The sequence below is a fragment of the Flammeovirgaceae bacterium genome (assembly GCA_015180985.1).
In the GTDB taxonomy this organism is placed as follows: Bacteria; Bacteroidota; Bacteroidia; order Cytophagales; family Cyclobacteriaceae; genus UBA2336.
Genome location: CP054185.1, coordinates 1,468,015 through 1,582,569 on the forward strand (window position 1 = coordinate 1,468,015; position 114,555 = coordinate 1,582,569).

The window sequence follows — 114,555 nt, forward strand, 5'->3', positions numbered from 1 at the left end:
CCTCTTACCGTAGTTGCAAAGTAAAAGATGCTTCGCCACGCAAGGGCGTGGCTCAGCATAGCAGAAGCTTTGTTGGTCTGAGCTAAGCGAAGGACATTTTTGATAAACAATAACGACTTACTACCCTGATGCCCGCGCCATTTCCCACCCGATGATGCTTTTCTTTCGCATTGCACTCCACCGATAATCTCCGAGTATGCCCTCTTTACGGATTACCCGGTGACAGGGGATGAGGTAGGCAATGTGGTTGGCGCCCACGGCTGATCCAACCGCCTGCAAGGCATTTGGGTTGTGAATTGATTTTGCGATATCCTGGTAGGTAGTTACGCTTCCTTCGGGCAACCGCAGCAAGGCCTCCCACACTTTCACCTGGAAGTTGGTGCCTTTTACGAATAAATGAAGTTTGCTCTCACCCCCGGCCTCTTTCCCTTTAGTAAAGGATTGGGTGAAAATCTTAGTAATATAGGTGTGTGTCAGTTCCTGATTTTGTTGAAATTCAGAATTGTGCCAATGATGTTTCAAAGCTTCCAGGGCTTCTTTCTCCTCATTTTTATTTAAGAAAGCCAGCCAGCAGATGCCGCGTTCGGTTATACCAAGCAGGCACAAGCCGAACGGTGTTTCGTGAAAGCCAAACTGAATGGTTATGCCTGCTCCGCTTGTTTTATATTGTTGCGGTGTTACTGCTTCAAGTGTAGTAAACAAATCGTAAACACGCGATTGACCGGAGAGCCCCGCTGCTTCGGCTGCGTCAAGGAGGTTTCGCGTTTCCTGTATTTTTTGCTTCAGGAAATCAACGGTAAGAAACTGAAGAAAACGTTTCGGACTGATACCGGCCCACTCGCTGAACAAACGCTGGAAATGAAACGGACTGATGTGCACTTTTTCGGCAACTTCATCCAGTTCGGGCTGGCGGTGAAAATTTTCCTGCAGGTAAATTATGGCCTGCTCAATGCGCTGATAGTTGATGTTTTGCCCGCTCACCATCATAAAGGTATTGTTTTTCAACGACCAAATATGAGGTGATGATGCTTCCGGTTCAACCTGATTCTTGCGGATTAGCAGCCGAAGGGAATGTCTTTGTAATGTACCCACTTGTTTTCCTGCCGAATCAGCACGGTAACCCGGTCGCAAACAAAATGCTGGTTGCTGTAGTTCAATCCTTTCAGGTAAGGCCAGCATTTCAGAAAATCAGCATCCGAAAGATTTTTAGCAATGGAAATATGGGGCGTGAAGTCAGCATCTTCTTTTACCAGACTTTCAAAGATTTCCCGAATGGCATATTTGTTTACGATATCCATGTAAACGGAACGGCCGGATCCCTGTTGAAATACACCAAAGTCTTTCAGGAATACATTGAATGACTGGAAAGTTCTGGCTTTTTCCTCAACAAAGTTGATGAGGTCATCCGTGTGTTCATCCGCATAACGGAATAACGAAATATGGGCTTTTGAAAACCGATCGGCAAATGTGTGCCCAATCAGGTAGTGTACGTCATCTTTCAGCACGGCCACATCGCTGCAGATGTGCGGGGGCGGGGCAATTATAAAAAGCAGTTCGGGTTGCTTTACGGTTACATTCTTCTTCTTTTTTACCGGGTTCTTTGCAATGGCTGGTCTCATGGTTCTTGTCCGTTTGTTGGTACGAACATAGAACAGCGGTTTGACAATATGTGTCAAAGCCGGAACGAGTTGGATTTTAGTATCTCTAGGACGGTGTATCAATAAAGGTAAAACCCCGGCCTTCAGCGCCTTCGTAAAAGTCAACCTCCTTCCCGATTAGAAACATCGTATGCTTTTTGTCCACATAAACCGGGATATCGCTAATGGTGTAAGCCAGGTCGGTTTCTTTTTTCTTATCAAAACCAATCATCAGGGAAACACCGCAGCCGCTTCCCCGTACGCCTATCCGAAGTCCGTAATCACCGGGAATGCCCTTTTTTTCCATGATCTTCCTGATCTCCTCAACGGCTTTGGATGATATGGTTATCGGCTTAAAATCGTGCATCTTTGTGGGCAATCATGGACGGCAAAATTAGTTTAAATTCAAACACGAATAAGATCAGATTCATTCACGATGGAAGCAGTTATTGAATTCGGAAAAATACTGATACCCGCCTCGGTAGTTTTATATGCGGCTTACCTGCTGGTGCGATCTTTCCTTGCCAAGGAGATTGAATTGAAAAAACTCGAAATACGCGGGCGCAGTATTGAAACAGTGCTGCCCTTGCGGTTACAAGCCTATGAGCGGATGTGCCTTTTCCTGGAACGCATCAGCCCGCAGAATCTTTTAGTGCGACTTAACCAGGGCATGATTCCCGCGCGCGACTTCCACCAGATGTTGCTGAGTGAAATCCGCAATGAGTATAATCACAATGTTTCGCAGCAGGTATTTATGAGCGAAGCAGTTTGGGATTTGATCAGGAACGCAAAGGAGGATCTGGTTGTTACCATTAATGACGCGGCTACTGAAATGAAACCGGATTCCACCAGTCTTGATCTGTCTAAGAAAATTTTTGAGCGCTTTATGGCCAAGCCTGACCCGATAGCCCATGCCCTGGTACAATTGAAAACTGAAATCCAGCAAAGCTTCTGAATGAATCAAATTTTTACTTCGGCACTTGCAAAAGCGGCTGTGTTGCGGAATAAGTACACACGCATTGCTATTTTATTGACTAAAGTTTCGATAAAGATCAGCCAGACCAATTGGAGTAAAGTCAACGGAAATGCCATGAAGGAAAAAATAAACCAATTCATGCGCCTGGCCAAAGCCTATGTTTCCGGACGATACCGTTTCGTGCCCTGGAAAACGATGGCTACACTGTTGGCAGCCCTTATTTATTTTTTAAACCCGTTTGATGTAGTTCCTGATATCGTACCTGTGCTTGGGCTTGGCGATGATTTTGCCGTGTTGATGTGGGTGTATAACTCGGTAGCCGTTGAAGTTGACCGGTTTTTAGCCTGGGAGAAAATGAAATCTGGCGCAGCATGAGAACTGCACTGGTAGCCGGTTCAACCGGACTTGTCGGAAAGCAGGTGCTTGCCTTATTGTTGGAGGACGATGGCTATGCGCAGGTTAAAGCCATCAGTCGTACACCATTACCCGTCAATCATCCGAAACTGCAAAACCTGGTGCTGGATTTTGATCACTTGAGCGAGAACTATCAGGTGCTGAAAGCCGATGCCGTGTTTTGTTGCCTGGGTACGACCATTCGCAGGGCGGGGTCGGAGAAAGCATTCCGAAAAGTAGATTTCGAATATCCCGTTGAACTGGCAAAACTTACCCGTAATCAGGGCGCACAGAACTACCTGCTGATTACTGCACTCGGTGCTGATAAGCACTCACGCATATTCTATAACAAAGTGAAGGGAGAGGTGGAAGAAGCTGTCAAGACAATCGGATTTACTTCACTGCACATTTTCAGGCCGTCCCTGCTCCTGGGGCCACGCGAAGAGCACCGGGCCGGTGAGGATGCGGCTAAGGTTTTTTATAAGCTTTTCGGTTGGCTGATTCCGCAAAAGTATAAGGCCATTGATGCGGCCAAGGTGGCCCGTGCCATGATTGCCTTCGCCAACCGTAATGAGCATGGAGTTTTTATTCACGAATCGAAGGAACTTCAGTCATTTTAACTTCCATGATAGCCGTAATACAACGTGTATCATCCGCATCGGTTGAAATTAACCGACAGGTTAAATCAGCAATAAGTAACGGATTATTGGTGTTGGTAGGCATTGAAGATGCCGATACGCAGGAAGACATCGATTGGCTGAGTAGCAAGATTGTAAACCTGCGCATTTTTGATGATGCCGATGGCGTGATGAACGTAAGTGTGAAAGATGATGGAGGTGATATTCTTGTGGTGAGTCAGTTTACGTTGCATGCCAGTACAAAGAAGGGAAACCGGCCTTCCTATATCAAAGCCGCCAAACCCGATGTGGCCATACCGCTTTACGAAGAATTTGTAAAAGCCCTTGAAGCAGCGCTGGAAAAACCGGTTCTAACCGGTGAATTCGGAGCAGAAATGAAAGTTGCTCTGGTTAATGACGGCCCCGTTACGATTATCATTGATACAAAGAACAAAGTATAATGGATCGTGTTGATGTGATTCAGGGCGACATCACCCAACTTGATGCAGAAGCTATTGTTAATGCTGCCAATGAAAAACTCTTGCCGGGTGGCGGAGTTTGCGGGGCCATTCACCGGGCAGCCGGGCCGCAACTGGCTGAAGAATGCAGCCGCATCGGTTACTGCTCTACAGGCAAAGCGGTGATTACCTCTGGCGCAAAGTTGAAAGCGTCCTATGTGATTCATGCTGTAGGCCCGGTATGGCAGGGTGGAAATCAGGGCGAGGAGGAACTGCTTGCGAGTGCTTACCGCGACAGCCTGCGGCTGGCAGTTGCGAAGAACATTAAAACAATAGCCTTTCCCAATATCAGCACGGGCATTTATGGTTTTCCGAAAGAATTGGCCGCAGGCATTGCCATAAACGAAGTGAAATCGTTTATTAAGAAAAATGACAGCCTGCAGCAGGTAATCTTCTGTTGTTTTGATGCGGAGAATTATGAACTTTATAGAAAGCTGTTGAGCGAATGATTCGTTTACTTCTTCCTTTGGTAGTCCTATCCGCACCGGTGCATGCCCAGTACCGGTACGGCCTCCATCCCATGCGGATTGAGCAATACCACGAGCAGGTACAAGCAAATCCGCTGAAAGAGTTGGTCAACCTTGAACAGGTAATTCCAGGAATTGTATTGGATATCCGTTATGCCACTACCAATAACTTTACCGGTGAGCGGATTTACACATTGGCCCGTGCCTATGCACGAAAGCCGGTAGCCGAAGCATTGAAACGAGCACAGGAAGATTTTAAGAAAGAAGGGGTGACCATTAAGATTTATGATGCCTACCGTCCTTATTCGGCAACTGTAAAGTTTTACGAAACCTATCATGATACAACCTATGTGGCCTCACCGTACAAAGGTTCACGCCACAATCGTGGCTGTGCCGTTGACATGACTATTATTGATCTGAAAACCGGAAAGGAATTGGCCATGCCTACGGAATACGATTCCTTCAAGAAAGAAGCCTGGCCCACTACGCCCGTAAAGGATCCGGTCATCCGCAGAAACAGGCAGGTATTAATTTCGGTGATGGAGAAACACGGATTTAAGGTCAATGCATCGGAATGGTGGCATTTCGATTTTGTAGGGTGGGAAAAGTTTGAGGTGATGGATATTGATTTTGAAGAATTGGAATAGATAAAAGACATAAGACTTAAGATATAAGTAGCAAGACTGGAAAAGGCTCCTGTGACTTTAATTTTACCTCTTAGGTCTTACGTCTTACGTCTTACGTCTTAAGTCTAACATCTAACTACTTATGTCTGATCAGATTACTATACAGCAGGCCCAACAGCAGGTTGATAATTGGATTAAGGAACACGGAGTACGTTACTTCAACGAGTTAACCAATATGGCCATCCTTACCGAAGAGGTAGGCGAACTGGCTCGCATCATCGCGCGAAGGTATGGAGAGCAATCCGAAAAAGAATCAGATAAAAACAAAGACCTGGCCGATGAAATGGCCGATGTGCTGTGGGTACTGATCTGCCTCGCCAATCAGACTGGCACAGATCTGACAAAAGCATTTCATAATAATCTTGAAAAGAAAACAAACCGTGATCAACAACGTCATCAAACTAATCCTAAACTCAAATGAAAAAGACCATTCTGATTCTGTTCATTACCGGGTTGCTTGCTGCGTGTAAGCAGCACCCCGTGGCCGAGCAAGTGGTATTCGGCAACACCTGGACGGGCAATGAGACCCAACCCCATGCAGAAGGTTTTGCCATTATTGGCGACTCCATTGTGGCCGTGGGAATGCGCAATGAAATTAAAAAATGGGTTGGAAAGGAAACCAAAGTCATTGAGGTAGGTTCCGAAAACCTGATTGTTCCCGGGTTTATTGATTGCCATACCCACTTTGTAGATGGCGGCTTTGCACTGGCATCGGTACAACTGCGCGATGCCAAATCAAAGGAAGAGTTTGTTCAGCGCATTGCCGATTTTGCCAAATCGCAACCGAAAGGCACCTGGATTTTGAATGGCGACTGGGATCATGAGAATTGGGGCGGTGAGTTACCCTCGCGCGACTGGATTGATGCCGCAACACCTGATCATCCTGTTTGGGTAAACCGGCTTGACGGCCACATGTGCCTGGCCAATACCGCAGCGCTGAAAGCAGCCGGTATAACGGATAAGGTAAAAGATGTACCTGGCGGAACCATTGTGCGCGATAAAAAGGGCAGGCTAACCGGAATTTTTAAAGACAATGCCATGGGCATGATCTATGAAAAAGTGCCGGCACCCACCATTCAACAGGAAGATGCTGCACTTGAAGCGGCCATGAATTATGTGGCAGAACGCGGTGTTACTTCGGCCCATAACATGAGCGGCTATATAACCGTGTTTGAGCGCGCCCGCATTGCCGGAAATTTGAAAACCCGCATTTATGCCGGCATGAACCTGGCCAATTGGAAAACATTAAATGAAAAAATTAAAGCACAGGGAAATGGCGACAAGTGGCTGCGCATTGGCGGATTAAAAGAATTTGTTGACGGCTCGCTCGGCTCACATACGGCCGCATTTTTTGAACCCTTTACCGACAGCCCGAACGATGCAGGATTTTTTGTTATCAGCGAAGAAGAATTATATCGCAGAATAAAATCAGCCGATAGTGCCGGCCTGCAGGTGATGACGCATGCCATAGGCGATAAGGCCATCCATACCTTGCTTAATGTTTACGAGCGCGTAGCAAAAGAAAACGGTGAACGCGACAGGCGATTTCGTGTTGAACACGCCCAGCACATTCACCCCAACGACATCGGGCGGTTTGCTTCATTGAATGTGATACCCAGTATGCAACCTTACCACGCCATTGATGACGGCCGATGGGCTGAGAAAATTATCGGATACGAGCGGTGCAAAACCACCTATGCGTTTCGCTCCCTGCTGGATGCCAGGGCCCGACTTGTTTTTGGCAGCGATTGGTTTGTTGCTCCGCCCACTCCGCTGGAGGGCATTTATGCGGCTGTTACCCGCAGAACACTGGATGATAAAAATCCGGAAGGCTGGGTTCCCGAGCAGAAAATTTCGGTGGAAGAAGCCTTGAAAGCTTACACCATTACAGCCGCCTTTGCCAGCTTCGAGGAAGGTATTAAGGGTTCGCTGGAGCCCGGCAAACTGGCCGACTACGTTATCCTGGAAAAGGATATTACCCGGATTGACCCCGTTGAGATTAGAAATGTAAAGGTGTTGAAAACGGTGGTGGGAGGAAAGCCTGTATATGAAAAGAACTAAAAGTCAGGCTACGATAATGCCATTCTTAATCCGGGGCAGGATTTTGTACTTGTCTACGTTAAGGCAAAACTCAAAGTCCTGATAAATGTTAAGTTTATTGAGTCGTTTAACATGCGATGATTCGCTGAGAAATTGTTGCATACCGGTTTTCGCAATGGTGTACAAGTGCCGTGCTGCCAGCGGGGCATCGCAATCCGGACCGAGGTAATCTTTTAATTTATCTACCACTGCACCGGCAAAGAGGGTGTCCTCCAGGTTCACCCGGCCTTTCCAGCCGGCACAAACAATCAGTACGCTGTTCTCGCCAAGCAGCAGGTAATTAACTACCGAAGAAAGGTTAAGGAATGACCCGATGATGATCTCTTTCGCCTCCTTTGATTTTTCGATGGCCTGCGTGCCGTTGGTAGTGGTAAAGGCAATCCTCTTACCGCGGATATCGCTGCCCATGTATTCAAAGGGGGAGTTGCCTTTATCAAAGCCTTCTACTTTTTTGCCATCGCGTTCGCCTGAGGTAATGTAACCCATCATTCCCTTTTTGCGGCAGGTTTCCAGATCGGCCAACGGCAAAATACTCTCGGCACCATGTGCCAGGGCCGTAACCATGGTGGAGGTAGCCCGCAAAATGTCTACTACTACAACAGTGCGGTTGCTTACCTGGTACAAGTGCATCAGGTCAGGGCTCAGGCAAACATCAATGGTTTTCATATAACCTCACCCCCCGGCCCCCTCTCCCCGGGGAGAGGGGGAGATAAAGGGTAATTTCTGTACGCCAGCTTTAAGCAATTTTCCCCGCACATCTATAAAGATTTCTGATCCGGGCGAGGCGTGGCTGATGGCAACATAGCCCAGTCCGATGCCAACATTCAGCATGGGCGACATCGTTCCGGAAGTAACTTTGCCTATGGTATTTCCTGTAGCATCCTTAATCAGGTAATCATGGCGGGGTATGCCTTTGTCAATCATCTTAAACCCTACCAGCTTTTTCTTTACGCCTTCTTCTTTCTGTTTTTTTAGGTAAGAAGAATTGATGAAGTCTTTGGTGAATTTGGTTATCCAGCCCAGGCCGGCTTCAAGCGGAGAAGTGGTATCGTCAATATCGTTTCCATAAAGACAAAAACCCATTTCTAAGCGAAGGGTATCGCGGGCCCCCAGGCCAATGGGTTTAATGCCAAATTCTTTCCCGGCTTCAAAGATGGCGTGCCACACTTTCTCGGCATATTTTTTATGAACATAGATTTCGAAACCACCCGCTCCGGTATAACCGGTGTTCGACAGGATTACATCAGGCACGCCTGCAAATTCGCCAAGAGCAAAGTGGTAGTATTTAATAACGCTTAAGTCTGTGTTTGTTAATTTCTGTAAAGTGGGCACTGCTTTGGGCCCCTGCACAGCAAACAAGCATATATCATCTGAAATATTTTTCAGGTCAGCACCCTTTGAGTTGTGGCTGCATATCCAGTTCCAGTCTTTATCAATGTTGCCGGCATTCACCACCAGCAGGTAGTTGTCATCGTTGATTTTGTACACAATCAAATCATCCACAATTCCGCCTGTATCGTTGGGCAGGCAGGAGTATTGGGCCTGGCCGTTGATGAGTTTGGCGGCATCGTTACTGGTAATCCGTTGGATTAGATCCAACGCATTCGGACCGTTTACCGTAAACTCGCCCATGTGCGAAACATCAAACACACCCACACTGTTGCGTACAGCCATGTGCTCTTCAATGTCGGATGAATAGCGCACTGGCATGTTGAAGCCGGCAAAGGGCACCATTTTGGCCCCGAGGCTTACATGCAGGTCGTTTAGTGGAATTTGCTTGACATTCATAGTTTAGGTAATGAAATGTAAAAAGCCCTCCTTAGCTAAAGCTTTGGAGGGCGGAGTCGGGGTGAGAGGATTCGAACCTCCGACCTCTACGTCCCGAACGTAGCGCACTAGCCGGGCTGTGCTACACCCCGAAGAGGTGCAAAAGTAATGAGTTCGGGCAATATTCTGAATGCCTTTTTCTGTTCATATAGACTTTACCAATTCAGGTGTTTTCGGTAAAGCGGCTAAATCATTACAGTTCACAATTTCTGTTATCTTCGCGCCCGTTCTATGGCGCTGTACGAAAAGCATCTGTATGTAAAGAAGTCAACCCTGCCCGATGCCGGTAAGGGTCTTTTCACTAAAGTTTTCATCCCCAAAGGGGTTAAGGTTGTTGAATATAAAGGAAAGATTACTACCTGGAAGGAAGTAGAGGATGTGGATGGTAAGAATGCTTACATCTTTTATGTTAAGCGCGATCACGTTATTGATGCCTGGAAAACGTTGTGCCACCTGGCCCGGTACGCAAACGATGCCCGCGGATTGAGCCGGGTAAAAGGGATTACCAATAATTGCGATTACATAACCGAGGGACTGAAAGCATACATTGAATCAAAAAAAGATATTCCGGCAGGTGCCGAAATTTTTGTGGATTATGGCCCCGATTACTGGAAGGTAATCCGGGAGAATCTGAAACTGGCTAAGAAAGAATCAAAAGAGAAAAAGAAGAAAGGCAAAAAGACCAGGCATTACAGGCGCAAAACCGCCAAGCGTGTTGACACGCACATATCTTAGGAGCTTATTTACGCAACTGTATTTCGTGTGCGCGTTCGCGTGCTCCTGCAGCATATTCATCAAATCCCAGCCGGGCCGCTTCCTCAGCATAGGCCATCAGCAGCCGGTAAGAATATTTGTTCAGGTAAATGGCATCGGTAAGCAGGTTGTAAACCTGTAAAGGCTCGGATGAGTGACCCTTAAAATATCGGGCTGCAGCCAATACACCTTCTTCAAAAAAAGGATTATGAGTTGCCAGTATGTGGAAGAATGATTTAGCTTTCAGGCTGTCGCCCCGTTGTTCTGCGGCCAATGCTTCATGTAACAACCGTAAGGGATTTGCTAATGCAACTTCATCATCTGCTATTTTAGCCGGGTAACCTGCAATGGCCACATCAATAAGCCATTCCGCATCTCTGATTTTTTGCCGCAACAATTGGTCGGTTAGTTGTTGTCGGGCCGCCAGTTCAATGTATTTTTTAGCCTGACTCAATCGTGCAAGTTTTAACTGACGCACACCCATTTCATAAAAAGTCAGGGCACGATATTCTGTGTTCGTAAACTCATTTATCAAACGTTTAAAAATCACCGTGTCTCGTGTGGTTAACCGGTACCGGACGAATTGGTATCGCTCCAGGTCGGAAAGTGAAGCCGTTGCAGAAACGGGAACTGAAAGAACTTTTTTTAATTGCCTGCCGATTTCCTGTACAACGGAATCAGTGTCAGTAAGTAATGCGTTACAAGCATTTAGCGCCTCTTCGCGTAGGCCCGCTTCGGCTAATGCAATGGCCTGGTAGTAACGGGCATCTTTATAATCAGTGTCTACCGCATTGGAAAAATGTGAAACAGTCAGTTCGGGTGCTCCTTGCTCCAGTGTCCATAATCCAAGAAGGTAGTTGTACTCGCCTTGCCGCGCCTGGCTAAGATAACCCAACTCGGCCAAAGTGGCCATGGCTTTCGTTACATTGCCCTGATGATAATACGCATGCGCCAGGGTTGACTTAAGCGCTTCGCTGTAGTATTCGTTAACCGGATCTGAAGCGATTCGAAACGTGTTTTCGATGAAGGCGGTATCCAGTTCTTTCAGTGCATACACCAGGTAATTATTGAGCCGCGTGGCGGTGAGCAGGCTGAGTTGTGTTTCACGAAGGGATTGTTGAAAATTAACCTTTTGCTTTTGGAGCGTGGCCAGCGCCAGGGCATTGCTTTCGATGCCCGGGGTTCGCTGAAAGAGTTTGCAAACGGAGTCAACGTTAACCGGGATAAACTCCTGCCCGATGAGAGCAAGAAAATTGGTTTCGGCCGTTTGTTTAGTGGCCTTGTTTTTACGGGCCAGTTCAAACAAGGCTACAGCCGAATCGAGTTTGTGTACTTTGGCATAAGCAACTGCCAGGTTATTCTGAATGTACGGGGAGTTTTCTTTTTGAAGTGCACTACGGTATAACGGTATAGCTGCAAACGTACTGCCCGCACTCACGTACAGATTGCCATGGTTGATAAGTGAGTATTCGGTAGGCCGTTTTCCGTTGGCCAGTTCATAATGGTTACTGGCGTTGTCAAAATTGTTTCTGCGCGCCTCCAAATCGCCCAGTATATAGTTTGCGCGGTTATTCTGAAAACCGTACGATTTACTTTTTATGTAATAGGCTTCGGCAAAGGCGGGCTGGTCAAGTTTGATGTACAGGTCGCCCATGTTGTTGTAAAATCCTGAAAGCCCGTGGTACACGTATTCCTTCCAGTTCATGTAAAAAACAAATGCCAGCGTGGCGATGAAACCAGCCAGCCGAAAGGTAAAGTACGGCATGCGGGTGGGCTGGTAAAGCACTTTGTGTACGGGGTAATTTTCGGCCAGCATGACTATAAAATTGGATATCACATACAGCAAAAAGATGATGGCATAACCGATGTGACTGAAAATGATGATGTCGCGGATGATTTTCAGAGCGGCATCGTTGTGGTTGCCTAACAGGTTGGCAGTTGTTGCGAAGGCTATAAAAGCCATGGCCATGTAGAAGTAAGCGCCAAAAGGATAAAAGGGCACAATATTTTCGTATTGTACTTCGCGGTTTTTAAATCCCCAGATGCCCAGCAGGGCCGAAACGGTGAGGAGCAGGTACAGGTTGATGTACAGAAAATTCCATTCGATGATTCGGGCTTCGTGAAAATACACGAGCCACAGGTTAACCAGGTACACAATGCTAATGATGACAAAATGCCGGAGGCTTTTGCCGGTAGCGGTGCCCTGGCTGGCCAGAAACACGAAGGAAGCCGGTATCTCATGGGCAACCATAAGGATAAACAAGACCGTAAGGATGAGGCCCGCGATGTAACCGGTGGATGAAAGGTGCAGAAACGGAAAGTAAACCCCGGAGAAATAGGCAATCAGAAAGCCGAGCCCAAGGGTTATAGTTATGAATACCAGAAAGCGAAGCAGAAAGGTCGAGGTTGTTTTGATAAAGCTGAAATAGAAACTTACAAGCACGTACATGCCTATAATAGTAAGCGGTATAAGCTGCCCGGTAATTCCAAATAGCTGCAGTACTTCCAGGCGCAGGCTTATTACAAATAAGATAAAGAGGCCCATGCCCGTATAGTACCAGAAGCGTGATGTTAAGGTTGTGATTACCGTTAGAATAATGATAGCGCTGAGCACTAAACCTGCAAGAAACAGGTAGGATGCCGTTGTGTTTGGAGTAAGAGTGCTGCCCCGGAAAAACTCAAACGTCAAATACGATTCAACCGGAATTGAAAACTCAAAACTGCCCACCTCAAAGGTATGAGTAACAGTCTCTACTGTTTTTTGCTCGTGTAGTTTTTCCCAATTGGTAACATTGGCCGGACCTTTAAAATAGCTGAGCCACAAAAAAATCAGCCCGGCTGCCAGTAAGGTACTGCACAAATACCAAAAAGCGCGGTAATCACCCGACCAGTTTTTCCAGAAGTACAATGATTGCATGTGTAAGTATAGAAAATTATGAGGCTCCCTGCCGGGTTCTGTTAATTTAATTTTAATGGATTAACATAATGATAAGCATTGCGTAACGTAACGGTTTACTGAACTTAATAACCTTCGGTTAGTTTTGAACATGCTGTTTAAAATGTTATTGCCGGTGGTTTTGCTGGTTGGTTCGCTTGTGGCAGGCATGTTTTTTTCAGGGAATCAAAAGCCGGCCATGGAGCAGCCTGAGTTACCGGAAGGCACGATATACGCTGAGCATTCGCTGGCGTATGTACTCAACAATGAACAATTTATTTCTTCACCGTTGCAAACACAGGTACATTATTTCGATCAATCAGTTTGCTTATCGTTTAGATCAGGTGCTGACGCTGCCGAAAGGCTTTCGTTTGTTGTTAACACAACTGCCCTAAAGCCGGGTACTTACCTGCTTAATGAGCCCGGAGAAGCCTATGTGCATTTTCAATTACACCGAGCTAACTGCCTGTACACGTCAGATGAGTTTTATCAGGGTGTCCTCACAATCACGGGGCATGATGAGGAGCAAAGCATTATTTCGGGTATGTTTGAATTTCTTGCTTATTCGCAAACCTGCAACACCGCTATCCGGTGCACAAACGGCCGGTTTACTGCTTCGTATAGCGTGTACTAAGGTTACTCAATAACTTTGGGCACTTTGAAGAAGGTTCCATTGGTAGCGGGGGCCTGGCTAAGTGCTTCGCTGCGGTCGAGATGTTTACCAACTTCATCTTCGCGAAAGGCATTAATTTCATGGCTCATGGAGGTGAGCGGCTCTACGCCTGTGGTGTCAACTTCGTGTAATTTCTCAACCCAGGCCAAAATGGCGTTCATATCAGCAAGCATGGTGTCAGCCTCTTCCGGCTTAAGTTCAAGCCGGGCCAGGTGAGCCAGTTTATCCAGCAAGTTGCTATCAAGTTGCATAGTGCCTGTTCAGTTCGGTTTGAATAACAGAATAGAGTTGCTGCTTCAATGCGGGCATGTCTTCCAGCGTTTTTCCTGAAGTTTCTAAAGGTTCATGAAATATCAGTTTTACCTTGCCCCAGCGAAGCAGAAACTCATCCGGGGGCAAAATTACCCGGTTAAACGGAATGGTTACCGGAACTAATGGAATTTGTTTTTCGATGGCTACGCGAAAGGCTCCGTCTTTTAACCGGGCCATTACCGGTTCTTTTTCTGAAATGATTCCCCCTTCGGGGTAAATAACAAGGCTTTTACCTTCATCAACAGCCTGGCATGAGCGGATGAAGGTGTTGAATTTGCTTTTCAGTTTTGAGCGGTCAACCGTAATGTGGAGCTTGCGGTACATAAATCCGAACAGCGGAATATTTTCCATATCGTTCTTACCTACAAAAATGGTGTTGTGTTTGTTCAGGCCCATCGCGGGAATATCCAGGTAAGAGAAATGGTTTGGACAAAAAATATATTGCTTTCGCGGGTCGGGTTTAAACCGCCACTCAATTTTTACCGGCAGAAAGGTGAGGAAGAATAACGAACGGGCCCACCACCGGTTAAGAACGCCCACCAGGTGATGCTTACGCTGAAAGAAAATGGGTATCAGCAGCAGAAAAAAGAAAATTAAAAAAAGGATACTGAACACCAACAGGGCATATCCGGTGTAGAGTACCCTTATCATTTTCATGTTCTTAATTTCCGTTAATACCCTGTTGTGCTGAAATGAGTATCAGTTCCCGTTGCCGGCCGTCAATATACCGGAAACCGGTTTCATCAAAATAGCCGTCTTCCTCCAGTTGTATGCGGATGTCTTTTTTCCATTCCGGGAGGTTAACGGTGCAGTTCAGTTCAATAGAATAGGCTGTATTGTAGTGCATCGGGTAATCACCGGTGTGGGGCACACCACCCTGCATATCCCACATGCCGATGGTAGTACCGGCCGCATGGCCGTGAAAGCCGATGGGGTGCGTGTAAATTGATGGTGTAATACCTTGTTCAATGGCTTGCCTGCGCGTATCGGCCAGTATCTGGTTGCCTGTTTTGCCTTCTTTGAAATTACCGGTTAGGATATCCTGTAATTTATTGCCGGTGGCGAGCGCTTTCTTCAGGTAGTCGGGGGCATCGGTTTCACCCGGTTTGAGTATGTATGCATGCTGCTGCGTGTCGGTATTCAGGCGCAGGTAGGTAATGCCGAAATCAACATGCAGTAAATCGCCCGGCAGGATAACATAGGGTTGTGGCCGCCTGCTGAAGATGGCTTCCGGTTCGTTTCGCTGGATGGAAACCGAGGGTTGAAACCAGGTGTCGAGTTTCAGTTCTTTAATTTTTTCGCGGTACCACCACACCACATCATCGGTAGTGGTTATACCGGGATGAATAACCTTGTCGGAAAAACCTTCTTTAATAATATCGTGTGCGATACGGCAAATCTGGTTGTAGATGGTCATCTCGCGTTCGGTGCGGGTTTCCAGCCAGCCCACGGCCAGTTTTTCGGCCGATGTTACATTGCTCTGCAGTTTTTTAGGCAGGGCGTTCATCAGTTTGTTGTAATGCGAATGGGTTAAGCCATCGGCATGGCCGTAGTGGTCTGATATGTTAACTCCTATTTTTTTCGGATTCCGTTCGGCAATAATTTTTCCCAGTTGTGCCCACTGGTCGGGTTGGGCGTCAGGGTCCCACGAGCGTTTGAAAATTTTACCAACATCGTACCGCGAAACGGCCAGGCATTCCGGTTCTTTATCGGCTCCGCGATCGAACATTACCAGCATGGTGGTTCTGCGGGCCGCAAACCAGGTGGCCGGCAGAAAGGTGCGGATAACCGGGTCTTCGTTGTATTCGCTGCTCATCACCACCCACAGGTCAATACCTTCTCTGCGCATGAGTTTCGGCAGCACCGTGCGGATGCGCTCTTCCAGCAACTCATCCACAACCCGCGCCTGCTCGCGCTGTGAGAGAATTAAAGGATACTGGGCATAGGTTGATAAGGCAACCAGGAACAGGAGGTATCGAAATAGTTTCATGGAGTGATGATTAGTACTGAGCGATTTAAATCTACAAGCCGAAATCTACAATCTAAAATTGCAGAATGCATCGTTCGTTTTTAAGCAGTTCGCTGGCCCGTTCTACCTCAATGTGCGACCGGGCATCGTCCATCTGTTTACGTACCGACCCGATAATCTGCTTCATCTGCATCGATTCAATAAAGCGCTTTACATCCTCTTTGGTTTCAAGAATCAGCCTGGGCACCGGTGTGGGTTTATCGTCTTCGCCTTTGGCCACCATGGTAAAAAACGAGGAGTTGGTGTGTTTAACGGTATTGGTTTTCACATTCATGGCTTCAACCCGAATGCCCACAATCAGCGAAGTAGTGCCTACATAATTTACCGAAGCGTGCATGGATACCAGTTCGCCCACTTCAACGGGCTGCAGAAACTCCACCCGGTTAACGGTTACCGTTACGCAATAGGTGCCCGCATGTTTGCTGGCGCAGGCATAGGCTACTTTATCCATTAATGAAAGCAAAATACCGCCATGAATTTTTCCGCCAAAGTTGGCGTAAGCGGGTATCATCAGTTCGGTAATGGTAGTTTGCGAGTAGCGCACCGGTAATGCTTCGGCAGCCATAGGCGTGGGTTAGGTTTATACCACCAAAATACACTAATCTGCCGACTTGCCGCCAGCCAGCTTTTGGGTAAGCCCGTTAAACCGGAAAAACATGGCCAGGGCCGTTATGGTAAGGCCGATAAGTAATCCGATCCAGATTCCGTTTGCACCGAGGCCAAACAAAAAGCCGAGCAGATAACCCAGGGGCAACCCGATGATCCAGTAGGCAACAAAAATGAGCAGGGATGGTATTTTAACATCCTGAATGCCGCGCAGCGCACCGATACAAACCACCTGCATGCCATCTGAAAGTTGAAACAATCCGGCAATGATCAGCAGCGGTCCGGCCATAGCAATTACCTCCGGATTGTCTATGTAGAGTGCAGGCAGTTGATATCGCGCCACAACAAAAACAATTCCCCACACGGTCATCAATACGGCACCCATGCCCATTAACGTAAAGCCTGCATGGCGAAGCAGGGTGAAATTTTTCTGGCCCAGGTAACTGCCCACCCGAATGGTAGCGGCTGCGCCCAAACCGGAGGTGGTCATATAACTGATGGTGGCCAGGTTAATGGCAATCTGATGAGCGGCCAGTGCTGTGGTTCCCAGCCAGCCCATCATGATAGCGGAAAAACCAAAAGCGCTTACTTCAAATATAAACTGGATGCCGGCCGGAATGCCGATGTGCAACATGCGGTTGATGAGTTTGCGCGAATAATTTCCAAACGCAAAACCCGGGCGGTAGCTGCGAAAACTTTTGCCTAAGTAAATGTACAGGGCCATCCACGTGCCCATTAGGGTACGGGCAATCAGCGTGGCCCAGCCTGCACCGTTTAAACCAAGTTCAGGAAATCCAAACTCACCGTAGATGAGTACGTAGTTGAGAAAAATATTTACCAGATTACTGGTAATTACAATAATCATGGCCATGCGGGTGCGATGGAGCCCTTCGCCAAACTGGCGGAAGGTTTGAAATACCATGGTTGGAAAGATGGAGCTCAGAATGATCTGCAGGTACGGAATAGTCAGTTCAACCACATCAGCCGGCTGGTTAAGATAATGCAATACCGGTGTTGACAGGAACCCGATGGCCACCAATATAAAACCACATGCCAGGTTGATGATAAATCCGTGGCGCAATGATTCAATAACCTGGTGTTTGTCTTTTCGGCCATCAGCCTCCGCTACCAGCGGGGTAATGGCATACGACACGCCAATGCCGAACGTGAGCAACAGAATAAATACAACATTGGCCAGTGAAGCGGCTGCCAGCGGGGTGGCACCGGTTTGCCCGATCATCACACTGTCGGCCACACCCGTCATCACCTGGCCCAGCATGCTGAGCATAACCGGGTAGGCCAGAAAGAAGTTTGTTTTCAGGTGCTCACGGATGGTCATCCTGCAGATTTAATTAATGGGGTGAGTGATGGTTATATTTTTCTCAGGCGAGCCAGTTTAAGTAAACCGGCAACACTCATGCTGTCGGTAATCTCACCGTTCATTACCAACGTGATAGCCTCGTGTAACGGAAGTTTTTTCACTTTTAAATCGCCTTCGGTTTCTTCAGGTTCTGAAGCACCTTCGGTAAGTTCTTCTGCCAGAAAAATAAATCCTTCCTCATCGGTTACCGAGTTGGATGTATGAATGCGCATGAGCACCTGCCACCGGTTAGCCGTTAAGCCGGTTTCTTCTTTCAGTTCGCGTTTGGCCGATTCCAGTATGTCGGCTCCCAACGGGCTACCACCTTCAGGTATTTCCCAGGAGTGTTCATTTAGTGTGTAACGGTGCTGCCCCACCAGCCAGGTATTTCCTTTGCGGTCAACCGGAATAATACCGATGGCTTTGTTTTTGAAGTGTACTTTGCCGTAAATTCCTTTTCCGCCCGATGGATTTAAAACTTCATGTTCCGTCAGTTGAATCCATTTATTATCATAAACTTCACGTGCAGAAAGGGTTGTCCAGGGATTCATGGAGTTCAAAGTTCAGGGTTTAAAGTTCAAGATTAATCAAATCCTGCCATTTTGAACCTTGAATTTTGAATTTTGAATCGTGAACTTTGAACGCATGCTGCGCTCCTCTTTTACCCATACCCTGATTGAAGCCGGATGTGACGAGGTGGGCAGGGGTTGTCTGGCCGGACCGGTGGTGGCTGCTGCGGTTATTTTACCCAACGATTACAGGCATGAATTGTTAAATGACTCCAAGCAACTATCGTATGATGAGCGTATTGGGGTGAAAGAAGACATTCTGCGCGATGCGCTGGCCTGGGCTGTTGCCGAAGTAGACAATGAAGAGATTGACCGTATTAACATTTTAAACGCTTCCTTTAAAGCAATGCATCTTGCCATTGAAAAGCTTACGATCAAGCCCGACCTGCTGTTGATTGACGGCAACCGGTTTAAGCCGTTTGGCGACTTGCCCTTTCAGTGCATTGTGAAAGGCGATGCCACCTACCTCTCTATTGCAGCGGCCAGTGTACTGGCCAAAACCTACCGCGATGAACTGATGGTAAAACAAGCCTCCGAATTTCCAGGATATGGCTGGGAGACCAACGTGGGTTACCCTACCGAAGAACACCGCGAGGGAATAAAGAAGTTAGGTATTACTCCGCTGCATCGAAAAAGTTTTCAACTGTTACCCGCGCAACTAGAACTTTTCGGGAAATAGAACGTGTTTGTAACGCATGTGCCTGATTTTTATATCCCTCAACAATCATCCCCGTTATAAATTAATCCTGGCGGGCAACCGCGATGAATTTTATAAACGCAAAACAGCTGCGGCTCACTTTTGGGAAGATCATCCGCACATTGTGGGCGGGCGCGACCTGGAAGCCAACGGCTCCTGGCTGGCCATGTCGAAGCAAGGTAAACTTAGCATGGTTACCAACTACCGTGATCTTAAAAACCTGAAACCGGTGGCGCCCTCGCGCGGTGAACTGGTTTCGGAGTACCTCGTGAATGGCGACAAACCGGAAGATTATTTGAATGCAGTAGCAGAAAAAGCAAATGCCTATAACGGCTTTAACCTGCTGGTGGGCTACCCCGATGCATTGTATTACTATTCGAACTACCAGGGCAACATACAGAAACTCACCGAAGGGGTGCATGGCTTAAGCAACCACCTGCTCAATACCCCCTGGCCTAAAGTAACACGCGGTAAAGAAAAATTCAGCCAGGCTATTGCCACACATAAAGTTGATCCCGAAAACCTTTTTAGCCTGCTGTATGACGAAGAACGTGCACCGGATAATAAGTTGCCGGATACCGGCATCGGGCTGGATCGGGAGCGGGTGCTTTCCAGCATGTTTATTAAGAGTCCGGATTATGGTTCACGCTGTTCTACAGTTATTCTGGTCGACCATAATAACCGGGTGTTGTTTACCGAACGGGTTTATAACACCAACACCTTTGATTACCAGGATGCTGTTTTTGAATTTACCATTCCGGGGTAAAGGTTGAAGTTTCAGCATGGGTAAGAAGAAAGATAAAACGCCCCCGGCATTAAAAGTTATTCGCTGGGTTTATCCGAAATTGGAAAAGGTAATTCCGTTTTTAGCTTACCGCCTGTTTGTTTATATTTTTTTTGCACCGCTGCGCTATAAGCCAACCGAAAAAGAAATCAAGGCTGAATCGTTCAGCGAAAAATTTTCAATAACCGCAGCCGGAAAAAGAATACAATGTTACCGGTGGGGCAGTTTTTCAAAAGTTGTTTTGGTGGTACACGGGTGGGCCGGCCGGGCTACGCAGTTCAGGCGGTTTATTAAGCCGCTCCTGCAGGCAGGTTATGCCGTAGTTGGTTTTGATGGCCCGGCACACGGAAAATCGGAAGGTCGCAGTACTGACATACGTGAATATGAAGTTGTATTAAAAACTTTATTTGAGCAACACGGCACACCCGATGCTGTTATTACACACTCATTTGGCGGTGCAGCCGTGATCGTTGCGGCAGCTCACGGGTTGCCGGTAAAAAAACTGATTAACATTGCCAGCCCCACCATAGGTGATGAGATTATCGATACCTACCTTCGGGCAATAAACGGATCGGAAAAAACGAAACAGTTTTTTAAGAAGCATGTAGTACAAAAAACCGGAAAGCCGTTTGATGCCTTTACAGCCAGCTATAAAATTAAAGAAGTAAAGCAACCGATGGAACTGCTTTTGGTGCACGATGAAGACGATCGCGATGTAAGCATGAACCACCCGCTGGCCATACAAAAAGCCTATCCGAAAGCAGAACTGCTTCGCACCACCGGCCTGGGGCATACCCGTATTTTAAAAGACAATGAGGTTATCCGGCAGATCGTAACATTTATCAAGCGGCCATCGTCCTAATGCACATGAATAGCAAAAGCCGGCTTCTTCAATTCAGTATTACAGGTATTCGTTTGTTCCTCGGGCTGATCTTCTTTACAGCAGGGATGGCGAAGCTTACGCAAAATTTTCCGGGCATCATCGGCCCGGTGTGGCTTGAGGAAAAACTTGCTCCGTATGGATTGGGGCTCTACGCCCGGTTCATCGCCTGGTCGCAGGTAGTTGTTGGAGTGCTGTTACTTTCGCACCGGTTTGCCACGATAGGTGCGGTACTGTTGTTCCCCATTGTGCTCAATATATGGGTAGTAACCATTTCGCTGGAGTGGCGGGGAACGCCCTATGTAAACTTGGTATTGCTCATCTTAAATCTCGCCCTGTTGGCCTGGGATTACCATAAACTGAAGTTCCTTTTTACGGATTCTGTGGAAGGGCTGAAAGCTGCCCCAGTTCAAAGAAAAAGCCCCCTGTTGGATGTAATTTGGGCCTTAGGTTTTATACTAATAGCTGCCAGCGTACCACTTATCCGAAATCATCATCCTTTTGGCTATGGCTTTGGTTATAACCGGATTTACCGTGTTTATTTTGGTTCCGGCTTTAGCGTGGGTGAAACAAAATAGAAGATCTTCAGTTTAACAATCAGGCAAACTGCACCGCATATGAAAATCATCGAAACGCACAATATTTCAAAGGTTTATAAAATGGGCAACAACGAGGTGCGTGCCCTGCAATCCATCTCCATCAGTATTAATAAAGGAGAGTATGTTGCCTTTATGGGGCCCTCGGGCTCCGGAAAATCAACCCTGATGAATATTGTAGGCTGTCTTGATTCACCCACTTCCGGCACCTACATCCTCAATAACCACGTGGTGAGTGAGATGACTGAAAACGAATTGGCCGAAGTGAGGAATAAGGAAATAGGGTTTGTATTTCAAACGTTTAACCTGCTTCCTCGTGCCACAGCGCTCGAAAATGTGGCGCTACCGCTGATCTATGCCGGCTACAGCCGCAGCGAACGCGAAGACAAAGCCATGGAAACCCTTGAAAGCGTAGGCCTGGGCGACCGGTGGCATCACAAGCCCAATGAACTTTCGGGTGGGCAGCGCCAGCGTGTGGCTATTGCCCGTGCCCTGGTGAATAACCCCTCCATCATTCTGGCCGATGAACCCACCGGTAACCTTGATACCAAAACCTCGTACGACATCATGAACCTCTTTCAGGAACTTCATGATAAAGGCAACACCATCATCATGGTTACCCACGAAGATGACATCGCCCATTATGCCCACCGCATTGTTCGCTTGCGTGACGGACTGGTGGAGTGGGATCGTAAAAACGAACACGTTACACGCGGCAAGCCGGTGGCAGCAGCACACTAAGCCCCGCGCTTGACCTTGATGGTTATCCGGTAAATCATCACCTTCGTAGCATGAAGATCTACACCAAAACAGGCGATACCGGCACCACCGCTTTATTTGGCGGTAAGCGGGTTTCAAAAGCTGACCTTCGCATAGAAACGTACGGAACTGTTGATGAGTTGAATTCCTGCATCGGCCTGGTGCGTGATCAGCCGGTGAATAAGGCGCGAAAAGATGTACTGATAGAAATTCAGGACCGGCTTTTTACTGTTGGTTCCATTCTCGCCACCGAACCCGGTAACACAAAAGTTAAAATTCCGGCATTGTCAGAATTGGATGTTCGGTTTCTTGAACAGCAGATTGATGAAATGGAAACCACGTTACCACCCATGAAATCATTTGTACTGCCGGGTGGCCACCAGTCGGTTTCATTTTGCCACGTTGCCCGCACGGTGTGCCGTAGGGCCGAACGCCTTGTTACAGCACTCAATGCCGTTGAACCGGTAGAAGCGGTTGTAATAAAATACCTGAACCGGCTTTCGGATTATTTGTTCGTGCTGGCCCGCAAAATGGCCCATGAACTGGGTGCCGAAGAAACCCCCTGGAAACCAAGAATGTAGGTTTGATTTTCAAAAGCCTCAACCGTTTGCCCTAACAGCCGTTAGTCGGTTCAGAAATATCTTTTAACTTGCGGGCGCAACAACCGCAAAACCCCTTAAAAATGGTCGCTACGCAGAACATCAGCATCCACCGTGTAAAGGAGTCGAGGCTGGCCGAAGTTGATTTTGCCAACATTCCCTTTGGCAAGATTTACACCGACCACATGTTTATGGCCGATTACCGCAACGGTGAATGGAAGAATTTCCGCATCGTTCCGTATGGCTATATGCCCATTAGCCCGGCAACCCCGGCCCTGCATTACGGCCAGGCTATTTTTGAGGGCATGAAGGCCTTTCGCGGACCCGATGGCGAAGCACTTGTATTTCGGCCGCACGATAACTGGATGCGCATGAACATTTCGGGCGAACGCATGTGCATGCCGCACATACCTGAAGAGCTGTTCATGGATAGTTTGATTGCATTAATTGATCTGGACCGCAACTGGATACCGGCTATTGATGGTTCATCGCTCTACATACGGCCGTTTATGTTTTCGGCCGATGAATACATCGGCATCAAGGCTTCATCCGATTTCACGTTTATGATCATTCTTTGTCCGGTTGGTGCGTATTATTCCACACCGGTGAAAGTACGGATTGAAACCCACTATACCCGCGCCATCGATGGCGGCACCGGTTACGCCAAAGCAGGCGGAAACTATGGGGGTGCCATTTACCCGGCCAAGCTGGCGCAGGATAAGGGCTACCATCAACTGATTTGGACCGATGGCAAGAACCATGAGTTTATTGAAGAATCCGGAACCATGAACGTGATGTTCGTGATAAACGATACGCTGGTAACTCCGGCATTAACCGATACCATTTTAGCAGGCATTACCCGCGACAGCGTGTTGAAACTTGCACGGCACTGGGGCTGGAAAGTTGAGGAGCGAAGAATTTCCGTTAAAGAGCTTATCGAAGGTCTGGAAAAGGGTACGGTAACCGAAGCGTTCGGTGCCGGCACGGCAGCTACCATCGCCCCGATTGAACTCATTGGTTATAACGATAAGGATTATTATTTACCTCCGGTAAGCGAGCGCAAATACTCCACACGCATCTTAAAAGAACTGGATAACATCAAGCGCGGCCTGGCCTCTGATCCGTTTAACTGGATTGTGAAGATGTAGCCGAATGCCTATTTTCGGGCAGTTCCGGTTTTAATGAAAGAGGTTAGTCTGATTTTCTTTCTGCTGTTGCCTTTGTGGGGTAGTGCTCAATACCGGTTGATTCTGCTGAAACGCGACAATACCATTTTTTCATTTAAAGAAGGCGATTACATCCGGTTTAAGCGTAAGGATCGGAATCACTTTACACGCGGATTTATTGCCGGCATTCATCAGGATTACTTCCGGATTGGCGAGGACACAACCTATACGCACCAGTTACAAAAAATTGATCTGACTGACCTGCCTAATTCCGGTTTTCGAACGGCATCCATTGGTAAGGGATTAATAGCTGCCGGCTTAATGATTTTTCTGGGTGATTTGGTAAACACCACTTTGGTTCGCGATGATCCGTACACCGTACACAGCGGGGTGTTGATTTCTTCCGCTTTGCTGGTTGGTGCAGGTACAGCTATGCAGGTTGTCAATAACGACTACTTTGTATTGGGCAGAAAGAAAAAGGCTGTGATTGTAGATTGGTAACTTATGGATGTAACCTCCAACCGTTCGCGCATCATCGTTACCTGTAACAGCCGCCTTTCGCCATGGCTGAAGCAGGAGATTGAAGAACTGGGTTTTGAACCAGCCCGCGTTTTTAAAACCGGTGTTGAGCTTCGCGGCACCATTAATGATTGCATCCGGCTTAACCTCAACCTGCGGTGTGCCAGCCAGGTGTTGTATTCATTGCGCGAGTTTCAGGCTAACCATCCTGATCATATTTATGAGCAGGTAAAAAAATTTCCATGGGAAGTCGTTATTCCGGCAGGCGGATTTTTTTCAGTAACCTGTAATGTAAATCATCCATCTGTAAACAACGAGTTGTTTGTTAATGTTAAGGTAAAGGATGCCATTGCCGACCGGTTCAGAGAAAAAACCGGCAAACGTCCGGATTCCGGGCCGGAACTTGATCACGTGGTTATTCACCTGTTCTGGAAGGAAAAATATGCCGAGTTGTTTCTCGATACATCCGGTCACACACTTTCAAAACACGGTTACCGTAAAATTCCGGGAAAGGCCCCGATGCTGGAAGCGCTTGCTGCTGCAACTATTCTTGCCGGTAAATGGAACAGAGTTTCGCCTTTCATCAACCCCATGTGTGGTTCGGGCACGCTGGCCATCGAAGCGGCCTTGCTGGCTGCCAATCGCAAACCCGGCTTGTACAGGAAAAATTATTCCTTTATGCACATTGTCGGGTATGATGAGGTTGTTTACCAAAATGAACTTCGTAAACTTCAGAACGCAATTAAAGTAATTCCTAATCTGAAAATAATAGCCACCGACATCAGTGGCGATGCCGTTGCGATTTCAAAAGTAAATGCTGCGCATGCAGGCGTTGAAAACCTGATCCATTTTGAACAATGCGATTTTGAGCAAACACCAATCCCGGAAGGGGAGGGTGGCGTGGTTTTTTTTAACCCCGAATATGGCGAGCGGCTGGGCGAGCAGGCAAAACTCGAAGGGACCTATAAACGTATCGGTGACTTTCTGAAACAAAAATGCCGGGGCTATACCGGTTATATTTTTACCGGTAACCCTGAGTTGGCAAAAAAAATCGGTTTACGCACAAGCCGCAGAATTGAGTTTTACTCGGCCAAACTCGATTGCCGGCTGCTGGAGTATGAATTGTATGAAGGCAGTATGAGGAACCGAAAGAGCAACTAACGTGCTTTCAACAACGTGCCTTTGTCATTCCAAATTGAAACTGAATTTTCCCAACCTCCGGTTACCAATAGATTATCGTTCCAATCAATTCCCCAGATGGCACCATAGCCGTTGTTGGCTGTAACCAGTAGTTTGCCGTTCAATGCCCAGATGCGAAGTGAATCGCTTGCTGTGGCAAGTTTGGTTCCATCTTTGTTCCATTCCATGCCACGGTAGGGCCCGTTACTACCGGTCATGGTAAGCACGTGTTCACCTTCTTCACTGAAGAATTTCAAATAAGAAGGTTCGGTTTCTCCTTCGTGGCCATAGTCACCTGTCGCGAAAAATTTTCCGGAAGGATGCCATCGGACACACAGGATGGCCTTGTTGATATTGCTAATCTTAACCGAACGTATTTCTTCACCTGTTTCGGTATCGAACAATCGAACGTCATTATCAGCAGCAGCAATAATGTTTTTGGCAGGGTGCCAGGAAACGGAGAAAAGACTCCTGCCTGATGGATGTTTGATGTCTCTGATCTTTTTTCCGTCAATCGAAAAAATGGTAATGAAACCATCTCTTCCTAAAGCAAGGTAGCTCCCATCCGGACTCCAATCGAGTCCCCGTCCGGCATATTTTCCCAATTCCATCAATTTGCCGGTTTCCATGTTCAAAAGTTGAAGTGTTTGTGTTTCCAACCTCCTGTTATGGGGATAAGCGCTAAATGCTAACAGATTTTGCGTAGGGTGCCAGGCAACGGCTGGAATTGTCATGCTGTCGAATGAAAGTGTTTTTACAACCGATAGATGAATTCCGTTAAGAATAACCAGTTTTCCGTTGTCGCCTCCTACGGCAATGTAGGTTCCATCTGTACTCCATCCGGCTGTCCACAGAAACCTAAATTCATGTTGAGCAGGAGGCTGCTTAATCGCACATGAAGCGGTTAGGGCAAGGAGTGTGAGTAGCGTTTTTTGCATTAAAATTGTTGATTGTGGATTCTATTTAGTAAGTCTGAAATGGCGAACGGAGTTATGAAGGTAAGAAGGAATTACTAAACCATTTATATTTGCCACATAACTACTAATCATGACCACCGAACAACTGAAAGATTTAAAAGGCCGCGTACAGGCTTTGAGGAGGTATCTTTGACTACGATCGCAAAATCGTTGAAGTAAAAGACGAGGAGGCTATTACCCACCAGGCCGATTTCTGGAATAACCCCAGGCAAGCCGAAACCACTTTAAAGAGTCTGCGCACCAAAAAGGTGTGGACGGATGCTTTTGAAAAGGTAAACAAGCTGCTTGAAGACCTTGATGTACTCCATGAGTTTCATGAAGCGGGTGATGTAGGAGAGGAAGAACTCGACCGTGAATACCAAAAAACGGCTAAGGCGGTGGAGGAGCTTGAGTTCAAAAAAATGCTGAGCCGCGAAGAAGACCAGCTCAGTGCCGTACTCGAAATTAACCCGGGTGCCGGTGGCACCGAGAGTAACGACTGGGCCGAGATGCTGAACCGCATGTACATTATGTGGGGTGAAAAAAACGGCTACAAGGTAACGCAGGTGGATTACCAGGCTGGTGAAGTGGCCGGCATCAAATCGGCTACGCTCGAAATTGAAGGACCGTTTGCCTACGGCAAACTCAAATCCGAAATCGGGGTGCACCGGCTGGTGCGCATCTCACCGTTTGATTCGAACCAGCGCAGGCACACCTCGTTTGCTTCGGTGTTTGTGTATCCAAAAGTAGATGACACCATAAATATTGAGGTGAACCCTGCTGATGTGGAAATCCAAACCTCCCGTTCGGGCGGTGCCGGTGGCCAGAATGTAAATAAAGTAGAAACAAAAGTGCAGCTTACGCACAAGCCTACCGGCATTGTTATCGTGTGCCAGGTGGAGCGTTCGCAGCACGCCAACCGCGAGCGCGCCATGCAAATGCTGAAATCAAAGTTGTACCAACTGGAACTGGAAAAGCGAAATGCCGAACGCGACAAGATTGAGGCGGGCAAAATGAAAATTGATTTCGGTTCGCAAATCCGGAATTACGTGCTGCATCCCTACAAACTGGTGAAGGATGCCCGCACCGGTGTGGAGCGCACCGATGCACAAAACGTGCTGGATGGCGATCTGGATGATTTTATAAAGGCGTATTTGCTGGAGTTGCAGGAGGGAGTAAAGAAGTAATATAATGCAAACCGGTTACCGGTGACTTGAAACCGGCACGTTCACGAATTATTGTAATTGAACTTGACTAAAAATTCGTCTAAACAAAAAGTTTACACCCGCCAGTTCTGGCTGCTTTGCCTCAGTTCGCTGTTGTTCTTTGCCAGCTTTAACATGCTTATACCCGAACTGCCCGCGTACCTGAGCAGCCTGGGCGGAGCCGAATACAAAGGCCTCATCATTTCGCTGTTTACCATTACCGCCATGCTCTCGCGTCCGTTCAGTGGAAAAATTGCCGATAAAGTCGGGCGTATTCCGGTAATGGTCATCGGCACATCCGTCTGTTTTATCAGCAGTTTGTTGTACCCGGTTGTTTCAAGTGTGGCAGGCTTTTTACTGCTTCGGCTGGTGCATGGCTTTTCAACAGGCTTTACACCCACCGGATTAACCGCCTACCTTTCTGACATCATACCGGCTCAGAAGCGCGGAGAAGCCATGGGTTTACTTGGTACGGCCGGCACAGTGGGCATGGCGGCCGGTCCGGCCATTGGTGGGGCGGTGGCCAACAACCTGGGGCTGAACTTCATGTTTTATACCTCATCCGGCTTTGCCATCGTCTCCATTTTGATACTGATGGGCATTAAAGAAACACTGCAACAACGCAATCGCTTCACACACGAGGTATTAAAAATTCACAAACGCGATTTATTCGAGCCACGGGTGCTGGTTACGTGCATTGTGATGGTACTTACTGCCTATTCATACGGAACGGTTTATACCGTCATCCCCGACTTTGGCGAATTTGTGGGCATCCGTAATAAAGGGTTGCTGTTTACTTTTTTAACGGTAGCGTCCCTCTCGGTACGGTTAATAGCCGGTAAGGCTTCCGACTATTACGGCAGGCGTAACGTGCTGATTTTTTCAACCGGCCTGGCGGTGGTGGCTATGGTGCTCCTCGGCTTTGGCAGTACACCACGCGACCTGATGATTGGCGTTACACTTTATGGTTTTGCTCAAGGCATTACTTCGCCAACGCTGTTTGCCTGGGCAACTGACTTGAGCGATGAGAAACACAAAGGCCGGGGCATTTCGAGCCTGTATATTTTTATGGAGATGGGCATAGGCGTGGGTGCTTTTGCTTCAGGATGGATTTACGGTAACCGGTCAGAAAACTTTATCACTACGTTTGTAATCTGTGCTGTGCTGGCGGGCCTGGCTTTTTTATATCTGGTTACACTGCGTAAACCAACCGTTGCGCCCCAACCTGTTTCGGTTACCAATCCTTCCGAAAGTGTAGGAAGTGAATTAGATCAATTATAACCTATGAAAAGATATTTCCTGAGCCTGTTTCTTTTAGCCGGTGGCGCAGAACTTTACTCCACGCTTACCGGTGCCTCGTTGGTTCACCGGTTTGCCAAGCCGTTTTTGCTGCTCACGCTGATTGGCTACTATGTGTTTTCGCGTGCCGGTCAGCCGTTGGCCATTACCTTTTTACTCGCACTTTTTTTCAGTTGGGCAGGCGATGTGTTGCTGATGTTTCAGCAGGAGGATGCTTCGTTTTTTATCTACGGCCTGGCCGCCTTTCTGCTGGCCCATGTGCTGTTTATTTTTTCGTACCGGCAGCACCGGTGGGAGGATGAAACCAATACATTACAAGGTTTGCAACGGGTGCGCTTTGCCTTTCCGTTAATACTTTCCGGCAGCGGACTGGTGGTGATTCTTTACCCTTATTTGGGTGATATGAAATGGCCGGTTTTAGTTTACGCGTTAGTGATAACGCTGATGAGCATCCAGGCTCTGTTTCGCTATGGCCGCACCGGCCAGGGGAGTTTTGTAATGGTGTTTGGCGGCTCTATCCTGTTTATGATTTCCGACTCCCTGCTGGCCATCAATAAATTTATTGAATCACTTCCCCTTGCCGATTTCTGGATTATGCTAACCTACATAGCTGCACAACTGCTTATTGTGCAGGGAATAATTATTCATACTGAAAAATCCCCCCTTGAGGGGGGACAACGGGGGGTGTAGTTACATAGTTAACTTCTTTACCGATCCGCTGCCGCTGCTGTGTGCATTTACATGTGCAGGATTGCCGCGGTAACGAACATCACCGCTGCCCGATATTTTGGCATCCAGTTCATCTTTCACATTGATCTCGACCGAGCCGGAGCCGGATATGCGCACCCGGCATTTACTGGTTTCCAGGTCGGCCGCCAGTACTTTGCCCGAACCGGAAATATCCACATCCACACCCGAGGATTTGCCACTGGCAACTGCCTTACCCGATCCGGAAATTTCAAAAGCCGCGTTACCGGAAACAGCAGCATTCATTTCGATTTTTCCGGAGCCGCTGATGTCGCCAGTAAATGAGGCAAGGCTACCCCTCACAATCATATCACCTGATCCGCTCACATTGACTTCGGTATCGCCTGCATCGGTTTCGACTTTCAGCGAGCCCGAACCACTAACACTGAGTTTTAAAGCGTTGCACCGGATGCGGTTTTCAACAATCATATCGCCTGAGCCGCTAACACTCAGGCCTTCAATATCTTTAACCGTTATGTACGCGTTTATTCTGTCGGTATCGGTCCAGTTCCAGTTAAACCATTTTTCCTTCGAGCGGATAACCAGTTTGTTGCCTTCCACCCGTACTTCCACTTTGTCGATGGCGTCACGGGTGCCTTCCAGTTCAACTTTTTGTGTATTACCCTGGCGCACATAGGCTTTGCCCGGAACCCCAAACCCGATTTTGGTAAAGGCAGGTACCGTTACCGTTTCGCGTTGCTGTGCGGCCAGCGGTAAAGAAATGAGCAAGAGGAAGAAAATGGTAAGGTTTTTCATGGCGATAATCGTTTATGCATCTACAGACTACCCGGCACTGCCGTAGGTTGCACGTCAGCCTGATTTTACTTTTCTTAAAACGCTGAACGTCATTTCTTCGTTACGTGCCTGAATTGTCATTTTTTACCATTAAAGAACCCGCGCAGGGTGTTTACCGCGAAAGTGGCAGCAAATTTCTCGCTTTTGCCTATCCTGTAAAAGGATGAAGTGCAGATTAAGGAAAAACTGGAAAACCTGAAAAAAGAATATTCCGATGCCCGTCTCCATTGCTACGCCTGGGTGCTGGGCGCTGAAAAAGATCGGTTTCGGGCGTTTGATGATGGCGAACCCGGCCATTCGGCAGGCGACCCGATTTTGGGGCAGATCCGGTCGCGTAATCTCTCCAATGTACTTGTGGTGGTGGTTCGGTATTTTGGAGGGATTAAACTGGGTGTGGGTAGGTTGATAGCGGCTTATCGTGCGGCTGCCGCGCAGGCCCTGGATAATGCTACCCGTGTGGATATGGAGGTAATGCGGAGATTCAGGCTTAAATATCCCTACCAACAAACTGCTGACATCATGCGGAAGGTAAAACAGGTACGTGCCCGTGTTATTGCGCAGCGGCATGAAACCGATTGCCTGTTGGAATTGAAATAGCTTTTTGTGATGCAGGCCGGTTTATGGAGCAGGACAAACGTTTAATGCATAAGCATGTTGAAGTGGAAGAAATTCCGTTAACTTGAAATAAATTTTTTTCCATGCCACTATCCCGGAAGCCCGCCCTCGGCTTCATTTTCGTTACGCTGTTAATTGATGTAACCGGCTGGGGCATCATCATCCCGGTAATGCCCCGGCTCATCCAGGAACTTTCGGGTGGTTCGTTAAGCGAGGCCTCGAAATACGGGGGCTGGCTGATATCGACTTATGCCATTATGCAGTTTGCCTGTGCGCCCATCGTGGGTGCGTTGAGCGATCGGTTTGGCCGCAGGCCGGTGCTGCTGGCTTCTCTATTTGGTTTTGGTATTGATTACCTGTTTCTGGCATTTGCTCCCACGCTGGGCTGGTTGTTTGTGGGCCGTGCTATTGCCGGCATTATGGGCGCCAGTTTCACCACGGCAGGTGCCTACATTGCCGACATCAGCACACCGGAAAAGCGATCGCAGAATTTCGGCATGATTGGTGCTGCCTTCGGGCTGGGCTTTATCATCGGGCCGGTAATTGGCGGATTGCTGGGCGGCCTTGGTACGCGGGTGCCTTTTTTAGTTACCGCGGGCTTAACCTTCCTTAACTGGCTGTATGGTTTCTTCATTTTACCGGAGTCGCTCCAACCCGAAAACCGCAGGGCGTTCAGCTGGCAGCGCGCCAACCCATTGGGTACGCTTAGGAGTTTATTCCGTTTTCCGGTTATCAGAGGGTTGTTCGTAGCGCTGGCTTTCCTCTACATTGCGGCACACGCAGTACAAAGCAACTGGTCGTACTACACGATAGAAAAGTTTGGGTGGAAGGAATCCGATATAGGCATATCGCTTGGGGTTGTCGGTTTTGTGTATGCCATTGTTTCGGGGTGGCTTATCCGGTTGATCATCCCGGCCCTGGGCCAGCAACGCAGCGTGTACGTTGGCCTGGGCTTGCAGGCAGCTGGTTTTATTTTATATGCCGCGTCTTCGCAGGGCTGGATGATGTATGCCTTTACGGTGGTGTACTGCTTGGGCGGCATTGCCGGCCCTGCTTTGCAGGGCATTATGTCATCCATTATACCGCCCAACGAGCAGGGCGAACTGCAGGGCGGCTTCACCAGCCTGATGAGTTTGTGTTCCATCATCGGGCCGTTTGTAATGAACAGCGTATTGTTTGCCTGGTTTACCGGGCCCGGGGCACCGGTTTATCTGCCGGAAGTGGCGATGGTGTTTGGTGCCCTGCTGGCGGTTATCAGCACGGTGTTGGCGCGGAGGAGTTTGAAGCGCAGCGCCAGCCCCACAGATGCCTGAAAGCAAATCACAACGCTCCATTGAAAATGGAGGTACGCGTTGTGATTTGCTTTCAGTAAACGATCTTTGACATGGAACGAGGAGAAATCAAACCGGTTCTTGAGGTTGTGATTTGCTTTCAGTAAACGATCTTTGACATGAGCCACAACCGGGGCAATTCAGCTGGCGGTGTTGTGATTTGCTTTCAGTAAACGATCTTTGACATGAGTACTAACATTTTTACCAATCCAACCTAAGTTGTGATTTGCTTTCAGTAAACGATCTTTGACATGTAAGCCAAGAGGAATTTATCCAAGCAATAAGTTGTGATTTGCTTTCAGTAAACGATCTTTGACATGTCGTGCCGAGAGCTTGAGTACAACCGAGTGGTTGTGATTTGCTTTCAGTAAACGATCTTTGACATGGCAGACTCATTAGCCTTGAATTATGAGTTGGTTGTGATTTGCTTTCAGTAAACGATCTTTGACATGAAGCACGTCAAACGGGTTAGGCGTAGAGCCGTTGTGATTTGCTTTCAGTAAACGATCTTTGACATGTGCAACGATCATTTATACGAAGCCTTTATAGTTGTGATTTGCTTTCAGTAAACGATCTTTGACATGAATTCATTGCAGCCATTGCAGCCCTAAACAGTTGTGATTTGCTTTCAGTAAACGATCTTTGACATGTGTAATATCTCTGGTACCTCATAGCCAGCAGTTGTGATTTGCTTTCAGTAAACGATCTTTGACATGGACCGCATTGCGATCAATTCGGAAGCAAGGGTTGTGATTTGCTTTCAGTAAACGATCTTTGACATGTGATCTTTCGTTAGTCGTGGTTGGTACTAAGTTGTGATTTGCTTTCAGTAAACGATCTTTGACATGGTTCGGGTTTAGTCCATTCGTGCCCGCGTGGTTGTGATTTGCTTTCAGTAAACGATCTTTGACATGAACGGGAGCAGCCGTTGTCACAACTTTTAAGTTGTGATTTGCTTTCAGTAAACGATCTTTGACATGGTTGCCGCGCTATCCGTTCCTGTTGTTGGGTTGTGATTTGCTTTCAGTAAACGATCTTTGACATGTGACAGCGATGGCGGTTTGCCATTCATAAGGTTGTGATTTGCTTTCAGTAAACGATCTTTGACATGTATCCTTCCTGTGGATACTTTTAACATCAAGTTGTGATTTGCTTTCAGTAAACGATCTTTGACATGTTGATTTTCTGTTATATGTTTCAATAGTTTGTTGTGATTTGCTTTCAGTAAACGATCTTTGACATGGAAAAAGTGTTTATAATCTGATTCGTATTAGTTGTGATTTGCTTTCAGTAAACGATCTTTGACATGGTTCTCGCGGTTGGCGTTGCGGTCTTCCTTGTTGTGATTTGCTTTCAGTAAACGATCTTTGACATGCGATTGTTTCGAAGGCAAAAGCGAAGAGAGGTTGTGATTTGCTTTCAGTAAACGATCTTTGACATGTCATTTATAGCAAGCCTGCTGTAAACCAGCCGGTTGCAGCCGGTTAAGGATTTAAAAAATGGCCTGTCGCATGTCGAAGAAGCCTCCGTGGCCTCAGAAAAGCTCAAGCTGCTGGGGTACCGGGGGCTTTTCTTTTTCTTCTTTTCCATAAAAAATCTGCATCATGCCGAACTGCTTGTCGGTAATCTTTAATATACCCACATGCCCCTTAGGCGGCAAGTTTTTTTTGATGCGTTTAATGTGTACCTCGGCATTCTCCATGCTGGGGCAGTGGCGCAGGTAGGCGCTGAACTGAAACATGCTGAAACCGTCTTTCATCATCTTCTTCCGGAAGTCGGCATAGTTTTTCCGGTCCTGCTTGGTTTCGGTGGGTAAATCAAAAAGCACCATAATCCACATAACGCGGTATTCGTTCAGGCGCATGGCTTACGGCAGTTCGGGGTATACTATCTTTTTGGCGTTGCCGCCAAAGCAGCGGGCCAGCGAGGCCGTGGTGTGCTGGGCGGCCACCATCAGCGGGCTGCGTTCACCGTTCAGTATCACATCCACCGAAGCAAGGGCCAGCAGTTTCTTTTTTACATCGGGCGAAAGCTGGCTGTAGTCACCGCCCTGAGCAACCAACCCTTTTACCAGCGCATCGGCAAACGGGCGGTAAGGTTCCATCACATCATCGGCCAGGCAATAATGGTTGTACTGGTTGTGGTGGTGGATGCCCAGCGTGGGCAGCAGGCCCGAGCCCACCAGGCTGCGGGCAATAATGGCGCGCAGGATGGCATAGGCATAGTTTAGCAAATTGTTTGGCGGCAGGCCTTCGCGTTCGCGTTTGAAGTTGGGTACTTCGGGGAAAAGATTTTTCCAGTAGTAGGTGGCTGCGCGGGCTTCGAGGTTTTCGGTATCGCCCGAAAGTACATCCCTGCTCCACTTCATCAGGTTGCCCGCTTCGATGCCGTGGCGCTGAAGCAGCAGCGCCTGGTTTTTGATTTTGGCTTTTACGGTTTGTTGCCATAATTGTTTAAGCAGGGGTTGGGAGGCGTTTATTTGATCACTAAACCGGGACGCCTGCAGCGTATGGCCTGAGAGGTTAAGCATAAGCCCGGTAGGCAGGTGGGTGTTATCGCAGGTAATGAAGGCCACATTATTGTTCAGCAGTTTGGCCATGAGGGCCTGCGATATAATGATTTGCGGGTGGTCAAGGATGACCACGCCAACGTCTTCAATGGGTATGGTAGCCTGGGCTTCTTTTTTAAAGGCTTCGGGCAGGGTAGGGTTCTTTTCCACCTCGGGAAGGCGCACCACCAGCTGCTCGAGGTGGGTACTCAGGTAGGCCGGGTTGCCGAAGTAGAGAGTGCGTTTGATCATGGCCGGCAAAAGACATACTGAATGTAACCCAATACCGAGAAAATCCAAAATCGTATTTTAGAATTTCACGCTTTTGTTTTTACAAGGCCTTAATAACCTCATGTAGAAATTGAACAAGGCTGCCCGATTGTACGCGTTTATCCTGCTGAAAGGACGGGTTGCCGGGTGTAACAATATACCCGTGTTTAATTTTTAGATCATCCAATACGGTATAGAATCCTCTTGATACCGAGGGTGTGGATGAATGTTTGATCTCAACGGCAAGAACAGGTTTTATGCCGTCTGCCAGCAATACATCGCATTCGGCACCATGGTGGGTGCGGTAATAATACAAGTCGATAGAGGCTGGTTTGCATTGATGTATCTGTTCGATTACATAACCTTCCCAGGAGTTGCCCACACTTAAATGCAGGGGCAGATCATCGGCTGAATGAATGCGATTCAGCGTATGCAGTAAACCGCTGTCGCGCAAATATACTTTTGGCGCTTTTACCAGGCGTTTGCCTGAGTTTATATGCCAGGCGGGCAACTGCCTGACCAGGAATGCACCTTCTAAAAAATCGAGGTACCGTTTTACGGTAGGGCTGGTAACGCCCAGGGCCCGGGCAAATGTTTCACCATTCCAGATGGAACCATTATGTGTAGCCAACATGTACCAGAAACTGCGCATAATTTTTTCTGAAAGCGTTACACCAAACAGCAATGACAGGTCGCGCTCAATATAGGTTCGGATAAAATTTTCCAACCAGCGCGTAGCGGTTGTATCGTGGCTTGCTGTAAGGGCTGGCGGGAAGCCGCCACGAAACCAATGCCGGTGCTGACTGATGCGGCTTTTTTTTGCTTCGAGTAGATTTACCGGAGCCAGTTCGGCAAAAGCAATGCGGCCTGCCAACGATTCGGATACGCCTTTCATCAGGTCGGGCGAAGCCGACCCGGTGAGGATGAACCGCCCGGGTTTTCTGTTTTTGTCAATCACCGGGCGCAGCTTGGCAAAGAGCGAAGGCATACGCTGCACTTCGTCAATTACAATGCAATGGTCGGGGTACTGTTCAAATACAAAAGTGGCATCGTTGAGCCGCGCCAGGTCGGCATCGCTTTCCAGGTCAAAATACAGCCTCTTTTTTTTGCCCTTTTTCAGCTGGTTTTTAACGAGCGTGGTTTTACCCACTTGCCGGGGCCCAAGCAGCGCAACTACCGGAAACTCTTTCAGTAAAGTTTCTACGTAACCGGTAATGGCGCGGGTAATCATGCCGCAAACCTACAGAATTTAACCGTGAAAATCTAAAATTGTATTTTTGATTTTCACGGTTGCTGATTGTGAAACCGGTAAAAATCCTGAGCTTCTTAAGGGTATATTTAAAATTTTATCAGGCTATTTCCATTTTATTGTTCCATCCCTTTTTACTTCAAAGTCATAACCTTCAACAACAAAATTCAAATTATCTTTTGAGAGTTTTAATTTTGGATATGGGGTTTTCAAATTTACATTTGAAAACCCTTGCCAGATTGCTTTACCGAAGGTTTTCTCCAGTTTTTTTAAATCATTATCAGCTCTGCTATCTATATGATGCCTGAATCTGATACGACCGTCTTTTTCGAAGCCTTCAATCACGTACAGACGATTAGAGATTTCTTTTTCAATGATACCCAGCTCTTTAAGTTCAGCTAAATTTTCTTTAAAGAAAATCACCTTTATTCCTGAGGTAAGCACATACTTTAATTGAACTTTTGTTTTGGGTTTTTGTATTTCTATTTCCTGTTCAAACATTTCTTCTAGAATTTTTGATGTCTTTTTTATTTGAGCAGTGTCAAATAGACTAAGTATTCTATACCCTCTTTGTTTTTGGTCATTTTCGTAAAGCCCGTATGCGAAATTTTCTCCATTAGCTGCATAGTAGCTTTGCTTATACTCTTTACTAGAAAGATTGGTTTGCTTTTTAATTGCCATGGGTTCCGAAACACTTGCATATACCCGTATGTGTCGGATTTTATTTCCGTGTGGCTTGCCATTTTTGTCTAACAGATAGACTCCTTTTTCAAACGCTTCTTTCAGGCCACCGGCTTCGATTATTTGTTTTTCAATTTGTGATTTCAGGCCTTCATCTACTACAAGTTTCCTTACGTCATCCAAGGTTTTAAATCCAGGTGTGTTAGCATCTTTCTTGTATTGAAGGGGAATTCTTACTACATATTTTACTTCTTCTTCCTGAATGAATTCTCCGTTCTCGTCTTTCAATAAATTTCCTTTGTCACCTTTTTTGGCAGGTTTTATTGCTCCATAGAAAGTTTCCTGATGCAGTTGTCCGCGAATACTATCTCCGGTTGCCCACTTGTTCACTTTCGTCCCATCGGGTTTCTCAATAAATACTTCTTTACCGCGCTTGCGCACTTTTCGTCTGGCAGGCGTTAATTCCTGATTGTTGGTAATGTTGTTTATCAAAATAGTATCGTCAATACTCCAAACAAACTCTCGCTTAAAGCCTTTATAGGGCTCTTCTGTGAATGTAGCTTTTGGATTTTTTTCTTTTGCTTCATAGTATCTTTCCAGAATAGCATCGCGTTGGGCGGCTACGGGAATGAGCGTTAATACTGCCGCATCTTTGGCGTGATGCGAATGCTTGCTGCGGTCTTTCTTCTCATCGGCAGCTTGTAATTGGTATATTTTTCTGAATTCTGCTGTAATGCTACCTTTTTGTACATCAACTTTGTCAAAATAGGTTTTCAAATAATGGAATGCATATTTTGAAATAAGCTGTGTGTCCACCTTTTGGCTGTTTTTGAAACCACTGGTGATTTCTGTAATGGTAAAACGGTCCAACTTATTTTGCCAGTAATCCAATTCCATTTGCCACAGGTGTCGTTGCTGAATGGCATCATCTTTCCATTTTTTAATTACCGCTTTTTTGGATTTTGTCTTCCAAAAATCAATTTGCTGCTTGATGCGTTTAACTTTTTCTTCCCACGCTACTAACCTTGTTTTTATTGCTGAACATTTTCCAATGTTCGCGCCAAAGTCATATTCTTTATCATAATTGGGAAGCTGGGTAGGGATTTGATTTCTTTTAATACTACGATTGTAGTCTGCATAACAAACGGTAAGGTTCGCCAACGAATTATCAAAGGATTTACTTCGTGGTAGAGTGTGTTCAAAATCAATGACGTTTTCATTGAACAAATCCGTTAATTTGATAAACCTGCCTGTATATATGCACTGGTATCCCTGTTCTTTCCAAAGGCGAAACTTATCGATTAAGTTTTTACCATGTCCACTCCAACGAATGGCTTCATCTTTTTGATTAGATTTTTTTCTTTTCTTTTTTCCTTTCTCGTCCACTTCTGCTTCTGCAACTTCCGGCAGTGTTTGCTCAGCATTTTGTTCATAAAACAAGCGCACCTTATCAATGTCGTCATTACTAGACGCGTTTGCTTTAATGCTTCCATCTTCATTTAGAAGCTGCTTAATAGCTTCAGCGAACTCCTGATTTTCAGCTTCGCGCTGGCGTTGCCAGGCTTCAATGGCCCAACGTTTATTTGCATCATTTAGCTCTCGTGCAACCTCTACCACAACCCTTGTTTCACTATCAATCTGATTGGTTTCGATCATATAATTCATCAGCTTGCGCAATTCGTGCAACGTGCGCATAGCCATTGGGTTTTTGAACGAACCTGTTTTGGGGCTACCGAGTTTTAGCACTCCGTTTTTATCGGGTTTAGCAGGCGGATAAATATTGATTTCGGAAGGATGATAAATTTTTGAGAGCTTCTTCTCGTCCAGATTTTCAAAGTTGTCCAGTAGAAACTCTTTTAACGTATCAATTAATTTGGGCAACTGGTAATAGCCCGATTCGGTCTTGAAATATTTTTTACCGTTCGATTGAATGGTAACAATTCGTTCTTTACTTCCGGAATCCCTCACAATTCCTTGTTTAGCAAAATAAGCTTGATAACAGTCTTTAACGGTATCAAATATGGGTTTCTTGTTCTCTTCAGTAAAGCTGTTCCATTTACTTTTTCCGATAGTTTCTTCAATGGTGATTTGAATATGCTTTAAATCACCCTCATCGATCACATAATTCTTGCCACCAAACTTTTCATTTGCTTCCAAATTTTTATGTTTTGAAATAAGGTTATTTACGGTGTTGAGAATTGTTTTTTGCTGTCGATTTTCATCAATAACCTCGCTAATGCTATCCAACAGCATTTTTTCGTTTTGTGACCATAAATCTTTACCAAGAATTTCAGGAATATTGGCCAACAAAACCGCCTCCGTGTAAATTAATCCTTTCTGTAAAAACACATTTATTTTGTTGATAGCATTCAGGCTCAACATGCCGTAACCAACGGGTAAAGTGTTCCATGCAATTAAAAATTGTTTAACTTTTTCTGGTTCAAGTTTCAATTTGTTTTCCGCGAATTCAGCAACATACTCCTGGTCTTCATAGCTAAATAAAACGTGCCAAATGTCTTCGATATCGTAATAGTCTTTTCCGGATTTTGATTTTTGGTCTTTTTTGATTTTTACATTCAAATAATCATCGCCAAAAATGTCTTTTAACCGAGCCGAGACAGGGCAGCCGGTTACAGTGGTTTTAGGTGAGTAATTGAGTTGCCAATTTTTTCCTGCTTGCTTTACGAAGTCCTCTATTTCAGAAAACGGAAAATAGACTTTTGATTTTCTAAAGAATAGTTCTGAATAAATCGCGTACTTCAACTCAAGCGGCAATTTTTTCAGCTTTTCGCCTTCTTTGTATTTGATGTTATTCAAAAATGCCCACGCTCGAAAAGTTTCAAAAGCCGGGTGGCTGATAGGTGCACGGTACTTGCTGGGTTCTAATGTACATTTTCCAATTAATCCTTTTTGTGAACGTAAAGGTCGCTTGTAAAAAATGCTTCCGTCATTCTTGTTTTTGGAAGTTTCAACCAATTTGGAATAAAGAGAATCTTCAAACTTTAATCCTTGAAATTGGAAGATGAACTTGATTTCATCTTTATAATTTTCACGAACAAGGTATTGAGCAATATCAAGTCTAATTCTTTTTCCTTCATTTTCTTTGTTTGCCAGGAAGACCCCAACAGGTACTGACAAATCATAATCAGGAAATAATTCTTTCAGTTTGGTTGTTTTCTTTTGTTCTGATTTTTGAAGAGTGGTTACATTATCATCAATACCATCCACTTCTTCTTTTACATCATCTGCAGCTTTGCGGCTGCTTTTAAATCCTCTTCGTTGCGCAATGTGATATAGGGCTCTGCCTAATTTGAAACGGTTTATTACTTGTGTAAAGTCCAGCTTCTTTTCTGCTAATTCTTTGCGCAATTGGTATGGACTTTTGTAATCTGGTTTGCCGTCATTATCAAAATCTAATTTTATCCATGCGTCAAATGCTGTATTCCAGGTTGGATAAACACGTCCTGCATTGTTGTTTTTACGCGCTTCTTCTTTACTGTAATGTCGCCATTTGTTTAAGTCTTCCATTGATAGTGGGCAATAACCTTCTGTTATCAAAACTTCAAGAGTTGCCCAGAGCCGGTATTTTCGGGCTTGATATAGTCTTCTTATGGAGCGTTTTTTTGTACGCTCGGCCGCATAGGAGTATTCGCCAGTTTTTCCAACACCCACACCTTTTTTAAAAGTGATTACTCCGAATTTCTCAATTTGGTTTTCTACAGCATTCGGGTTTCTCAGTGCCCAACCGATTGAATTTGTTCCTAAGTCAAGTCCTAAAATCTTGCTCATATAGTTGCTGATTTAGTTTCTATTACTATTTTTACTCTTGCAAATCACAATAAGGCTATAAGCCGAAGAATTTCTCAGCCCTGCCTCGGTGGGGCTTTTTTATTTCCAACCGAATTTACAGCAATTTCCAAGACAGTTTGTGGCAGCGGCAGGGAAAAGTAACCCCTGGTGTGGGGCAAAATCCTGCAAAAAATGGATTTTTTAAGGCTTTAGCCCTTCAGCCGCTTATACATCTCCAAACACACCCATGCATCGGTGGCGGCATACTGCAGTTGTTTTTGGGTAAGGGTGGGGGCCTCCCAGTTGCTGGTTTGGGCGCTCTTGCTGATGCGGAAACCCAGCAGCAGGGCGGTTAGTTTTTTTATACTCTCCGCTTCGTAGCCGGCCTGGCGGGTAAGGTGGGTAAGTTCCAGAAAGCCTTCGGGTTTAAACCGCTTCAGGCGTTGCAAGGCGGCCAGGTCATCGCGTAACGCAAGACCAACTTTTAATTTGTCTTTATCCTGCAGGTAGTCGAGCAGTTCGGGGGTAAGCCCGGTGGCCTGAACGCGGATGAGAAAAGCCTTGTGCGGCAGGGCCAGTTGCATAAGCGCCACGTTGTACCGCTGACCTTTTACAAAGGCCGGCCGGGTTTCTGTGTCAAAGCCTGCGGCATCGTGTTCTTTAATTTCATCGAGTGCGCGCACCAGTTTGGTGTGTTCCTGCACCACCACAATTTTTCCTTCAAAGGCTTTCAGCGGCAGGGATTGTATCTCGCTGTGCTCGATGGTGGCTTTATGGTTGTTCTTTCTCTCCGTCATCCGCAAGTCGTCTGATTTTAATGTTGGCGTATGCCATGAACACCGTCATAAACGGACTGATGATATTAAAGAAACAATAGGGTGCGAACGTGAAGGTGGAAATGCCCAGCACAGTAGCCTGGGTGGCTCCGCAGGTGTTCCACGGAATAAGCACGGAAGTAACCGTGCCGCTGTCTTCCAGGGTGCGGCTCAGTACTTCAGGTTTTAACCCCCTCTTCTTATAGGTATCGGCATACATGCGGCCGGGCACGGCAATGGCCATGTACTGGTCGGATGCAGTAAGATTAAAGAACACGCAAGTGGCTGCTGTTGAGGCTACCAGCGAGCCTACCGATTTGGCAAAGCGGATAATCTCATCGGCAATGCGTTTGAGCAGGCCCCCCGCCTCCATTACGCCCCCAAAAACCATGGCGCACAAAATCAGCCACACGGTGTTGAGCATGCCGGCCATGCCGCGCGCTTTCAGTAGTTCAGAAACCATGTCGTTATCGGTGGTAAGTTGTACGCCAGTGCTCATGGCGTTCATCACGGCCAGGAATGACGACTTCAAAAAGTTATCATGAATGCCCGATACCTGGTTGACAACATGGGGCTGAAAGATAACGGCACACACACCGCCCAGCAGGGCGCCAACCAGCAGGGCCGGGGTGGCAGGCACTTTGCGCACAATCATGATGATGACCAGTGCGGGAACGACAAACAACACCGGGTTCAGGTTAAAGGCATCGTCAATGGCTTTCAATACAACCGCATCCTGGGTAGCGGATTGGGTCTTGTCAAGCGTAAAGCCCCACACCAGAAAAATAAGTAACGTGATGATAAGGGTGGGTATGGTTGTGTACATCAGGTAGCGGATGTGTGTAAACAAATCTGTTCCGGCCATGGCCGGTGCCAGGTTGGTGGTATCGGATAAGGGCGAAATCTTATCGCCAAAATAAGCGCCTGAGATAATGGCTCCGCCAATCACTCCCTCATGAATACCCAACGCCTGGCCGATGCCCAGCAATGCAATACCAATGGTGGCGATGGTGCCCCATGAACTGCCCGTAGCCACCGATACGATGCAGCACACTACGCAGGCGGCAAACAGAAAGATGGTGGGATTAAGAATTTTCAATCCGTAATAAATCATAGCCGGCACAATGCCGCTCAGCAGCCAGGTGCCCGAAAGCGAACCGATGATCAGCAGAATGAGGATGGCGCCCATGGCCATACTGATGCTTTTTACAATGCTGTGTTCAATTTCCTTCCAGGTGCGCCCAAGGCGCCAGGCCACCACCCCGGCCACGGCTGCACCCAGCAACAGAGCAATCTGGTTCGGGCCACCAGTTGCATTTGCTCTATATATAATAACGTTGATAGCCAGCAAAGCTGTTAAGATGGCAATGGGAATGAATGCCTGAGCCAGCGTAGGCTCTTTGTGGTGTGTCATCCGGTTACAATTATTCGGGCAAGATAGGAATTCTGCCCAAAGCAAAAACCATGTGCGGTCAGGCTTCCGGGTCGGGATGGCCCAGGGCTTTTAGCACCTCGCGGTCGAGTTGATACAAAATGTCTTCGCGCCCTGAGTAGTAGCCGCGGGTAAACCGTTTTGATTTGGTGCCGATTTGCATCTGCTCGCACACCTGCCAGTCTTGCCGGTTGGTCAAGTCCCAGAATTCAACAGCGGAGTTGATGCCGGCCTGTGCGGATGGATCATGGATTACTTCCGGGCGGAACAGCCAGTAACAATCGTTAATGATTTTACCGGGACCAAGCGGGGTAATGTGGTGATACATTACAAAATCGGGGTGGGGGGTAAGGAGCATGTTTGGAAATACGGAATAGTAGTACACGCGTTGCAGGTCATCGCCATGCACGTTGCAAATGGGCGGTGCGGCTGCTTCACCGGTCATGGTCATGCTGCCGCGTTTGCGGGGCAGGTCCATAAATCCGCCAATCACAGCGCCCTTGCTGGCATCGTGCCGGGCCGAATTAACCGGTGTGAGTTGGCTAAGCAGCGGATGCACCCCCGGGCAATGGTAGCACTCCTGGTAGTTTTGTAAGATCAGTTTCCAGTTGCAGCTCAGTTCGTAGCGGATGTGGCGGGCTATTTGCAACTCGGCAATCTTCCAGTCGGCAAATTTCCCGATAAGCGCTACCATCTGCACACCAAACGGTTCGGGATTTTCGGACAGGTTAATGAAGATGAATCCTTCCCATACGTGTACATGGGCGCGGGGCAGAGCGCATTTTTCTTTTTCAAAGCCATGGCCTTCCTGCATCAGCGGGGCAGCAATCAGCTTGCCATCAAGCGCGTACGTCCAGGCGTGGTAGGGGCACAGGATGGTTTTGGATTTGAAATTTCCTTTCGGCTCAGTACACAATTGTGTGCCGCGGTGACTGCAAACATTGAAGAGCGCTTTTATTTCATTGGATTTATCACGTACCAGGATGATGCTTTCATCGGCTACCTGGAGCAATTTATAATCTCCGGGGTTTGGAATTTCTTCTTCGCGACAGGCAAGCAGCCAGAATTTGTAAAAGATCTTTTCAACTTCTTCCTGGTATATTTCCGGGCTGTGGTAATATTTTCCGGGCAAGGTTCGTGCTCCATCAATAATGGGATAGTCAACTCCCCGTTTTTTGAATTGCCGCTGCTCCATGGTACCGAATTTAATAGTTTTCCTGCCTGTTCATTCAACAATTTTTCAATATCGTTTGTGCTCCCAGGTAGCCCGGCATGCACGTAATGCCGCCACCGGGATGTGAGCCGCTGCCGCACAGGTAAAGTCCGCTAACCGGAGTTGCATATTGCGCACACAGCGGGAACGGCCGGGTGATAATCTGATCAACGGCTTCTTCACCATGATAGATGTGCCCGTGGGTAAGGCTGTACCGGGATTCCAAATCAGCCGGTGATAGTACCTCGCTGCCGACAACCGAATTGGCAATACCCGGGCTGTAAATCTCCAGCGCACTGAGAACATTATCTCTTAATTTATTTTTTGGTGCTTCACTCCAACCCTCCTGCAGGTTGTACGGAGCAAAATGAACCAATATGGAAATTACCGAATGACCGGCAGGGGCAAGCGTTGGATTGGAAACGGTTGGTACATGGATGTCGAGTACGGGTTCTGCCGAAACCTGTTTATACTTGGCTGGATCGAACGCCCGCTCCATGTCATCGAATGAATTGCCTGTGCGGTAAAATTCCAATCCGCCAACACCGTTAAAGGTTACGGCTTTGTTTACGGCCAGGTTTACTTTGGCTGTGGTGCCCCGTGCGCGGTAATGTTTCACGGCATGCTCCAGCGCATAACTGATTTGGTTGGGTTGCAGCAATTCATAAAATGTTACCTGCGGTGTGCAGGACGAGGCAACTACCGGGGCTGCAAACGTTTCGCCATCTGATACTTTTACTCCATTTACTTTCCGGCCGGCATCCAGCACAATCTTATTAACCGGTGCATTGGTTTTGATGTCAACGCCTGCATTTTTTGCTGCCTGTTCGAGCGCAGTGATGAGTGCCTGCGGCCCTCCGATAATGTGATCACCGGCCATACACTCCAGCATCAGCAGGTTAAGCGTAGTGTACGATGACCACGGCCCGGTAAAGGAGCCATATAGTGCCGGTGCAGCAATGCCTGCTTTTATGAAATCGGTTTCGAATTTTTCGTTCAGAAAATCGGCCACACTCATCGGGGCTACCTTCAGAAACTCCATCATGGTTTTTTTACCCAGCCGCTTCAGTGCCAACCCTTTTTTGAGCAACCCCCATAGTTGTTTGGTGCCGAGTGCCGAAAGGTCGGGCGGGTGTTCATCGAGCAGGTTTTTCATAAACGGCCGGATGGCTGAAATAAAGGCCGCATAATCCCGGTAACCGGCAGCATCTTTCGCAGAAAATTTTGAAATAGCCGATGCCGTTGCTTCAACATCGTGACTGAGCGTCAGGCAGTCGCCCCGTTTGCTTAGCAGGCCCACCGTTGGCTTGCCTTGTTTGATTTTTAGTCCAAACTTTTCAAGATTAAATTCTTTGATAACCCGGTTGCGAACACCGCTGGTATCGTGCAATAAACCGGTTGTTGAATAGCCCGGATGAAATTCTTCACCGGCCGCGATGCCACCAAGCAGGGGGCGTTTTTCAAGCACCAGTACTTTTTTGTTTTTTTTCGCCAGCGATATGGCTGCGGTCAGTCCGTTGTGCCCACCGCCAATAACAATAATATCGTATGCGTTGCTCATTTTTTTCGGTGTTAGATGGCCCGTGATGTTAACATGGTTTTGGCGCACAGTTCACCACTGGCGCCCATTATGCCTCCGCCCGGGTGTGTGCCCGATCCGCACATCCATAATTTGGGTATGGATGTTTTGTAGCCGGAGTAGTTGGCCACCGGCCGTTGAAAGAGCAGTTGCTCCAAACTCAGTTCGCCCTGGAAGATATTTCCTTCGGTAAGCCCCATGGTTTGTTCAAGATCCCACGGGGTGAGCACCTGCCGGAATAAAATTTTATCCTTCAAACCCGGAATGTATTCGGCCAGCGTATCCACCACCGTATCGCCAAAGGCTTCGCGATACCTGGGCCAGTTTTCGGCACCTTCTTTAATGTGGTACGGTGCATACTGAACAAAGCACGACAGGATGTGCTTGCCCGGAGGCGCCAGGCTTGGATCAGTTAATGTTGGAATAACCGCGTTGATGTATGGCCGTGTACTGAACTCGCCATACTTGGCCTGATCATAGGCTTTTTCCAGGTAATCAATGCCGGGTGCAATAGCAATGTCACCCCGGATGTGGTCGCCATCGCCCGGGCGGCAACTGAATTCGGGCACGCTGTCGAGGGCCAGGTTTACTTTGCCGGAACTGCCGCGCAGTTTGAACCGCTTAATGTCTTTCAGTACATCCGGATCAAGGTGGTTTTCGCCTACCATCTTCAGGTACGTGCGGTTGGGGTCCAGGTTGGAGATGACGGTTTTGGCATACAGTTCATCTCCGTTTTCCAGTACAACGCCTGTGGCCACACCGTTTTTGATGATGACTTGTTTAACGGGTGCTTCGGTTCTGATTTCAGCGCCATAACTCATGGCTGCACGCGCACACGCCATGCTTACGCCACCCGTGCCGCCTTTGGAAAATCCCCACGAGCGGAAAACTCCGTCAAGCTGGCCCATGTAGTGGTGTAACAGTACGTAAGCGGTGCCCGGTGAACGGATGCCCTGGAACGTGCCGATGATACCGCTTACCGACATGGGCGCTTTGAGCACATCGGACTCAAACCACAGGTCGAGGAAGTCTAGCGCGCTCATCGTCACCAGTTTGATGTTCAGGTGCAGCAGGTCGGGGCCAAGGTCTCTGAACGCTTTTCCTAACCGGAGCAGGTTGGCAATTTCTTTTGGATTTATTGAGTTTATGTTTGGTGCGGGGTGATCGATTACGGCCTTGGCCAGTTTGCCCATGTGCGTCATTACGCGGCTGAACTCCGGATATACTTCCGAATCTTTTTTGCTGAAGCGCGCAATTTCCCTGCGCGATCGCTGCGAATCGGCCCAGCGTGCCAGCGAGTCGCCATCGGGCAACGGCAGGAAGGAGCAGTCCATCGGAATTACTTCGTAGCCGTGTTTGGCCAGTTCCAGTTCGCGGATGATGTGCGGGCGGAATAAGCTCACCACATACGAGGCGACAGAGAAGGTAAATCCCGGATACAATTCTTCCGATACGGCTGCGCCTCCGAGTACATGGCGTTTTTCCAGCACCAGCACTTGTCTCCCGGCTTTGGCCAGGTAGGCGGCACAGATGAGGCCGTTGTGGCCGCCACCAATGATGATGGCATCGTATTTTTTACTCATGATTCAGAACGTTTTGGTGTATATGTTTTGCGCTCCGGGTTATAGAACTGGGTTTTGCATACAGTAGCTGAAACAGTGTGCCGCACGTGTTCAACGGTTACTTCAAACTGCAATTTCATCCCGATTTTATCATACTGTTTCTGAACGGTGGCCAGGGCAATGTTTTTTTTCAGAATGGGCGACCACGTGCCGCTGGTGGCATAGCCGGCCTGGAGGCGTTTGTCTTTTGCAGTATAAATAGGAATAGAACTGCGCCAGGCGTGGTTGCTGAGCACAGGCGGAAGCCCTCGTTTATAATAGAGTTCTTCCAGCTCGGGCCAATTAATATCCAACCCTACTATCGCCCATTTGGATCCTTGCTCCTTCTCCATCTGTAAAGCGGCTTGTCCGTTAAAGGGTGTTCGATTAAGATCGACCGTCCAGCCTAATGAGATTTCATAGGGAGAGGATTTGCGATCATCAATTAACGCGTGCAGGGCGTTGAAGTAATCAACATCTTTTAAAATAAGTCCGGCTTCAACGCGGGTAACATCCAGTGCATCGAGCCCGGCCGGGCGGATATCATAGTTTCTGCCGGCCGCCATGATGGTATCCCACAATTCAAGCGCATGGTTGTTTTCAACCCACAGTTCATACCCCAGGTCACCGGTGTAGCCGGTGCGCGAAATATAAATTTCAACTCTGTTAACGCGGGCTTTGCAGGTGGCGAAATATTTCAGCGCATCGAGGTCGGCATCACAAATTTGTTTCAGAATGTCGCGCGAAGTGGGCCCCTGCAGTGCAAGCCCTGCAACCTGGTCGGAGATGTCCGTAAGTTCAACGCGGTAGCCACGCAGAAACCGGGAGAACCAGGAGTAACACGGGTCGGCCGAGGTAACAAAAAATTCCTGCTCGCCACGTCTCATCACGGTGCCATCGTCAACCACTTTTCCGTAATCATCGCACCAGCAGCAGTACGAAACACGGCCTACGGCAAGTTTTTCGATGTTCCGAACCATGATGCGTGAAAGAAAAGCAGCCGCATCGGGGCCGGTTACCCGGTACTTAAATAAAGGAGAAACATCCAGCAGGCCGGCTGAATTACGGAAAGCGTAATACTCCGAATCGTGCAGGGTTTCGTACGAACAGACGGCATAATAGCCGGCCCATTCCTTCCACTTCATGCTGTGGCACAGCGCGGAGGTACGCGGAAAAAAAGGTGTTTTTACTGGCATATACTTGCAATTAAAATCCGGTTATAGTTACCGGCTAACGATTAATTCAGAGAAATTTTGACGGTGTGGAATTGAGCGAATCACAACCCGGGCTCAAGTACCCAGGGAAATTTGGCGGTATCGGTGATGCTCATGTTCATGCGTTGCGTAAATGTATGGATTTGAAAGTGAATTTGAGTAGTATTCGAAAAAATGATTTTTCATCGCTCCTTCCCTTCTCCTTTCAGAAAGGGGTATCCACAGGACGGGTGAGGGAAGGAATTAAAACGTATTCAATCATGCTTAACCAAAACGACATACTTAAACGTGCCCGTACTTCCTCATTCTGGCGGTCGGTGCTCAACTGGTCGCTCGATCGGATGATACCCTTTAACAGACCGCATGGTTTTGCCATCTGTGAAATTGAGGAGTACCGGATTAAGGTTTTGATTCCGTATAAGCGGAGTAATTTCAATCACATTAACGGCTTGCATGCCTGTGCGCTGGCTACCGTTTCGGAATTTACTACCGGGTTTTTATTGGTCTCCAGGTTGGATTCAAAGAAGTACCGGCTTATTATGAAGCGGTTGCAAATGGATTACCATTACCAGGGTAAAATGAATGCGTATGCCGAGTTTTCCATTTCGGAAGAATGGCTGACCGAACAGGTGTACAGGCCGTTGGCAAGTGCTGATGCGGTGGAGGTAAATTGTGTGGTTAAAATTCATGATGAAAAAGGCAATCACCTCACTACCGGAACAATTTGCTGGCAGATAAAGGATTGGGCCAGCGTGCGAACTACAACTTGACAAGTTGTCAAGTTTGATTTAGTTTTACTTTTATGAAAGTAATTTCGGTTGGAGAGTTTAAAGAAAAAATGGCCTTTTTTATCGAAAGGATTTTAAAGGGCGAGGAATTTATTGTTTCCTATGGGCGCAAGAAGAATAAGATTTTCAAAATTTCTCCGATCAGCAAATCAAGGCAGTTCAAACGTAAATTGGGTTCTTTGGAAGGTAAGGCTACGTTGGTTATTGGAAAGGATTGGAAGATTACCGATGAGGAGTTGCTCAAGTTATGAACTACCTCCTTGACACGCACATTTTTTTATGGGCGCTTATAAGTCCCGCCAAATTATCGGAACGGTGTAAGGAAATACTAATGCACTATGAAGAAGTTTACATTAGCCCGATAGTTTTCTGGGAGATTTCATTAAAATATGCATTGGGTAAAATTACGTTGAAAGGAGTTAAACCGGAGGATCTTTTATCGAAAACGAACGATTTAAAACTTAAAACGTTGGATTTTAAAAGCGAAGATGCTTTAAGTTTTTATAAACTACCAAAGCACCACACCGATCCGTTTGACCGGATGTTGGTGTGGCAGGCTATCCGTAATAATTTGGCACTTATATCTCATAACAGCCAGTTGCAGCATTATGAATCTGAAGGGCTTAAACTTATATGGTAATAAGCAGCATTGGTTAGGCAAAAACAAGGTTGTATTTAAAAGTGCTAACTTCCTCTTTAGGATTAATTTTCCAAAGACTTGTATTGAGTACTTATTCATTTCATACTATTGAGCCGTGCGGATATTTCGGTCGCGAATACCCCGTAAGTCTTTTCCATTTGCGGGAGCACCTCGCTTTACAAAGTCTGAATAATCGCTACTCATTTTTTGTCCTTCATGAAAAAAGTAAAAAACTGTTTGCCGAAGTACATTTTCATGGTGATGGCCCGGCAGCCATAAGCCCGATGCGGGCGCCTTTCGGTTCCTGTGTTTTTTCGGAAAAACTGCCTCCTGAAGTTTTGTTTGATTTCATCCTCTTTGCCGAAGAGGAACTCAGAAAGGATAAAATCAACACCATCATCCTCAAGCCGGCCCCTGCCGGATATTTTCCTGAGCAGCATAATTTACTTGTACCCGTTCTGCTAAACCTTAATTACGGTATTCAACAAGCAGAGGTGAGCGCAATTGTTCCTGTAACGGAAAGGCCATTTCCGGAAATTATCGACTCATGGGAAAACCGGAAACTGCGCCAGGCCCGCGAAGCCGAATTGGTTGCGCGGCTCATTCATGATGAAAACCTGGAGATGGTCTATTCCTTTATACTGGAATGCCGCCAGCAAAAGCACTATTCGCTTTCAATGACATTCGAAGAGGTGAAGCTGGTAGTAAGTAAGTTTCCTGAGCGGTTTGTATTGTTTGGTGTGTTCGACCAGGATAACCTGGCGGCAGCAGCCATCACGGTCCGGGTTACGGATGATGTTCTGTACAACTTTTATTCTGATCATCACACTAATTACGATCATTTCAGTCCGGTTGTGATGCTCATTGAAAGTGAATATGAATACTGCCGCCACCAGGGGTTACGCCTGCTCGACCTGGGCACATCTTCTGCAGGAGGCAAACTGAATTTTCCGTTGCTTGATTTTAAGATGCGGTTAGGAGGAATGCCTTCGCCTAAATTCACATTTGTAAAAACTATCTGATATGTCCGGCCCGCTGGTTTCCATCGTTTGCCTGTGTAATAACCAGGGCAGGTTTGTTGAAGAGGCTGTTCAATCGGTGTTAAACCAGACCTATTCCCACATCGAATTACTTATTGTTGATGATGCCAGTACGGATGACAGCGTACAGCGCATTAAAGCAATAGCTGCCAATCAGCCTTCAGTTAAAACACTTTTTTTAAAAACCAATCATGGCCATTGCCGGGCCTTTAACAAAGGATACGGCATGGTTACCGGTGACTTTATTATTGATTTGGCTGCTGACGATGTGCTGCTGCCGGAACGTGTGGCGATTGGTGTTACAGAATTGGAAAAGGCTGGCCCCGGGTATGGGGTTCATTTCAGCGATGCCGAATACATTAATGCATCGGGGGAACATCTTTTTAACCATTCGGAGAACTATCCGCACGAAACCATTCCTTCGGGTTATATATATAGAGAGTTGATCAGGCGGTATTTTATATGCCCGCCTACTATGCTGTTCAGACGCAGTGTACTGGAGGCGCTGGGTGGGTATGACGAGTCGCTCAGGTTTGAAGATTTTGATTTCTGGATACGGTCATCGCGTCAGTTCAGCTATGTATATTCTCCGAAGGTACTGGTTAAAAAGCGCGTGGTTACTTCAGCACAAAGCCGCAGGCAGTTCAGGTTATTCAGCCGCGAATCGGCCACGACTTACAAGGTTTGTGAGAAAATTATGAAGCTGAACCGAACCCGGGTCGAGCAGGAAGCCTTATCGAAACGGATTTTGTATGAGATAAGACTAAACACGCGGTTGCTGAATTTCGGCTTAGTAAAGAGGTATTTTCAGCTGTGGAATAAAAACAGGGACCTTGTTTACCCGGAGTAGAAGCCATATTAAAAATAACCACAAAGTAGCACAGAGAAAGCACAAAGGTCACAAAGAAAGAGGTCAGTATATTGTATTTCTCCGTGCTCTTTGTGTGTACTTAGTGGCCTTTGTGGTTAAGTTTATTTTTGAGATGGCTTCTAGTTATTTCCGGTTGTCTTCATTCAGCAGCATGCTCAGGTAATTTTCGTACCGGCTCAGAGCAATGGTTCCTTTTTCTACAGCATCCTTAATGGCGCATTTAGGTTCATTAACATGAAGACACCGGGAACCGAACTTACAATTCAGCCGCAGGCCGCGCATCTCCGGAAAATAATCCGATAATTCTTCAGGAGTCATATCGATTAACCCAAACTCCTTTATGCCAGGTGTATCGATGATAAATGTCGAATCGTTAAGTTGAAACATCTCGGCAAATGTGGTGGTGTGTGTTCCTTTTTCGGTATAATCTGACACTTCACTTACCTTTTGGTTGATGGCGGGAGAGAGTTGGTTGATCAGCGTGGATTTTCCTACGCCTGAGTGCCCGGCAATTAATGTAGTCTTACCTGAAAGCACCTCTTCCGCCTCAGGCTGTTCTGTTACCAGGGCACTGGTTACAATGCATTTCACGCCCAGTGGTTCATAGATTTTAATGATGTTGCTTTGATAAGCGAGCGAATCGGTATCGAGTAAGTCTTTTTTATTGAAAACAATCACCTGCGGAATGCGAAACGATTCGGCCGCTACGAGGAAGCGATCGATAAACCCGGTGGAGGTGCGGGGCATCATCATGGTAGCCATCACCAACGCCTGATCAATGTTGGCAGCAATCACATGGGCATGCCCTGTTTTTTTTACGGATTGGCGAACAATGTAATTTGTACGCGGAAGAATTGCTGTGATTACTCCTTCATTGTTTTCTGGACTCACGTCAACCAAATCGCCTACCGCCACCGGGTTGGTTTCCTTGATGCCCTCCAGCCGGATTTTTCCGCGAATGCGGCATTGTAATTTTGTGCCGTCATCCAGCAGCACATCGTACCACGAACCGGTTGAACGCATCACGCGGCCTTTCATGAATTGAGCAGGTTGCGGCAGTACGCCATAATTTTTTCAGTAGCGCCCAGGTTTTCTTCCACGTAAAGGCGGGTTACTTCACAGGCCAGTAAGAAATTCTGCGGCAGGTTTACCATTTCATATTTGGTTTTTAAGTCGCGGTAATCGGCAACCTCAAATGCTCCGCCCCGGTTAATCAGATCAACCGCTTCCTGAAATTTCTGATAATTTTTGTTACCAAAGAAAATCGGGATGCCGTAACAGGCGGCTTCCAGTATGTTATGCAACCCTTTGCCGAAAGCTCCACCCACAAAAGCAAACTCTCCGTAGCGATAGAGTTTTCCAAGCATACCAATATTATCTATCATCAGTACGTGATAGTCATCTGTGTTTTCTGTTGCTTTAGAATAGCGTATGGTTTTGGCATTCACCGCTTTTTCAAAATTACTCATGAAAGCTTCTGTAATTTCATGTGGAGCAATGATAAATTTCAGGTGGAAATAGTTCTCATTAATAAAGGGAATGAGTACCTCCAAATCCTCGGCCCAGCAACTGCCGATAACCATGAGTTTGTCAGTGCCCTTGAATTTTCTGGCAATCGGAACATCTTCTCCCTGTTTAACCAGTTGATTAACCCGATCAAAACGGGTATCACCAGCGCGTGTAACGTTGGTCAGGCCGATGGATTTCAGTAAGCGTACAGATTCATCGTTTTGTACAAAGAAATGGATAAAATTTTTTAGTATGCCGCGGTAAAATTTACCAGGTGTTTTAAAGAAAAACTGATCCGGTCGGAATATGGCGGAAATGGAAAGTAAAGGAATATTGCGTTGCCTGGTTTGCCTGGTATAATGGTACCAGAATTCATATTTCACAAACAGTACCAGGTTGGGTTTACTGATGTCGAGAAAGCGTTTGGCATTGGCTTGGGTATCCCAGGGCAGGTAAAAAACGTAGTCGGCTTTTGGGTAATTTTTTCGTACTTCATATCCTGATGGAGAAAAAAATGTTAGCAGGATTTTATAATCCGGAAATTCTTCTTTGAGCTTTTCAATTACCGGCCGGCCCTGTTCAAATTCGCCCAGCGAGGCACAGTGTATCCATACCAGCGGTTTCGGGTTGGCTCCCAGTGCAGCGGTAAAGCGAGTGAAAAAATTTTTACGGCCGTAGTTGAAGGCATCCGCTTTTACGTTAAAAAAACCGGCAAGGTAGTAGAGCGCCCGGAGCAGCAATATGCTGAGGTTGTACAGAAAGGTGGCCATGAGCGCTCAAAAATAGGAATAGTAAGGCCATTACCCTGTGCCAAAAGATAATTTTAAGTTTTTATCGTATTGTAGTTTACCAAAATTCTAAATTTGGCATCAAGGATATTGATAAACTGAAATTAACAGCTATGAACCGGAAAATAAAGTCCATAATCATTGTAATGACAATAGCAGGCTTACTGCCGGTGACTTTACCAGCCCAAAATGAAGATGACATTGTTCGATTTTTACAGGCCAACCAGCAGGATGGAAATAAACTGATCACTGCTTACATCAATCCGTTTGTGGAGGGATTTTCCTACGCATTAAACGGTGGGTGGTTTCATACCGCTAAACCGCATAAGTTGGGTGGTTTTGATATTAATATTTCGCTGACCCCTGTTTTCATACCCTCCTCACAAGACCGCTTTAATCCTGCTAATCTCCAGTTTGAGAATATAGCCGGCTTTACCAACACCACTAACCCGGGTAAAAATGCACCAACGTTTATTGGCCCTAAAGATCGTACAACTTATTATTTCAACTATGATTTGGATGGAGATGGAAACGTAAATACCCCTGGAAACATTATCGATCCGGATGACTCGTTTAGCGGCCCGGAAGGTTTGGGTTTACGTGAATCCATTAAAGTTGCACCGGTAGGTTCCCCCATGTTGCAAGTGGGAATTGGATTAATAAAGGGAACCGATGTGATGATACGGTTTGTTCCGAAAACTACTCTGGGAAGTACGGAAACAAAGTTGCTGGGTTTTGGCTTACGTCACGACATAAAACAGCACATACCCGCAATTAAAATGTTGCCGTTTGATTTATCGGTGATGGCCGCTTACACATCCTTTGAAGGAGTTACCGATTTATCGGGCCTGGCCACCGAGTTCCCTCCGGCAACGGCCGGAACTACCCAGGAAGCTATTTATAAGTTTAATGCTTTTTTGTTTCAAGCACTGGCTTCCAAAAAAATAGCATTCTTAACGGTGTTTGGCGGAGTTGGCTATAACGGCATAAAAACTACGGCTGATGTACGTGGCAGTTATACTTTTTTTAACAACACTGCAGCTGAATTTGATCTGACAAATCCCTATTCAGCAACATTTAAAAACAGCAGCATGCGTTTTGATGTGGGCTTCAGGCTTAACTTATTGGCCTTCTATATTTATGGTGATTATACCATACAGGAGTATAGCTCGGTTACGGCAGGCTTAGGCTTTACGTTCCGCTAACGGCACTATTGATAAGGCGCGTTAATCAAGGCTGTTCTTACAGCCTTGATTTTTTAACCTCCCTTGTTATGTCAGTTCAACCTCTCCGGTTTCCGACAGCCAGATGGCAATAAATTTGGTTTGCTCAAACCGCGCACAGGTAATTACAATTACCGAAGTAATGGGCACCGACAGGATCATGCCTAATACGCCCCAGATGATTCCCCAAAAAGTAAGCGCTAACAATACACCTAACGGACTAAGATTAAGCGTGCGGCCCATTACCTTCGGTTCCAACACATTACCAACCAACAGCTGAACAACCTGGATGGCCAGAAATACCCAAAGAAAAATCCAGAAGGATTGAAACTGAAACATGGCAAAGGCAGCCGGTAACAGGGTTGCAAAGAATGACCCGATATAGGGAATATAATTCAACAAAAAGATCAGAAAAGCCCACCACACCGGAAAATCAACATCAAACACCAACAGAATAAAATAACTCAGCAAGCCGGTTAATAAACTCATTTGTGTTTTTATTGAAACGTATTTTCGCGTGGCCGTGGCAACCTGATCGATTATAGTGGTTATGTTTTCAAGCCGGACAGGATTTTTTATCCACAACTTTAGTTTCTTATCGAAAAATTTTTCTTCAACTAACAAGAAGGCAACGTAAATGATAATGATGAAAATATTACCGGCAATGTTGGTCAGGCTGTTCAATAAAGCGGTTAATACGGGCTGTATGTTAAACGAGGAGACTACCGTTAACATCCGCTCCTGAATAACTTCAAATCCCTCCAGTGTTTTGAGGTTGGCTATCATCGCCCTGAAGTTGGCAATGTACTGAGGTGATTTTTCGATTATCAGGTTAAGATTGATGACCACAATTTCATAAATGCCAATCGTAACCAGAAAAATAATTACGAAGGCCAGTATTGTTAGCAGCCAGTTGGGGAGTCTTCGGTTTTTAATCGAGACTTTACCGAATAAGCGTTTAAGTTCATAAACAGCGTACCAAATCATGCCGGCTATAACAATGGGCTGCAAAAAATTGCTGAAGTACACCAGGCAGAAAACAACAATAGCCAGGACAATCAGCCAGGCCGCGGCCCGCTCAACACGAAATCCGTGAGCTGCTGTGTTTTGATCCATATATTATTTGCCGGTGTAGGTGGGTTTTCGCTTTTCAATAAATGCCTGCATGCCTTCTTTCTGATCGGCCGAAGCGAACGTGAGGTAAAAGTTTTTGCGCTCAAAGGCAAGTCCTTCATCAAGCTGGGTTTCGAACGACCGGTTAATCGCCTCCTTGGCCAGTTGCACCGCCACCGGTGACATTTGTGCGATTTCTTTTGCCAGTTCCACCGCCTCGTGCATCAGCATCTCCACCGGTACTACTTTATTTACCAGCCCGTAAAAGTGAGCCTCTTCGGCCGACAGGAACCGGCCGGTTAAAATCAGTTCCATCGCCTTGGCCTTGCCGATTGCTTTGGTTAACCGTTGTGTTCCGCCCGCTCCGGGTATGGTTCCGATTTTTATTTCCGGCTGACCGAATTTGGCGGTTTCCGAAGCGATGATCATATCGCACATCATGGTAAACTCGCAGCCTCCGCCAAGCGCAAAACCCGAAACCGCTGCAATAATAGGTTTCTTGGTTCTGCGTATCTGGTCCCAGGTGCTGAACTGATCAATCAGTAACATATCGATGGCTGATTTATCGGCCATTTGCTTTATGTCGGCCCCGGCTGCAAAGGCCTGTTCGTTACCGGTGATGATGATAACCCGCACGCCCTCGTTTTTATCCAGGGCCTGTAAGGCATCGCGCACTTCCTCCATCAGTTTTCGGTTAAGTGCGTTAAGTTCTTTAGGGCGGTTTAACTGAATGAGGGCAATACCCGGGTAGTATTGTTCGGTTACAATGATGAATTCCATGTCTTAAATCAATTATTGGTTGAGCGCCTTAATTTCGTTCAAAAAAATGGGTCAGCGAAAGGATATAGGCGAAAGGACTCTAAAAAGACTAAAAAAGAAAAGCCCCTCTGAGCAGGAGGGGACTTTTCAAACCAAAAGGCGGTAAAAAGTGTGCTATGCGTCCATAAATACGCGGGCGGTAGTCGTTTGTAACCTGCTGCCTTGCTATTTTTGACCTCTTTATCCGGCTGTTCAACCGGGCTTTACGCTGTTGGCCGGTAGCAGAACTGCAATGAAAAATGTAAAAGTGTTGTTTGTGTGCCTCGGTAACATTTGCCGGTCACCGCTTGCCGAAGCCCTGTTTAAACATAAACTAAAACAGCTGGGATTACAGGATACTATTGAGGCCGATAGCTGTGGCACCTCCAATTATCATATTGGTGAACTACCGGATAGCCGAACGATGGCCAACGCCAGGAAGAATGGTATCGTTATTGAGCACCGGGGGCGCCAGCTTTCAAAAGATGACCTGAACTTTTTCGATTACATCCTGGCAATGGATGAAAGCAATTACGAAAACATTCTTTACCTGGGGCGCAATCAAACTATTCTTCACAAGGTTTCGCTGATGCGCAGCTATGACCCGGTAGGGAACTGTCGTGATGTACCCGATCCGTATTATGGTGGCGAACGCGGCTTCCAGGAGGTGTTTGAAATACTCGACCGATCGCTGGATGGATTCCTTCAGTTTCTGATACAAAAAGAAGGAATTACGGTTTCACCAAAACCTGCAGGGTAGAACGCGAAGATTGCTCCAGCAGGAGATTGTTTTGTTTCCGGTAGGTTTCAAAGGTTTGCGAATCGTAGTTTTTTACTGTAATCAGCACCAGCCCGGTGTTGTAATACACTTCGAAGTGATGGCGCAATTTTTCAAGCAGAGCTGCCAGCTTGCTCTCGCGGTAATCAATGCAAAATGAAAATGAGATAGCCGAGTTTTGCATCACGTTAATTTTGATGTCCAGTTCGGATAGGGCCTGAAATAGTAAACTGAGTTGTTGCTCATTAATAAAGGTATAATCGGTTACACGGCACGATACCAGGCACTGATTTTCTTTAAACACAATAAGCGGAGGAAGTTTGTCAACATGGCATTCGTGGATGCGCGTACCGGGCAGGTGGGGGTTATCAAAACTTTTAACCAGTAACGGAATGCCTTTAACGGCCAGCGGTTTTATGGTTTTCGGGTGGATAACCGAGGCCCCGTAGTACGTCATCTCGGCTGCCTCTTTGTAGGGAAGTTCGGCAAACACAACGGCCTCAGGAATTCGCTTCGGGTCGGCACTCATTACACCCGGCACATCCTTCCAGATAGTTACGGCATCCGCATCAAGGCACGAAGCAAAAATAGCTGCTGTATAGTCTGAGCCTTCGCGTCCCAGGGTAGTAGTTAATCCATCAGCCGTACCACCGATAAAACCCTGTGTAAGGATAATTTTATTTTCAAGTTCAGGTACAAGCGATTGAATTTTTTTTCGGGTGATTTCCCAGTTTACTTTTCCTTCGCGGAAACAATCATCCGTCAGAATATACTGGCGGGCATCTTTCCAGGAGCAGGCCACACCGGATTGTGCCAGAAAATCGCACACGATAACCGATGAAATAATTTCTCCGAAACTAACCACCTGGTCATACACCTGATCTTCCGGTCCGGGTTTTAGCTGTTCAACAAGCCGTTCAAAAAGGTCGTCTATCTTTTGCTCAACAGATTTTTCAGTAAACAGATCCCGGGCAAGATTTATATGGTACGTTTTAAGTTCGGTTAGTTCTTTCCGGAACGACAGCCCCTGACGATACAGGTTAACAATATGTTCGAGTGCGTTGGTGGTTTTGCCCATAGCCGAAACCACCACCACCAGCGGTTTTTGCTGATGGGTTTTAACAATGCCAGCCATGTTGCGCACGGCCGAACTGGTTTTAAGTGAGGCACCCCCGAATTTAAAAACGTTCATTTTGGTTGTTCTAAATCGTTTGCAACTTAAATTTGCTTTTCAATAAATCACCGAAGTTGGCAAAAGAATTTTCAACGGCCATGGAAGAATCGCGGATAGCAGCCCCAATCGGCAGTGCGCTTGACCGGTTTATAAAGAGTAAGCAGGACCAGTTTGCCTATGCCAGCGGTGAACTTTCGCAGTTGCTGCGCGACATCGCCCTGGCCTCCAAGGTGGTTAACCGTGAGGTAAATAAAGCCGGCCTGATTGACATTATGGGTGCGATGGGCTCCACCAACACGGCCGGAGATGCACAACAAAAGCTGGATGTGCTCGCCAACATCCGCTTTTCGCGGGCCCTGATGAAGGGGGGAGAAGCCTGCGCCTTGATTTCGGAAGAATCTGAATCGTATGTTGATCTGAACAACTCCGGTAAATATGTTATTGCTATTGATCCGCTGGATGGGTCGTCAAATATTGATGTCAACGTTTCCATCGGTACTATTTTTTCAATCTATCGCAGAAAGAGTAAAGAAGGAACGCCTATCCAGGATCAGGATATTCTGCAAAAAGGATCGGAGCAGGTGGCAGCCGGTTATATTTTGTATGGTTCTTCCACCATGCTGGTGTATACCACCGGGCACGGTGTTAACGGGTTTACCTACGAACCCACCTTGGGTGAATACTTTCTTTCCCACCCGGACATGAGGATGCCGGAGGATGGAAAAATTTATTCCGTTAATGAAGGTTCGTACAATTCTTTCTCGCAACCTGTAAAGGAGTACATCGCCTATTGCAAGGAAAAAAATTATACCGGGCGCTACATTGGGTCGCTCGTGGCCGATTTTCACCGCAACCTGCTTAAAGGCGGCATTTACATTTACCCGGCAACGGCTAAAGACCCAAACGGCAAACTCCGGTTAATGTACGAGTGCAACGCGCTGGCGTTTGTTGCCGAGCAGGCAGGTGGTAAAGCTTCGGATGGACAAGGACGAATTTTGGATATCCAGCCAACATCGCTTCACCAGCGCACCCCGTTTTATGTGGGATCAAAAAATATGGTAGAAAAAGCGGAAAGCTTCGTTTAACCTTCGCTGGTTTCTTCTTTCTTTTCAGTAAAAAATTCCGGGCAGTATTTATTCAATATGGCGTACCACTTTACCAGTTTTTTAATATCAGAAACGTAAACCCGGTTTTCGTCATACTCCGGTAAAACAGATTTAAGGAAAGCCTTTAATTCTGCAGGGTCGGCTTCTGCATCAATGCCCAAATCAGAATTATATTCCGAATATATTTTTAGAAGCACGTGCTCCAGCGGAACGGTGCCTTCTTTAGTGGTTGTGTATATCGAAATTTCACTGAGTACCGACATGCGGTGATTGGGCGTTGCCACCAGCTTTATTTTCTGATCATCTAATGACTCTAAAATAACACCTGATTTAGCAGGTCTCAGCACTTTAAACAATCCGCCTTTACCCGATACCGTAGCAATTTCGTCTAATTTCATAAGCACTATTTATCGGGCGCAAAGCTAACTAATTTTGGGCGGGCGTTTTTAGTGCAGAGGCAATGAAGGCGAGAATTTCTTTACCGCCTGTTTTATTTAACGATGAGGTAATAAATACGGGAGGCAGCGATTCCCATTGCTTGAGCAGTTCGGTTTCAAATAACTTCAGCGTTTCTTTCAACTGACTTTTGGTAACCTTATCGGCCTTGGTAAAAACAAGCGCCAGCGGAATACCGGCTTTGCCTGCCCACGTTATAAAATCCAGGTCAATGGGTTGCGGCTTGAGCCGGCAGTCGAGCAATACGAAGAGGCAAAACAGGGTGCTGCTCTTAGTGAGGTACATCTCAATGAGTTTGCCGAAGCCCTGTTGTTGCTGCTTGCTTACGCGGGCGTAACCGTAACCGGGCAAGTCAACCAGGTACCAACTCTCATTAATCAGATAGTGGTTAATGGTTTGGGTTTTGCCCGGGGTGGCCGAAATTTTGGCTAACTGCTTTCGGCCGGTAAGCAGGTTAATAAGCGAAGACTTGCCTACATTGGAGCGGCCGATAACCGCAAATTCGGGCAGGCCATCCTTTGGTAAGGCCGCCATCGAGGTGGCGCTGCAACTAAATTCGGCCTCAGTAACCCTCATGATTAGGCAGTTGAAGTAATGCTTTCACCCCAAAATACTAATAATGTAAGATATGGGTACTTTATGAGCCTAAATTTGCACGATTTAAACATCAGTTTTTCCTATATTGGCAGGCTTTGTTGATGGTTTTATTTCTAACTTTAATTGTTAACCCACTTTAAGACATGTACAGTATGCGCAGTATACTGATTTTTTTAGCTGTCGCGGGAACTATCCTAACCGGTTACAGCCAAACCGAAAAAGAGCAGGCAAAGGTTTACATGGAACAGGCCGAATTAATTATGGCCGAAACCCGTGCTATTGACGATGCCCGCGACCTGATGGTAACGGCTGCAAACCTCGATCCCACCAACATCAAGGCAAACTTTGAGGCCGGCCATTACCATATTAAAACCATTGGTAAAGATCTGGCCGTAAAGTATTTTCTGCGCGTGTATGAACTTGATCCCAATTACCGGTTCGACCTGGAATTCTGGATTGGCCAGAGCTATCAGTACGGTCTTGAATTTGATAAAGCCATTGATTTCTACAATCGGTATAAACAGCGGTTGGCGAAACGGCCCAATTACCTGGGTAACGATCGGGTAAGCCCTGCAGTAGTTGACCGCGCTATTTATGAATGCGAAAACGGAAAAGAGTATGTGGCTAATCCGAAAAATTTTTCCATTGTAAACATTGGTCGGGAAATTAACTCCGAATGGGACGACTATGCGCCCGTGTTCAACGAAAGCGAAGACCAGGTCATCTTCACCTCCCGAAGGCGCGATGGCAACATGAACCAGAACGTGGATCTGGACAACAAACCCTTTGAAGATATTTTTATCGCACGCAAAGTAAATGGGCAGTGGACGGCCGCAGAGAACATTGGCTCTCCAATTAATACACCTTACCACGACTCCAATCTTGCCCTTTCGGCTGATGGTCAGACGCTGTTCATCTATACCGATGAGGGCGGTGGCGACATTTATTACAGCGACCGCCAGCCTAACGGCACCTGGGGCGCACCGGTTCCGCTGCCCGGAATCATCAACTCATCGTACGAAGAAAAGTCCATTACGATTTCATCGGATGAAAAAACCTTGTACTTCTCTAGTAACCGGCCGGGTGGCTACGGTGGGCTTGATATTTACCGGGCCACAAAGGATGCGAAAGGAGAGTGGTCAAACGTGAAAAATATGGGGCCTAAAATAAATACGGAGTACGATGATGACGGCCCCTTTATTGATTACGATAGCAAAACGCTCTACTTCAGTTCGAAAGGAAGGAAGGGTATGGGCGGCTTTGATATTTACAAATCGGTGTTTGATGAGGCCACCAACGAGTGGAGCGAACCCGAAAATCTGGGTTACCCCATCAATACACCCGATAACGACATCTACTTTGTCAGTACCAAGGATGGAAAGCGGGCATACTATTCATCGGTGCGCGAAGACGGCCTGGGCTATGATGATATTTTTATGATTACCATTCCGCAACCCGTGATTGCCGCAAAAGAACCTGAAAAACTGCCGGAACCCGAACCGGAAATTGAAAAGCAAAAATTCCCGTTGCGGTACCAGGTTAAAGTGGTGGAAGCAGGCTCGGGCCGGCCGCTGGATGCCAGGGTGAGGTTGCAGGGCCTGCGCGACAACCTGGTGGTACCCGGTGTTTCGGGCGAATTGGGAACAATGGAGTTTATGATACGTGCGGAAGAGCCTAAAGATTACCGGTTATCGGTTGAACTGGAAGGCTATGCCTTTGTAAATCAAAATCTGAAGTTAGAAGGGGCCTCGGAAAAGGAACGCACCATTACCCGTACGGTTGAATTGCGTAAGTTAACAACGGGCGTTGTTTCGGTTTTACGCAACATTTATTTTGATTTTGATAAAGCCACGTTCAGAACCGAATCGTACACCGAATTAAACAAACTGGAGCGCATGATGGCCGAGAATCCCAACCTGAAAGTAGAAATTGCCGGCCATACCGATGCCATTGGTACAGCAGCGTATAACAAACTGCTTTCGCAGCGCAGGGCCGAGGCAGTAAAAGACTTTTTAACGAAAAAGGGCATTGACCCCCGAAGAATAACGGCTGTTGGTTACGGTAAAACCCGCCCGCTGGCCAGCAATGATGACGAAGAAGAAGGGCGCGAACTTAACCGCAGGGTTGAGTTTAAAGTGCTCGGAAATTAAACAGCCGGTTGCCCGGTACTACGAATCATCGTTTTTTTTATTCCTGCAGATTATTAGCAACTTGCCCCGCTTTATTGGTAAGCTAAGCTATTGCGTGTAATGGAAGTTGTTCCGTACAAGGAAGAGAAATCAACTAAAAAGGAGCAGGTTGCCCGGATGTTTGATAACATCAGCCACCGGTACGATTTCCTTAATCATTTTCTGAGCCTGGGTATTGATAACGGTTGGCGGAGGAAGGCAGTTAATTTGTTAAAACCATTAAAGCCCCGGCTGATACTGGATGTTGCCACCGGCACAGGCGATTTTGCCGTTGCAGCATTGCGCCTGAATCCGGATAAGATTATTGGGGTGGATATTTCGGAAGGCATGCTTGAAATTGGCCGTAAGAAGATGCAGAACAGGGGCCTCGATAAAAAAATTGACTTGATAAGCGGAGATTCTGAAAATCTTCCCTTCGAAGAAAATAAGTTTGATGCCGTAACCGTTGGATTTGGAGTGAGAAACTTTGAAGATGTTAACCGGGGCCTGGCGGAAATCAGGCGGGTACTGCGGCCGGGCGGCATGCTGGTTGTACTTGAATTTTCACGGCCGAAACAGTTTCCGTTTAAACAATTGTACAATTTTTATTTCAAATTCATCCTTCCGAAACTCGGCCGCCTGATATCGCGCGATAAAGCCGCTTATACCTATTTACCCGAATCGGTAGAGGCCTTCCCGGATGGTGACGATTTTCTGACTATCTTGACAAACCTTGGATATAAAGAACCCGCATGCAAGCCGTTAACTCTGGGTATCAGTTCAATTTACACCGCACGAAAATAATTCTCCTGGCAGCGCTGCTTGTACCGGGTTCGCTTGCTGCACAGAGTTTTTTGTGGGCGCGTAAAAACAATCCGAACTACGATGAGAGCCGCAAAATCAGTTACGGGTTTCTTATCGGCCTGCACACCACCACCTACCAACTTAACTATTCCGATGCGTTTGTTACACCGGCATTTGATACGCTGCATTCCGTTGAGCCCGACTGGAAGCCGGGCTTTTCACTGGGCTTTATCGTTAACTACCGGGCACACGAATTTCTGGATTTACGGATAATGCCCACCGTGGCGTTTTATGAGCATGCGCTTACCTACCGGTTTACCGATGGCCAGTCGATCAATCAGTTGGTTGAAACTACCATGGTGGAGTTTCCTTTGTTGGTTAAATACAAATCCATGCGCAGAGGGAACATCCGGATGTACATGGTGGGCGGTGTGAGGCCCGGTATTGAAGCCTCGGGCAAAAAGGAGATTGAAAATGTTACCAACAGCCTTGAAGTGGCTGCCTTCAACATGAGCCTGGAGGCCGGTATCGGTTTTGATTTGTACTTTCCGCTGTTTAAACTTTCGCCTGAAATCCGGTTTTCCCGTGGTATTTATAATGTGTTGGATAATCCGGATAACATTTACGGAAAACCCCTGAAGCACCTTACAACCAATACCGTTCACGTGTATTTTCTTTTCCAATAATGAAACGAACTGTTTTAATAACCGGGGCAACTTCCGGCATCGGACTGGCAACGGCAAAACTGCTGTCCCGGCATCCGTTCAGGCTGATTCTTTGCGGCAGGAGGCTTGACAGGCTTCAGGCGTTGCAAACGAAATTGACTGGCTTAACTGAGTGCAGGATTCTTTCGTTTGATGTTCGAGAACCGGAGGAGGTACAGGCAGCCATACAGTCGTTACCGGGCAACTGGAAGGATATTGATGTACTCATTAACAATGCAGGCAATGCCCACGGGCTCGACCCTATTCAAACCGGCAAGCAATACGATTGGGACGCGATGATTGATATTAATGTAAAAGGGTTGCTCTATGTTTCGCAGCATGTTCTACCGGGTATGACCGGGCGTAAAAGCGGCCACATCATCAACATCGGTTCCATTGCCGGCAAAGAGGTTTACCCGAATGGCAACGTGTATTGTGCCAGCAAGTTTGCCGTAGATGCGATTACCAGGGGTATGCGCATGGACCTAAACCCCTATGGTATTAAAGTAACGGGTATTCATCCGGGGCTGGTTGAAACGGAGTTTTCGTTGGTTCGGTTTAAAGGCGATGAGGCCAGGGCTTCGCAGGTTTATAAAGGCTATGACCCGCTAAAGCCCGAAGACATTGCCGAGTTAATTCTCTTTACATTAACCCGCCCACCTCATGTGGTGCTGGCCGATGTGGTTGTTTTGCCGACTGCCCAGGCCTCGGCCACGTTGGTTAAAAAGGATCTTTAAACTTAAGCAACGTCCACCGGCAACTTAAGGGATCTTTTTGGTATACAACTGCCACTCTACTTTAATTCCGTGTGTGCTGCTGCGGTGACATCATTGTCGGTGAAGATAAAATTTTAAAACAAGCTCATTTTTCCCTTTGTTGGATGGGTTTCTTCCTGATCCTATACTCAACACCAAATCGTGCATTGAGTCTGTCGACATAGGGGCTCTTATGGTTTGGATCAAAAATATTGTACAACAGATAGGCTGTCCCTTTTAGTTTTTTGGTCAGCCGGTATTCTTTTTTAAGTCCGGTCATCATGCTGCAAACCCATTCCCATTGCCCGGCTTGCGGGTCAGTCAATGAGTAGTGTATAAACGTCCGCATGGTCTCACCTTCAATATGCGCTATAAATCCTCGTCCTAAATTATAACTGGAATAAACCCTGGGACCGTATAGGTATGATAATTGATTCCATTGGTTGAGGTCAGCATCAAAGGCTACACGCTGGTTCCAGCCTGCACCGGCTGTTAGCTTGCTGGTAAACCGATAGCCAGTATACAAATTCATGTCAAGGAAATGCTCATTCCAGCGCTGGTATTGTAAAGTTAAGCCTGGAACAAGTCGCTCAACAAATGCTTTTTTCTTAATAGGGTCTGGCGCTTTTTTGGGCAGGTCACCCAGACTTTGTACATCCGGAAATTTTTGCTTGTACTCACTTACCTGCTCCATGGACTTTTTTAAAATCTCCTGCTTGCCCCCAAAATAATCCATGGCTTGCTCTTTCATTTCATTCAGCACCTGCTGCTGTGCTTCTTCACCTGATTGAGGAAGCTCCGGTATGCCTGGCATTTCACCCAGTCTGTCACTGGCAAAGGCCGAGGCTTCTTCTTCAACTTTTGCTGCCATTTTTTCCTTCTCCGGTAATTTCATTTCCGGCAGACCGTCTTTCAATTCTTCTACCTGACTGGCTAAATCTTTTATCTTACTAAGGCCATCCAGGTTTAGCTCCGGTATTTTAGGTGATGAAAGATTTAATCCTTTTAGCTCCGGCACGTTCAACTCAGGAATAGCAAACGCGGTACCCGGCAACGATACATCTACATGATCTAAGGCAGAGGTGTACTCCGTTGTTTTGCCGCTCAACTCAGGCGGCAGGTTGAGGCTGTTCAGTTTTTCGCGGACTTCATTTTTAAGTTTCTCGCTTTTTGACTTAAGGGCGTAAAGCTTTTCTTCTTTTACGGCAGTGAGGCTGTCTGTTTTATGGATTAAATCATCAGCCGGTTGACCAAGATGTTGAAGGCTGTCAATTTTCTGTTGTAACCTTTTTGCTATACCTATGTAAGCCTGACCGATGGAATCATATTGGCTGTTTAATTTATTTAATGTGGTATTGGTGGTTAATTTAATTGAATCAATTTTTTGCATTTGGACGGTGATTATTGAATCGCTCAACAGAGAAAATCCTATTGTGTGGAAGGGGACTCCGAGAACTAAAAAAATCAATATAATCCAGGCTTTGCGCATTTCGAGGGCTTTTGTCAAAGAAATTTCATTCCCAGATTGACTTCAGTTCCCTCCAGTAAACAAGTTCAAAAGCCCTAATTACGTCCTCGGGTGTTTGAACAGTTTTATAGTCCTCTAAAAGGAAGAAGTCGAATTCATCAAACTGATTTTGGAGATCACGGGTTCGATCAAAAAGTAAATTGCCGATCGCCTTACTGTCTGCGAGGAACCGAATCCAAGTCCCTTCGATATGAGCTATCTGATAAACATGCCTATTATTACCTTTCGATTTATAAATCTTATTCGAAAAAAGTTTGTCAGTTGAGCAATCAATACTGTCGATACAAAAATGTAATTGAAAGGCATGCTTAAATCTATTAAAACACGGAAGATAAATTTGATTTGATTTTTCAGAAATAATGCTTTCTATTGGAACGACAGAATTATCTATAATGAAGTAATAGTGATCATTTGGATTATCAATAAATACTTTAAAGGGCTTTCCCTTTTTCCTTCTTTTTTGACTTTTTAATTGCTGTTTTATTACCTTTTTATCTATTGCGCGTATAAGGTAGCCATTAGCAGAAACTAGATTTTTCAAGCAATTGATCTTTTGTAATTCCTGTGCATTGACAGAAGTATATAAAATTGTAAAAAATATAACGATTGAACTTTTCATTCTTGTTTTTTCTTGTTTAAATAAGAAACATCTTTCGGCTCCTCGATTCGTCTGATGATTGTTTCCCCAAATTTGGGTGTAACCTTTGTTTTTTCGACATAAGGTTCTGAGCAGCCGTTTCCATAGCAGTTTGGTTTTGTTCTATAACCTAAATAAATATGATCTTTATTAACTGGATTTGGATCACCATGCTCACCTCCAAGATTATGCCCGATCTCGTGGTTAATTGTGCTAACAATAATATCAAATTCATTAAATCCGTTAGTAACGGCTTTTTGAATGTTATCATCATATATTTCAATCAAATTTGAACCACCATTAATGCTGGATCCTCCAACGTCCGCTCCAAAGCGGGACGTTGAGTTATCTGAATTGGTATTTACAATTTTATTACCGTAGGAGCTTTTACCTCCGAATTCATTGGTAAATTTATCGTTGTTCACAGCCTCATTTACAGCTTCATCATTGTCAAAACCTTTTGCCGATAAATCATATTTGACTGAAACGTGGTTTCCAGCTTTATCCTTAAAATTAGATGTAGTGCTATTAAAATTGGAGATCGATTGCTTTATGGCTGCGGCCTGAGATTTTGTTAAGTTATTTGTGTTGTAGTAGTAGTTAGCTTTTATTGTATAAGTTATTGGATCGGTCTTGGAACCACTTCCTGAAACAGTAACCATTCCATCACGTCCATCTTTATCAACAAAAAGGATCGGATTATTAAAGGTATAGTTGTAAGGATTCCAGCTAAAGTACTTTTCAGTCAGAGGGTCAACATGCCACCAACGTCCAACTTCAGGAGAATAAAATCTCGCTCCATAATCGTAAATACCCAGACTCAACTCATCCTGCAACTCCTTCCCATTGTAAAGATACCGCTGCTCATATACCCCTGCCCGTTCACCGGTAGTATGCTGCAACCCAAACGCAAAGTAATCGCTGGAGCTTACGATGGGCGAGGGTGTGTGAGTAACGGTAATGTCATTCCCGCCTTTGGCGGGACAGGCAAAACGCACATCCACGTAAGTCACAGAGGACTTCATTTATAACCTAATTTACCGAATACCTTCGTTCCACCAAAAGTATTCCGCAGATACTATGTTTGAAAGAGCATAAGCCCCAGTGTACTAACTTTAATAAGTTATTGTATTAAAACAAAACACTCGAGGCTTATGCAAAAACAAGTTAACAAAAAATTGGATTTCAGTGGACAAAACATTTACGTTGGTTTAGACACGCACAAGAAACAGATCACGGTAACCATCATGGGCGAGAATTTGCATCTTAAAACTTTTAGTCAGCCTCCGGATGTCGATGTGTTGGTAAAATATCTAAATCGGAATTTTCCGGGTGCAACCTACCATGCTGCTTATGAAGCTGGGTATTCAGGATTTTGGTTGCAAGAAAGACTGCAGGCAAGTGGCGTTAACTGCATGGTTGTTCATGCAGCCGATGTGCCGACCAAAGACAAAGAGAAAAAACAAAAACGCGATCCCTTAGACAGTCGAAAAATTGCCAGGTCGTTAAAAAGTGGTGAGCTGGAGGCCATCTATGTACCCAGCAAAAATTGTCAGCAAGACCGCAGCCTGTTACGGGCTCGTCAGCGGATTGTAGGCAATCAAACACGATGTCGTAATCGCATCAAAGCCTTATTGAGTTATTTTGGGATTAATTACCCCGAACAATTCACCAGGTCGGGCACACATTGGTCTAAGCGATTCATGGAGTGGCTTAAGAAAGTGGACATCGGGAAAAGTGGGAACAACACATTAGCTACTTACCTGGCTGAAGCAGAATTCTGGAGAAGCACACTAACTACCATCCTCAAACAGATAAACACTCTGTCTGGTGAAGAGAAATATGCTAAGCCGGTAGAACTGCTGATCAGTGTGCCTGGCATAGGCCGGTTAACAGCCATGATGGTGTTGACTGAGTTAGAAGATATCAAACGATTTAAAAGTCGTGATTCATTATGTAACTACATTGGCTTGGTGCCCAATGTTTCCTCATCGAGCGACCGTGAACATGTGGGCGACATCACACAACGAGGCAATAAAACGTTAAGGAAGTGCTTCATCGAAAGTGCCTGGGTTGCAGTACGTACCGATCCGGCATTGACTATGAAGTATAACCAACTATGCAGCCGAATGAAGGGTAATAAAGCCATCATTCGTATTGCCCGGATGTTGGTGAGCCGACTGCGTTATGTGTTGATTAACAAAACGGAATACGAACTTGGCGTAGCCGCTTAACCATATAAAAGTTATAAACGGTGGGCACAATGTAAGGGGACTCTTGCAGCCTCTGGATTTCAGAGTGACTGCTTTCCGCAGATTACAGCCCACCTTTATAAAAATATAAAAGGTATCGTGCAGCTTCCGAAAAGGAATGACTGCTTATAGAAGATTGATTTTATACTTGGTAAAGGGTAAAGCCAGGGCTATGTTGGAAACTCTTTTTCGGTTTTCCTAAAAAAGAAAGGACTGCCAATTTTGCCTATTAACAGTCCAAATCTTTTTCAGTGTAAACCCTGCTTGTTCGCTGAGGTTTCCAATCGCAGCCACGCAGGTAAAACAATAACAAAATTAGTGCATCAGGACTTGACTTTCAACATAGAAGAGTCCCCGGAGGGAGACTCTGCGGGGAGCTATTTTTTTCTTATTCGCTTCATTTGATACTCCGGGGTCTCAACTTCAAAGACATAGTCGGAATCTGAGGAAAATAGTCTGCGATACTTTCTAGTGCTCAGATTATAAAGCCACAAAATGATATAGTCTTGGCGTATCCAGCCTGGCTCGAATTTTATAGTATACTCATGTACTTCTCTTTCATTTCTGATATTATTTGTTGAGTAATTAAAGCTGAATATTAACGATTCATTTTCAACCGATAGTATCTTTAAGTAGTCAGATTGATTTGGCAAAATAATTCTACCAGGAAGATATTCAACTTTAATTGTATCGTATGTTCCGTCTTTTTTATTAACAAAAAATTCCACATTATAATAATTGTTAGTAATTAACTGTTCATCGATAAAAATAATAACATGTATTTCATTTGATTGTGAATTGGCTATGAAGCTACAAATAGATAAAATGAAGAATATAATAGTTTTCATAGTTTAGTTATTTCGTAATTCTTTTCATTGCTGTAACAGTCAATCTTAACTGTTCTATGGATCGATTGTTATAGAATACAGCACCTAATGGAGTCTTCGTGGTTTTGTAGCTACCATCTGTGTTAATAGTGACAGTTGACCTACCCAGTCTTCCAACAATAATATTTTTTTCGTAAAACTTGAAGGCTGTTTGGTCGCTAAACATCCCCTTTGATGGCTCTGTTGCGGTCATCGGATAATATACGCCATCAGCAATTAGAATCCCTGTTGCGTGGGAATGAATAGCTGCTTCAACATCTTCATATGTACTACCTTCGGGTAATTTAGGAAGCGAAGCTTTACCGATTAGCTCTCCATTTTTGACTTGCACCTTATCACCAGACTCACCTCTGATTACTTTGTTGTTTTTCATCACTAGCGATGACTCTTCGTGAAATCCACCTTCAGGGTCTTTTGGAGTCTTTTTTAGCGTTCTATCCAAAACATTAAGTGATTCAGTTAATGTCGTTTTTGTAGTTTCATAGCCAGTTTTAATTGAACTCGACTCAGTAGGAGTATTGTTCTTATAATTTTGCTTAATTCTTTTAATCTCAGATTTATCGGTAACTATTCTTACTTTACCGTCAATTCCTTTCTCATCTTCACCAATTTTTTTACCATTAGATTTAAATAGCTCAGTAAACATTCCCGATGGATCAATGAAAATAAGCGGATTGTTTTTAACGTAAGTGTATGGCGACCAATTGAAATAATGTTCTAAGGCTATGTCTTGCGATAGAAATCTACCTATTGAAGCATCGTAATGCCTGGTATTATAATCCAGCCATCCAATGTTCAACTCATCCTGCAACTCCTTCCCATTGTAAAGATGCCGCTGCTCATACACCCCTGCCCGCTCACCGAACTGAAGGACGCCCTCTCGAACGTCCTTTCTGATACCAAGTAAACATCATCCAGTTAAGTACTTTAACCCTTAACTCTCCTCAAAACAACTTGCTGGAGTTTTATCTTTTTTCTACTTAACACCGTTGCTCTCTTTTCCCGTTCAGACATGTAACCACTTGTCAATTTCTCGATAACGTCTTTGACTTCAGAACACTTCAACAAAAGCAGACCATCAGATAAGGACTCCCACGTACCTTGGCATTTTGAAGTTACTTCAAGCTGCTTTTGCGTTAGAATGAATGTGCTGTCAGCATTCAATTCTAACTCATAGAAAAAGTCCTTTCCTTTATTTGAATACTTACCTATTAACTTCTCTTGTGCTGAGCAAGCCGAAAACCCAACCATGAAAAGCAGGAAGAATATTTTTTGAATCATTGCTCTTCTACTCATGGCATGGATTACTATACGAAGACCTGTGATAATACGTAGTGGGTGACGATATCAAAGAATAGTTAGCCGGAACGCCCATAAGAGCACTTCTTACACCTGGATAAGCTTGCATTAATGTACTCCTTGTGGAGCTAATATTAACCGGAACTATTCCCGTATTGGCAGAACCACCAACTGAATATGGTCTACTTCCATCAGATGCGGTTATCCCTTGAACCCAAGTCGCAGTTATAGCTCCATACGAATCAGCTACAGACGTGGATTTAAGTCGAGATACAGACGAAGGGTCATAAGCCCATTGAGCTCTGTACGCATCCATTTCGTCATATACATCTTGGCCTAATGATTGACCATTTGTGGTACTAAAGGCTACATCGCCATGCTCAAACTGGACAGCATGGGTTGACTCATGTACGAAACTTGAGGTTGAACCAAAGCTGATTACAACATTTCCAGTTCCTGGATCATACGTAGTCCCACCAAGTTCATCATTTGTCTTTTGCAATTGATACACTTGGCTGCTACTTTCCAGTCTATCAAGTCCTGCAATAGTTGTGTTTAAACCGTCTACTCTGCCTTGCAAATTGTTGGTCTTGCTTGCAATTTTCTCCGCACTCCATCCCTTCTTTTCAGCTTTGGCTTCAAGTTTATCAATTCTCTTTTGAAGTTTGTCACGCCTATTTTCAACCGATTTCCTTTGCTTATCCCATTCCTTACGGCTTCCTTCTTCAATCTCTCGTCCGTCTGGATCGATAAAATTGATCGGATTGTTAGCTACAAAAGTATAAGGTGAAGATGGATAATACTTCTCAGCTAATTGATCTATGACACTCCATCTCCCTATGGTTGGATCATATTGACGCCAACCGAAATCGTAGGTTGCAAGGGATAGCTCATCCTGCAACTCCTTGCCATTATAAAGATGGCGCTGCTCATACACTCCTGCCCTTTCTCCTGTCGAATGCTGCAACCCAAACGCAAAGTAATCGCTGGAGCTTACAATGGGTGAGGGGGTGTGCGTAACCGTTACATCGTCAAAGTAAATGTCAACGTATGTGGGATGTTCGTTGCTTACAAATACATAGGCAAAGCCCGGCTCGCGCACGGTTACTTCTTTAAACAAATAATCGTGGGGCGGTTGTTTTACGGTGGGGCTGCTTTGTTGCCACATAATACCTCTAATAGAATTTCGAAATGCCGTTAATCAGGGCTACTGTCCAAAACAATTTTAAACAGCATATTATTCTTAAAATAAAATGTATGGTAAAAATATTCTGACGAATCAACTATTATGAGCGGATTATTATCCCATAGATCCTTATTGATTTTTAGTTTTTTAATAAACTCAGTTTTGGATAAGCCAATTTTTATTCCAGATTCAAGAACTACATTGCAATCGGTGATAATAGCCTTTACAAAGAGCACCTTATCAGTTGTTTTCAGCAACACAACTTCATTATTCTTTGAATTATAAATTAAAAGTGTGTCAATTGCTTCTGAGTGCTTATTCTTGGTTGGTTTCTTTTCGATGCTAAAAGGATCCTTTAAAATACTTGAAATATTATCAGGACTGGGATTAGTTTTAAACGGTTTATGCGCAAATCCATCATTTATTGTAACATTGAGTTGTTGACCATTAACACATATTACAACTGAAATGATGAATGAAATCAGAATAAATGTTTTCATTGCCTTACGTTTAGTTGAGTACTAAATTTTAAACTTGAGGTGTTGTCTTCTACAGGCGTTCTAATAACACTTTTTGTGCTTGATGAACCATTTTTCAAGCCAGGATTCTCATTTATTGGGTTCAGTACAGCACCATTCTTAGATCTAACTTCATAGTGTAAATGATTGCCAGTTGAATGCCCAGTATTACCGATTTTTCCTATCTCATCTCCTCTACTAATGTTATCTCCGGTCTTTACGTTATCAGTAGACCCATCCTGCATATGATAAAATCTGTGAATTTTACTATCCTTATTGGCAGTCAAGTGGACATAATTACCTCTCCCTGAATCTGATCCCTTTTCAGAAATCTTACCGTTTAAAGGCGCTGATACTTTGGCTCCTCCTGTTGGACCTTCTGATTTAACAATATCAACTCCAGTATGGGGTCTAATTTTGTCTTGGGTTACGGGATCAAGTCGGGCTGAAGATATGCCCGATGTTATTTTAGGATCTTTTACAGGAGAAATGATTAGCTGATCATCGGCAAAGGTCTCAGCAGCATTTTGATCTTTAAATGGACCATATACTTTTCTGGCTGAACCATCTGAGTATTTAATGTCCCAAGCCTCAAGCCCTTCCAATTCAATATGAGCAGTCACCTTATTCTCACTAAACGCATAAGTCGAGTTGTAATAGTACTTTTCCGCAATTGGATCCACATTAAAAAACCTGCCAATACCCGGATCATGGTTTCGCCACTTAAACTGAACCCAGCGAATGTTGAGTTCATCTTGCAGTTCCTGGGATTGAAAGAGTGTACGCTGCTCATACACTCCCGCCCGCTCCCCGGTAGTGTGTTGTAACCCAAAAGCAAAATAATCGCTGGAGCTTACTATGGGCGAGGGGGTGTGGGTAACGGTAATGTCATTCCCGCCTTTGGCGGGACAGGCAAAATGCACATCCACGTAAGTCACAGAGTACTTCATTTATAACCTAATTTACCGAATACCTTCGGAGGGAGACTCTGCGGGGAAGGAAAAATAATCATCTGTGCCTGTGTTTCCGATAATGATTCCTGTAGTGGTATCCCAAAGTGGGAACAAGGACTGAGGTTGCTTAGTAATACGATGGATAGCCCTCAATAAACTCCACAACCAACAATTTTCTATCCACGAGATAAACTCCTATAACATTATCAGTTGGTTTGATCTCGATATATGCTAAACTTCCATTATTTAATCTGATCCCTAAATTTTTAACTTCTTTTTTCTTACCAACATTAATGTACTCTGCTAACCCCAAAGCCTCGTCTGTTGAAATAGTCTTGTTAATGATTACTTCATTGTTGATAATTAAGGTTATTTTATCTTTAAGGAAACCGGTTTCGAAAAACAAATGTATATCGTCCTCCAATTTTTTACTTACCTCCTTATCCTTAAAAGATGATCTCGTCTCTACTCTACGTTTTTCAGAATAATTAATTCTGATATCATAAGATATTTTCTGTTGCTCTTGGGCATAAGAACAACTATTAAAATATATTGCCAGTGCAATTAGCAACTGCGGATTTGCCTTTATCATAATTATTACTGCTTTTGTTGTTTCTTGACGTTTGAATAAATGTGTTTGAGTTGCCTGCTGTTGATGTTTGTTCTCTTGCTAACGTCATCATGAGTTCCAACAACTCCAGTTTGTCTCATGAGATTGTTTGGTCCAACCGGTAAGCCGTTTCTATCAACATTTTTCCCTGGTTCATTATGGTGCAATCCACCAGTATGACCTATTTCGTGAGCGCCAGTTCTATTGATTTCATCGGGAGTATCTCCGCTTCCAACACTAACCTGAATTCTGTTTTTTTGAGTGTCTCCAATTTCATCAACTTTACCCGGAACCCAGGAACCCAATTTTTTCCCTTCTTTATCTTCAACCTCCTTAACCATATCAAGATAAAAATCAGAATTTGGATCAATATCAGATTCAAAGTTTAAAACGACTACGGTTTTAAAATGAGTATTACTTTCACTATCAAATCCAGAAAAGCTCTTTTCAGTCTGCCTCGCTATTCCAAAGGCTACTTCTTTTACCTTTGATTGATCAAGCTCCGCAGAGTTTTTGACTTTCAATGTAATGGTAAAATTGATCTGGTTTGAGCCATCCTTATTTTTATCTTGAATAGATTCCCATTCCAATCCCTCCAATTCTCTTCCGTCTATTACTCGATTCTCACTAAACGCATAAGTCGAGTTGTAATAGTATTTTTCCGCAATTGGATCTACATTAAAAAACCTCCCAATGCTTGGATCATGGTTTCGCCATTTAAATTGAACCCAGCCAATGTTAAGTTCATCTTGCAGTTCCTGAGTTTGAAAGAGTGTCCGCTGCTCATACACTCCCGCCCGCTCCCCGGTAGTGTGTTGCAGGCCAAACGCAAAGTAATCGCTGGAGCTTACTATGGGTGAGGGGGTGTGGGTAACGGTTATATCGTCAAAATAAAGATCAACGTAGGTAGGGTGCTCGTTGCTTACAAACACACAGGCAAAGCCAGGCTCCCTAACAGTTACTTCTTTAAATAAGTAATCATGCGGGGGTTGTTTTACGGTGGGGCTGCTTTGCAGGCCAACCGTGGTAATTTGTTTCCAGGCGGCATCTAAATTGTTGTCTTTGTTCTGCGAGGGCATAAGCATTAGCGAAAAATGAAAGCCCTTTTATCCCTTAAATAACAGGAAATATCGCACCCTGAGACTTTTGTCTTAGTTTTATTCAATGTCAAAAGGCAGTTCAGATCAATATCCTCAATGTAAAAGTTTCTAATAAATTGACTTTTCTTCTTGTAATACATTTCGACTTTATAATCAACTTTTATCAAACTCTTGATCAGTCTATCGAAGTCATTTTCAAGAAATCCTTTAAGTCGATAGAAAAGATTGTCTGTAAAGTTATACGCTAAAATATAATCACAGTCGCCAAGCACAAGATTAGCTTTGTAATCGGAGATTGTTCTATCACTTGGGGGAATAATGTTTTGATTGATTACTGTATCCAATTCCGTCTTTCTTTTTTCAATCAGAATAAAGATCACAAAATTTGAATTGAATCCTGTTGATTTTAGAATACGTCCATGCATTCGAGATTGAAGAAAATCAACATCATGGATGCTATAAATACCTGACTCTAAACACTTAAGTTTTGCCGTGAATATCAGATTTGTTGTATCCAAAATGTTTTGCTGCGCCCAACTGACATGATTTAAGCATAAAAAGAAAACAAGGTGTATTAAATATTTTTTCATGGCTACTGGTCTTTTTTACTTTTACTAAGCTCTTTTTTTCTCTCATCATATCTTCTTTCTGCTGCTCTTGCAGCCTCTCCATTTGGATCACCTGGTCTATGGCCTATTTCGAAATCATTGGGACCATAAGGATTATTTTCGAGATAGACCCTGTAATAATAAAATAAGTTATGTGCAAGGTACTGGGCGTGCCCTCCTTCATGTGCGAGCATGCGACCAGGTGCGTTAGTTCCGTAACCTGATGCAGGCACAACAACTTTTATAGTCCCTTTTCCATAACTTGAATAAGGAATATAATAGGGCTGTCCATTATGATTTTGCGTTAATGCGAGATTATTTTCGTTGTTAGGAGATGCATGGGTTGTCCCATAGATTTGTTTGCCATCCTGTTTAGCCTGCTGTTCGCTTGTTGCAACCTCTACATAGATGTCAACCTTGTTACCTCCTGCATCAGTGAGATTATCTAATGCTGTGAAGAATTCACCATCAGTATTTTTCAGGTCTTGAATAGCTTTCTCTGCTGAAATATATTTGCTTTTAATGTCATTGAATTCTTTTTTTGATTCCCTGTATTCCGTCTTTTGTTCTTTAGTCCAAGTTTTGCGTTTTTTATCACCTACGTCAGCCTTAGCTGCATCAAATCTTGATTTTGCTTTATTATAGTCGCCTGCATATGCATTTATTACCTCTTTTCCGTTTGGATCAATAAAGATTAACGGATTATTTAACGCATAGGTATATGGACTTACTATTGTAAATTTAGCAGCTAAAGGATCGACTGCATTCCACCTTCCAATCTCCGGCATATACATCCTTGCCCCATAATCCAACCACCCAATGTTCAACTCATCCTGCAACTCCTTGCCATTGTACAGATACCGCTGCTCATACACCCCTGCCCGTTCACCGGTAGTGTGCTGCAACCCAAACGCAAAATAATCGCTGGAGCTTACAATGGGCGAGGGGGTGTGGGTAACGGTAATGTCATCAAAGTATACATCTACGTACGTGGGGTGTTCGTTGCTTACAAACACATAGGCATAGCCCGGCTCGCGCACGGTTACTTCTTTAAACAGGTAATCGTGGGGCGGTTGTTTTACCGTTGGGCTGCTTTGCAGGCCTACTGTTGTAATTTGTTTCCAGGCGGCATCCATTAAGTTATAGTCTTTGTCAAACAGCAAAATGGTAACAAAGGCTTTGGGTGCAGTCTCGTCATCATCGGGATGGTCGCCACCGGGCACGGCCGTGGCGTAGCTGTTCAGCCCGCTGTAGAGTTTGCCCAACTCACCGGTGGCTGTACTGCTGGTACCAAAGGCCGAGGCGAGGGCTGTAATAAAAGAGGTAGTGTTGGAAGTACTGCCCGGGTTCATGTACTTGGCCCACGCGCCAATGCTTACCTTGTCGCCCGGCAGCACGGAAATGGATTTGCCTACACCCACGCGTCCGTTTACGCCACCGTTGAGATGCTGTACATGGGTATAGGTTGTTCCGGCATCCGTATGATCAACCAGATCAAAACTCGTGCGGAAGTAGTTGGTGAAGTTGGTGTTGGTGGAAGTTTCAAAGCTGGCCGTGCTGGTTAAAGGCGTTTGGGTTTTAGCGGTATACGTTAAGTGTTTTACTGACATCAGTTACGAACTCTTTTCGGACACTGCCTAATTAAGTGTGTAAGTGCTGGGTAACGACTAAGCAACTGCGTAAAGGTTTTATATTTTGCATCTGCCTTCGAAGATAGTTAAAAATTGATTTACGATTAGTGGCCAGTTTCTCACGGGCAAGGTCCATTTTTTGGTGATCTCCCGTAAAGCCAGGTACACCGCTTTCACCACCGCCTGGTCGTCAGGGAACGAAAGTTTGTTGTTGGTATACTTGCGGATTTTTCCGTTGAGATTTTCGATAATGTTCGTGGTATAGATCAGCGTTCGGATTTCGATCGGATAATCGAAGAAGTGCGTGAGGTTATCCCAATTCGTTTTCCACGACTTGATAGCATGCGGATATTTTTTGCCCCATGTTACTTCAAGCTGCTCTAAGGCTTGAGCAGCCAGCTCTTTGTTTGGTGCTCCGTAAACAGTCTTCAAATCGGCTACAAATTGTTTCTTGTCTTTCCAGACAACGTAGCGAAGCGCATTTCTGATCTGATGAACTACACAAATCTGGGTTACCGATTGGGTAAACACGCTGGTGATTGCATCGGTGAAGCCCTTCAGATTATCGGTGCTGGTGATGAGAATATCTTCCACGCCACGGCTTTTTAAATCAGTAAGTACACTTATCCAGAATGAAGCACTTTCGCTTTCACCCAGCCACATGCCCAATACTTCCTTAAACCCCTGAGCATTAAGGCCTACGGCCAGGTAAATGGTTTTGTTGATCACCTTCCCATTCTGCCGGACTTTGAATACGATCCCATCCATCCACACCACAAAGTACACCGATGAAAGAGGCCTGCTTTGCCACTCCGTTACCAACGTATGTACCCGCGAGGTAACGTTGGAAATAGTGGCATCCGAAACATTCACACCATAGATTTCCCGGATTTGTATTTCAATGTCGCGTACGCTCATACCCCGGGCATATAAGGAGATGATAATTTCTTCGATGCCTTCTACGAACCGGCTGCGCTTGGGAACCAGGACGGGCTCAAACGTGCTGTTCCGATCCCGAGGTACTTCTATCTGTAGTTCACCTCGCGTGGTCTTGATGGTCTTACGGGTTTTTCCGTTCCGTGAGTTCCCGGAGTTAATCCCTTCTGGTGAATGTTTGGCATAGCCCAAATGGCCATCGAGTTCACCTTCCAGCATTTGCTCCATGCCCTTTTTGAAAAGTTCATCGATAAAGCTGTTGAGGTCTTTCGAATTCTTAAATTGCTTGAGAAACTCAGGGGTGAGCATCTCTTTGAGTAGTGGGTGTTGTTCTTGATTTTCCATGGTAACTGTGTTTAAAGTTAAGTCTTTAAATGCAACCGATTCGGCTGAAAGTGGTACATTCCACATCCCCTTTCAGCAAGGCCGAATCGGGCCTTTACACAGTTGCTTAGTCGTTACCTCTTTTCGATTTGACAAATGGGTAATTTTTAAGATTAAACCCATTATATCGTTTTGTAAAACAGATTGTATCATTTTCTATAAGTGGAAAAATATAACTCCTGTCTCTAAAAGCTAGCTTTGTATTTATTTTCTCACCTTTCCTTGGTGCATTGACTTGGCTATCAATATTAATCTGGTTTGGATTAATCAATAAAATACTTTGGTTAGTGATGCGCTCCCACTTACCAGCAAACGAAAAAGATAAATCTCCGGATACTGCATTTCTCATTACAAAAGTTGAATCGTAATTCAGGTTAATAATTATATTCCTGTACGGAGAATCCGAAAACTTATAGTTGTATTTAAACATTTTCGTTGCCGGATTACAACTAAATAAATAAGTTGTTATAAAAAATACGCCAATTATTGAAGTTAGGTCAGTTTTCATTCCATTCTCTTGGATTATAAAATTGCTTAATATAAAGTGGCTCTTGAAGTCCTACCAGCACTCCTTTCTGATGTGCTATGCGATTGACCATATTTCTGTTGATTTGGAATATGCTATTTATTCGTTCAGTAGGTGCGGATAAATTGCCTCTAGTCTGGTTATAAAGACGTAAATGCTCCTTATTTTGAATTGGAACATAGATGTCAAAATTGATTTTTCCATCATAAGCATACTGTGCTCTGTAAGCACTTATCTCATCATTAACACCGTACAGATTTCCAGCTACCCAATTACCATTTTCGTCTTTTTGAAAATTCGTCTCTCCCCTAACCAGTTGGCCACCATGACGAGATTCATGGAGTTTTGATCCCATTGTACCATCATGGAACAGTCCAACCACGCTTCCATCCTCTGAAATTGGAGTCGTCATTGGTTTCCCGTCTGTTGATTTCATGTATCTGAACTCAACATTTTCGTCTTTTCTCATGGCAGAAATATCACGCGCACTTTTCTCAAGTTCTTCAAGTCTTTCGGTTTTATCAGAAAAGTCTTTCCCCTTTGCTTTCAGTTTATCTACTTTCTTCCCAAGACCCTCAGCTTTCTTACCAATTTTTTTCTCAATTTTCTGGGCACGTTTTTCGTTCTTGTCATCAAACCACATTCCATCAGGATCCAAATATCTTATTGAGTTGTTTGCACAATAGATGTAGGGACTGAATCTGAACCCTTTTTCAGCCAATGGATCCACCACTCCCCACCTCCCAATCTCCGGCATATACATCCTAGCCCCATAATCCAGCCATCCAACATTCAACTCATCCTGCAACTCCTTGCCATTGTACAGGTACCGCTGCTCATATACCCCTGCCCGTTCACCGGTAGTATGCTGCAGGCCAAACGCAAAATAATCGCTGGAGCTTACGATGGGCGAGGGTGTGTGAGTAACGGTAATGTCATTCCCGCCTTTGGCGGGACAGGCAAAACGCACATCCACGTAAGTCACAGAGGACTTCATTTATAACCTAATTTACCGAATACCTTCGTTCCGCCAAAGTATTCCGCAGATACTATGTTTGAAAGAGCATAAGCCCCAGTGTACTAACTTTAATAAGTTATTGTATTAAAACAAAACACTCGAGGCTTATGCAAAAACAAGTTAACAAAAAATTGGATTTCAGTGGACAAAACATTTACGTTGGTTTAGACACGCACAAGAAACAGATCACGGTAACCATCATGGGCGAGAATTTGCATCTTAAAACTTTTAGTCAGCCTCCGGATGTCGATGTGTTGGTAAAATATCTAAATCGGAATTTTCCGGGTGCAACCTACCATGCTGCTTATGAAGCTGGGTATTCAGGATTTTGGTTGCAAGAAAGACTGCAGGCAAGTGGCGTTAACTGCATGGTTGTTCATGCAGCCGATGTGCCGACCAAAGACAAAGAGAAAAAACAAAAACGCGATCCCTTAGACAGTCGAAAAATTGCCAGGTCGTTAAAAAGTGGTGAGCTGGAGGCCATCTATGTACCCAGCAAAAATTGTCAGCAAGACCGCAGCCTGTTACGGGCTCGTCAGCGGATTGTAGGCAATCAAACACGATGTCGTAATCGCATCAAAGCCTTATTGAGTTATTTTGGGATTAATTACCCCGAACAATTCACCAGGTCGGGCACACATTGGTCTAAGCGATTCATGGAGTGGCTTAAGAAAGTGGACATCGGGAAAAGTGGGAACAACACATTAGCTACTTACCTGGCTGAAGCAGAATTCTGGAGAAGCACACTAACTACCATCCTCAAACAGATAAACACTCTGTCTGGTGAAGAGAAATATGCTAAGCCGGTAGAACTGCTGATCAGTGTGCCTGGCATAGGCCGGTTAACAGCCATGATGGTGTTGACTGAGTTAGAAGATATCAAACGATTTAAAAGTCGTGATTCATTATGTAACTACATTGGCTTGGTGCCCAATGTTTCCTCATCGAGCGACCGTGAACATGTGGGCGACATCACACAACGAGGCAATAAAACGTTAAGGAAGTGCTTCATCGAAAGTGCCTGGGTTGCAGTACGTACCGATCCGGCATTGACTATGAAGTATAACCAACTATGCAGCCGAATGAAGGGTAATAAAGCCATCATTCGTATTGCCCGGATGTTGGTGAGCCGACTGCGTTATGTGTTGATTAACAAAACGGAATACGAACTTGGCGTAGCCGCTTAACCATATAAAAGTTATAAACGGTGGGCACAATGTAAGGGGACTCTTGCAGCCTCTGGATTTCAGAGTGACTGCTTTCCGCAGATTACAGCCCACCTTTATAAAAATATAAAAGGTATCGTGCAGCTTCCGAAAAGGAATGACTGCTTATAGAAGATTGATTTTATACTTGGTAAAGGGTAAAGCCAGGGCTATGTTGGAAACTCTTTTTCGGTTTTCCTAAAAAAGAAAGGACTGCCAATTTTGCCTATTAACAGTCCAAATCTTTTTCAGTGTAAACCCTGCTTGTTCGCTGAGGTTTCCAATCGCAGCCACGCAGGTAAAACAATAACAAAATTAGTGCATCAGGACTTGACTTTCAACATAGAAGAGTCCCCGGAGGGAGACTCTGCTGGGAAAGGAGGCTATGAACCGCTAAAGCCCGAAGACATTGCCGAGTTAATTCTCTTTACACTAACCCGCCCGCCTCATGTGGTGCTGGCCGATGTGGTTGTTTTGCCGACTGCCCAGGCCTCGGCTACTTTGGTTAAGAAAGATGTTTGAGTTGGAGCAAAGTGCTTTCATCAATATCATGGCCACCAGTAAATATGACTGGCTCCGGTGTGATGCCCAGTTTCAGAGTCAACTCCTGCATTTCCCTCATCCGTTCCGGGGTAATAAAGGGATCGCTGTTTCCATAAACAACCAAAAACTCTTTGCCAGTCAAGATTCTTTTTCCTGCTTCAAAATCCATGTCGGGAGGCAAAATACCTGACCACAGGATCAGCCGGTGAAAGTTGATCCGGTTGTCCAGCGCCCAGCGTGTTGCAGTTGCAGCGCCTTGCGAAAAACCGAGCACGGTTACCCGAACGGCAGGATACTTTTCTAGTTCGGTTTTGTAAATGGCGGTAAGGTATGCGCAGTAATTTTCAATGTCGGTTAACCTGTCTTCCCGTGTCATCCAGGTAGCGCCAACCCGGTTGTTGCCGGTGCGTGTACGCGTTGGCAAATCTTCAACATAAAACCGCGACAAGCCTTCGGGCGCTATCACACAGGTTTCGGTGTCCACCAGCACGTTGAATTTTTTTATAAAGTACTGGGCCAGCTGACCGTAGCCATGAAGCACAAACCACACGTTTTTGGTTTGCTGGTTCAGTGTACCCGATATATAATAGCGCGCTTTAAACTGAAATTGAATAACCTGCTCTTTCATGCAGTGAAGGTAAGCAATAAAAAACCCTGGCCTTTGCAGGTCAGGGTTTTTCGCAAGTTTGTTTTTCCGTTAACGCTTAAATCCGAGGGCGCTGCCTCCGCAATACGAAGTAGAGCCGTCAAACGTATATTGTATATAATAAATACCGGTGGCATTGCAGGGGTAGGCAATGGCTGCAATGTACTGTCCGTTGATTTTACTGGTGGCTACTTTATTCCGGTTGGAGTCATACAGGGTTACCACAATGCCATCGGTCGGCTGGGAAGGGGCGCAAATGTTTATCATGTACTGTGTTCCTTTGGTGAACACATAGGAGTATTCTACTTTATCTTTTGATCCTCCTGTGCCGTCTATTTTGTAGCTCTTTAAAAAGTTAAACCCGGATGCCAGCTTGGGTATGCACTGATTCGAAAGATTTTCGGAGTTGCACTGTGCAGCGGCATCGGCTGAGACTATAAAAAGCGACAAAGCAAGAATGATTACGTGTTTCATAGGTTGTCGGTTATCTTAGCTAATAATCTTGTTTCTGATTGATCCTGTTATCGTTCTGATGCTGGTAATGTCGTCAGGGGTAATATCAATGGTGGTGGTGCTGTTGTCTTTAATCACCATTACACCATTAACCACTTCAAAGGTCGATTCTTTGTAGGTATAGGTGATGTTTACCTTATCGAAGGCTTTTTTCAGTTCTTCCATATCGGTAAGCAGTGCGGCCATATTCTGGTCAATATCCTTGTAGAAACTCAGCAACAGCAGAATATTTTCAAGAATAACTTTCTGTTCACCTATTTTTTCCTGCAACTCCTTGTTGTTGGGGTCCTGTGCTGCTACGTTACAGGTAATGTGCATGGCTTCGAGCCATCCGCCCGTAAGCAGTAAAACACTCAGGTTTGCCCGCCCCTGGGTTTGCAGGTAGTGGTTAATGTTGTTAAAGTTCTGGGTAGTTATTAACAAAAGTGAGTCCAGATTTTTGCTGTTTGTGGCCAGCCGGCCGATGGTTTCAATGTCAAAAAACTGGCCAATATTGAGCCCATCGGCCAGGCTTTTAATGGCCGACATGTATTTCACGCCATCCTGGTTTTGCTCGTAAATGTTGGTGTATCCCAAATCGGTACCGTAAATTCCAAGATTCAGCGCCTTTTTGTAGTTGCTGTTGTATTTAGGCAGGTTGTCGGCCGAATTCAGGTAGTTAACGTTATATTTTTTTCCTGATTCTTTCAGCAGAACGGAAATCTCCAGCGGACTGGGTATCTGCTGCAGGATGTCTCCGATAACTGCTTCCGAAATGGAAGGGCCGGTTATTTTGGTTGAGTCAAGGCTTTCCATAAAGGCCTGTTCATCCGACTTTTTGCCCGACCCGCAACCCGCTAACACGGCTGCGATTAGGGTGTATTTGATTAGTTTCATAATGCCTAAAATTAAGCGGTTACAAAGTTATAAATTCAGCATTCCTGACCAAAACAGTACAAGCCTGCTATTTTTTCTTCGGCAGATTCACTTTTCCAAACAGGTTCACAAATTTCCTGAGTAACTCAAAGTATAACGTTAAATAAAAGAATACAGCCATTGCCCAAACCACCAACAGGTTAAAAGCAAACGTGCTGAATTCGATATTGAGAAAATATTTTTTAGGTGCGAAGAAATGTGTGCGGTAGTTCAACAGGCCGGCCGGTTTTGGATCTAGAAATATCGGGTTGATTTCCTGGATGAGTTGACCATCATACTCCAGTATCCGGTTTTTCGTTGAAACATTTTTTACCAAATCAGCGAGGCTTTCGTTGTAATACCGGTTTTTGTACTCGTTCAGGTTGTAAGCCGATCCTTTTTCGTTTTCTTTTTTAAAGATGATTTGTTCGCGGTAGGCAACGGCTTTGTTGTATGCATCCTGGTAAAACCTGCGATAGGCTATTAAAAATTCTTCCAACAGGGTGCTGAAGGTTGGTGTAAACAGTTCAAGGGTCCAGGGCTCATTCAGGTTAACCTGTTCAAGCCCTCGTTTAAAGTAATCATCCTTTAAGGTATTGCGGATGATTTCAAGGTCTCTGGCCATTTGTTTTCGTACCGAATCATCATTTGACTGGATGTTATCGGCAATGAACTTGCGTTTTTTCTCCAGCTCATCAGCCAGGAAAGAGGCCCGGAAGTCGGCCTGCGATTCAATTTTTTCGTACGGGTAGTAGGGTTTTTCGTACGAGTTGTTCATGAAATTATAAACAGCCAACGCCTCATACGCCCAGCGCGATGCCATGAAGTCAGCTACCAGCGGCACTTTGCCTTTTGTGCTGATGATGTTGTTGAGCTTATCGAAGCGAAACAGTAATCCACTCAAGATCATCTGCGGGATAAGCAGCAACGGAATCATCACATATACCGTAACTGCAGAGTTGAAAGCTGAGGAGATATTGAGGCCCAGTACATTGGCCATACATGAAACGCTGAACAATACAACCCAGAAGGGCAGGATCATCCGCCACTCTACTTCCAGTATCAGGTGGCCAATGAGCACAAAGGTGAGTGTTTGAATGGCCGAAAGACTAAACAGGATGGTGAGTTTCGACATCAGGTAGCTGTTCCAGCTCAGGTTCAAAAAGGATTCACGCTTAAGTATTTTCCGATCGCGAATGATTTCTTCAGCGCTAACGGTTAACCCCATAAACAAGGCCACTACAATGCTCATCAGTATAAAGGCCGGAAAATTGTCGTTAAAGCGGAACAGGTACTCTTTTCCGCCAGGTGCGCTTTTGTACTTGATGATGAAGGCAAGAATAAGCGCCAGCAGCGGAGCCTCCAGCATGTTAATGAGCAGGTACTGCTTGTTGCTGAGTTTTGAAAGCGTATCGCGGGTAATGAAAATTAATGTTTGCCTGATTTTGTTGGGCAGATTTAACGAGTGCGGTGGTTCCTCTCTAACATCCTCAACCTTACTGAGTTTAAATCGCTCTTTATACCACTCGTGCCATTGTACCGGGGTAATCTTTCGTTTGTTGGTGGGCTGGCCGTATTCATCCACCACCTTCGCTTCGATGATGTTGAAGATTTGCTCGGGGTTAACGTTACCACAGGTTTCGCACTGGCCGCGGTTGCTGTCAACCTGGAGGGTTGATTTTTTGAAGTAGGTTACCGCTTCAACCGGAGGCCCGTAATAGGCCGGGTAGCCCCCGGTATCCATAATAATCATCTTGTCGAACATTTTATAGATGTCCGATGACGGCTGATGGATTACCACGAAAATCAGTTTGCCCTTTAGTGAAAGCTCTTTGAGCAGGTCAATTACATTTTCCGAATCGCGCGAAGAGAGGCCGGAGGTAGGTTCATCGAGGAAGAGAATGGCCGGTTCGCGAATCAGTTCCAGTGCTATGTTGAGTCGTTTACGCTGCCCACCGCTGATGGTCTTTTCGAGCGGGTTGCCTACTTTCAGGTCCTTGCGTTGATCGAGGCCCAGGTTTTCGAGTACTTCCATTACCCGTTTATGGATTTCTTCTTCCGAGAAATGGGCGAAGCAAAGTTTTGCGTTGTAGTACAGGTTTTGGTAAACGGTGAGTTCTTCAATGAGCAGGTCATCCTGCGAAACGTACCCGATTACACCATGTATTTTTTCTTTCTCTTCGAAAATGTCAAACCCGTTGATGAGAATTTTGCCTACTGATGGTTTGGCAAGTCCGGCCATTACATTCAACAGGGTGGTTTTGCCGGCACCGCTGGCCCCCATAATGCCAATCAGGCGGCCGGGGCCTTCCGAAACCTTTACATCACGCAAACCAACAGTTCCGTTGGGAAAGCGGAACTCGTCAATAACTGCGTTGAACGAAAGCTTGGTAGTTTTTATTTCCTCATTAAAATCGGCAATGATGTCGCTGTAATACAACGCATCGCCTGCCTGGGTTTTAATAGTACTGCCGTGCGAAAACAGGTACACCCGGTTGGGCTGCATAATGAAACCGTTCATCAGTGTTGACTCTTCGCCAGCGTACTTTACGAAGTACATATCAACGCTGCGCACGCGCATGCATACCAGATCACCGGTTAGGTGGATATGCACGTGCTTATGAAGTTTACCCGGTTCGGCTTTTTCTTCGCTATTGCCGATAAGGATATCGGCATAGTTAAGTGAACGGGCTTCTGTTGCTGTAATAAAATCTTCAATCAGTTTATACTCATCGGGCTCAATATTGAATACAGTTGAAACTGTATTTATGATTTCCATCCGCTGAGCCGAAAAGTTTTTATCGGTAGCAACCAGTTCCAGCAATTTTATCAGTACAACAACTTTTTGTTTCTGGGTAAGGGTTTTGTTGATTTTTTTACAAATACCCAAAACGCGCACTGATTCTTTTACGCTGGTGAGTTTGGCGGCACCTTCGGTTGTTTTGCCGTATCCCGATTGTTCATCGTACTGTGCCAGGTATTCCTTAAGCGAATCCTGGTCCAGTTCGGTCTGGAAGAAAGTAATTACATACTGGCGCTCATTAGCGCTTACTCCGCCATCCTGTTTGGTAATAATGGCAAAAAGCTGGGTTAGCGCCTTGAGAATTTCCTCACTCATTCAGGATAGAATTGGTTTGGGCTGCCGGTTTTCGTTTCAGTATGTTTTAAATTCAAAAGGTATTTCAACCAGTTCAGAAAATTCCTGCCCGGCTTCTTCCATGTCTTCATCGTCTTCGTGATAGTACCACAGTATTTTCATGCCTTTGATGTCTTCCAGGGCGGAGAGTACATCCAGAATTAATTTGGATGACGCGGTGTTAAAATACTCCAGCTTAAATACAAAGTCGGTAGTAGGGTTAGGATCCGATCCGTAGTTGCCAATCCACTCCAGTACCGGGCGATAAAACTCGGCTGAATCTTCGGGCAATGAACGGCCTGATATTTCAAAGATGCCATTCTTTTTATCCAGGATGATTTTCGGGGTATCTTCAGTTCCTTCGAGATTTAATATTTCCATGGTGATTAGTTTAAAACGTTCAACATTAATTTTCGCCAGCTTCGCGTGGCACGTTTACCTTCAGGCAAAAGAAGCAGTACTCGGCATTCATTTCCGGAAATGCGAATTCAAGTTTGGCGCCTGATTTACGGGCCATGTCCACAAAGCCAAGCCCTGCACCCCCTTTTTCGGAGATGGTTGTATTCTTGATGATCTCTTTATACAGATCCTTCAGGCCGTCTTTATCCAGGCTGTTGATTTTATCCAGGGCGCCTTTGAGTTTGTCAACATTTACTTTGCGGATGGGGTTGCCGCTCATAATGGAGTAGCGGTTCGCTTCTTTACCGATAAGGAAGATGGCGGCATGGCTTCGGGTTTGGCCGTCAACCAGTTCATCGCTGTGTTTAACAATGTTCTGTAAGGACTCCACCATTACATTGAACACTTTTCGCTTTATACTTGATTCTTCTCCGGAAGAATCAAGGTTGCGCTCGGCCATGGCCAGTATGGATTTGGTGGTTTCCTGGGTAAAATCGCCCTGGTACACCAGAATCAGTTTCTGCGACATCATGGTACGGTGCAGATCGTAAATGAAATTCATTTCAGTTGCTTATTTGAGGTTTCGAATTTATTAAGTTTTACATCAATATCGGCTATGCTATTTCTTCAAAATGAGGAATTTTCATACATCTAAAATTTTATTCCAATCAACAGTACGTCATCAGTTTGCCGGGTATCGCCCCGCCAGGCTTCCCATTCGGTTTCGAAAATCACGGAGGCTTCGCGCATGGGCAGGGTGTGTACCCGCTCGATGATTTCGCGGGTTTTTTTAGGCCCAAACTTGCGGCCCTCCGGCCCGCCAAACTGGTCGGGAAAGCCATCGGAACTGAAATAAATGGAGTCGCCTTTATCCAGTTTGATTTTGGTGTTGGTGAAGTTGGTTTGGTTTTTAAAAATGCCGCCACCTATCGGGAATTTATTGCCCTTAACCTCGTCCATAACACCACCCTTCATAATGTACAACGGGCGGTGTGCTCCGGCATACTCCACTTCGCGGGTGTTCATGTTTATTTTACACAGGGCGATGTCCATGCCGTCTTTTGTGGAAGCGTCCTCATCCTGTCTTAGCGTTTTTGTAACACCTTCATCCAGTAAATCGAGAATAACACCCGGATCAGTTACTTTTCGGCTGCGCACAATATCGTTCAGCAGAAAGTACCCAATCAGTGAAAGTAATGCACCCGGTACTCCGTGGCCGGTGCAATCCACAGCAGCAATGTAAATATCATCTTTAACCTGCATGTACCAGGGGAAGTCACCGCTTACCACATCGCGCGGTTTATATAGTATAAAGGAGTCTGGCAGTGATCGGTTAATAACCCGGTTGTTTGGAAGGATTGCGGTTTGTATGCGCTTGGCGTAATTAATGCTCTCGGTGATCTTTTTGTTTTTAGCCTGGATTTCAAGTTCAATCATTTTCCGTTCGGTGATATCGTGCGACACGACCAGCACGGACTCTACTTTATTCGTTTCGTCAAACTCCGGAATGGCGTTTACCTGCATTACGCGTTTGCCCATCTCCGAAGGGAAATCCATTTCGGTGGCTACGGTGTTTTCGGTTGAATTAACCTGTTCAACAATCCGGAGCCAGGTTTCAAGTACCGATTTGTCAAGTTCAACGTCCTGCACTTTCCTGTTCAGGAATAAGCTGGGGCTCTTGCCCGTGTACGATTCGATAACCGGGTTAATATACGAGATGGCCTCTTGTTCAAGGCGTGTGATGAGGTCGGGCGAGTTTTCCGAAAGCGCCTGCATCTTGCTTCGCATGCGCTGTTCCTGTTCGGCTCTTCTGCGTTCGGTAATGTCGCGCGAGTTGAGGATGAACCCGTGTATGGCCGGGTTCGACATGCAGTTGGTTCCGGTGGCTTCAATCCAGATGTAGTTGCCGTCTTTGGTTTTGTACTCAAACTGTGCGGTAACTTTTTCATCCGGATTTTCTTTCATTTTCCGGAACAGCCCATCAAAGATTTCGCGGTGGTCGGCATGTACGTTGTTCATGTCGCTGCGGCCGATCAATTCTTTCTGACCATAACCGAGAATGGTTTCTACGGAAGGAGAGATATACCGGATGGTTTCGTCTTCTTCGTAAATGGTGATGACTTCCGAAGCATTTTCGAGCAGCAACTGCATGCGCTTTTGCGTGCGGTTAACTTCCTCAACCTGGTTCTCCAGTTCGCGGTTGGTGCGTTCCAGTTCCTCCTGCGTGGCCTGCATCTCTTCGGCATTTTGCCTGAGTACTTCCTGCTTTTCTTTCAGTTCGTTACTCATGGCCTGCGATTCTTCGAGCAGCCTGCGGGTGCGTTCGTTAACCTTAATGTTGAAGATGGTGCGTGCCAGGATTAAGCTGAGCTCCTCCACAAATTTTACCTGCGAGGGATTGAAGCGCTTCAGCCCGGCAAATTCCAGCACGCCATACACTTCTTCGTTGGTGATAAGCGGCACAATCAATATACAGGTCGGTCGTTGTTCGCCCAGCAGGCCCGAAGTAATGGTTACATAATCATTGGGTATCTCGGTGCGCAAAACTGTATCTTTTTCGATGGCAGCCTGCCCTACCAATCCCTCGGCAAAACGAAAACTTTTTTGCAGGTATTTTTTTCGCCCGTAGGCATAGCTGGCGCGCATTTCGATAAGCCGTTCGCTGCCTTCGTCATTTACCGCATAGAATGCGCCCTGAATAGCGCCAATTTTTTCAAGAATAAACCGGATGACGTCATCACCCAGTGTATCGAGTGAATCGTGCAGGCGGAGAATTTCACTGATTTCGGCAACGCCCCGCACAATCCAGTTGCGCTCGTTATCGCGTTTCTCATTTTCGATAAGGTTGTTGCGCATGGTAATGAGTGACAGCCCAAGCAGGTCGTTTTCGCCTTCGGCCTCAAACCGGGTATCGAATTTCCCTTCGCCAATACGCTGGGTGAACTCTGCTTTTTGTTTGAGCGATTCTACCAGGTGATTGACCTTTTCGGTTATTTGACCGAATTCATCACGGCTGGTTACTTCAATGTTTTCTGGCAGCACCCCTTCAGCAACCATGCCCAGCAGGGTGCGAGTGGTGGTAAGCGGGCGCGTTAGCGAACGGGCAAACAGCATGGTAAGCAGGGTAGTAAGCAATACGATGCAGATGCCTGCATACAGATAAATCCGGAATAAGCCGGCCGTATTGCCATCGGCTTCGGCTATATCCATTTTGCCGATGAGGCCCCAACCGGGCAGGGCCAGTGTTTTACCCGTATAGTAAACGGACGCACCCCGATAATCTTTTCCGGATATGGTAGTGGCATTTGCACTGCCCGACAGGATACGATTAATGCCATGTATAAAGGGGTCATCGGGATTGTAGATTTTAATGGCAGCGTTGGGTTCGAAGCGCAGCGGACTGACCAGCAGGATTTTTTTATTGCTGATATCCTGTTTTACCAGCAGGATTTCGCCTGTGTTGCCCATACCTTTGGTTCCGGCCAGTGTTTTGTAAAGTGGGTTCAGGCTGATACGGGCAACCATAAAATGTTCGCCACCGGCTGTGGTTACAGGCGCAAAGCCAAACAGGTAGTAACCATTTTTGTCTTTGAATACCGAGGAGAAATGGATGCCTTTCTGGGCGCTTGAAAAACTTGATCCATCCGGATCGGTGAATAATTTACCCGGCTCATAGTTTCCGTCTGTTGAATAGATAACAGTGCCGGCCGGAGATATGATGTAAAACTGTTCAAACCCAAAGCGGCTACCTTCTTCCAGCGAGTCGAATGCATTCAACAGGGGTGACTGCTGCAGGTTTTTTAATTCACTTTCCTGCCTTGTAAAAAAGGCAGCTACATATTCGGCCCGCGTGTCGGTTATGGCGGCCAGGCTGTACATAAACTTATCGCGGCTGGCTTTCTGGTTGTATTCAAAAGTGAAAAAGCCTATGGTGCCCACTGCAACGATGGCAATAAGCATAACCAACAGGGTAATTTTTGTGCTAACCTTAATTCCTTTCAGCATAGTTGTTCTTCTTCACTGTTATTCGTTAACTGCTTAATTTTTCTGCTATCTGGGCGGCAGCCTCTTCAACAAATTTTCGTTGTTCGGCTGTAACCGGGGTAAACGAGGCTATTTCAACAATCCCGGTAATAGTGTCATTTTTTTTGGCTGCAACTATCAAAACATACCGGGGTGATGAACTGCCCAATCCGGAAATAATTTTTACATATCCTTCAGGTATTTCGTCCAGGTATACGGTTTGGCCGGTTACGGCCGCCTGCCCGATTAAACCTTCGCCTGCTTCGTATTCCACCGAGTTTGCTTCTGTTAAGGTAAGGGCGTAACCGGCTTTCAATAGAGCTATTTTCTTATCGTTACGGGCCTCAACACGGTAAAAAGCACCCTGGCCGGCTTCCAATTGTTTGCAGATAGCTGATAACCCGCTTTGCATACTATCTTCGGGATTGCGGGCTGATTTGATGGCCGCCCGTACCGCTTCAACGGCATTGGATTTTTTGGTTGATTCTTTGCTCTCCTGATTTTTCTGATTTTCAGTAATTTTCTTTTCGCGGTACACCACCATGGCTTCGGTGTTGGTTAAAGCCACAATCATTGCGGCAGTGCCCAAAATTATGCTGATGCCCAGCAACAGATAAAACCGGTTTGGTATGCCTTGCGCTTCCGATTGAAATAGTGTAAAAAATGAGTACACAATTCCTGCCATAAAAAGGATTACCAATGTGATGCTGATATGTCGTGCTTTAATTTTCATTACCGGTATTGCTTATCAAGTTCTTTAAAGAAATCAACAATCTGATCGACCTTTAAAACCTGGTCGATTTGTGTGAGTGCCATGGCTGATTTAGGCATGGTGTCTATCATGCATTCGGAGGGTTCCTGTACGATGGTAAGCCCGCCCCTGTCTTTAATATACTTCATCCCCAGGGCGCCATCTTTGTTCGCGCCTGAGAGCAGGATGCCGATGAGTTTGTCTTTGAAAACATAGGCGCAGGTTCCCAGGGTGATATCAATGGCCGGCCGTGAGTTGTTGATCATTTCCTCGGTTGAGAGTGCGAAGTAATGGCCCAACTCAACCGAAAGGTGATAGTTTGCCGGAGCCAGGTAAACACCGCCTCGTTTTATAGTTTCTTTATCGTATGGTTCTGTTACCTGCACAACACTTTTTAAGGATAACGCTTCAACGAAACCGTGCCGCACATGCTTAAGCCGGTGCAGGCACATGATGATAGGCAATGGAAACCCTTTTGGCAACTGTGAGAGGATTTTAACCACGCCCTGAAAGCTGCCTGCCGACCCACCGATAACAACGGCCTTGTAGCTGTTATTTAGGTTGTACTTGTTCATGAGCCGCGAGCACCTTCGTGTTAGTCTTTTATTTTCTTATATATTTTTTCTTCATTATTTACCACAATAAAGCGGTTGGCATAATCGCACCAGATGAGTGATTCTTTCGACCCGATGGCGAGGTAGCCGTATTTAAATAAGCTTTCATGAAATTTTTTAAGTACTTCATTCTGCAAAGCCTGGTTAAAATAGATCATCACATTCCTGCACAGAATCAAATCGAACTTGTTAAAAACTTCGCCCAATACCAGGTCGTGCTTGCGAAAGGTTACGTTGCTCATCAGGTCTTTATTAAAAACGGCCTGTCCGTTTTCTTCGCGGTAATAATCTTTTAGTGAACCTGCTCCCTGAAAGCGGATGTAATTTTTCTCATTTAACTCCATGTTCTTTATGGAGCAGGTGCCGGATTTTGCCCGTTCAAGAATGTTGGTGTCCAGGTCGGTAGCGTATAGCTGCACATCCTGGTGGATACCCATTTCCTTGAGGAGGATGGCCATTGAAAGGACTTCCTCGCCAGAGGAACAGCCCGCATGCCATATTTTAAATTGCTTGTGGTTGAGCAGGATGGCCGGTATAATTTCTTCGCGCATAATCCGCCAGAAGCTCGGATCGCGAAACATTTCGGTTACGTTAACAGTGAGTTCATCCAAAAACTCGTGAATGAATTCGGGGGAGTCGGTGAGTTTGCGGATAAGGGCCTCAACGGAAAGGCGTTTTAATTCCATTATCCGCAGCACCCTGCGTTTAAAGGACGACATGGCATAATTGCGGAAATCGTAGCTGTATTTCTGGTATATCAGCTCCGAAATCCGTTTCAAATCGGCTATGTCAATGTCCTGCATGGAGAGGTTCTTTGGTTATGTTACAGGGCCTCAAAAATAGCTGACCCGTTAGTGCCGGCCTTCCCGTTTCCCTGTAAAATCTTACATGTGTTTAAAGCACGGGATCAAACGTTTCAATAAAGCCACCTCAATCCTTCGGAAAGTTTTGAGGGCTTGAAATTTAGCGATTTAAGTGGGATTTTGATGAAAAACCTGATTTTCAATAGGCAGGCAGGGTCTGTTCAGGAATGTTTATTCCTAACGGTTTCCCGGGTAATTGCCAGGGCTTCGAGGTTAACCCGGAACAGTTGTTCCAGCTCGGTTAATGATTCATCGCTTGTTTTGGCCGAGGCAGCTGCCAGTTGCTGTTCAAGGGTTTTAACCCGGTTTTCCATCTCCTGCTGTTCGCTCAAATCGTGGGCGTAAATGGCTGCCCCGATAATTTCACCGGTGGATGACAGCAAGGGCTTGTAATTAACCGAGTAAGGTTTTCCAAAGTACTCTTTTTCCACACTCAGGGTTTGTCCGCTGAATACCTTATCGTATATCGCTTTGTGGTACTCAAACTCCTCTTCTTTAAAGAGGCTTAACACATAGTACCCTTTTTCATAAGGAATGCCCGAACGGATAAACTGATTAAACAACGGAGCATTATTGCGAAGCACTACCCGGTAATCCAGGCCAATGGCTACAAAGGCATCGGTCGTGGCGTTCATCAGGTTGCTCAGGTAGGTTTCTTTTTGCTGAGCTTCTTTCATTACCCGCTGCATTTCTTCCTGGGTGGCGGTAAGTTCTTCCATGTTTTGGCGCATTTCCTCCTCTTGTGCACGCATGGCTTCGGTGGTCATGCGGCTCTCCTCCAGCAACCTGCGGTTGTTTTGTGCGGCTTTCACGGAAGCCAGCGTGCTGGCAATGGTTTCGCCCAGTTTTTCTACAAACGAAATTTCATGAGGGTGATACTCCCTGAATGACGCGAGTTCAACCATGCCGTAAACAGTATCATCAACTTTTAAAGGAACAATGAGTAATGTTTTTGGGTTGGCATCGCCCAGACCGGAGGTGATGCGCACATAATCTTCTGGCAGTTCTTTCAGATAAACGGTTTCTTTTTCAAGATAGGTCTGCCCCAATAATCCTTCGCCCGGCTTTACTTTTTGTTGCTGGTGCTTTTTAATGTTAAAGGCAAACAGTGAGATTAACTCCAGGTGGTGGTGTTGGGGGTCGTCCTCATTTAATACGTAAAGTCCGCCCTGGTTGGAACCGGTGTAGTGCACCAATGCCGAGATGATTCTATCGCCAAGTTGGTGGAGGTTGCTGGCCGATGAGCGCAGGATATCAACAAATCGTGCAAGGCCTTCGTTTGCCCACTTGCGTTTTTGTTCCTCATCGTTCATGGCCAGCAGTTTTTGTTGCATGGCAATAAGCGAATCGGCCAGGTTGTTTTTGCCCGGTTGATATTCGGGTTCCAGTTCCCGGTAATCTTTCGTTAGGTTTCCCTGGCCAATTTCCTTTACAAAATCCGAGGCATCGCGCAGGTTTTCAACCACTTCGTTAATTTGGCGCGCTACCGCACCAATTTCATTGTGGCGAATTCCGTTGGTGTGTTCGTGTCTGGCCGTATTGGTTGCCAGTAACCGCAGGGGTTTAACGATTCTTTTTCGTATAAGGATTATGAGCCAGCCAATAAGTAAGGCATCGGTTATCAATGTCAGACTCACAGTCCACGCAGCCGTATTTTTCAGCTTGCTCTCTTCGTAACTAAAGTCGGCAATTAGTTTATCAAACCACTCGAGCAACAGGGTAGTATGGGCTTCCAGCCGGCTGGTGTCGGGCGATGCGGTAATAAGCGATTGAAAGATGGTCCAATCAGTCAGCAGCCGTTCAAGCGTAATGGCGGGCAGGCGCTGAATGGGTGGCAACATTGTTTGAGTCCCGGAAATGCGGCCGCCTTGTTTTAAAAACTCAAATGCTTTATCCGTTTTAGCCAGTTGTGTAAGAAGGGCTTTCTTATCAACCGTATTCCGATCGAGAAAAATCCGGTGGACCTGCAGTTGTAGGTTGCGCGTGTAGTCAATTTGTTGTTGTACACCGAGGATGTTCGAGAATTTATGCTGAATCCAGAACACCTGTATAACAATAACCGCGAGTAAAACCACACCGGCCAGTAGACTGGCTTGCGCGATAGTGAGGTTTTTAAGGCCCTTCATGGGGGCAAATAAACGAAAATTCATCAGGTGCTGAACTCCTTAAAAATCATTTTTTGCCGTGGCTGTCGAGGTTTTGTTTCGAAAAAGAGTAAGGCAGTAAATCAGCGGCTGAAGAGGCCTTTATCCAGTGGTGGTCTTCATTTTGCATAATGAGCGTAATGGGTTTTTTCTGGTTGGTTTCAAATTCCAGGATAACCTGCCGGCAACCCCCGCATGAGGTAGCCGGTACCAGGTCTTTGCCGCCCTTCTTTTTCGCTACCACGACCAGTTTTACTACACGTTTATCCGGATACTGCGCGGCAGCCGCATACAAGGCAACACGCTCGGCACACATGCTTAGCGGATAGGATGCATTTTCATAATTGGCACCGGTTACCACGGTTCCATCGTCCAGCACCAGGGCAGCGCCAACACAGAATTTGGAGTAACTGGCATGTGCAAACTGGGCGGCATCTTTCGCTTTATGCGCCAGGTATTTCGATTCCTGATCCAGGTCATCAAAATGCTTGAAGACGGTTAATTCATTCATGGGATTTCGGGAAAGGTTAAGAAAGATAAAAATTTTAGCCGGACTCTTCTACCGGGCAGGCAATTGAATTACTTTGCCGATATGAAAACGATTTTGGTTTTGGGTGCCGGCCGCTCGTCATCGGCATTGATTGCCTACCTGCTTGAGTTTGCCCGGAAGAGTAACAACCGTGTTGTTGTGGGTGACCTTTCGTACGAACTGGCATGCGAGAAGGTACGCGATGTTGAAGCAGGCAGGGCCATCGCCTTTAATATTACCGATGACCGGCAAAGTGCCGAAGCCATCCGTACAGCCGATGTGGTTATATCGCTGTTGCCGCCTCAGTTGCATCCAACAGTAGCCCGCCATTGTTTAACCCACGCCAAACATCTGCTTACCGCCAGCTATGTTTCTGAGGAGATGCAAAACCTGCATGATGCAGCCACACAAAAAGGACTTTTATTTTTAAATGAGTGCGGTCTGGATCCGGGCATTGATCACATGAGTGCCATGGAGATTATCCATCGTATTAAACAAACGGGAGGCAAGCTCAAGTCGTTCGAATCGTTTACCGGAGGCCTGGTTGCACCGGATACTGATCCGGAAAATCCCTGGCGCTATAAGTTTACCTGGAACCCCCGTAACGTGGTGATGGCCGGCCAGGGAACAGCAAAGTATTTACACAACGGAATTCATAAGTACATACCATACCATCAGCTATTTAAACGAACCACAGCCATTATGGTGCCTGGGTATGGCCAGTTTGAAGGGTATGCCAACCGGAATTCGTTAACCTATATTAATGCTTATGGATTAGATGAAATAAAAACCATGTTGCGTGGCACGTTGCGCTACAAAGGGTTTTGCAAGGCCTGGGATATACTGGTTCAATTAGGTTGCTGTGATGACACCTACACGATGAAACATGCTGCCGGCATGACGCATGCCGATTTTATTGAAGCATTTCTGGTTGACGGTTCGGGCCCGGTCCAGCAACGGCTGGTGGAACACTTCGGCCTTCATCCGGATGGCGATGAAATAAAACGGTTGTCCTGGTCGGGATTTTTTTCGGACGAAAAGATTGGGTTAACCGAAGGAACACCTGCGCAAATCACCGAGCATATATTGAATAAGAAATGGAAGCTGAATGCAGCTGATAAAGATATGATTGTGATGTGGCACCGCTTTGTTTACGAAACAGGCGGAAAGCAACATGAAATTCAATCCTCGCTGGTCGTTACCGGAGAAGATTCCGTGAACACTGCCATGGCTAAAACCGTAGGGCTTCCGTTGGGCATGGCTGCACGATTGCTGATTGAAGGTAAAATTAAAGCCACGGGTGTTCAACTTCCGATACGGCCGGAGATTTACACGCCTATATTAAAGGAGCTGAAGGAATATGGAATAGGTTTTAAGGAACAGGAGCGCACACTATAGCCCGTTGGTTTTCTCATAGACCTCATCCACCAGCAGGTTAGGGGCATGGGCAGCCTGTACGGCCAGTTCATCGCAGCGTTCATTTTCCGGATGCCCTGCGTGCCCTTTTATCCACACGAATTTAGGTTTAAACGTATGGTAAAGCGGGATGAACCGTTTCCATAAATCGGGGTTGGCCTTGTTTTTAAAGTTTTTTTTCTCCCATGTCCAAAGCCATCCTTGCTTAACTGCCTCAACAACATATTTGGAATCGGAATAAACAGTAACGGGTATGCCTTTTTTGCGGATGGCTTCCAGCCCGGCAATTACAGCCAGTAATTCCATGCGGTTGTTGGTTGTTAGCCGGTAACCCTGGCTTAGTTCCTTAACATGATCATTAAATTTTAGAATCGTGCCATAACCCCCTGGCCCCGGATTGCCCTGTGCTGCGCCATCGGTATAAATGCGGATCATATGCTGAACCCGACATTATCTTTAAAGATCTTTACTGCGATGGCCAGCAGGATAACCCCAAACACCCTGCGCAAAACTGAAAACACCGATTTGCCGAGTTTACGCTCCAGCCACGAAGAGGAGCGAAGCACCAGGTAAACAAAGATGAGGTTGAGTAAAATACCGATGAGGATATTTACTTCCTCATACACGGCCCGCAGCGACAGGATGGTGGTGAGCGTGCCGGCTCCGGCAATTAGCGGAAAGGCCAGCGGAACAATAGATCCGGAGCCTTTGGCCTCCGGATCATCTTTAATCAAGGTGCGGCCCAGGATCATTTCCATCGCTACAATAAAGATGACGATAGAGCCGGCCACGGCAAACGAGGCAACATCCAGACCGAACAGTTTTAGTATTGATTGGCCGAGAAAAAGAAAACCAACCATCAGCACAGCCGAGATGAGGGTGGCCTTTTCGGCATGGATGCGCCCCTCGCGCTGTTTAATGATGATGATAAACGGAATGGAGCCAATGATATCAATTACAGAAAACAGGATAAGGGATACGGAAAAGATTTCCTTGAAATTGGCCATGGGGTACGGTTTATTTGGCAAAACTAAATAACACTGGGGAATGACAAACTTCCGCTTATCAACTATTATTCTAATGTCAAAGCCTGATAATTATCGACCTAGAAAAACTAGTCCAATTTGAAAGCACCGGTTTTTTGGTTCTGAAGGATCATCGGGGGATAATTTTGTAAGGCCTATACCGTAACGGAGATCTAAAATAGTTTTTGGGCGTACAGAATACCCGAGGCCAAACTGCAATCCAAAATCTGCTTTTTTCTTCACGGTATAATCTTCACCTGCATAACCTACTAAATCCGAGTCAAAAGAAAATCCATTATGGCTAATCTGGGTAATTGTTCCTTGATTATTCTCATAGTATGAGTATTCGTATTTACCACCAAGTGCAAAAGCCAGGTAAGGACCTGCAGCTAAGTAAATGCGATTATTCTTTTTGTCAAGATTAAGTTTAGCTAAGATCGGAAATTCAAGGTAGCTAAGCCTTAACCGTAACTTTTCATCGACAGTAAAGCCAAAGCCATTAGGTGTTTCATGAATTTTAAATCCTTTTTGAGTGAAATTCATTTCTGTTAATAACGTAAGCTTTTTGGCCTTGAAAATACCGCCAATCCCAAGGCTTGCTCCCCATAACGATTTAGGGTGAGTTAATTGTGGGCCTGATTCTGCATCAGAAACAGTACTGAGGTTTGCTGTTGTTCTAAAATAGAATTGGCTTATGCTTACTAATGGAATTAAAATAAATAGAGTTAAGACAGGCAGTTTCATAGGTTATGTGCTATACGTACATATAAAAAGATAAATTAGTAAATTTCAATGTGTTAATTTACTACTTTTTCGAAAGTCGGCATTGTAAGTTAAGCTTACCTGCAACGTGTGGTTCCGTTCGGCCTTCAGGCCGTCTGCTTTAACAATAAATTGCTGCATGTACCCCAGTTGCACGTTGCCTTTGGCTGAGAATTGGTATCCAAGCGCTCCGTACAACCGGTTTTGATCAAGATAGTTCCGATCGAAATTAGGACCGAACTGGATAAAGATTTCATCATAAACGCTGGCAAAAAGCGTATTAGCTCCCATTTCTTTTTTGGTAAGTGGGTAATTTATAAGGAACCGGTACCGCATGCGGTTGCGGTATACCCAACCCTCTTCACCAAACACGTTGCCTTCAAGCCACCGTTGTTCTGGGCGAAACCTGTGATTGAAATAGAATCGTCCTTCGCGTTGCGTAAGGATAAAATTCTGCCAGATGCGGTGTTCGGTAAATTTTGCCGGCACGGGCTGTTCGCCATACGGCCAGGTTACAATATGGCCGTAACCCAGTGTAACGAGCACATTGTTTGTGACCCGATAGTCCAGTCCCAGTCGTAACAGCGACTGCTGCCAGGTGGTAATCCAATCGGCCCTGCGCCATTGGTATTCGGTGTGCAGGCTGAATTTCTCCGTCAGCCGGTGGTTGCCAAAGTACATGTACCAGCCGTTGTACTGGTTAACAATTTGTTTCTGGGCAAGATTGATATAGCTAAGGCCCACGCATAAACTAAAGAGCAAAAATTTTTTCATTTAAAGAGAGGATTAAATATGCCCATACAAAAAATCCATCAGCCGGGCAATTTCCTTACGCTGGATGGCCGGGAAGTTGGCAATTCGGAAAGTTGTGTTTTTCCATTCACCATAGCCATTACCCAGCTGGAAGCCGGCATTTGTTGCGGCCGCCTTTACCTGCTGCACTTTAGCGGCCGGAGCCTCAATGGCCAGCACAGTATGCGAACGCACAGTTTTGTTGTGTGCTAAAAAGTTGAGTTGGTCACTTTTCGTATCAAAAAATGCTTCCCACTTTTTATACCGCGATTTTATGGTGCTGCTTACTTTATTAATCGGCCTCACAGATTCCAACACGCGCATCAGCAGGTAAATGCCCAGCACATTAGGCGTGTACGAAGTTTGGTAGTGCTGCATCATTTCGTGCAGGTATAGCAAGCTGTTGTAATGCAGCCGGTTATTCACCTCTTCGGCACGTTCCAGGGCTTTCGGGGAGCATATCATTAAGCCCAGACCGGCCGGCAGACCAAAACATTTTTGCACAGAAGCGAACCAAACATCGGCTGTCTCAATATCCAGTTGGATGCCCGCCATCGAAGAAGTGGCATCAACGGCAAGCAAAGCGTGCGGATTTTTTTTTCTGATTTGACTGATAATTTTACGATTAACCTGGGTTCCATTTGATGTTTCATTTTGGGTTAAACAGATAACATCGGCTTTGTTGTAAACCGAAGGTTTCAGACGGTCCTGGAGATGGAAGGGCCGGGCAATTGCCCCGGGTTTTATACGATTGGTGTACGCGTGCCACTTTTTTCCGAAGGCCCCGTTAAACAAATGGATGCTTTGTTCTTTAATTAATGATTGAGCAATAATCTCCCAACACTCGGTTGCCGATGAAACAAAGTAAATAGTGTAGTCGGCCGGCACAGCCAGTTTTTCGTGAAGCAGCCGGATTGTGCTTTTTGAAATTTCAACAAATTCATCGCTGCGGTGATTAATACTGACAATGTTGTTGCGGTATGCATCCTGCAGGTATCGTTTAACTTTAGGGTAAACCCGCGAAGGCCCGGGGTAAAAGGAGACCATGCCCATTGTAGATTTTAGATTGTAGATTTTAGATTTTGGATTTTCGATTGACCAGGTATCGGATGGCCATCTCATAGCCGGTTAAGCCAAAACCTGAAATCAACCCGATGCATTTGGAGGTAATCAGGTTTTTATGCCTGAACTCTTCGCGCGCGTAAATATTCGAAATGTGCACTTCAACTACCGGTGTTTGTATGGCCGCAATGGCATCGTGAAGGGCTACCGATGTATGTGTGTATGCCCCGGCATTCAGTACAATGCCATCGGCTTTAAAGCCTACCTCGTGCAATTTGTTAATCAGTTCGCCTTCCACGTTCGACTGAAAATATGCAAGGCTGAGTGCGGGGAACTGTTCTTTCAGTTCTTCGAAATAATTCTCAAAATCCCGGCTGCCGTAAATTGCTTCTTCGCGCACTCCCAACAGGTTAAGGTTTGGTCCGTTGATAATGTGGATGTTCATGTTATTCACCTAAGCGGGCTTTATAAGTTTCAATCTGGCGGATGAACTCCTGTTCCTTTCGCTGCATTTCTTCCTGTGTGGCGGCAAGCTCTTCCATGTTTTGCCGCATTTCTTCTTCCTGCGACCGCATCATTTCGGCTTGCTCCTGTGAGGCCTGTAACAGGCGTTTGGTGCGTTCGGCATTTTTTACATTTTTAAATACCGTGGCTGTGCTTTCGCATACTTTTTCAAGAAACTCCAGTTCGTGTGGTTCAAAGCGCCTGAATCCGGCCATTTCAATTACGCCTTCAATGCTGTCTTCTGTTTTTAACGGAAGTAAAATCAGGCAGGTTGGGTTGGCATCGCCAAGGCCGGATGTGATGTGTACATAATCGTCTGGCACTTTATACAGCACTATCTTTTCGCGTTCCAGGTAGCATTGCCCGATTAGTCCCTGGCCGGGGTCGATTCGCTTCTGTAAAAATTTCTTTCGCTGGTAGGCGTAGCAGCCCTTCAGTTCAAGGTATGGAGCATCTTCTCCGCCCACTACAAAAATACCGCCTTGCGTGAGATTACAATACTCAACAAGGTTCTTCACAACGGCATACCCAAGCTCATCCAGGTTTTCGTGTGCCCTTAGTATTTCGCCAAATTTGGCAAGGCCTTCATTTACCCACTGCCGTTTTTCCGATTGCTCTCGATCGGCAAGTAGCTTATCTCTGAAGGTGTGGAGTGCTTCAAGCAGTGGTTTGTTTTCGAAGTGATCCGGAAGGCTGGTGGTAAGGTTGCCGTTGCCAAGTTCAGTAATATAAGAGGAGATCAGTTGCATTTGCTCCTTTTCTTTAGCGGCAATGTTGAGCAGGTAATTTTCGCGGTTGGCAATGCGCTTGGCCAGGTAATAGAATGAGCCTCCTAATACAATTGGTGCTGAAAGAATAATCCAATGAAGCGGGTTTAGTGAATACAGGCTCGCCAGGTTTTTGAGTGAAATGGTGAGGTCCTTTGCCCAAAGATCAATAACCAAAGAGCCCAGCGGAAACACCATACCAAGCCCAATACCGATGCGCGTTAGGTTGTTAATGATGCGGGAGGATTTCACAATTGCTAAAATAGCACGCTATTGACCGATTATCTAAATACCCTTCTATTTTTGTTTGAAAATATTGGAAATGACCTGGGAGAGTTATACTAAGCAGTTTGCACATTACCTGAAGCTGGAGCGCTCGCTTTCCCAAAACTCCATTGAGGCCTACACGCATGATATTGAGTTACTGGCCCGGTTTTTAGAACTAAAAAAGGAAGTAGTCGCTCCGCCTGCGCTTAAAACAAAGCACATTAAAGAATTTTTAAAATATGTAAATGACTTGGGGATGAGTGCCTACAGCCAGGCCCGGATACTTTCAGGAATCAAGGCATTTTATAAATACCTGTTGTTTGAAGAACGGATTACAGCCGATCCCACTGAATTAATTGAAGGTCCAAAAATTGGCCGCAAACTGCCGGACACACTCAGCTATCCTGAAATTGAAAAGTTGGTTGACGCAATAGACCTTTCTAAACCTGAAGGCGGAAGAAACCGGGCTATGCTGGAAGTGCTGTATGGTTCGGGCTTGCGGGTATCTGAACTGGTAAATCTGCAAATGAGCAACCTGTATTTCGATATAGGCTTTCTGCGGGTAATCGGTAAAGGCAATAAAGAGCGACTCGTACCGATGGGCCGTGATGCACAGAAGTATTTGAAAATCTATATAGAAGAAATCAGGGGGAAGTATCCGCACAAAACACCTCAAAAAGGAAGCGAATCGTTTGTTTTTCTGAATCGCCACGGAAAAAAACTAACCCGCGTGATGGTGTTTACCGTTATTAAAAACCTGGCAAGCGCCATTGGCCTGAAAAAAAACATAAGTCCGCATACGTTTCGTCATTCATTTGCCACGCATTTAATTGAAGGCGGTGCCGATCTGCGGGCCGTGCAGGAAATGCTGGGTCACGAATCAATCACTACCACTGAAATCTATACACACTTGGATAGGGATTACCTGCGTCAGGTAATTACGGAATTTCATCCGCGTAAATAACGGCCCGGCAGATATGGTTGCCGGGTTTTATAGTTGTATAATTTTCTGCTTACTTTGACGGCAAATACAATTAACCAATACGTACTTATGAAAAAGTTAATTTTTATTTCACTGGCTATTATGGCTTTTGTCAGTACATCCATTGCGCAGGCCCCACCGGGTAAGGGCGGCAAGCAGTTAAATGCAGGGCTGGGCTTTTCAGACTGGGGGATACCGGTTTATGTGGGTGCCGATTTCGGTGTACACGATGATGTTACTATTGGTCCTAAGGTATCCTACCGCAAGTGGAACTACCGGGCGTTGGGAACAGATTACAGCCAGACATTAATTGTGCTGAGTTTTAACGGGAACTACCACTTTAACAAGCTACTTAACCTGGAGAACAAGTGGAACCTGTATGCCGGTGCAACACTGGGCTATTATATTTGGTCGGATAGTGAGTTTTCAGGTGCTGAGTCTTCCGGCATTGGGTTGGATCTGCAGGTTGGTGGCCGTTACTTCTTCAACGATAAACTGGGTATTAACCTTGAGTTTGGCGGAGGCTCGGGCGTTGGAGCCGGAAGCATAGGCATTACCGTAAAGCTATAATATGCACTAACATTAGTTAACTATTCTCTTAAAGCCACGGATGCGTTCGTGGCTTTTTGTTTTCCTGGCCTCGCTCGAGGCCGTCAACTAAATCACTTACTGCAGGTAATTACCAAATTGTTCACCTGTGAAGCTGATTTGCCAGGATTTTATTAGTATTTTTAACAACTGGTTGTTATCCGATGAGAAAGACAGTTACAACTGCGTTGGGTGTTATGCTGAGTATACTTGGTTTTGCTCAGGATTTTGAGATTGCCGTAGAAAAAGGCATTGATTTAAAAAAGTACCAGACATTTACTGTAGTAAAAGGAGCCGTTGTTTCGGGGGGTGATCAGCCCATTGATGCGAATAGCCTGTATAATGAGATAAAGCCAATCATCATCCGCGAATTGCAGCGAAAAGGATATACGTATCAGGATTCGGCCGCTGAGCTTACCGCTACATACGTAATTGAATCGATGATGCGCACCGATGTGCAGCGGCTCGGCCCGCTGGGGCAGGCACCGGCCACTAATCCAGCTATGGTTGATCAATCGCAAACCTGGTCGCGCGAATTTCGTCAGGGTTCGCTTATCCTTAACCTGGTGGATACCTCACGTAAAACAACCGTATGGTCAGCCGAAGGAACGATGGACATTTCGCGCACCCGGGGCGGAAACCTGCTGGATTATGCGGTGAAAAATGCGTTCCGGAAATTTCCCGATAAAACAAAAACCGATAAAAAGTCTAAAAAGAAAAAAGGCTGAGGATTCCTCAGCCTTTTATGATGTAACGAATTGATTACTTTCTAAGCTTAAAACGTGCTCCAAAGAAAAGCCCCAGTTGGTCGGCATCGCCCAGCACAAACTTAAGCTCAGTAAACGGCTCCCAGTTTTTGCCGATATTAAAGTTGGCGCCAACACCCAGGTTAATCCCCACTTCGCTGTTGCCATCAAAACCTTCAACTTTTGCACTAAACAGGTTAATCCCCGCGAGTCCATAAAAATCGGCTGAACCGGATTTGGTAAAGTAGTACATGGCGTTAGCATTAAACTCCCACCAGCTTACCGGATCCTCCGGAAACCAGTAAATGAAACTTGGCGCAATAGCCACTTTGTCATTAATGGCGAACTCCCCATTTACCCCAAGGCCCAGTTCTTCCACTTCGGTGCCATAACCAAGAAACACCCCGATTTTCTGTGCGGCAGCATCCTGAGCGGCACCAATAAGGCCAATAATAAACAATACTCCGAATAGTCTTTTCATTTCTTAATATGTTAATGTTTGAATACAAAACTATTATTTTCTAACTATCGGAAAAATGATGTACCGCATTCTTATTCGGCCAATTCTTTTTTTGTTTGATGCCGAGCGCGTTCATCACCTTGTTTTTCAAGTGCTTCGGTTTATAGGAAACATTCCCGGTTTTAAGAATCTGTTATCCGCGTTATACCGGATTCGTTCATCCCGGCTTGAACGAACCGTTTTCGGATTAACGTTTAATAATCCGGTAGGCCTGGCAGCCGGTTTCGATAAGGATGCCCGACTGATTGATGAACTGGCATGTTTTGGATTTGGATTCATTGAGATTGGAACATTAACCCCGAAACCGCAACCGGGAAATGAAAAACCCCGGCTGTTTCGCCTGCCAGCCGATAGCGCATTAATTAACCGGATGGGATTCAATAATGAAGGAGCGCTGGCAGCGGTTGAACGTTTGAAGAAACGAAAATCGCAGGTTGTTATTGGCGGGAACATCGGGAAAAACAAAACTACACCCAACGAAAAGGCATTGGATGACTATGCCTATTGCATAGAAGCGCTCTATCCGTATGTGGATTATTTTGTGGTGAACGTAAGTTCACCTAACACACCGGGTCTCCGTGAACTACAGGAAAAAGAGCCCTTGAGGAAGTTGCTTGCCTATGTGAAGGCGCTGGCAGGTTCGAAAGAAAAGGTGAAACCCGTTTTACTGAAAATCGCCCCGGATTTAACCGTTGAACAGCTGGATGATGTGATTGAGATTTTGAAAGAAACAAAAACTGACGGAGTTATTGCCACCAACACCACCACATCGCGCGAAGGATTGGCGACTGATCAAAAAACTGTTGAAAAAATCGGTGCAGGCGGGTTGAGCGGCAAACCGCTTACCGGCAAATCCACCGAAGTAATAAAATACTTGCGCAGGGAACTCGGCCCGGATTATCCCATCATTGGCGTGGGAGGAATTATGTCGGTGGAGGATGCCCTTGAAAAACTAAAAGCCGGTGCCAACCTGATTCAGATCTACACCGGCTTTGTATATGAGGGGCCGGGGTTTGTGAAGCGAATAAACAAAGCTGTACAAACCCTGTGGGATTCTCTGTAGCCTGAAGATGAACCGGTATTTAGTGGTTTTTGGTGTTCCGCTTCGTTTTGCGATGGAATGGTTTTTGCAACTCACCAGGTTTTACATTTATCCATAATCCGTACCTTTGGTATGGTTATTCAAATTTGGTATGGTTATTCAAAAATGAAACGGATTGAACTAATCAGATTGGAAGAAAAAAAAGCAGCGCAACTAAAGCAAAGCGCTGCCATGACACCTGGCGAACGCTTTCATTACATGTTGGAGTTGATTCATTTATCTAATGTGTTGTTGCCCAACCGGCCACCTAAAGAAAAACCGTACTTTAGGATTTTCACATTGAAGCGCATTCATGATTTTCACGGGTGATGTGCTCTCCTTCTTAAACCTGCTGAACGAGCATCGTGTTGAATACATGATTATCGGTGGAGCGGCAGTTAATATTCATGGGTTCTCCCGGGCAACCGGAGATATGGACATCTGGTTCGATGGTGTACGTTGAAATTAAAAATTCCTGATGGTGCCGGCATCGTGGAATTTAAGTGCTTTCACACGGGCGGCAATCATAAATTCGTGTGTGGTGAACCGCGTGCCTACCGATTGACCGGTTGGTAGTTCAAACGCATACCCCAGTCGGAACTTATCGCCCAGTTCAATCTGTGCCATGAAGCCCAGCGTACCCATGTCGCGGGTAAACAGCGCCAGGGTGTAGCTGTTGTCGGCCGTCATGGCCACACCCACGTCATACGAGAGCGGTGCGCTGGCTTCACCACGTAACAATACCCAGGGCTTTAGTTTGATGCGGTAAGTCATCTGCCATACATATGCCCCCAGCGCATAAAAATTCTGGTTATACAAACCGGTAGCCACCGAATCGGCATCGGTTGACCGCTTCAGCATTTTGGGTATGGCCATACTGAACATCAATTTTTCATTGCTCAACATTATGCCTGCGCCTATGGTTGGCCGCAACTCGCTTTGGTTGCTGAACTTCGGATCATCGGGGTTAATGGTAAGCCCGCTGTAATCGGTGCGGTAGTTTACCAATCCACCCTGCAATCCGAACGACAGACGCATGGTATTCTTAAGAGGCACATGGTAGCCGTAGGTGAGTTGCATTTCGGTGGTATTGTCCGAACCGATTTTATCCTGCAGCATAATCAGCCCAACACCCATGCGGTTATCGGCCAAAGCAATATGCCCGGCAGCGTTAAATGTTTCCGGGCTGCCGTCAAAGCCTGCCCACTGCTTGCGGTAGGCTACCGACCCGGTAAGGTTGTGTGAGAAGCCGGAGTAGGCCGGATTGATTAGTAGCGGAGTAGTAAGGTATTGTGAATACAACGGGTCCTGTTGTGCATAACTCATTGTACAACATCCGGCAAACAGAAGTGTAAAAAGTTTTTTCATCGGTTCAGCGTTTTAGGGTAAGGTACCCGTTATAGGATTTGCCATTGGTAAGATCAACCTTGTAGAAGTATGTGCCGGCCGGCAACTCTTTACCATCGGACGATACACCGGTAAACACGCGGGTGAGGTTATCGTAGTTTTCGGTTTCAAAAACGGTTTGTCCCCACCGGTTAAAGATTCGCACGCGGTTGTTTTCAGAACCTTCTACCACGCCAATGTATTTTATCAGCATAAAGTCATTATACCCGTCACCGTCAGGCGTTAAGCCGTTATACACCACAATTTCACCCACTACCTCGATGTCAATAATCTGTTGCACGCACAACCCATCGAGATCACAAACTTCCAGCGTAATGCGGTCAATACCGGTAAACGGATTACCCGAATAATCAATAATCAGATTGTAGGATGCATCAACAAATGCCGCAATACCGCGTGAAGTTTCGTTGTTGATCACGCGCAGGGTGGAAAAATTCAGGTTGTTGTCCGGGTCGCTTATCATTTGCGTCAGGTCAACCTGTACACGCCCCTCAATCTGCGAAGCCAGCGGTGTGGTGCTGATTGCCGGAGGCTGGTTGGTTGGATTGCCACCACCACAGGGTGGAGTGAGCACCGTTACCACCACCGGATCAGACGGCAGGCTGGGACAGTTGGCCCCAGGTGCTTTAACAATCAGAAAATACACACCGGTAGCATTTACCGTAATGCTTTGCGTGGTGCCGCCATTGGACCATGTGTATTCAAAGTTTGCCGGACCGGTCAGTTCAACCGAGCCGCTGCCGCAGATTACTGTGTTACCGGTGATGGTGATGGTGGGTTTGGGAGGAGCGGGTATTACCGTAAGACTTACCGCATCCGAAGGATCGCTTACGCAGGTGCCGTCACCTACCTGCACCGTATAGCTACCCGACTGGTTGGCCAGAATTTGCTGCGTGGCAGCGGTAAGCGGGGCGCCATCTTTTGTCCAGATGTATTGCGCAAAACCTGCCGGTGCAGAAAGGAAAATGAAACTGCCTTCACAAAAACTGATTGAGCCGGAAGGATTGATGGCGGGTGTGGGAATGATAACCACCGTTGCCGTTACCGCTACACGCGAACTCTCGCAATTTGTATCGGGGTCAAAGATGCTGACGTAATAATTTTTTGTAACGCTGAGTGAAGGCGTTTCAAATGTGGGGCCGGTATGCACCAGGTTATTAAGAATCGGATCGTCATACCAGCGGTATTGTTGTGTGCCAGTTGCACCGGTAGCGATTAACGTTACAGTGCCTGGCCCGCAGCGGCTCACTCCCGGAGCTGTAGGCGAAGGCGGTGGCACGCAGGGCGATACGGTAAAGGGTGCAGACAAAAGCAGGCTCCATACTCCTTCCGAATCTTTAACGCGTATGCTGAGCAGGTGATTGCCGGTGGGAACACCGGTCATGTCGAGCGCCACCAACTGGTCAAGGGTTGCACCCGGCACAATGCCGGGAATGGGCGTACCCGTGCCGGTGCCATGTTCATCATCTATAAAATACTGCGCTGCTACGATCTGCCGGTTGGGTAATGCAGCGGTATTCATGATATAAAACGTGCGTATTTCGGCATGGCTCCATCTCCCTTTGTTATCGCGGTAGCGGAAACCGATTTTGTGAAAACCGGGTGTGAGTGATGGCGGAAGATTGATGGCAAATGAGTTGTTCTGCGGACTGCCCGGAGTGATGGTAAGTGGCGTGTTGTTGCCCGCTCCCAGGTCGGTATTGAAGAAATATTCAACACGGGTTATGCTGGTGGCCGCGTCAGATGTTACAGGTGGAACAACATAAAACGTTCGGGCTTCACCGTGCGTCCAGCGGCCGCGGTTATCGCGGAAGCGGAATACTATGCGGTGAAAGCCGGGAGATAGTGCGCTTATGCTGATTGGAAGCGCCAGGTTAACAGAGCTGCCGGGTGTAAACGCTATGGCCGTGCCGTTGCCAAACCCGGGATCATTGTCAAAGAAATATTCTCCGGCTACAAGATTGGAGGCAGTTACAGGTGGAGTAAGAATATAAAATGTGGTGATGCTCGCATGGCTCCACGTGCCGTTGTTTTGCCGGATGCGGAAACCAAGCCGGTGAAAGCCCTGACTCAGCGATGTGGTGGGCACAGTGAATGAAAAAGATACATTGGTGGCCGGTGCAGAAACCGTAACGGGTGTTCCGTTGCTGTGGCCCGGATCGGTATCAATAAAATACTCAGCGCGGTTGATGGTCTGAGTGAAAGCTGTTACACTGAGTAAGCAGCACAGAATAAAAAGTCCATAGTTTTTTAGTCGATGGTCGATAGACGCCAGTCTGCTATGGACTATCGACCATGGACTTTTATTGTCCGACCTAAACGATGCTATTTTCATAGACATGTTCTTGCTCCACTGATCAAATCAATTATTCACTCTTCCTTGTACCTGCACGTTGAGTGTGCCGTTGGGTGCAATGGTGGAGTTTAGAATATTAACCGATGTAACCTGCGGTATGGGTGGCATGGGTGAAGTATCAAATCCGCTTCCGGCAGCACCACCTGAAGGAAACGGATAACTTCCACCGTAAATACCAACATCAGTACCATCGGTGGCGTAGTTCTTGCCGGGCGAAGAGGACTGCAGGCGGTAATTGTAGGTATTGCTATAGGTGCTATTGTCGGGAACATTTATAAATAGCGGGTTAGTGCCGGTAAGGTTACCACTGCCCGAATTGGCTCCGCCTCCGGTTCCGAGATAGGTAGCTTCAAAAATGTTGGTGGGATTGTACTGCGCGGCAGCACCAATGGTATTCTGGTTGGAGATGTTTTTGTTAAACGTGCAGAAAACTACTTCATTGGCGAAAATATTTCCGGAGGAGCGCACAAATATGTTATTGGTTATAACCGCATTCCAAACACTGTTCAAATTTGAACTTCCCAGGAATACATTATGGTCAATTGTTACTGAGGGGGGATTAAAATACCCCACTTGGCCGGTTATGATATTATTGGCTATCAGCAAATTTGATGATGAAGAAGAGATTCTGCTGGAAGCGCCACCCAATATTCCGTAAACTATGTTATTGTATATAGTCCATCCAGAACCCAGGTTGCTTGAATTTAAATACGTATAGATGTAGCTATTTATACTGTTTCTGAAAATAGTAATGTTGTTGGTTGCCAGCGTGCCGGTACAGTTAATATTTGAACTTACCAGCAAGCCTGCAATTACACTACCCGAAGGGTCAGTTGAACCATCGCGGAAGAAGCTTACATTATCTGCCCGTGTGGGTTGCCCGAACTGGTTGTTTGGGCCGTAACCCGCGCCAATCACCACCAGGCGTTTGCTGATGGTAAGCGTTCCATATGAAAACCGGGTTCCATAAATATAAATCGTATCGCCTGGTGAAGAGGCCGTATGCGCAGCATTGAAAGATGTATTACCCCCTTCGCCAGTTGTGGTAAACTGTGCCGGCACGGCCGGGTCATTACTTACCGTGCGCACGGTGGCGAGTGATGCAAATGAAACAAGCAGCAAAATAAGGTTAATCAGGGCTTTCATGGCTATTGAATTTTGTTCATCAAAGAACACTTCGAAAACTCTTTTATGCCTCCACGAAAAAGGGGATTTTTCAATGTACCTTTCGTTGCGCTGATATTTCTTTCAGGCAGACCATTAGCTTTGTATAGCTATGCGCTTGCTACTGATTGGAATGGTTATGGCATGTACTTGCCGGTTGCTGCCGGCCCAGGAGTTGTACGACCTGGATAGTTTGCAGATGGCGTTTGCGCAATCTCAACCCGATACCAACCGGGTTAAACTGTTTATTCAACTGGGGCAGCAGTATGAAAACAACCAACCCGATACGGCCATCTGGTTTTACGAGCAGGCGCTGAAATTGAGCGAGCAACTGGGCTATACGCGCGGTATTATCAGTTATTACACCAATGTAACGTACGTGTATAACATGAAAGGCCGGTACGATACTTCGCTGGTGCTTAACCTACGCTCAGTTGAAATTGCCAAGCAGTTGGGCGATCCTGAACGTATAGCCGCCTGCATCGGAAATGTGGG

General features: G+C 45.8%; 115 protein-coding genes, 1 tRNA gene, 1 pseudogene and 1 CRISPR repeat array (1 of these 118 only partly in view). Of the genes and pseudogenes, 47 read left to right on the plus strand and 70 right to left on the minus strand.

The genetic code is table 11. The features are described from left to right. Window positions 1-120: 120 nt before the first annotated feature. From HRU69_06950 to HRU69_06960, 3 genes are all read right to left on the minus strand, one after another. Complete coding sequence (locus tag HRU69_06950; GenBank protein QOI98851.1) at window positions 121-987, minus strand: methylated-DNA--[protein]-cysteine S-methyltransferase; 867 nt, start codon at window positions 985-987, stop codon at window positions 121-123. Between the two features lie 68 nt (window positions 988-1,055). Continuing rightward, the gene (locus HRU69_06955; protein ID QOI97242.1) at window positions 1,056-1,619 is read right to left on the minus strand and encodes a 2'-5' RNA ligase family protein; all 564 of its coding nucleotides are present in this window, start codon (window positions 1,617-1,619) and stop codon (window positions 1,056-1,058) included. An 85-nt stretch (window positions 1,620-1,704) separates the two neighbouring features. After that, window positions 1,705-2,004: an iron-sulfur cluster assembly accessory protein gene (locus tag HRU69_06960; protein ID QOI97243.1), complete on the minus strand. Its 300-nt coding sequence runs from the start codon at window positions 2,002-2,004 to the stop codon at window positions 1,705-1,707. 69 nt (window positions 2,005-2,073) lie between these two features. Here HRU69_06960 and HRU69_06965 point away from each other — a divergent pair, with 69 nt between their 5' ends. The 8 genes from HRU69_06965 to HRU69_07000 all read left to right on the plus strand — a co-directional run bounded on the left by HRU69_06965 (window position 2,074) and on the right by HRU69_07000 (window position 7,355). Beyond that, entirely contained in the window at window positions 2,074-2,592 is a 519-nt protein-coding gene (locus HRU69_06965; protein QOI97244.1) for a hypothetical protein, read from the plus strand. Continuing rightward, window positions 2,593-2,988, plus strand: a complete 396-nt coding sequence (locus HRU69_06970; GenBank protein QOI97245.1) for a DUF1232 domain-containing protein — start codon at window positions 2,593-2,595, stop codon at window positions 2,986-2,988. Then, entirely contained in the window at window positions 2,985-3,626 is a 642-nt protein-coding gene (locus HRU69_06975; GenBank protein ID QOI97246.1) for an oxidoreductase, read from the plus strand. Before HRU69_06970 ends, HRU69_06975 begins: the two co-directional genes overlap by 4 nt. A gap of 5 nt (window positions 3,627-3,631) precedes the next feature. Then, on the plus strand, window positions 3,632-4,084 hold the full coding sequence (locus HRU69_06980) for a D-tyrosyl-tRNA(Tyr) deacylase (protein ID QOI97247.1): 453 nt from the start codon (window positions 3,632-3,634) through the stop codon (window positions 4,082-4,084). Beyond that, window positions 4,081-4,590, plus strand: coding sequence for an O-acetyl-ADP-ribose deacetylase (locus tag HRU69_06985; protein ID QOI98852.1), 510 nt, complete (start codon window positions 4,081-4,083; stop codon window positions 4,588-4,590). The genes HRU69_06980 and HRU69_06985 overlap by 4 nt, the downstream gene beginning before the upstream one ends. Further along, on the plus strand, window positions 4,587-5,255 hold the full coding sequence (locus HRU69_06990; protein ID QOI97248.1) for a M15 family metallopeptidase: 669 nt from the start codon (window positions 4,587-4,589) through the stop codon (window positions 5,253-5,255). Before HRU69_06985 ends, HRU69_06990 begins: the two co-directional genes overlap by 4 nt. Before the next feature lie 121 nt (window positions 5,256-5,376). After that, window positions 5,377-5,715 (plus strand): nucleotide pyrophosphohydrolase, encoded by a 339-nt coding sequence (locus tag HRU69_06995; protein QOI97249.1) that lies wholly within the window; start codon window positions 5,377-5,379, stop codon window positions 5,713-5,715. Next, complete coding sequence (locus tag HRU69_07000; protein QOI97250.1) at window positions 5,712-7,355, plus strand: amidohydrolase; 1,644 nt, start codon at window positions 5,712-5,714, stop codon at window positions 7,353-7,355. Before HRU69_06995 ends, HRU69_07000 begins: the two co-directional genes overlap by 4 nt. A gap of 3 nt (window positions 7,356-7,358) precedes the next feature. On the opposite strand, the gene HRU69_07005 is transcribed toward HRU69_07000, so the two are convergent. From HRU69_07005 to HRU69_07015, 3 genes are all read right to left on the minus strand, one after another. After that, window positions 7,359-8,060: a 2-phosphosulfolactate phosphatase gene (locus HRU69_07005; protein ID QOI97251.1), complete on the minus strand. Its 702-nt coding sequence runs from the start codon at window positions 8,058-8,060 to the stop codon at window positions 7,359-7,361. Window positions 8,061-8,066: 6 nt separating this feature from the next. Then, complete coding sequence (gcvT, locus tag HRU69_07010) at window positions 8,067-9,182, minus strand: glycine cleavage system aminomethyltransferase GcvT (protein QOI97252.1); 1,116 nt, start codon at window positions 9,180-9,182, stop codon at window positions 8,067-8,069. 56 nt (window positions 9,183-9,238) lie between these two features. After that, window positions 9,239-9,313 (minus strand) — tRNA-Pro (locus tag HRU69_07015). Between the two features lie 139 nt (window positions 9,314-9,452). Between HRU69_07015 and HRU69_07020 the strand changes: the two genes are divergently transcribed. Then, the gene (locus HRU69_07020; protein ID QOI97253.1) at window positions 9,453-9,956 is read left to right on the plus strand and encodes an SET domain-containing protein-lysine N-methyltransferase; all 504 of its coding nucleotides are present in this window, start codon (window positions 9,453-9,455) and stop codon (window positions 9,954-9,956) included. Window positions 9,957-9,960: 4 nt separating this feature from the next. On the opposite strand, the gene HRU69_07025 is transcribed toward HRU69_07020, so the two are convergent. Beyond that, entirely contained in the window at window positions 9,961-12,891 is a 2,931-nt protein-coding gene (locus HRU69_07025; protein ID QOI97254.1) for a hypothetical protein, read from the minus strand. Window positions 12,892-13,021: 130 nt separating this feature from the next. On the opposite strand from HRU69_07025, the gene HRU69_07030 reads away from it, so the two are divergent. Next, window positions 13,022-13,543: a hypothetical protein gene (locus HRU69_07030; protein QOI97255.1), complete on the plus strand. Its 522-nt coding sequence runs from the start codon at window positions 13,022-13,024 to the stop codon at window positions 13,541-13,543. 2 nt (window positions 13,544-13,545) lie between these two features. Here the strand turns inward: HRU69_07030 and gatC are convergent, their stop codons facing one another. Genes gatC through HRU69_07060 form a run of 6 tightly spaced genes read right to left on the minus strand, consistent with a single transcriptional unit; the run spans window position 13,546 to window position 18,440 of the window. Continuing rightward, entirely contained in the window at window positions 13,546-13,833 is a 288-nt protein-coding gene (gene gatC, locus HRU69_07035) for an Asp-tRNA(Asn)/Glu-tRNA(Gln) amidotransferase subunit GatC (protein ID QOI97256.1), read from the minus strand. After that, entirely contained in the window at window positions 13,823-14,545 is a 723-nt protein-coding gene (locus tag HRU69_07040; GenBank protein ID QOI97257.1) for a 1-acyl-sn-glycerol-3-phosphate acyltransferase, read from the minus strand. The genes gatC and HRU69_07040 overlap by 11 nt, the downstream gene beginning before the upstream one ends. Before the next feature lie 10 nt (window positions 14,546-14,555). Continuing rightward, window positions 14,556-15,884, minus strand: a complete 1,329-nt coding sequence (locus HRU69_07045; protein QOI97258.1) for a M24 family metallopeptidase — start codon at window positions 15,882-15,884, stop codon at window positions 14,556-14,558. Between the two features lie 52 nt (window positions 15,885-15,936). After that, window positions 15,937-16,488: an acyl-CoA thioesterase gene (locus tag HRU69_07050; protein ID QOI97259.1), complete on the minus strand. Its 552-nt coding sequence runs from the start codon at window positions 16,486-16,488 to the stop codon at window positions 15,937-15,939. Between the two features lie 33 nt (window positions 16,489-16,521). After that, complete coding sequence (locus tag HRU69_07055) at window positions 16,522-17,868, minus strand: MATE family efflux transporter (GenBank protein ID QOI97260.1); 1,347 nt, start codon at window positions 17,866-17,868, stop codon at window positions 16,522-16,524. A 32-nt stretch (window positions 17,869-17,900) separates the two neighbouring features. Further along, window positions 17,901-18,440 (minus strand): NUDIX hydrolase, encoded by a 540-nt coding sequence (locus tag HRU69_07060; protein QOI97261.1) that lies wholly within the window; start codon window positions 18,438-18,440, stop codon window positions 17,901-17,903. Between the two features lie 94 nt (window positions 18,441-18,534). Between HRU69_07060 and HRU69_07065 the strand changes: the two genes are divergently transcribed. The 9 genes from HRU69_07065 (at window position 18,535) to HRU69_07105 (ending at window position 25,619) form a co-directional block, all read left to right on the plus strand. Beyond that, the gene (locus tag HRU69_07065) at window positions 18,535-19,137 is read left to right on the plus strand and encodes a ribonuclease HII (GenBank protein QOI97262.1); all 603 of its coding nucleotides are present in this window, start codon (window positions 18,535-18,537) and stop codon (window positions 19,135-19,137) included. Between the two features lie 16 nt (window positions 19,138-19,153). After that, a complete protein-coding gene (locus HRU69_07070; GenBank protein QOI97263.1) occupies window positions 19,154-19,921 on the plus strand; it encodes an NRDE family protein in 768 nt (255 codons plus the stop codon). A gap of 16 nt (window positions 19,922-19,937) precedes the next feature. Further along, a complete protein-coding gene (locus tag HRU69_07075; GenBank protein ID QOI97264.1) occupies window positions 19,938-20,801 on the plus strand; it encodes an alpha/beta hydrolase in 864 nt (287 codons plus the stop codon). Window positions 20,802-20,806: 5 nt separating this feature from the next. Continuing rightward, window positions 20,807-21,397, plus strand: a complete 591-nt coding sequence (locus tag HRU69_07080) for a DoxX family protein (protein ID QOI97265.1) — start codon at window positions 20,807-20,809, stop codon at window positions 21,395-21,397. A gap of 45 nt (window positions 21,398-21,442) precedes the next feature. After that, window positions 21,443-22,156 (plus strand): ABC transporter ATP-binding protein, encoded by a 714-nt coding sequence (locus HRU69_07085; protein ID QOI98853.1) that lies wholly within the window; start codon window positions 21,443-21,445, stop codon window positions 22,154-22,156. A gap of 50 nt (window positions 22,157-22,206) precedes the next feature. Beyond that, window positions 22,207-22,755, plus strand: coding sequence for a cob(I)yrinic acid a,c-diamide adenosyltransferase (locus HRU69_07090; protein ID QOI97266.1), 549 nt, complete (start codon window positions 22,207-22,209; stop codon window positions 22,753-22,755). Window positions 22,756-22,856: 101 nt separating this feature from the next. After that, complete coding sequence (locus HRU69_07095; GenBank protein ID QOI97267.1) at window positions 22,857-23,921, plus strand: branched-chain amino acid aminotransferase; 1,065 nt, start codon at window positions 22,857-22,859, stop codon at window positions 23,919-23,921. A 33-nt stretch (window positions 23,922-23,954) separates the two neighbouring features. After that, on the plus strand, window positions 23,955-24,440 hold the full coding sequence (locus tag HRU69_07100) for a hypothetical protein (protein ID QOI97268.1): 486 nt from the start codon (window positions 23,955-23,957) through the stop codon (window positions 24,438-24,440). Between the two features lie 3 nt (window positions 24,441-24,443). After that, window positions 24,444-25,619, plus strand: coding sequence for a class I SAM-dependent RNA methyltransferase (locus HRU69_07105; protein QOI97269.1), 1,176 nt, complete (start codon window positions 24,444-24,446; stop codon window positions 25,617-25,619). Here HRU69_07105 and HRU69_07110 read toward each other — a convergent pair. Then, on the minus strand, window positions 25,616-26,575 hold the full coding sequence (locus HRU69_07110; GenBank protein QOI97270.1) for a hypothetical protein: 960 nt from the start codon (window positions 26,573-26,575) through the stop codon (window positions 25,616-25,618). The genes HRU69_07105 and HRU69_07110 overlap by 4 nt on opposite strands. Window positions 26,576-26,684: 109 nt before the next feature. Between HRU69_07110 and HRU69_07115 the strand changes: the two genes are divergently transcribed. The 3 genes from HRU69_07115 (at window position 26,685) to HRU69_07125 (ending at window position 29,787) form a co-directional block, all read left to right on the plus strand. Further along, window positions 26,685-27,780, plus strand: a protein-coding gene (locus HRU69_07115) for a peptide chain release factor 2 (protein QOI97271.1) whose coding sequence is annotated in 2 segments (ribosomal slippage) — window positions 26,685-26,744 and window positions 26,746-27,780 — 1,095 coding nt in all. Because the reading frame shifts where the segments join, the coding sequence is not laid out codon by codon here. Window positions 27,781-27,843: 63 nt separating this feature from the next. Further along, a complete protein-coding gene (locus HRU69_07120) occupies window positions 27,844-29,079 on the plus strand; it encodes an MFS transporter (GenBank protein QOI97272.1) in 1,236 nt (411 codons plus the stop codon). Between the two features lie 3 nt (window positions 29,080-29,082). Further along, entirely contained in the window at window positions 29,083-29,787 is a 705-nt protein-coding gene (locus HRU69_07125; protein QOI97273.1) for a lysoplasmalogenase, read from the plus strand. On the opposite strand, the gene HRU69_07130 is transcribed toward HRU69_07125, so the two are convergent. Then, window positions 29,788-30,600 carry a DUF2807 domain-containing protein gene (locus HRU69_07130; GenBank protein ID QOI97274.1) on the minus strand — a complete coding sequence of 271 codons (813 nt, stop codon included), beginning with the start codon at window positions 30,598-30,600 and terminating at the stop codon, window positions 29,788-29,790. 104 nt (window positions 30,601-30,704) lie between these two features. Between HRU69_07130 and HRU69_07135 the strand changes: the two are divergent. Next, window positions 30,705-31,236: pseudogene (locus tag HRU69_07135) on the plus strand (YigZ family protein). A gap of 101 nt (window positions 31,237-31,337) precedes the next feature. After that, the gene (locus HRU69_07140) at window positions 31,338-32,567 is read left to right on the plus strand and encodes a TCR/Tet family MFS transporter (GenBank protein ID QOI97275.1); all 1,230 of its coding nucleotides are present in this window, start codon (window positions 31,338-31,340) and stop codon (window positions 32,565-32,567) included. Window positions 32,568-32,605: 38 nt separating this feature from the next. Then, a CRISPR array of direct repeats spans window positions 32,606-34,026; the repeat unit is 36 nt; unit sequence GTTGTGATTTGCTTTCAGTAAACGATCTTTGACATG. Window positions 34,027-34,119: 93 nt separating this feature from the next. Here the strand turns inward: HRU69_07140 and cas2 are convergent. From cas2 to HRU69_07190, 10 genes are all read right to left on the minus strand, one after another. Beyond that, window positions 34,120-34,449, minus strand: a complete 330-nt coding sequence (gene cas2 / locus HRU69_07145) for a CRISPR-associated endonuclease Cas2 (protein QOI97276.1) — start codon at window positions 34,447-34,449, stop codon at window positions 34,120-34,122. Window positions 34,450-34,452: 3 nt separating this feature from the next. Continuing rightward, window positions 34,453-35,385, minus strand: a complete 933-nt coding sequence (cas1, locus tag HRU69_07150; GenBank protein QOI97277.1) for a type II CRISPR-associated endonuclease Cas1 — start codon at window positions 35,383-35,385, stop codon at window positions 34,453-34,455. A gap of 79 nt (window positions 35,386-35,464) precedes the next feature. Further along, entirely contained in the window at window positions 35,465-36,634 is a 1,170-nt protein-coding gene (locus tag HRU69_07155; GenBank protein QOI97278.1) for an ATP-binding protein, read from the minus strand. A gap of 123 nt (window positions 36,635-36,757) precedes the next feature. Then, on the minus strand, window positions 36,758-41,122 hold the full coding sequence (locus tag HRU69_07160; GenBank protein ID QOI97279.1) for a hypothetical protein: 4,365 nt from the start codon (window positions 41,120-41,122) through the stop codon (window positions 36,758-36,760). 209 nt (window positions 41,123-41,331) lie between these two features. Continuing rightward, window positions 41,332-41,919 carry a 3'-5' exonuclease domain-containing protein 2 gene (locus tag HRU69_07165; protein QOI97280.1) on the minus strand — a complete coding sequence of 196 codons (588 nt, stop codon included), beginning with the start codon at window positions 41,917-41,919 and terminating at the stop codon, window positions 41,332-41,334. After that, window positions 41,894-43,351, minus strand: coding sequence for a Na+/H+ antiporter NhaC (gene nhaC, locus HRU69_07170; GenBank protein ID QOI97281.1), 1,458 nt, complete (start codon window positions 43,349-43,351; stop codon window positions 41,894-41,896). The genes HRU69_07165 and nhaC overlap by 26 nt, the downstream gene beginning before the upstream one ends. Before the next feature lie 58 nt (window positions 43,352-43,409). Then, window positions 43,410-44,564, minus strand: a complete 1,155-nt coding sequence (locus HRU69_07175; GenBank protein QOI97282.1) for an aromatic ring-hydroxylating dioxygenase subunit alpha — start codon at window positions 44,562-44,564, stop codon at window positions 43,410-43,412. Between the two features lie 34 nt (window positions 44,565-44,598). Continuing rightward, window positions 44,599-46,143, minus strand: a complete 1,545-nt coding sequence (locus tag HRU69_07180) for an NAD(P)/FAD-dependent oxidoreductase (protein ID QOI97283.1) — start codon at window positions 46,141-46,143, stop codon at window positions 44,599-44,601. Window positions 46,144-46,154: 11 nt separating this feature from the next. Then, window positions 46,155-47,744, minus strand: coding sequence for an NAD(P)/FAD-dependent oxidoreductase (locus HRU69_07185; GenBank protein QOI97284.1), 1,590 nt, complete (start codon window positions 47,742-47,744; stop codon window positions 46,155-46,157). Next, window positions 47,741-48,958: an aminomethyl transferase family protein gene (locus tag HRU69_07190; protein QOI97285.1), complete on the minus strand. Its 1,218-nt coding sequence runs from the start codon at window positions 48,956-48,958 to the stop codon at window positions 47,741-47,743. Before HRU69_07190 ends, HRU69_07185 begins: the two co-directional genes overlap by 4 nt. A gap of 278 nt (window positions 48,959-49,236) precedes the next feature. Here HRU69_07190 and HRU69_07195 point away from each other — a divergent pair, with 278 nt between their 5' ends. The 5 genes from HRU69_07195 (at window position 49,237) to HRU69_07215 (ending at window position 52,294) form a co-directional block, all read left to right on the plus strand. Further along, window positions 49,237-49,746: a DUF4442 domain-containing protein gene (locus tag HRU69_07195; protein QOI98854.1), complete on the plus strand. Its 510-nt coding sequence runs from the start codon at window positions 49,237-49,239 to the stop codon at window positions 49,744-49,746. A gap of 32 nt (window positions 49,747-49,778) precedes the next feature. Next, window positions 49,779-50,015 carry a prevent-host-death protein gene (locus HRU69_07200; protein QOI97286.1) on the plus strand — a complete coding sequence of 79 codons (237 nt, stop codon included), beginning with the start codon at window positions 49,779-49,781 and terminating at the stop codon, window positions 50,013-50,015. Beyond that, complete coding sequence (locus tag HRU69_07205) at window positions 50,012-50,404, plus strand: type II toxin-antitoxin system VapC family toxin (GenBank protein ID QOI97287.1); 393 nt, start codon at window positions 50,012-50,014, stop codon at window positions 50,402-50,404. Before HRU69_07200 ends, HRU69_07205 begins: the two co-directional genes overlap by 4 nt. Window positions 50,405-50,487: 83 nt before the next feature. Beyond that, window positions 50,488-51,426 (plus strand): GNAT family N-acetyltransferase, encoded by a 939-nt coding sequence (locus HRU69_07210; GenBank protein QOI97288.1) that lies wholly within the window; start codon window positions 50,488-50,490, stop codon window positions 51,424-51,426. Between the two features lies 1 nt (window position 51,427). Beyond that, window positions 51,428-52,294 (plus strand): glycosyltransferase, encoded by an 867-nt coding sequence (locus HRU69_07215; GenBank protein ID QOI97289.1) that lies wholly within the window; start codon window positions 51,428-51,430, stop codon window positions 52,292-52,294. A 144-nt stretch (window positions 52,295-52,438) separates the two neighbouring features. Here HRU69_07215 and rsgA read toward each other — a convergent pair whose 3' ends face one another. Together rsgA and HRU69_07225 are read right to left on the minus strand one after the other, a co-directional pair. Continuing rightward, window positions 52,439-53,353 carry a ribosome small subunit-dependent GTPase A gene (rsgA, locus tag HRU69_07220; GenBank protein QOI97290.1) on the minus strand — a complete coding sequence of 305 codons (915 nt, stop codon included), beginning with the start codon at window positions 53,351-53,353 and terminating at the stop codon, window positions 52,439-52,441. Then, window positions 53,350-54,594, minus strand: a complete 1,245-nt coding sequence (locus HRU69_07225) for a 3-deoxy-D-manno-octulosonic acid transferase (protein ID QOI97291.1) — start codon at window positions 54,592-54,594, stop codon at window positions 53,350-53,352. The genes rsgA and HRU69_07225 overlap by 4 nt, the downstream gene beginning before the upstream one ends. Window positions 54,595-54,725: 131 nt before the next feature. On the opposite strand from HRU69_07225, the gene HRU69_07230 reads away from it, so the two are divergent. Further along, complete coding sequence (locus HRU69_07230; GenBank protein QOI97292.1) at window positions 54,726-55,817, plus strand: hypothetical protein; 1,092 nt, start codon at window positions 54,726-54,728, stop codon at window positions 55,815-55,817. Window positions 55,818-55,883: 66 nt separating this feature from the next. Here HRU69_07230 and HRU69_07235 read toward each other — a convergent pair whose 3' ends face one another. Both HRU69_07235 and HRU69_07240 read right to left on the minus strand, forming a co-directional pair. After that, complete coding sequence (locus HRU69_07235) at window positions 55,884-56,951, minus strand: AI-2E family transporter (GenBank protein ID QOI97293.1); 1,068 nt, start codon at window positions 56,949-56,951, stop codon at window positions 55,884-55,886. Window positions 56,952-56,954: 3 nt separating this feature from the next. Continuing rightward, a complete protein-coding gene (locus HRU69_07240; GenBank protein QOI97294.1) occupies window positions 56,955-57,728 on the minus strand; it encodes an enoyl-CoA hydratase/isomerase family protein in 774 nt (257 codons plus the stop codon). A gap of 271 nt (window positions 57,729-57,999) precedes the next feature. Here HRU69_07240 and HRU69_07245 point away from each other — a divergent pair, with 271 nt between their 5' ends. Next, window positions 58,000-58,506: a low molecular weight phosphotyrosine protein phosphatase gene (locus tag HRU69_07245; GenBank protein QOI97295.1), complete on the plus strand. Its 507-nt coding sequence runs from the start codon at window positions 58,000-58,002 to the stop codon at window positions 58,504-58,506. Here the strand turns inward: HRU69_07245 and HRU69_07250 are convergent. After that, window positions 58,478-59,716 (minus strand): aspartate kinase, encoded by a 1,239-nt coding sequence (locus HRU69_07250; GenBank protein QOI97296.1) that lies wholly within the window; start codon window positions 59,714-59,716, stop codon window positions 58,478-58,480. The two genes, HRU69_07245 and HRU69_07250, sit on opposite strands and share 29 nt — an antisense overlap. Before the next feature lie 80 nt (window positions 59,717-59,796). Here HRU69_07250 and fbp point away from each other — a divergent pair, with 80 nt between their 5' ends. Beyond that, on the plus strand, window positions 59,797-60,783 hold the full coding sequence (fbp, locus tag HRU69_07255; protein QOI98855.1) for a class 1 fructose-bisphosphatase: 987 nt from the start codon (window positions 59,797-59,799) through the stop codon (window positions 60,781-60,783). Here the strand turns inward: fbp and HRU69_07260 are convergent. Together HRU69_07260 and HRU69_07265 are read right to left on the minus strand one after the other, a co-directional pair. After that, window positions 60,780-61,202 carry a DUF5606 domain-containing protein gene (locus tag HRU69_07260; GenBank protein QOI97297.1) on the minus strand — a complete coding sequence of 141 codons (423 nt, stop codon included), beginning with the start codon at window positions 61,200-61,202 and terminating at the stop codon, window positions 60,780-60,782. The two genes, fbp and HRU69_07260, sit on opposite strands and share 4 nt — an antisense overlap. Window positions 61,203-61,230: 28 nt before the next feature. Beyond that, complete coding sequence (locus HRU69_07265) at window positions 61,231-61,836, minus strand: YihA family ribosome biogenesis GTP-binding protein (protein ID QOI97298.1); 606 nt, start codon at window positions 61,834-61,836, stop codon at window positions 61,231-61,233. Window positions 61,837-62,000: 164 nt separating this feature from the next. Here HRU69_07265 and HRU69_07270 point away from each other — a divergent pair, with 164 nt between their 5' ends. The 4 genes from HRU69_07270 (at window position 62,001) to HRU69_07285 (ending at window position 66,270) form a co-directional block, all read left to right on the plus strand. Next, entirely contained in the window at window positions 62,001-64,007 is a 2,007-nt protein-coding gene (locus tag HRU69_07270; GenBank protein ID QOI97299.1) for an OmpA family protein, read from the plus strand. Between the two features lie 99 nt (window positions 64,008-64,106). Beyond that, on the plus strand, window positions 64,107-64,829 hold the full coding sequence (gene ubiE / locus HRU69_07275) for a bifunctional demethylmenaquinone methyltransferase/2-methoxy-6-polyprenyl-1,4-benzoquinol methylase UbiE (protein ID QOI97300.1): 723 nt from the start codon (window positions 64,107-64,109) through the stop codon (window positions 64,827-64,829). Continuing rightward, a complete protein-coding gene (locus HRU69_07280; protein ID QOI97301.1) occupies window positions 64,778-65,515 on the plus strand; it encodes a PorT family protein in 738 nt (245 codons plus the stop codon). The genes ubiE and HRU69_07280 overlap by 52 nt, the downstream gene beginning before the upstream one ends. Beyond that, complete coding sequence (locus tag HRU69_07285) at window positions 65,515-66,270, plus strand: SDR family NAD(P)-dependent oxidoreductase (GenBank protein QOI97302.1); 756 nt, start codon at window positions 65,515-65,517, stop codon at window positions 66,268-66,270. Before HRU69_07280 ends, HRU69_07285 begins: the two co-directional genes overlap by 1 nt. A 124-nt stretch (window positions 66,271-66,394) precedes the next feature. Here HRU69_07285 and HRU69_07290 read toward each other — a convergent pair whose 3' ends face one another. The 3 genes from HRU69_07290 to HRU69_07300 all read right to left on the minus strand — a co-directional run bounded on the left by HRU69_07290 (window position 66,395) and on the right by HRU69_07300 (window position 69,478). Then, window positions 66,395-67,678, minus strand: coding sequence for a hypothetical protein (locus HRU69_07290; GenBank protein ID QOI97303.1), 1,284 nt, complete (start codon window positions 67,676-67,678; stop codon window positions 66,395-66,397). Window positions 67,679-67,802: 124 nt separating this feature from the next. After that, on the minus strand, window positions 67,803-68,435 hold the full coding sequence (locus tag HRU69_07295; GenBank protein ID QOI97304.1) for a hypothetical protein: 633 nt from the start codon (window positions 68,433-68,435) through the stop codon (window positions 67,803-67,805). Beyond that, the gene (locus tag HRU69_07300; protein ID QOI97305.1) at window positions 68,432-69,478 is read right to left on the minus strand and encodes an RHS repeat-associated core domain-containing protein; all 1,047 of its coding nucleotides are present in this window, start codon (window positions 69,476-69,478) and stop codon (window positions 68,432-68,434) included. Before HRU69_07300 ends, HRU69_07295 begins: the two co-directional genes overlap by 4 nt. 129 nt (window positions 69,479-69,607) lie before the next feature. Between HRU69_07300 and HRU69_07305 the strand changes: the two genes are divergently transcribed. Beyond that, on the plus strand, window positions 69,608-70,687 hold the full coding sequence (locus tag HRU69_07305) for an IS110 family transposase (GenBank protein QOI97306.1): 1,080 nt from the start codon (window positions 69,608-69,610) through the stop codon (window positions 70,685-70,687). A 395-nt stretch (window positions 70,688-71,082) separates the two neighbouring features. Here the strand turns inward: HRU69_07305 and HRU69_07310 are convergent, their stop codons facing one another. The 12 genes from HRU69_07310 to HRU69_07365 form a co-directional block, all read right to left on the minus strand. Further along, window positions 71,083-71,553 (minus strand): hypothetical protein, encoded by a 471-nt coding sequence (locus HRU69_07310; GenBank protein QOI97307.1) that lies wholly within the window; start codon window positions 71,551-71,553, stop codon window positions 71,083-71,085. A gap of 7 nt (window positions 71,554-71,560) precedes the next feature. After that, on the minus strand, window positions 71,561-72,439 hold the full coding sequence (locus HRU69_07315) for an RHS repeat-associated core domain-containing protein (GenBank protein QOI97308.1): 879 nt from the start codon (window positions 72,437-72,439) through the stop codon (window positions 71,561-71,563). An 80-nt stretch (window positions 72,440-72,519) separates the two neighbouring features. Continuing rightward, window positions 72,520-72,888: a hypothetical protein gene (locus HRU69_07320; GenBank protein ID QOI97309.1), complete on the minus strand. Its 369-nt coding sequence runs from the start codon at window positions 72,886-72,888 to the stop codon at window positions 72,520-72,522. Beyond that, on the minus strand, window positions 72,881-74,059 hold the full coding sequence (locus tag HRU69_07325; GenBank protein ID QOI97310.1) for a hypothetical protein: 1,179 nt from the start codon (window positions 74,057-74,059) through the stop codon (window positions 72,881-72,883). The genes HRU69_07320 and HRU69_07325 overlap by 8 nt, the downstream gene beginning before the upstream one ends. Before the next feature lie 29 nt (window positions 74,060-74,088). Further along, on the minus strand, window positions 74,089-74,577 hold the full coding sequence (locus HRU69_07330; GenBank protein ID QOI97311.1) for a hypothetical protein: 489 nt from the start codon (window positions 74,575-74,577) through the stop codon (window positions 74,089-74,091). Further along, the gene (locus HRU69_07335; GenBank protein QOI97312.1) at window positions 74,574-75,545 is read right to left on the minus strand and encodes a peptidoglycan DD-metalloendopeptidase family protein; all 972 of its coding nucleotides are present in this window, start codon (window positions 75,543-75,545) and stop codon (window positions 74,574-74,576) included. Before HRU69_07335 ends, HRU69_07330 begins: the two co-directional genes overlap by 4 nt. A gap of 130 nt (window positions 75,546-75,675) precedes the next feature. After that, on the minus strand, window positions 75,676-76,140 hold the full coding sequence (locus tag HRU69_07340; GenBank protein QOI97313.1) for a hypothetical protein: 465 nt from the start codon (window positions 76,138-76,140) through the stop codon (window positions 75,676-75,678). A gap of 5 nt (window positions 76,141-76,145) precedes the next feature. Further along, on the minus strand, window positions 76,146-77,237 hold the full coding sequence (locus HRU69_07345) for a hypothetical protein (GenBank protein QOI97314.1): 1,092 nt from the start codon (window positions 77,235-77,237) through the stop codon (window positions 76,146-76,148). A gap of 613 nt (window positions 77,238-77,850) precedes the next feature. Further along, window positions 77,851-79,476, minus strand: coding sequence for a hypothetical protein (locus HRU69_07350; protein QOI97315.1), 1,626 nt, complete (start codon window positions 79,474-79,476; stop codon window positions 77,851-77,853). A 78-nt stretch (window positions 79,477-79,554) separates the two neighbouring features. Then, window positions 79,555-80,742 carry an IS256 family transposase gene (locus tag HRU69_07355; GenBank protein ID QOI98856.1) on the minus strand — a complete coding sequence of 396 codons (1,188 nt, stop codon included), beginning with the start codon at window positions 80,740-80,742 and terminating at the stop codon, window positions 79,555-79,557. 142 nt (window positions 80,743-80,884) lie between these two features. Then, window positions 80,885-81,166 (minus strand): hypothetical protein, encoded by a 282-nt coding sequence (locus HRU69_07360; protein ID QOI97316.1) that lies wholly within the window; start codon window positions 81,164-81,166, stop codon window positions 80,885-80,887. A gap of 148 nt (window positions 81,167-81,314) precedes the next feature. Beyond that, entirely contained in the window at window positions 81,315-82,340 is a 1,026-nt protein-coding gene (locus HRU69_07365; protein ID QOI97317.1) for an RHS repeat-associated core domain-containing protein, read from the minus strand. A gap of 128 nt (window positions 82,341-82,468) precedes the next feature. Here HRU69_07365 and HRU69_07370 point away from each other — a divergent pair, with 128 nt between their 5' ends. Continuing rightward, window positions 82,469-83,548 carry an IS110 family transposase gene (locus HRU69_07370; protein QOI97318.1) on the plus strand — a complete coding sequence of 360 codons (1,080 nt, stop codon included), beginning with the start codon at window positions 82,469-82,471 and terminating at the stop codon, window positions 83,546-83,548. Window positions 83,549-83,896: 348 nt separating this feature from the next. Further along, window positions 83,897-84,088, plus strand: a complete 192-nt coding sequence (locus HRU69_07375) for a hypothetical protein (protein ID QOI97319.1) — start codon at window positions 83,897-83,899, stop codon at window positions 84,086-84,088. On the opposite strand, the gene HRU69_07380 is transcribed toward HRU69_07375, so the two are convergent. The 12 genes from HRU69_07380 to HRU69_07435 form a co-directional block, all read right to left on the minus strand. Continuing rightward, a complete protein-coding gene (locus HRU69_07380) occupies window positions 84,072-84,737 on the minus strand; it encodes a hypothetical protein (protein ID QOI97320.1) in 666 nt (221 codons plus the stop codon). The genes HRU69_07375 and HRU69_07380 overlap by 17 nt on opposite strands. 69 nt (window positions 84,738-84,806) lie before the next feature. Next, window positions 84,807-85,229, minus strand: a complete 423-nt coding sequence (locus HRU69_07385; protein QOI97321.1) for a hypothetical protein — start codon at window positions 85,227-85,229, stop codon at window positions 84,807-84,809. Window positions 85,230-85,244: 15 nt separating this feature from the next. Next, window positions 85,245-86,144 carry a hypothetical protein gene (locus tag HRU69_07390; protein QOI97322.1) on the minus strand — a complete coding sequence of 300 codons (900 nt, stop codon included), beginning with the start codon at window positions 86,142-86,144 and terminating at the stop codon, window positions 85,245-85,247. A gap of 67 nt (window positions 86,145-86,211) precedes the next feature. Next, on the minus strand, window positions 86,212-89,280 hold the full coding sequence (locus HRU69_07395) for an ATP-binding cassette domain-containing protein (protein ID QOI97323.1): 3,069 nt from the start codon (window positions 89,278-89,280) through the stop codon (window positions 86,212-86,214). Between the two features lie 36 nt (window positions 89,281-89,316). Continuing rightward, window positions 89,317-89,679 carry a DUF1987 domain-containing protein gene (locus HRU69_07400; protein QOI97324.1) on the minus strand — a complete coding sequence of 121 codons (363 nt, stop codon included), beginning with the start codon at window positions 89,677-89,679 and terminating at the stop codon, window positions 89,317-89,319. 25 nt (window positions 89,680-89,704) lie between these two features. Beyond that, window positions 89,705-90,259 (minus strand): hypothetical protein, encoded by a 555-nt coding sequence (locus HRU69_07405; protein ID QOI97325.1) that lies wholly within the window; start codon window positions 90,257-90,259, stop codon window positions 89,705-89,707. Between the two features lie 89 nt (window positions 90,260-90,348). Next, a complete protein-coding gene (locus HRU69_07410) occupies window positions 90,349-93,702 on the minus strand; it encodes a PAS domain S-box protein (protein ID QOI97326.1) in 3,354 nt (1,117 codons plus the stop codon). A gap of 25 nt (window positions 93,703-93,727) precedes the next feature. Then, a complete protein-coding gene (locus HRU69_07415; GenBank protein QOI97327.1) occupies window positions 93,728-94,453 on the minus strand; it encodes a GAF domain-containing protein in 726 nt (241 codons plus the stop codon). Then, on the minus strand, window positions 94,453-95,046 hold the full coding sequence (locus tag HRU69_07420; protein ID QOI97328.1) for a chemotaxis protein CheB: 594 nt from the start codon (window positions 95,044-95,046) through the stop codon (window positions 94,453-94,455). Before HRU69_07420 ends, HRU69_07415 begins: the two co-directional genes overlap by 1 nt. Before the next feature lie 20 nt (window positions 95,047-95,066). Further along, entirely contained in the window at window positions 95,067-95,888 is an 822-nt protein-coding gene (locus tag HRU69_07425) for a protein-glutamate O-methyltransferase CheR (protein QOI97329.1), read from the minus strand. A gap of 221 nt (window positions 95,889-96,109) precedes the next feature. Next, entirely contained in the window at window positions 96,110-98,074 is a 1,965-nt protein-coding gene (locus HRU69_07430) for a GAF domain-containing protein (GenBank protein QOI97330.1), read from the minus strand. Between the two features lie 46 nt (window positions 98,075-98,120). Continuing rightward, window positions 98,121-98,603 (minus strand): cytidine deaminase, encoded by a 483-nt coding sequence (locus HRU69_07435; protein QOI97331.1) that lies wholly within the window; start codon window positions 98,601-98,603, stop codon window positions 98,121-98,123. Between the two features lie 81 nt (window positions 98,604-98,684). Between HRU69_07435 and HRU69_07440 the strand changes: the two genes are divergently transcribed. Beyond that, window positions 98,685-100,019 (plus strand): saccharopine dehydrogenase NADP-binding domain-containing protein, encoded by a 1,335-nt coding sequence (locus HRU69_07440; GenBank protein QOI97332.1) that lies wholly within the window; start codon window positions 98,685-98,687, stop codon window positions 100,017-100,019. On the opposite strand, the gene rnhA is transcribed toward HRU69_07440, so the two are convergent. The 7 genes from rnhA to HRU69_07475 form a co-directional block, all read right to left on the minus strand. Continuing rightward, the gene (rnhA, locus tag HRU69_07445; GenBank protein QOI97333.1) at window positions 100,014-100,472 is read right to left on the minus strand and encodes a ribonuclease HI; all 459 of its coding nucleotides are present in this window, start codon (window positions 100,470-100,472) and stop codon (window positions 100,014-100,016) included. The genes HRU69_07440 and rnhA overlap by 6 nt on opposite strands. Continuing rightward, complete coding sequence (locus HRU69_07450) at window positions 100,469-101,044, minus strand: MarC family protein (protein ID QOI97334.1); 576 nt, start codon at window positions 101,042-101,044, stop codon at window positions 100,469-100,471. The genes rnhA and HRU69_07450 overlap by 4 nt, the downstream gene beginning before the upstream one ends. A gap of 90 nt (window positions 101,045-101,134) precedes the next feature. Beyond that, window positions 101,135-101,806: a PorT family protein gene (locus HRU69_07455; protein ID QOI97335.1), complete on the minus strand. Its 672-nt coding sequence runs from the start codon at window positions 101,804-101,806 to the stop codon at window positions 101,135-101,137. A 45-nt stretch (window positions 101,807-101,851) separates the two neighbouring features. After that, window positions 101,852-102,598, minus strand: a complete 747-nt coding sequence (locus HRU69_07460; protein ID QOI97336.1) for a DUF2490 domain-containing protein — start codon at window positions 102,596-102,598, stop codon at window positions 101,852-101,854. 12 nt (window positions 102,599-102,610) lie between these two features. Beyond that, window positions 102,611-103,663 carry an alanine--glyoxylate aminotransferase family protein gene (locus HRU69_07465; GenBank protein QOI97337.1) on the minus strand — a complete coding sequence of 351 codons (1,053 nt, stop codon included), beginning with the start codon at window positions 103,661-103,663 and terminating at the stop codon, window positions 102,611-102,613. Window positions 103,664-103,691: 28 nt separating this feature from the next. After that, entirely contained in the window at window positions 103,692-104,123 is a 432-nt protein-coding gene (gene aroQ / locus HRU69_07470; GenBank protein ID QOI97338.1) for a type II 3-dehydroquinate dehydratase, read from the minus strand. 1 nt (window position 104,124) lies between these two features. Further along, window positions 104,125-105,201, minus strand: a complete 1,077-nt coding sequence (locus HRU69_07475; GenBank protein ID QOI97339.1) for a GAF domain-containing protein — start codon at window positions 105,199-105,201, stop codon at window positions 104,125-104,127. Window positions 105,202-105,271: 70 nt separating this feature from the next. Here HRU69_07475 and xerD point away from each other — a divergent pair, with 70 nt between their 5' ends. From xerD to HRU69_07490, 3 genes are all read left to right on the plus strand, one after another. After that, window positions 105,272-106,180: a site-specific tyrosine recombinase XerD gene (xerD, locus tag HRU69_07480; GenBank protein QOI97340.1), complete on the plus strand. Its 909-nt coding sequence runs from the start codon at window positions 105,272-105,274 to the stop codon at window positions 106,178-106,180. Between the two features lie 87 nt (window positions 106,181-106,267). Further along, entirely contained in the window at window positions 106,268-106,768 is a 501-nt protein-coding gene (locus HRU69_07485) for a hypothetical protein (protein ID QOI97341.1), read from the plus strand. A 182-nt stretch (window positions 106,769-106,950) separates the two neighbouring features. Beyond that, entirely contained in the window at window positions 106,951-107,514 is a 564-nt protein-coding gene (locus tag HRU69_07490; protein ID QOI97342.1) for a DUF4136 domain-containing protein, read from the plus strand. 34 nt (window positions 107,515-107,548) lie between these two features. Here HRU69_07490 and HRU69_07495 read toward each other — a convergent pair whose 3' ends face one another. Then, on the minus strand, window positions 107,549-108,013 hold the full coding sequence (locus HRU69_07495) for an outer membrane beta-barrel protein (protein QOI97343.1): 465 nt from the start codon (window positions 108,011-108,013) through the stop codon (window positions 107,549-107,551). A 58-nt stretch (window positions 108,014-108,071) separates the two neighbouring features. Between HRU69_07495 and HRU69_07500 the strand changes: the two genes are divergently transcribed. From HRU69_07500 to HRU69_07510, 3 genes are all read left to right on the plus strand, one after another. Continuing rightward, a complete protein-coding gene (locus tag HRU69_07500; protein ID QOI98857.1) occupies window positions 108,072-109,115 on the plus strand; it encodes a quinone-dependent dihydroorotate dehydrogenase in 1,044 nt (347 codons plus the stop codon). Window positions 109,116-109,226: 111 nt separating this feature from the next. Further along, window positions 109,227-109,463 (plus strand): hypothetical protein, encoded by a 237-nt coding sequence (locus tag HRU69_07505; protein ID QOI97344.1) that lies wholly within the window; start codon window positions 109,227-109,229, stop codon window positions 109,461-109,463. Then, window positions 109,447-109,596: a hypothetical protein gene (locus HRU69_07510; protein QOI97345.1), complete on the plus strand. Its 150-nt coding sequence runs from the start codon at window positions 109,447-109,449 to the stop codon at window positions 109,594-109,596. The genes HRU69_07505 and HRU69_07510 overlap by 17 nt, the downstream gene beginning before the upstream one ends. 2 nt (window positions 109,597-109,598) lie before the next feature. Here the strand turns inward: HRU69_07510 and HRU69_07515 are convergent, their stop codons facing one another. Genes HRU69_07515 through HRU69_07525 form a run of 3 tightly spaced genes read right to left on the minus strand, consistent with a single transcriptional unit; the run spans window position 109,599 to window position 114,042 of the window. Further along, a complete protein-coding gene (locus tag HRU69_07515; GenBank protein ID QOI97346.1) occupies window positions 109,599-110,501 on the minus strand; it encodes a type IX secretion system membrane protein PorP/SprF in 903 nt (300 codons plus the stop codon). Window positions 110,502-110,505: 4 nt separating this feature from the next. Then, entirely contained in the window at window positions 110,506-112,875 is a 2,370-nt protein-coding gene (locus HRU69_07520; GenBank protein ID QOI97347.1) for a gliding motility-associated C-terminal domain-containing protein, read from the minus strand. A 27-nt stretch (window positions 112,876-112,902) separates the two neighbouring features. Then, window positions 112,903-114,042: a hypothetical protein gene (locus HRU69_07525; GenBank protein ID QOI97348.1), complete on the minus strand. Its 1,140-nt coding sequence runs from the start codon at window positions 114,040-114,042 to the stop codon at window positions 112,903-112,905. A 130-nt stretch (window positions 114,043-114,172) separates the two neighbouring features. Here HRU69_07525 and HRU69_07530 point away from each other — a divergent pair, with 130 nt between their 5' ends. Next, window positions 114,173-114,555: the 5' portion of a sensor histidine kinase gene (locus HRU69_07530; GenBank protein ID QOI97349.1), read on the plus strand. It continues 1,591 nt past the right edge of the window; only the first 383 of its 1,974 coding nucleotides appear in the window; its start codon is at window positions 114,173-114,175; the stop codon falls past the right edge of the window.

Bases quoted from the DNA above. Each gene is read 5' to 3' on its own strand.
- cas2 (QOI97276.1), bottom strand. From the start codon at position 34,449: ATGCGCCTGAACGAATACCGCGTTATGTGGATTATGGTGCTTTTTGAT.
- HRU69_07240 (QOI97294.1), bottom strand. From the start codon at position 57,728: ATGGAATTCATCATTGTAACCGAACAATACTACCCGGGTATTGCCCTC.
- HRU69_07030 (QOI97255.1), top strand. From the start codon at position 13,022: ATGCTGTTTAAAATGTTATTGCCGGTGGTTTTGCTGGTTGGTTCGCTT.
- HRU69_07090 (QOI97266.1), top strand. From the start codon at position 22,207: ATGAAGATCTACACCAAAACAGGCGATACCGGCACCACCGCTTTATTT.
- HRU69_07450 (QOI97334.1), bottom strand. From the start codon at position 101,044: ATGGCCAATTTCAAGGAAATCTTTTCCGTATCCCTTATCCTGTTTTCT.
- HRU69_07410 (QOI97326.1), bottom strand. From the start codon at position 93,702: ATGCTGAAAGGAATTAAGGTTAGCACAAAAATTACCCTGTTGGTTATG.
- HRU69_07125 (QOI97273.1), top strand. From the start codon at position 29,083: ATGAAAAGATATTTCCTGAGCCTGTTTCTTTTAGCCGGTGGCGCAGAA.
- HRU69_06950 (QOI98851.1), bottom strand. From the start codon at position 987: ATGATGGTGAGCGGGCAAAACATCAACTATCAGCGCATTGAGCAGGCC.
- HRU69_07180 (QOI97283.1), bottom strand. From the start codon at position 46,143: ATGAGCAACGCATACGATATTATTGTTATTGGCGGTGGGCACAACGGA.
- gatC (QOI97256.1), bottom strand. From the start codon at position 13,833: ATGCAACTTGATAGCAACTTGCTGGATAAACTGGCTCACCTGGCCCGG.
- HRU69_07205 (QOI97287.1), top strand. From the start codon at position 50,012: ATGAACTACCTCCTTGACACGCACATTTTTTTATGGGCGCTTATAAGT.
- HRU69_06955 (QOI97242.1), bottom strand. From the start codon at position 1,619: ATGAGACCAGCCATTGCAAAGAACCCGGTAAAAAAGAAGAAGAATGTA.
- HRU69_06975 (QOI97246.1), top strand. From the start codon at position 2,985: ATGAGAACTGCACTGGTAGCCGGTTCAACCGGACTTGTCGGAAAGCAG.
- HRU69_07095 (QOI97267.1), top strand. From the start codon at position 22,857: ATGGTCGCTACGCAGAACATCAGCATCCACCGTGTAAAGGAGTCGAGG.
- HRU69_07495 (QOI97343.1), bottom strand. From the start codon at position 108,013: ATGAAAAGACTATTCGGAGTATTGTTTATTATTGGCCTTATTGGTGCC.
- HRU69_07355 (QOI98856.1), bottom strand. From the start codon at position 80,742: ATGCTCACCCCTGAGTTTCTCAAGCAATTTAAGAATTCGAAAGACCTC.
- HRU69_07260 (QOI97297.1), bottom strand. From the start codon at position 61,202: ATGAAATTAGACGAAATTGCTACGGTATCGGGTAAAGGCGGATTGTTT.
- HRU69_07455 (QOI97335.1), bottom strand. From the start codon at position 101,806: ATGAAACTGCCTGTCTTAACTCTATTTATTTTAATTCCATTAGTAAGC.
- HRU69_07510 (QOI97345.1), top strand. From the start codon at position 109,447: ATGATTTTCACGGGTGATGTGCTCTCCTTCTTAAACCTGCTGAACGAG.
- HRU69_07065 (QOI97262.1), top strand. From the start codon at position 18,535: ATGCTGCGCTCCTCTTTTACCCATACCCTGATTGAAGCCGGATGTGAC.
- HRU69_07265 (QOI97298.1), bottom strand. From the start codon at position 61,836: ATGAGGGTTACTGAGGCCGAATTTAGTTGCAGCGCCACCTCGATGGCG.
- HRU69_07515 (QOI97346.1), bottom strand. From the start codon at position 110,501: ATGAAAAAACTTTTTACACTTCTGTTTGCCGGATGTTGTACAATGAGT.
- ubiE (QOI97300.1), top strand. From the start codon at position 64,107: ATGGAAGTTGTTCCGTACAAGGAAGAGAAATCAACTAAAAAGGAGCAG.
- HRU69_07505 (QOI97344.1), top strand. From the start codon at position 109,227: ATGGTTATTCAAATTTGGTATGGTTATTCAAAAATGAAACGGATTGAA.
- aroQ (QOI97338.1), bottom strand. From the start codon at position 104,123: ATGAACATCCACATTATCAACGGACCAAACCTTAACCTGTTGGGAGTG.
- HRU69_07320 (QOI97309.1), bottom strand. From the start codon at position 72,888: ATGAGTAGAAGAGCAATGATTCAAAAAATATTCTTCCTGCTTTTCATG.
- HRU69_07165 (QOI97280.1), bottom strand. From the start codon at position 41,919: ATGACGGAGAGAAAGAACAACCATAAAGCCACCATCGAGCACAGCGAG.
- HRU69_07000 (QOI97250.1), top strand. From the start codon at position 5,712: ATGAAAAAGACCATTCTGATTCTGTTCATTACCGGGTTGCTTGCTGCG.
- HRU69_07525 (QOI97348.1), bottom strand. From the start codon at position 114,042: ATGAAAGCCCTGATTAACCTTATTTTGCTGCTTGTTTCATTTGCATCA.
- HRU69_07325 (QOI97310.1), bottom strand. From the start codon at position 74,059: ATGTGGCAACAAAGCAGCCCCACCGTAAAACAACCGCCCCACGATTAT.
- HRU69_07050 (QOI97259.1), bottom strand. From the start codon at position 16,488: ATGGCTGCCGAAGCATTACCGGTGCGCTACTCGCAAACTACCATTACC.
- HRU69_07245 (QOI97295.1), top strand. From the start codon at position 58,000: ATGAAAAATGTAAAAGTGTTGTTTGTGTGCCTCGGTAACATTTGCCGG.
- HRU69_07195 (QOI98854.1), top strand. From the start codon at position 49,237: ATGCTTAACCAAAACGACATACTTAAACGTGCCCGTACTTCCTCATTC.
- HRU69_07130 (QOI97274.1), bottom strand. From the start codon at position 30,600: ATGAAAAACCTTACCATTTTCTTCCTCTTGCTCATTTCTTTACCGCTG.
- HRU69_07435 (QOI97331.1), bottom strand. From the start codon at position 98,603: ATGAATGAATTAACCGTCTTCAAGCATTTTGATGACCTGGATCAGGAA.
- HRU69_07190 (QOI97285.1), bottom strand. From the start codon at position 48,958: ATGCCAGTAAAAACACCTTTTTTTCCGCGTACCTCCGCGCTGTGCCAC.
- HRU69_07420 (QOI97328.1), bottom strand. From the start codon at position 95,046: ATGAACAAGTACAACCTAAATAACAGCTACAAGGCCGTTGTTATCGGT.
- HRU69_07465 (QOI97337.1), bottom strand. From the start codon at position 103,663: ATGGTCTCCTTTTACCCCGGGCCTTCGCGGGTTTACCCTAAAGTTAAA.
- HRU69_07140 (QOI97275.1), top strand. From the start codon at position 31,338: ATGCCACTATCCCGGAAGCCCGCCCTCGGCTTCATTTTCGTTACGCTG.
- HRU69_07060 (QOI97261.1), bottom strand. From the start codon at position 18,440: ATGAATCCCTGGACAACCCTTTCTGCACGTGAAGTTTATGATAATAAA.
- HRU69_07305 (QOI97306.1), top strand. From the start codon at position 69,608: ATGCAAAAACAAGTTAACAAAAAATTGGATTTCAGTGGACAAAACATT.
- HRU69_06980 (QOI97247.1), top strand. From the start codon at position 3,632: ATGATAGCCGTAATACAACGTGTATCATCCGCATCGGTTGAAATTAAC.
- HRU69_07365 (QOI97317.1), bottom strand. From the start codon at position 82,340: ATGAAGTCCTCTGTGACTTACGTGGATGTGCGTTTTGCCTGTCCCGCC.
- HRU69_07040 (QOI97257.1), bottom strand. From the start codon at position 14,545: ATGATAAGGGTACTCTACACCGGATATGCCCTGTTGGTGTTCAGTATC.
- HRU69_07335 (QOI97312.1), bottom strand. From the start codon at position 75,545: ATGAAGTACTCTGTGACTTACGTGGATGTGCATTTTGCCTGTCCCGCC.
- HRU69_07460 (QOI97336.1), bottom strand. From the start codon at position 102,598: ATGAAAAAATTTTTGCTCTTTAGTTTATGCGTGGGCCTTAGCTATATC.
- HRU69_06965 (QOI97244.1), top strand. From the start codon at position 2,074: ATGGAAGCAGTTATTGAATTCGGAAAAATACTGATACCCGCCTCGGTA.
- HRU69_07490 (QOI97342.1), top strand. From the start codon at position 106,951: ATGAGAAAGACAGTTACAACTGCGTTGGGTGTTATGCTGAGTATACTT.
- HRU69_07250 (QOI97296.1), bottom strand. From the start codon at position 59,716: ATGAACGTTTTTAAATTCGGGGGTGCCTCACTTAAAACCAGTTCGGCC.
- HRU69_07055 (QOI97260.1), bottom strand. From the start codon at position 17,868: ATGACCATCCGTGAGCACCTGAAAACAAACTTCTTTCTGGCCTACCCG.
- HRU69_07485 (QOI97341.1), top strand. From the start codon at position 106,268: ATGAAAAAGTTAATTTTTATTTCACTGGCTATTATGGCTTTTGTCAGT.
- HRU69_07080 (QOI97265.1), top strand. From the start codon at position 20,807: ATGAATAGCAAAAGCCGGCTTCTTCAATTCAGTATTACAGGTATTCGT.
- HRU69_07070 (QOI97263.1), top strand. From the start codon at position 19,154: ATGTGCCTGATTTTTATATCCCTCAACAATCATCCCCGTTATAAATTA.
- HRU69_07520 (QOI97347.1), bottom strand. From the start codon at position 112,875: ATGAAAATAGCATCGTTTAGGTCGGACAATAAAAGTCCATGGTCGATA.
- HRU69_07075 (QOI97264.1), top strand. From the start codon at position 19,938: ATGGGTAAGAAGAAAGATAAAACGCCCCCGGCATTAAAAGTTATTCGC.
- cas1 (QOI97277.1), bottom strand. From the start codon at position 35,385: ATGATCAAACGCACTCTCTACTTCGGCAACCCGGCCTACCTGAGTACC.
- gcvT (QOI97252.1), bottom strand. From the start codon at position 9,182: ATGAATGTCAAGCAAATTCCACTAAACGACCTGCATGTAAGCCTCGGG.
- HRU69_07350 (QOI97315.1), bottom strand. From the start codon at position 79,476: ATGTCAGTAAAACACTTAACGTATACCGCTAAAACCCAAACGCCTTTA.
- HRU69_07400 (QOI97324.1), bottom strand. From the start codon at position 89,679: ATGGAAATATTAAATCTCGAAGGAACTGAAGATACCCCGAAAATCATC.
- HRU69_07300 (QOI97305.1), bottom strand. From the start codon at position 69,478: ATGAAGTCCTCTGTGACTTACGTGGATGTGCGTTTTGCCTGTCCCGCC.
- HRU69_07405 (QOI97325.1), bottom strand. From the start codon at position 90,259: ATGAATTTCATTTACGATCTGCACCGTACCATGATGTCGCAGAAACTG.
- HRU69_07380 (QOI97320.1), bottom strand. From the start codon at position 84,737: ATGAAAGAGCAGGTTATTCAATTTCAGTTTAAAGCGCGCTATTATATA.
- HRU69_07230 (QOI97292.1), top strand. From the start codon at position 54,726: ATGAACCGGAAAATAAAGTCCATAATCATTGTAATGACAATAGCAGGC.
- HRU69_07235 (QOI97293.1), bottom strand. From the start codon at position 56,951: ATGGATCAAAACACAGCAGCTCACGGATTTCGTGTTGAGCGGGCCGCG.
- HRU69_07270 (QOI97299.1), top strand. From the start codon at position 62,001: ATGTACAGTATGCGCAGTATACTGATTTTTTTAGCTGTCGCGGGAACT.
- fbp (QOI98855.1), top strand. From the start codon at position 59,797: ATGGAAGAATCGCGGATAGCAGCCCCAATCGGCAGTGCGCTTGACCGG.
- HRU69_07005 (QOI97251.1), bottom strand. From the start codon at position 8,060: ATGAAAACCATTGATGTTTGCCTGAGCCCTGACCTGATGCACTTGTAC.
- HRU69_07215 (QOI97289.1), top strand. From the start codon at position 51,428: ATGTCCGGCCCGCTGGTTTCCATCGTTTGCCTGTGTAATAACCAGGGC.
- HRU69_06995 (QOI97249.1), top strand. From the start codon at position 5,377: ATGTCTGATCAGATTACTATACAGCAGGCCCAACAGCAGGTTGATAAT.
- HRU69_07360 (QOI97316.1), bottom strand. From the start codon at position 81,166: ATGAGAAATGCAGTATCCGGAGATTTATCTTTTTCGTTTGCTGGTAAG.
- HRU69_07295 (QOI97304.1), bottom strand. From the start codon at position 68,435: ATGAAAAGTTCAATCGTTATATTTTTTACAATTTTATATACTTCTGTC.
- xerD (QOI97340.1), top strand. From the start codon at position 105,272: ATGACCTGGGAGAGTTATACTAAGCAGTTTGCACATTACCTGAAGCTG.
- HRU69_07105 (QOI97269.1), top strand. From the start codon at position 24,444: ATGGATGTAACCTCCAACCGTTCGCGCATCATCGTTACCTGTAACAGC.
- HRU69_07200 (QOI97286.1), top strand. From the start codon at position 49,779: ATGAAAGTAATTTCGGTTGGAGAGTTTAAAGAAAAAATGGCCTTTTTT.
- HRU69_07100 (QOI97268.1), top strand. From the start codon at position 23,955: ATGAAAGAGGTTAGTCTGATTTTCTTTCTGCTGTTGCCTTTGTGGGGT.
- HRU69_07390 (QOI97322.1), bottom strand. From the start codon at position 86,144: ATGAAACTAATCAAATACACCCTAATCGCAGCCGTGTTAGCGGGTTGC.
- HRU69_07500 (QOI98857.1), top strand. From the start codon at position 108,072: ATGTACCGCATTCTTATTCGGCCAATTCTTTTTTTGTTTGATGCCGAG.
- HRU69_07370 (QOI97318.1), top strand. From the start codon at position 82,469: ATGCAAAAACAAGTTAACAAAAAATTGGATTTCAGTGGACAAAACATT.
- HRU69_07440 (QOI97332.1), top strand. From the start codon at position 98,685: ATGAAAACGATTTTGGTTTTGGGTGCCGGCCGCTCGTCATCGGCATTG.
- HRU69_07340 (QOI97313.1), bottom strand. From the start codon at position 76,140: ATGATAAAGGCAAATCCGCAGTTGCTAATTGCACTGGCAATATATTTT.
- HRU69_07045 (QOI97258.1), bottom strand. From the start codon at position 15,884: ATGAAACTATTTCGATACCTCCTGTTCCTGGTTGCCTTATCAACCTAT.
- HRU69_07110 (QOI97270.1), bottom strand. From the start codon at position 26,575: ATGCAAAAAACGCTACTCACACTCCTTGCCCTAACCGCTTCATGTGCG.
- HRU69_07345 (QOI97314.1), bottom strand. From the start codon at position 77,237: ATGCCCTCGCAGAACAAAGACAACAATTTAGATGCCGCCTGGAAACAA.
- HRU69_07330 (QOI97311.1), bottom strand. From the start codon at position 74,577: ATGAAAACATTTATTCTGATTTCATTCATCATTTCAGTTGTAATATGT.
- HRU69_07175 (QOI97282.1), bottom strand. From the start codon at position 44,564: ATGGAGCAGCGGCAATTCAAAAAACGGGGAGTTGACTATCCCATTATT.
- HRU69_07160 (QOI97279.1), bottom strand. From the start codon at position 41,122: ATGAGCAAGATTTTAGGACTTGACTTAGGAACAAATTCAATCGGTTGG.
- HRU69_06960 (QOI97243.1), bottom strand. From the start codon at position 2,004: ATGCACGATTTTAAGCCGATAACCATATCATCCAAAGCCGTTGAGGAG.
- HRU69_07020 (QOI97253.1), top strand. From the start codon at position 9,453: ATGGCGCTGTACGAAAAGCATCTGTATGTAAAGAAGTCAACCCTGCCC.
- HRU69_07430 (QOI97330.1), bottom strand. From the start codon at position 98,074: ATGAAGGGCCTTAAAAACCTCACTATCGCGCAAGCCAGTCTACTGGCC.
- HRU69_07185 (QOI97284.1), bottom strand. From the start codon at position 47,744: ATGAGTAAAAAATACGATGCCATCATCATTGGTGGCGGCCACAACGGC.
- HRU69_07025 (QOI97254.1), bottom strand. From the start codon at position 12,891: ATGCAATCATTGTACTTCTGGAAAAACTGGTCGGGTGATTACCGCGCT.
- HRU69_07415 (QOI97327.1), bottom strand. From the start codon at position 94,453: ATGAAAATTAAAGCACGACATATCAGCATCACATTGGTAATCCTTTTT.
- HRU69_07155 (QOI97278.1), bottom strand. From the start codon at position 36,634: ATGATTACCCGCGCCATTACCGGTTACGTAGAAACTTTACTGAAAGAG.
- HRU69_07310 (QOI97307.1), bottom strand. From the start codon at position 71,553: ATGAAAACTATTATATTCTTCATTTTATCTATTTGTAGCTTCATAGCC.
- HRU69_06990 (QOI97248.1), top strand. From the start codon at position 4,587: ATGATTCGTTTACTTCTTCCTTTGGTAGTCCTATCCGCACCGGTGCAT.
- HRU69_07395 (QOI97323.1), bottom strand. From the start codon at position 89,280: ATGAGTGAGGAAATTCTCAAGGCGCTAACCCAGCTTTTTGCCATTATT.
- nhaC (QOI97281.1), bottom strand. From the start codon at position 43,351: ATGACACACCACAAAGAGCCTACGCTGGCTCAGGCATTCATTCCCATT.
- HRU69_07225 (QOI97291.1), bottom strand. From the start codon at position 54,594: ATGGCCACCTTTCTGTACAACCTCAGCATATTGCTGCTCCGGGCGCTC.
- HRU69_07285 (QOI97302.1), top strand. From the start codon at position 65,515: ATGAAACGAACTGTTTTAATAACCGGGGCAACTTCCGGCATCGGACTG.
- HRU69_07280 (QOI97301.1), top strand. From the start codon at position 64,778: ATGCAAGCCGTTAACTCTGGGTATCAGTTCAATTTACACCGCACGAAA.
- HRU69_07425 (QOI97329.1), bottom strand. From the start codon at position 95,888: ATGCAGGACATTGACATAGCCGATTTGAAACGGATTTCGGAGCTGATA.
- HRU69_07385 (QOI97321.1), bottom strand. From the start codon at position 85,229: ATGAAACACGTAATCATTCTTGCTTTGTCGCTTTTTATAGTCTCAGCC.
- rnhA (QOI97333.1), bottom strand. From the start codon at position 100,472: ATGATCCGCATTTATACCGATGGCGCAGCACAGGGCAATCCGGGGCCA.
- HRU69_07290 (QOI97303.1), bottom strand. From the start codon at position 67,678: ATGCAAAAAATTGATTCAATTAAATTAACCACCAATACCACATTAAAT.
- rsgA (QOI97290.1), bottom strand. From the start codon at position 53,353: ATGAAAGGCCGCGTGATGCGTTCAACCGGTTCGTGGTACGATGTGCTG.
- HRU69_06970 (QOI97245.1), top strand. From the start codon at position 2,593: ATGAATCAAATTTTTACTTCGGCACTTGCAAAAGCGGCTGTGTTGCGG.